General features: G+C 70.1%; 107 protein-coding genes (2 of these 107 running past the window's edge). 27 read left to right on the top strand and 80 right to left on the bottom strand.

The genetic code is table 11. The features are described from left to right. The 16 genes from dapF to AB0310_RS03380 all read right to left on the bottom strand — a co-directional run. Positions 1–375, bottom strand: partial view of a diaminopimelate epimerase gene (dapF, locus tag AB0310_RS03455; RefSeq protein WP_187663897.1) — the 5' portion only. 498 nt of this gene lie to the left of the window's left edge; 375 of the gene's 873 nt are visible here — the first part of the coding sequence; its start codon is at positions 373–375; its stop codon lies off the left edge, out of view. Between the two features lie 9 nt (positions 376–384). Next, the gene (locus AB0310_RS03450) at positions 385–933 is read right to left on the bottom strand and encodes a dihydrofolate reductase family protein (RefSeq protein ID WP_366236586.1); all 549 of its coding nucleotides are present in this window, start codon (positions 931–933) and stop codon (positions 385–387) included. Positions 934–966: 33 nt separating this feature from the next. Beyond that, entirely contained in the window at positions 967–1878 is a 912-nt protein-coding gene (gene miaA / locus AB0310_RS03445; RefSeq protein WP_366236585.1) for a tRNA (adenosine(37)-N6)-dimethylallyltransferase MiaA, read from the bottom strand. Next, positions 1875–3419, bottom strand: a complete 1545-nt coding sequence (gene miaB, locus AB0310_RS03440; protein WP_259953978.1) for a tRNA (N6-isopentenyl adenosine(37)-C2)-methylthiotransferase MiaB — start codon at positions 3417–3419, stop codon at positions 1875–1877. The genes miaA and miaB overlap by 4 nt, the downstream gene beginning before the upstream one ends. Before the next feature lie 48 nt (positions 3420–3467). Then, positions 3468–4034, bottom strand: a complete 567-nt coding sequence (locus AB0310_RS03435; RefSeq protein ID WP_366236584.1) for a regulatory protein RecX — start codon at positions 4032–4034, stop codon at positions 3468–3470. Between the two features lie 281 nt (positions 4035–4315). Then, entirely contained in the window at positions 4316–5362 is a 1047-nt protein-coding gene (recA, locus tag AB0310_RS03430; RefSeq protein ID WP_187663892.1) for a recombinase RecA, read from the bottom strand. A gap of 262 nt (positions 5363–5624) precedes the next feature. Continuing rightward, a complete protein-coding gene (locus tag AB0310_RS03425) occupies positions 5625–5849 on the bottom strand; it encodes a DUF3046 domain-containing protein (RefSeq protein WP_187663891.1) in 225 nt (74 codons plus the stop codon). Positions 5850–5867: 18 nt separating this feature from the next. Then, positions 5868–6176 carry a helix-turn-helix domain-containing protein gene (locus tag AB0310_RS03420; protein ID WP_025103227.1) on the bottom strand — a complete coding sequence of 103 codons (309 nt, stop codon included), beginning with the start codon at positions 6174–6176 and terminating at the stop codon, positions 5868–5870. Between the two features lie 141 nt (positions 6177–6317). Further along, entirely contained in the window at positions 6318–6806 is a 489-nt protein-coding gene (locus AB0310_RS03415) for a CinA family protein (protein ID WP_259953982.1), read from the bottom strand. Then, positions 6803–7378 carry a CDP-diacylglycerol--glycerol-3-phosphate 3-phosphatidyltransferase gene (pgsA, locus tag AB0310_RS03410; RefSeq protein WP_268776433.1) on the bottom strand — a complete coding sequence of 192 codons (576 nt, stop codon included), beginning with the start codon at positions 7376–7378 and terminating at the stop codon, positions 6803–6805. The genes AB0310_RS03415 and pgsA overlap by 4 nt, the downstream gene beginning before the upstream one ends. After that, a complete protein-coding gene (locus AB0310_RS03405) occupies positions 7378–10089 on the bottom strand; it encodes an FtsK/SpoIIIE family DNA translocase (RefSeq protein ID WP_366236583.1) in 2712 nt (903 codons plus the stop codon). Before AB0310_RS03405 ends, pgsA begins: the two co-directional genes overlap by 1 nt. Before the next feature lie 89 nt (positions 10090–10178). Continuing rightward, a complete protein-coding gene (locus AB0310_RS03400) occupies positions 10179–11855 on the bottom strand; it encodes a ribonuclease J (RefSeq protein ID WP_259953985.1) in 1677 nt (558 codons plus the stop codon). A 53-nt stretch (positions 11856–11908) separates the two neighbouring features. Beyond that, positions 11909–12886 carry a 4-hydroxy-tetrahydrodipicolinate synthase gene (dapA, locus tag AB0310_RS03395; RefSeq protein ID WP_187663886.1) on the bottom strand — a complete coding sequence of 326 codons (978 nt, stop codon included), beginning with the start codon at positions 12884–12886 and terminating at the stop codon, positions 11909–11911. A 52-nt stretch (positions 12887–12938) separates the two neighbouring features. Continuing rightward, positions 12939–13700, bottom strand: coding sequence for an SDR family NAD(P)-dependent oxidoreductase (locus tag AB0310_RS03390; RefSeq protein WP_187663885.1), 762 nt, complete (start codon positions 13698–13700; stop codon positions 12939–12941). Then, positions 13700–14176: a dihydrofolate reductase gene (locus tag AB0310_RS03385; protein WP_187663884.1), complete on the bottom strand. Its 477-nt coding sequence runs from the start codon at positions 14174–14176 to the stop codon at positions 13700–13702. The genes AB0310_RS03390 and AB0310_RS03385 overlap by 1 nt, the downstream gene beginning before the upstream one ends. Beyond that, complete coding sequence (locus tag AB0310_RS03380) at positions 14173–14982, bottom strand: thymidylate synthase (protein ID WP_187663883.1); 810 nt, start codon at positions 14980–14982, stop codon at positions 14173–14175. The genes AB0310_RS03385 and AB0310_RS03380 overlap by 4 nt, the downstream gene beginning before the upstream one ends. A gap of 113 nt (positions 14983–15095) precedes the next feature. Here AB0310_RS03380 and AB0310_RS03375 point away from each other — a divergent pair, with 113 nt between their 5' ends. The 3 genes from AB0310_RS03375 to AB0310_RS03365 all read left to right on the top strand — a co-directional run bounded on the left by AB0310_RS03375 (position 15096) and on the right by AB0310_RS03365 (position 16624). Next, a complete protein-coding gene (locus AB0310_RS03375) occupies positions 15096–15512 on the top strand; it encodes a TlpA family protein disulfide reductase (protein WP_187663882.1) in 417 nt (138 codons plus the stop codon). Between the two features lie 20 nt (positions 15513–15532). Continuing rightward, the gene (locus AB0310_RS03370; RefSeq protein WP_187663881.1) at positions 15533–16114 is read left to right on the top strand and encodes a DUF4395 family protein; all 582 of its coding nucleotides are present in this window, start codon (positions 15533–15535) and stop codon (positions 16112–16114) included. A gap of 84 nt (positions 16115–16198) precedes the next feature. After that, positions 16199–16624 (top strand): OsmC family protein, encoded by a 426-nt coding sequence (locus AB0310_RS03365; protein WP_259953991.1) that lies wholly within the window; start codon positions 16199–16201, stop codon positions 16622–16624. Between the two features lie 12 nt (positions 16625–16636). Here AB0310_RS03365 and AB0310_RS03360 read toward each other — a convergent pair whose 3' ends face one another. The 5 genes from AB0310_RS03360 to AB0310_RS03340 form a co-directional block, all read right to left on the bottom strand. Beyond that, on the bottom strand, positions 16637–17071 hold the full coding sequence (locus AB0310_RS03360) for a tetratricopeptide repeat protein (RefSeq protein WP_366236582.1): 435 nt from the start codon (positions 17069–17071) through the stop codon (positions 16637–16639). Further along, positions 17071–17811, bottom strand: coding sequence for a 4-hydroxy-tetrahydrodipicolinate reductase (dapB, locus tag AB0310_RS03355; protein ID WP_187663878.1), 741 nt, complete (start codon positions 17809–17811; stop codon positions 17071–17073). The genes AB0310_RS03360 and dapB overlap by 1 nt, the downstream gene beginning before the upstream one ends. A gap of 56 nt (positions 17812–17867) precedes the next feature. Then, positions 17868–18470 carry a histidine phosphatase family protein gene (locus AB0310_RS03350; protein WP_187663877.1) on the bottom strand — a complete coding sequence of 201 codons (603 nt, stop codon included), beginning with the start codon at positions 18468–18470 and terminating at the stop codon, positions 17868–17870. A 73-nt stretch (positions 18471–18543) separates the two neighbouring features. Further along, positions 18544–19572: an aldo/keto reductase gene (locus AB0310_RS03345; protein ID WP_187664141.1), complete on the bottom strand. Its 1029-nt coding sequence runs from the start codon at positions 19570–19572 to the stop codon at positions 18544–18546. A 213-nt stretch (positions 19573–19785) separates the two neighbouring features. Further along, positions 19786–22062, bottom strand: a complete 2277-nt coding sequence (locus tag AB0310_RS03340) for a polyribonucleotide nucleotidyltransferase (protein WP_259953993.1) — start codon at positions 22060–22062, stop codon at positions 19786–19788. A gap of 359 nt (positions 22063–22421) precedes the next feature. Here AB0310_RS03340 and AB0310_RS03335 point away from each other — a divergent pair, with 359 nt between their 5' ends. Continuing rightward, entirely contained in the window at positions 22422–23732 is a 1311-nt protein-coding gene (locus AB0310_RS03335; RefSeq protein WP_363444345.1) for a UDP-glucose dehydrogenase family protein, read from the top strand. Positions 23733–23745: 13 nt separating this feature from the next. On the opposite strand, the gene AB0310_RS03330 is transcribed toward AB0310_RS03335, so the two are convergent. Beyond that, positions 23746–25686: a GDSL-type esterase/lipase family protein gene (locus tag AB0310_RS03330; RefSeq protein ID WP_366236581.1), complete on the bottom strand. Its 1941-nt coding sequence runs from the start codon at positions 25684–25686 to the stop codon at positions 23746–23748. A 139-nt stretch (positions 25687–25825) separates the two neighbouring features. Here AB0310_RS03330 and AB0310_RS03325 point away from each other — a divergent pair, with 139 nt between their 5' ends. Then, a complete protein-coding gene (locus AB0310_RS03325; protein ID WP_366236580.1) occupies positions 25826–26410 on the top strand; it encodes a DedA family protein in 585 nt (194 codons plus the stop codon). Positions 26411–26449: 39 nt separating this feature from the next. After that, positions 26450–26629: a DUF5302 domain-containing protein gene (locus tag AB0310_RS03320; RefSeq protein ID WP_136052140.1), complete on the top strand. Its 180-nt coding sequence runs from the start codon at positions 26450–26452 to the stop codon at positions 26627–26629. Positions 26630–26736: 107 nt separating this feature from the next. On the opposite strand, the gene AB0310_RS03315 is transcribed toward AB0310_RS03320, so the two are convergent. Together AB0310_RS03315 and AB0310_RS03310 are read right to left on the bottom strand one after the other, a co-directional pair. Beyond that, the gene (locus AB0310_RS03315; RefSeq protein ID WP_268776441.1) at positions 26737–27381 is read right to left on the bottom strand and encodes an FMN reductase; all 645 of its coding nucleotides are present in this window, start codon (positions 27379–27381) and stop codon (positions 26737–26739) included. A gap of 1 nt (position 27382) precedes the next feature. Further along, positions 27383–28609, bottom strand: coding sequence for an LLM class flavin-dependent oxidoreductase (locus tag AB0310_RS03310; RefSeq protein WP_366236579.1), 1227 nt, complete (start codon positions 28607–28609; stop codon positions 27383–27385). A gap of 111 nt (positions 28610–28720) precedes the next feature. Between AB0310_RS03310 and AB0310_RS03305 the strand changes: the two genes are divergently transcribed. After that, entirely contained in the window at positions 28721–29851 is a 1131-nt protein-coding gene (locus tag AB0310_RS03305; protein ID WP_268776443.1) for an acyltransferase family protein, read from the top strand. Beyond that, positions 29848–30732 (top strand): serine hydrolase domain-containing protein, encoded by an 885-nt coding sequence (locus AB0310_RS03300; protein ID WP_366236578.1) that lies wholly within the window; start codon positions 29848–29850, stop codon positions 30730–30732. Before AB0310_RS03305 ends, AB0310_RS03300 begins: the two co-directional genes overlap by 4 nt. Positions 30733–30739: 7 nt before the next feature. On the opposite strand, the gene efeB is transcribed toward AB0310_RS03300, so the two are convergent. The 3 genes from efeB to efeU all read right to left on the bottom strand — a co-directional run bounded on the left by efeB (position 30740) and on the right by efeU (position 34237). Then, the gene (gene efeB / locus AB0310_RS03295) at positions 30740–32002 is read right to left on the bottom strand and encodes an iron uptake transporter deferrochelatase/peroxidase subunit (RefSeq protein ID WP_366236918.1); all 1263 of its coding nucleotides are present in this window, start codon (positions 32000–32002) and stop codon (positions 30740–30742) included. Between the two features lie 67 nt (positions 32003–32069). Continuing rightward, complete coding sequence (efeO, locus tag AB0310_RS03290) at positions 32070–33302, bottom strand: iron uptake system protein EfeO (protein ID WP_366236577.1); 1233 nt, start codon at positions 33300–33302, stop codon at positions 32070–32072. Continuing rightward, positions 33299–34237 (bottom strand): iron uptake transporter permease EfeU, encoded by a 939-nt coding sequence (efeU, locus tag AB0310_RS03285; protein WP_366236576.1) that lies wholly within the window; start codon positions 34235–34237, stop codon positions 33299–33301. The genes efeO and efeU overlap by 4 nt, the downstream gene beginning before the upstream one ends. Before the next feature lie 150 nt (positions 34238–34387). On the opposite strand from efeU, the gene AB0310_RS03280 reads away from it, so the two are divergent. Beyond that, positions 34388–35392 (top strand): isopenicillin N synthase family dioxygenase, encoded by a 1005-nt coding sequence (locus AB0310_RS03280; RefSeq protein ID WP_187663866.1) that lies wholly within the window; start codon positions 34388–34390, stop codon positions 35390–35392. A gap of 7 nt (positions 35393–35399) precedes the next feature. Here AB0310_RS03280 and AB0310_RS03275 read toward each other — a convergent pair whose 3' ends face one another. The 3 genes from AB0310_RS03275 to rpsO all read right to left on the bottom strand — a co-directional run bounded on the left by AB0310_RS03275 (position 35400) and on the right by rpsO (position 37016). Then, complete coding sequence (locus AB0310_RS03275) at positions 35400–35729, bottom strand: transcriptional regulator (RefSeq protein ID WP_366236575.1); 330 nt, start codon at positions 35727–35729, stop codon at positions 35400–35402. Beyond that, complete coding sequence (locus AB0310_RS03270; RefSeq protein ID WP_366236574.1) at positions 35722–36591, bottom strand: hypothetical protein; 870 nt, start codon at positions 36589–36591, stop codon at positions 35722–35724. Before AB0310_RS03270 ends, AB0310_RS03275 begins: the two co-directional genes overlap by 8 nt. Positions 36592–36746: 155 nt before the next feature. Beyond that, on the bottom strand, positions 36747–37016 hold the full coding sequence (gene rpsO / locus AB0310_RS03265; protein ID WP_017203073.1) for a 30S ribosomal protein S15: 270 nt from the start codon (positions 37014–37016) through the stop codon (positions 36747–36749). A 185-nt stretch (positions 37017–37201) separates the two neighbouring features. Here rpsO and AB0310_RS03260 point away from each other — a divergent pair, with 185 nt between their 5' ends. Continuing rightward, positions 37202–38497 carry an MFS transporter gene (locus tag AB0310_RS03260; protein ID WP_366236573.1) on the top strand — a complete coding sequence of 432 codons (1296 nt, stop codon included), beginning with the start codon at positions 37202–37204 and terminating at the stop codon, positions 38495–38497. Between the two features lie 28 nt (positions 38498–38525). On the opposite strand, the gene AB0310_RS03255 is transcribed toward AB0310_RS03260, so the two are convergent. The 3 genes from AB0310_RS03255 to AB0310_RS03245 form a co-directional block, all read right to left on the bottom strand. Next, the gene (locus AB0310_RS03255; RefSeq protein WP_187663862.1) at positions 38526–39080 is read right to left on the bottom strand and encodes a YceI family protein; all 555 of its coding nucleotides are present in this window, start codon (positions 39078–39080) and stop codon (positions 38526–38528) included. A gap of 177 nt (positions 39081–39257) precedes the next feature. Continuing rightward, positions 39258–39626: an FKBP-type peptidyl-prolyl cis-trans isomerase gene (locus AB0310_RS03250; RefSeq protein WP_025103196.1), complete on the bottom strand. Its 369-nt coding sequence runs from the start codon at positions 39624–39626 to the stop codon at positions 39258–39260. A 214-nt stretch (positions 39627–39840) separates the two neighbouring features. Continuing rightward, a complete protein-coding gene (locus AB0310_RS03245; RefSeq protein WP_268776448.1) occupies positions 39841–41142 on the bottom strand; it encodes a PrsW family intramembrane metalloprotease in 1302 nt (433 codons plus the stop codon). 89 nt (positions 41143–41231) lie between these two features. On the opposite strand from AB0310_RS03245, the gene AB0310_RS03240 reads away from it, so the two are divergent. Beyond that, complete coding sequence (locus tag AB0310_RS03240; RefSeq protein WP_315637021.1) at positions 41232–42101, top strand: fumarylacetoacetate hydrolase family protein; 870 nt, start codon at positions 41232–41234, stop codon at positions 42099–42101. 64 nt (positions 42102–42165) lie between these two features. On the opposite strand, the gene AB0310_RS03235 is transcribed toward AB0310_RS03240, so the two are convergent. From AB0310_RS03235 to AB0310_RS03220, 4 genes are read right to left on the bottom strand one after another with little or no spacing between them, the layout of a single operon-like run. Further along, entirely contained in the window at positions 42166–43626 is a 1461-nt protein-coding gene (locus AB0310_RS03235; RefSeq protein ID WP_187663860.1) for an aspartate ammonia-lyase, read from the bottom strand. 52 nt (positions 43627–43678) lie between these two features. Then, the gene (locus tag AB0310_RS03230) at positions 43679–44608 is read right to left on the bottom strand and encodes a phosphodiesterase (RefSeq protein WP_187663859.1); all 930 of its coding nucleotides are present in this window, start codon (positions 44606–44608) and stop codon (positions 43679–43681) included. 47 nt (positions 44609–44655) lie between these two features. Continuing rightward, positions 44656–44991 (bottom strand): peptidase, encoded by a 336-nt coding sequence (locus AB0310_RS03225; protein WP_187663858.1) that lies wholly within the window; start codon positions 44989–44991, stop codon positions 44656–44658. Beyond that, the gene (locus AB0310_RS03220; protein ID WP_187663857.1) at positions 44988–46352 is read right to left on the bottom strand and encodes an inorganic phosphate transporter; all 1365 of its coding nucleotides are present in this window, start codon (positions 46350–46352) and stop codon (positions 44988–44990) included. Before AB0310_RS03220 ends, AB0310_RS03225 begins: the two co-directional genes overlap by 4 nt. Positions 46353–46506: 154 nt before the next feature. Between AB0310_RS03220 and AB0310_RS03215 the strand changes: the two genes are divergently transcribed. Both AB0310_RS03215 and AB0310_RS03210 read left to right on the top strand, forming a co-directional pair. Next, the gene (locus AB0310_RS03215; protein WP_292797231.1) at positions 46507–48600 is read left to right on the top strand and encodes a S9 family peptidase; all 2094 of its coding nucleotides are present in this window, start codon (positions 46507–46509) and stop codon (positions 48598–48600) included. A 285-nt stretch (positions 48601–48885) separates the two neighbouring features. Further along, complete coding sequence (locus AB0310_RS03210; RefSeq protein WP_366236572.1) at positions 48886–49749, top strand: DUF559 domain-containing protein; 864 nt, start codon at positions 48886–48888, stop codon at positions 49747–49749. A 197-nt stretch (positions 49750–49946) separates the two neighbouring features. Here AB0310_RS03210 and AB0310_RS03205 read toward each other — a convergent pair whose 3' ends face one another. From AB0310_RS03205 to truB, 6 genes are all read right to left on the bottom strand, one after another. Then, complete coding sequence (locus tag AB0310_RS03205) at positions 49947–50975, bottom strand: 6-phosphofructokinase (protein ID WP_187663854.1); 1029 nt, start codon at positions 50973–50975, stop codon at positions 49947–49949. A gap of 204 nt (positions 50976–51179) precedes the next feature. Next, the gene (locus tag AB0310_RS03200; RefSeq protein WP_187663853.1) at positions 51180–53324 is read right to left on the bottom strand and encodes a DEAD/DEAH box helicase; all 2145 of its coding nucleotides are present in this window, start codon (positions 53322–53324) and stop codon (positions 51180–51182) included. 201 nt (positions 53325–53525) lie between these two features. Then, positions 53526–54476 (bottom strand): bifunctional riboflavin kinase/FAD synthetase, encoded by a 951-nt coding sequence (locus AB0310_RS03195; RefSeq protein WP_268776453.1) that lies wholly within the window; start codon positions 54474–54476, stop codon positions 53526–53528. Continuing rightward, positions 54473–54910: a hypothetical protein gene (locus tag AB0310_RS03190; RefSeq protein WP_366236571.1), complete on the bottom strand. Its 438-nt coding sequence runs from the start codon at positions 54908–54910 to the stop codon at positions 54473–54475. The genes AB0310_RS03195 and AB0310_RS03190 overlap by 4 nt, the downstream gene beginning before the upstream one ends. A gap of 56 nt (positions 54911–54966) precedes the next feature. Beyond that, complete coding sequence (locus AB0310_RS03185; RefSeq protein ID WP_268776455.1) at positions 54967–55335, bottom strand: hypothetical protein; 369 nt, start codon at positions 55333–55335, stop codon at positions 54967–54969. After that, positions 55332–56225 (bottom strand): tRNA pseudouridine(55) synthase TruB, encoded by an 894-nt coding sequence (gene truB, locus AB0310_RS03180; RefSeq protein ID WP_268776456.1) that lies wholly within the window; start codon positions 56223–56225, stop codon positions 55332–55334. The genes AB0310_RS03185 and truB overlap by 4 nt, the downstream gene beginning before the upstream one ends. Before the next feature lie 52 nt (positions 56226–56277). Between truB and AB0310_RS03175 the strand changes: the two genes are divergently transcribed. Further along, positions 56278–57174 (top strand): iron-sulfur binding domain-containing protein, encoded by an 897-nt coding sequence (locus AB0310_RS03175; RefSeq protein ID WP_268776457.1) that lies wholly within the window; start codon positions 56278–56280, stop codon positions 57172–57174. A 7-nt stretch (positions 57175–57181) separates the two neighbouring features. On the opposite strand, the gene AB0310_RS03170 is transcribed toward AB0310_RS03175, so the two are convergent. The 6 genes from AB0310_RS03170 to AB0310_RS03145 all read right to left on the bottom strand — a co-directional run bounded on the left by AB0310_RS03170 (position 57182) and on the right by AB0310_RS03145 (position 65279). Then, positions 57182–59182 carry a LuxR C-terminal-related transcriptional regulator gene (locus AB0310_RS03170; protein WP_366236570.1) on the bottom strand — a complete coding sequence of 667 codons (2001 nt, stop codon included), beginning with the start codon at positions 59180–59182 and terminating at the stop codon, positions 57182–57184. Positions 59183–59396: 214 nt separating this feature from the next. Next, positions 59397–59822 (bottom strand): 30S ribosome-binding factor RbfA, encoded by a 426-nt coding sequence (gene rbfA / locus AB0310_RS03165; RefSeq protein WP_187663847.1) that lies wholly within the window; start codon positions 59820–59822, stop codon positions 59397–59399. A gap of 105 nt (positions 59823–59927) precedes the next feature. Then, positions 59928–62657: a translation initiation factor IF-2 gene (gene infB, locus AB0310_RS03160; protein ID WP_366236569.1), complete on the bottom strand. Its 2730-nt coding sequence runs from the start codon at positions 62655–62657 to the stop codon at positions 59928–59930. Positions 62658–62751: 94 nt separating this feature from the next. After that, the gene (locus AB0310_RS03155; RefSeq protein ID WP_083391685.1) at positions 62752–63006 is read right to left on the bottom strand and encodes a YlxR family protein; all 255 of its coding nucleotides are present in this window, start codon (positions 63004–63006) and stop codon (positions 62752–62754) included. Positions 63007–63068: 62 nt separating this feature from the next. Further along, positions 63069–64052 (bottom strand): transcription termination factor NusA, encoded by a 984-nt coding sequence (gene nusA, locus AB0310_RS03150; RefSeq protein ID WP_187663844.1) that lies wholly within the window; start codon positions 64050–64052, stop codon positions 63069–63071. A gap of 186 nt (positions 64053–64238) precedes the next feature. Continuing rightward, on the bottom strand, positions 64239–65279 hold the full coding sequence (locus tag AB0310_RS03145; RefSeq protein ID WP_187663843.1) for an LOG family protein: 1041 nt from the start codon (positions 65277–65279) through the stop codon (positions 64239–64241). Positions 65280–65413: 134 nt separating this feature from the next. Between AB0310_RS03145 and AB0310_RS03140 the strand changes: the two genes are divergently transcribed. Beyond that, positions 65414–65917 carry a pyridoxamine 5'-phosphate oxidase family protein gene (locus AB0310_RS03140; RefSeq protein WP_187663842.1) on the top strand — a complete coding sequence of 168 codons (504 nt, stop codon included), beginning with the start codon at positions 65414–65416 and terminating at the stop codon, positions 65915–65917. 22 nt (positions 65918–65939) lie between these two features. Here the strand turns inward: AB0310_RS03140 and AB0310_RS03135 are convergent, their stop codons facing one another. Together AB0310_RS03135 and AB0310_RS03130 are read right to left on the bottom strand one after the other, a co-directional pair. Next, positions 65940–67700: a proline--tRNA ligase gene (locus AB0310_RS03135; RefSeq protein ID WP_366236568.1), complete on the bottom strand. Its 1761-nt coding sequence runs from the start codon at positions 67698–67700 to the stop codon at positions 65940–65942. Positions 67701–67739: 39 nt separating this feature from the next. Then, positions 67740–68510, bottom strand: coding sequence for an isocitrate lyase/PEP mutase family protein (locus AB0310_RS03130; RefSeq protein ID WP_187663840.1), 771 nt, complete (start codon positions 68508–68510; stop codon positions 67740–67742). Between the two features lie 78 nt (positions 68511–68588). Between AB0310_RS03130 and AB0310_RS03125 the strand changes: the two genes are divergently transcribed. Together AB0310_RS03125 and AB0310_RS03120 are read left to right on the top strand one after the other, a co-directional pair. Then, the gene (locus AB0310_RS03125; RefSeq protein ID WP_187663839.1) at positions 68589–70004 is read left to right on the top strand and encodes an RNB domain-containing ribonuclease; all 1416 of its coding nucleotides are present in this window, start codon (positions 68589–68591) and stop codon (positions 70002–70004) included. Between the two features lie 103 nt (positions 70005–70107). Next, positions 70108–70800: a nucleotidyltransferase domain-containing protein gene (locus AB0310_RS03120; RefSeq protein ID WP_187663838.1), complete on the top strand. Its 693-nt coding sequence runs from the start codon at positions 70108–70110 to the stop codon at positions 70798–70800. 89 nt (positions 70801–70889) lie between these two features. Here the strand turns inward: AB0310_RS03120 and AB0310_RS03115 are convergent, their stop codons facing one another. From AB0310_RS03115 to ispG, 3 genes are read right to left on the bottom strand one after another with little or no spacing between them, the layout of a single operon-like run. Next, positions 70890–71756 carry an alanyl-tRNA editing protein gene (locus AB0310_RS03115; protein WP_366236567.1) on the bottom strand — a complete coding sequence of 289 codons (867 nt, stop codon included), beginning with the start codon at positions 71754–71756 and terminating at the stop codon, positions 70890–70892. Between the two features lie 51 nt (positions 71757–71807). Further along, on the bottom strand, positions 71808–72140 hold the full coding sequence (locus AB0310_RS03110) for a nuclear transport factor 2 family protein (RefSeq protein ID WP_268776464.1): 333 nt from the start codon (positions 72138–72140) through the stop codon (positions 71808–71810). Positions 72141–72154: 14 nt separating this feature from the next. Then, positions 72155–73285 (bottom strand): flavodoxin-dependent (E)-4-hydroxy-3-methylbut-2-enyl-diphosphate synthase, encoded by a 1131-nt coding sequence (gene ispG, locus AB0310_RS03105; protein ID WP_025103167.1) that lies wholly within the window; start codon positions 73283–73285, stop codon positions 72155–72157. 210 nt (positions 73286–73495) lie between these two features. Between ispG and AB0310_RS03100 the strand changes: the two genes are divergently transcribed. Further along, entirely contained in the window at positions 73496–75379 is a 1884-nt protein-coding gene (locus tag AB0310_RS03100) for a chorismate-binding protein (protein ID WP_366236566.1), read from the top strand. Between the two features lie 15 nt (positions 75380–75394). Here AB0310_RS03100 and AB0310_RS03095 read toward each other — a convergent pair whose 3' ends face one another. Then, positions 75395–76708 (bottom strand): M50 family metallopeptidase, encoded by a 1314-nt coding sequence (locus AB0310_RS03095; protein ID WP_259953691.1) that lies wholly within the window; start codon positions 76706–76708, stop codon positions 75395–75397. A 66-nt stretch (positions 76709–76774) separates the two neighbouring features. On the opposite strand from AB0310_RS03095, the gene AB0310_RS03090 reads away from it, so the two are divergent. From AB0310_RS03090 to AB0310_RS03080, 3 genes are all read left to right on the top strand, one after another. Next, the gene (locus AB0310_RS03090) at positions 76775–77359 is read left to right on the top strand and encodes a hypothetical protein (RefSeq protein WP_366236565.1); all 585 of its coding nucleotides are present in this window, start codon (positions 76775–76777) and stop codon (positions 77357–77359) included. Positions 77360–77448: 89 nt separating this feature from the next. Further along, positions 77449–78123, top strand: a complete 675-nt coding sequence (locus tag AB0310_RS03085; protein WP_366236564.1) for a YcnI family copper-binding membrane protein — start codon at positions 77449–77451, stop codon at positions 78121–78123. 94 nt (positions 78124–78217) lie between these two features. Continuing rightward, positions 78218–79834 (top strand): Mur ligase family protein, encoded by a 1617-nt coding sequence (locus tag AB0310_RS03080; protein WP_292795772.1) that lies wholly within the window; start codon positions 78218–78220, stop codon positions 79832–79834. Positions 79835–79846: 12 nt separating this feature from the next. Here the strand turns inward: AB0310_RS03080 and dxr are convergent, their stop codons facing one another. Together dxr and AB0310_RS03070 are read right to left on the bottom strand one after the other, a co-directional pair. Next, a complete protein-coding gene (gene dxr / locus AB0310_RS03075; protein WP_187663831.1) occupies positions 79847–80929 on the bottom strand; it encodes a 1-deoxy-D-xylulose-5-phosphate reductoisomerase in 1083 nt (360 codons plus the stop codon). A gap of 42 nt (positions 80930–80971) precedes the next feature. Next, positions 80972–81934 carry an FKBP-type peptidyl-prolyl cis-trans isomerase gene (locus AB0310_RS03070; protein ID WP_187663830.1) on the bottom strand — a complete coding sequence of 321 codons (963 nt, stop codon included), beginning with the start codon at positions 81932–81934 and terminating at the stop codon, positions 80972–80974. 124 nt (positions 81935–82058) lie between these two features. On the opposite strand from AB0310_RS03070, the gene AB0310_RS03065 reads away from it, so the two are divergent. Beyond that, positions 82059–82838, top strand: a complete 780-nt coding sequence (locus tag AB0310_RS03065) for a lysophospholipid acyltransferase family protein (RefSeq protein ID WP_366236563.1) — start codon at positions 82059–82061, stop codon at positions 82836–82838. 9 nt (positions 82839–82847) lie between these two features. On the opposite strand, the gene AB0310_RS03060 is transcribed toward AB0310_RS03065, so the two are convergent. Beyond that, positions 82848–83345: an OsmC family protein gene (locus AB0310_RS03060; RefSeq protein WP_259953684.1), complete on the bottom strand. Its 498-nt coding sequence runs from the start codon at positions 83343–83345 to the stop codon at positions 82848–82850. Positions 83346–83429: 84 nt separating this feature from the next. Between AB0310_RS03060 and AB0310_RS03055 the strand changes: the two genes are divergently transcribed. After that, the gene (locus tag AB0310_RS03055) at positions 83430–84425 is read left to right on the top strand and encodes an asparaginase (RefSeq protein WP_259953683.1); all 996 of its coding nucleotides are present in this window, start codon (positions 83430–83432) and stop codon (positions 84423–84425) included. 31 nt (positions 84426–84456) lie between these two features. Here AB0310_RS03055 and AB0310_RS03050 read toward each other — a convergent pair whose 3' ends face one another. The 16 genes from AB0310_RS03050 to prmC all read right to left on the bottom strand — a co-directional run bounded on the left by AB0310_RS03050 (position 84457) and on the right by prmC (position 100339). Then, on the bottom strand, positions 84457–87222 hold the full coding sequence (locus AB0310_RS03050; RefSeq protein ID WP_366236562.1) for an FtsK/SpoIIIE domain-containing protein: 2766 nt from the start codon (positions 87220–87222) through the stop codon (positions 84457–84459). 57 nt (positions 87223–87279) lie between these two features. Beyond that, positions 87280–88077 carry a PP2C family protein-serine/threonine phosphatase gene (locus AB0310_RS03045; protein WP_366236561.1) on the bottom strand — a complete coding sequence of 266 codons (798 nt, stop codon included), beginning with the start codon at positions 88075–88077 and terminating at the stop codon, positions 87280–87282. 243 nt (positions 88078–88320) lie between these two features. After that, complete coding sequence (locus tag AB0310_RS03040) at positions 88321–89130, bottom strand: large exoprotein (RefSeq protein ID WP_268776469.1); 810 nt, start codon at positions 89128–89130, stop codon at positions 88321–88323. A 136-nt stretch (positions 89131–89266) separates the two neighbouring features. After that, positions 89267–90013, bottom strand: coding sequence for a YaaA family protein (locus AB0310_RS03035; RefSeq protein ID WP_268776470.1), 747 nt, complete (start codon positions 90011–90013; stop codon positions 89267–89269). Between the two features lie 75 nt (positions 90014–90088). Further along, entirely contained in the window at positions 90089–90349 is a 261-nt protein-coding gene (locus AB0310_RS03030) for a F0F1 ATP synthase subunit epsilon (protein ID WP_025103153.1), read from the bottom strand. A 2-nt stretch (positions 90350–90351) separates the two neighbouring features. Further along, a complete protein-coding gene (atpD, locus tag AB0310_RS03025; protein ID WP_187663822.1) occupies positions 90352–91806 on the bottom strand; it encodes a F0F1 ATP synthase subunit beta in 1455 nt (484 codons plus the stop codon). A gap of 26 nt (positions 91807–91832) precedes the next feature. After that, a complete protein-coding gene (locus tag AB0310_RS03020) occupies positions 91833–92729 on the bottom strand; it encodes a F0F1 ATP synthase subunit gamma (protein ID WP_187663821.1) in 897 nt (298 codons plus the stop codon). A gap of 19 nt (positions 92730–92748) precedes the next feature. Continuing rightward, a complete protein-coding gene (gene atpA, locus AB0310_RS03015; protein ID WP_062634989.1) occupies positions 92749–94389 on the bottom strand; it encodes a F0F1 ATP synthase subunit alpha in 1641 nt (546 codons plus the stop codon). A gap of 47 nt (positions 94390–94436) precedes the next feature. Beyond that, a complete protein-coding gene (locus AB0310_RS03010) occupies positions 94437–95228 on the bottom strand; it encodes a F0F1 ATP synthase subunit delta (protein ID WP_292797898.1) in 792 nt (263 codons plus the stop codon). Continuing rightward, positions 95228–95806 carry a F0F1 ATP synthase subunit B gene (locus AB0310_RS03005; protein ID WP_060922506.1) on the bottom strand — a complete coding sequence of 193 codons (579 nt, stop codon included), beginning with the start codon at positions 95804–95806 and terminating at the stop codon, positions 95228–95230. The genes AB0310_RS03010 and AB0310_RS03005 overlap by 1 nt, the downstream gene beginning before the upstream one ends. 27 nt (positions 95807–95833) lie before the next feature. Beyond that, positions 95834–96070: an ATP synthase F0 subunit C gene (gene atpE / locus AB0310_RS03000; RefSeq protein ID WP_025103147.1), complete on the bottom strand. Its 237-nt coding sequence runs from the start codon at positions 96068–96070 to the stop codon at positions 95834–95836. Positions 96071–96113: 43 nt separating this feature from the next. After that, on the bottom strand, positions 96114–96935 hold the full coding sequence (atpB, locus tag AB0310_RS02995; RefSeq protein ID WP_136035259.1) for a F0F1 ATP synthase subunit A: 822 nt from the start codon (positions 96933–96935) through the stop codon (positions 96114–96116). Between the two features lie 111 nt (positions 96936–97046). Then, positions 97047–97565 carry a Cg1360 family ATP-synthase-associated protein gene (locus AB0310_RS02990; protein ID WP_187663819.1) on the bottom strand — a complete coding sequence of 173 codons (519 nt, stop codon included), beginning with the start codon at positions 97563–97565 and terminating at the stop codon, positions 97047–97049. Beyond that, on the bottom strand, positions 97562–98734 hold the full coding sequence (locus AB0310_RS02985) for an MraY family glycosyltransferase (protein WP_187663818.1): 1173 nt from the start codon (positions 98732–98734) through the stop codon (positions 97562–97564). Before AB0310_RS02985 ends, AB0310_RS02990 begins: the two co-directional genes overlap by 4 nt. Further along, positions 98731–99426 carry an L-threonylcarbamoyladenylate synthase gene (locus tag AB0310_RS02980; protein ID WP_187663817.1) on the bottom strand — a complete coding sequence of 232 codons (696 nt, stop codon included), beginning with the start codon at positions 99424–99426 and terminating at the stop codon, positions 98731–98733. The genes AB0310_RS02985 and AB0310_RS02980 overlap by 4 nt, the downstream gene beginning before the upstream one ends. Before the next feature lie 52 nt (positions 99427–99478). Continuing rightward, the gene (gene prmC / locus AB0310_RS02975; protein ID WP_366236560.1) at positions 99479–100339 is read right to left on the bottom strand and encodes a peptide chain release factor N(5)-glutamine methyltransferase; all 861 of its coding nucleotides are present in this window, start codon (positions 100337–100339) and stop codon (positions 99479–99481) included. 98 nt (positions 100340–100437) lie between these two features. On the opposite strand from prmC, the gene cysK reads away from it, so the two are divergent. Together cysK and epsC are read left to right on the top strand one after the other, a co-directional pair. Then, a complete protein-coding gene (cysK, locus tag AB0310_RS02970) occupies positions 100438–101376 on the top strand; it encodes a cysteine synthase A (protein ID WP_366236559.1) in 939 nt (312 codons plus the stop codon). Positions 101377–101384: 8 nt separating this feature from the next. Continuing rightward, a complete protein-coding gene (gene epsC, locus AB0310_RS02965; RefSeq protein ID WP_315637047.1) occupies positions 101385–101954 on the top strand; it encodes a serine O-acetyltransferase EpsC in 570 nt (189 codons plus the stop codon). Positions 101955–101981: 27 nt separating this feature from the next. Here epsC and AB0310_RS02960 read toward each other — a convergent pair whose 3' ends face one another. Then, entirely contained in the window at positions 101982–103526 is a 1545-nt protein-coding gene (locus tag AB0310_RS02960; protein ID WP_366236558.1) for a CitMHS family transporter, read from the bottom strand. A gap of 150 nt (positions 103527–103676) precedes the next feature. Between AB0310_RS02960 and AB0310_RS02955 the strand changes: the two genes are divergently transcribed. Together AB0310_RS02955 and AB0310_RS02950 are read left to right on the top strand one after the other, a co-directional pair. Next, positions 103677–105323: a sensor histidine kinase gene (locus AB0310_RS02955; RefSeq protein WP_366236557.1), complete on the top strand. Its 1647-nt coding sequence runs from the start codon at positions 103677–103679 to the stop codon at positions 105321–105323. Then, positions 105320–105973: a response regulator gene (locus AB0310_RS02950; protein WP_187663811.1), complete on the top strand. Its 654-nt coding sequence runs from the start codon at positions 105320–105322 to the stop codon at positions 105971–105973. Before AB0310_RS02955 ends, AB0310_RS02950 begins: the two co-directional genes overlap by 4 nt. A gap of 16 nt (positions 105974–105989) precedes the next feature. Here AB0310_RS02950 and prfA read toward each other — a convergent pair whose 3' ends face one another. The 5 genes from prfA to lysA form a co-directional block, all read right to left on the bottom strand. Continuing rightward, positions 105990–107069, bottom strand: a complete 1080-nt coding sequence (gene prfA / locus AB0310_RS02945; protein ID WP_268776475.1) for a peptide chain release factor 1 — start codon at positions 107067–107069, stop codon at positions 105990–105992. Between the two features lie 8 nt (positions 107070–107077). Then, positions 107078–109027 carry a transcription termination factor Rho gene (gene rho, locus AB0310_RS02940; protein ID WP_522727333.1) on the bottom strand — a complete coding sequence of 650 codons (1950 nt, stop codon included), beginning with the start codon at positions 109025–109027 and terminating at the stop codon, positions 107078–107080. Between the two features lie 164 nt (positions 109028–109191). Next, positions 109192–110157, bottom strand: coding sequence for a homoserine kinase (gene thrB / locus AB0310_RS02935; RefSeq protein WP_292796784.1), 966 nt, complete (start codon positions 110155–110157; stop codon positions 109192–109194). Positions 110158–110162: 5 nt separating this feature from the next. Then, positions 110163–111467 carry a homoserine dehydrogenase gene (locus AB0310_RS02930; protein ID WP_187663808.1) on the bottom strand — a complete coding sequence of 435 codons (1305 nt, stop codon included), beginning with the start codon at positions 111465–111467 and terminating at the stop codon, positions 110163–110165. A gap of 21 nt (positions 111468–111488) precedes the next feature. Further along, positions 111489–112627 carry the 3' portion of a diaminopimelate decarboxylase gene (gene lysA / locus AB0310_RS02925; RefSeq protein ID WP_366236555.1) on the bottom strand. The gene runs 280 nt beyond the window's last position, so the window shows 1139 of its 1419 coding nt (coding positions 281–1419); its start codon lies beyond the right edge, outside the window; its stop codon occupies positions 111489–111491.

The raw sequence follows: 112627 nt of genomic DNA, 5'->3' as shown, positions 1-112627 counted from the left end.
CACGCCGCGCGTGACGTCACGGACGCCAGCCCTGGTGCCGATGGGGAGAGTACTGCCGGCCTCGATGTCGGCGAGACCGGAGCGCACGAGGTAGTGCGCGAAGACCCGGATCCCGTTGCCGCACATCTCGGCGACCGAGCCGTCCGCGTTGCGGTAGTCCATGAACCACTCGGCATCCGGCTCCTCCGCCAGGGCCGCTGCCCCCTCCGCGATCGCGGACGAACGCACGACTCGGAGAACGCCGTCGGCCCCGATGCCGAAATGGCGATCGCAGAGCACCGCGACCTGCTCCGCGGTCAGCTCCAGCTGGCCGTCGGGATCGGCGATGATGATGAAGTCGTTGCCGGTACCGTGCCCCTTGGTGAATGCGACCATGGGACCAGTCTAGGGAGCCGTCGAGCCGGCGCTCCGCCCCGCGACGCGGTAACGCCCGCAGAGGAAGCTGCGGTTGCGGGCCACCTCGATCAGATCCAGGTCGAGACGCCGGGGCAACAGTGGGGCACCGCCCCCGAGGGTCACCGGGGCGTATTGGACCCAGACCTCGTCCAGGAGGCCCGCGTCTGCGAACTGTCCTGCCACGTCTCCCCCGCCGACGACCCAGAGGTCCTTTCCTTCCGCCGCCTCGTGCATCGCGGCATGGACGTCGGGGATCGCCGCGCTCGTCACACGGACGTCCGCCTCGGTCGGCACGGCGAGCTCACGATGCGAGAGCACCCACGTGGGCTGCTCATACGCCCACCGGCCCTCCTCGCGGCGCATGACCCATTCGTACGTCGATGACCCCATCACGAGCGCCCCGATACTCTTCTCGAACGCCGGATAGGCCATGGGACCTTCCATGTCGATGTCCTGCGTCAGAAGCCAATCCAACGAATGCTCCGTCGTGGCGATGTACCCGTCAAGGCTGGACGCGGTGAAGTAATGAGTGGCCATGCGCGCATCGTCGCACGGGCCACCGACATCAGGTCAGGGCGCCAGCAGGTCGGCGACGGCCACCGGCGGCGCCATCCCTTCGAGCTCCGGATAGCGCTTGAACCACGACACCTGACGACGCGCGTAGCGCCGGGTGAGTGCCTGCGTCTCAGCGATCGCCTCCTCGGCGGTGGAGCGTCCCTCCAGCTGTGCGAGCGCCTGCGCGTACCCGATGGCCCGGGGAGCCGTCGTCCCGCGCTCCAGACCCTCGTCGCGCAGCCGCGCGACCTCGGCCACGAGGCCGTGCTCCCACATCCGCCGGACACGAGCATCCAGCCGGGCGACGAGATCGGAGCGATCCACGTGCAGACCGATCAGCCGGGTGCGCGGATGCCAGAGCGTCGGCTTCACGGGCAGTGTCGCGCCGTGCGTCGCGCTCCCCTGTTCGACGACTTCGAGAGCACGGATCACTCGTCTGCCGTTGCGCGGGTCCACCCTGGCTGCGGCTTCCGGATCGCGCACACGCAGCCGCTGCAGGAGAGACTCGACGCCGTCCCGATCCAGCTCCTGCTCGAGACGTTCGCGGATCACGGGGTCTCGAGGCGGGAAGTGGAACTCGTAGACGACACCGGACACGTAGAGTCCGGATCCGCCGACGAGGATGGCGTCGCCGCCCCCCGCGTGAATCCTCTGCACGGCCTCGCGTGCGAGCGGCTGATACCAGGCCACAGCGGCATCCTGCGTCACCTCTCGCACGTCGAAGAGATGGTGCGGAATGCCGCGTCGTTCGGAGACGGGCAGCTTGGCCGTTCCGATGTCCATGCCGCGGTAGAGCTGCATCGCATCCGCGTTGACGATCTCCGCCGGGTTGCCGCGACGCCGGAGCTCCTCCGCGAGATCGAGCGCCAGATCGCTCTTCCCGGTACCTGTCGCGCCGACGACGGCCCAGAGCCGAGGTGTGGTCACACTCCGACGCGGAGGGTCGGCAGGCCGAGGGAGACGGCGCGCGATGCCCCGTCGCTCGGAGCCGGCACGGCGCACGACTCCGCCTGTCCCCGATCCCAGGCATCTCCACCGCGCGTACGGCGGATGCGCAGCGGCGCGCCGGTCGGATCGTCGGCGAGGAGGTGGAACGGTGCGGCATGGGTCACCCTCACGGTGACGACGTCACCCGGACGCGGCAGCTCCGAACCCGGGGTCACCTCGAAGTGCACGAGCCGGTTGTCCTGAGCTCGTCCGGTCAGTCGACGGGTCTCCGTGTCCTTCTTGCCTTCACCCGTGGAGACGAGCACCTCGACCTCCCGGCCGACCTGCTTCTGGTTCTCCTCCAACGAGATGCGCTCCTGGAGCGCGATCAGCCGGTCGTAGCGGGCCTGCACGACCTCCTTGGGCACCTGATCCGGCATGGTGGCCGCGGGGGTCCCTTCGCGGATCGAGTACTGGAAGGTGAAGGCTCCGGAGAATCGGGACTGCTCGACGACGCGCATCGTGTCCTCGAAGTCCTCCTCGGTCTCGCCGGGGAAGCCCACGATGATGTCGGTCGTGATGGCCGCGTGCGGGATGCGTTCCCGAACGCGGTCCAGGATGCCGAGGAAGCGCTCGCTGCGGTACGAGCGCCGCATCGCCTTGAGGATCCGATCGCTTCCGGACTGCAGCGGCATGTGGAGCTGCGGCATGACCGCGGGGGTCTCCGCCATCGCGTCGATCACGTCGTCGGTGAAGGCAGCGGGGTGCGGGCTCGTGAAGCGGATGCGCTCGAGGCCCTCGATCTCACCGGCGGCACGGAGAAGCTTGCCGAACGCCTGACGATCCCCGAACTCCACCCCGTAGGAGTTGACGTTCTGCCCGAGGAGGGTGACCTCGATGGCTCCGTCCTCGACGAGAAGACGGATCTCGTTGAGGATGTCGCCCGGTCGACGGTCCTTCTCCTTGCCGCGGAGACTGGGGACGATGCAGAACGTGCAGGTGTTGTTGCAGCCGACGGAGATCGACACCCAGCCGCTGTGCGCGGAGTCGCGCTTGGTGGGAAGCGTCGAGGGGAACACCTCGAGTGATTCGAGGATCTCGAGCTCCGCGTCGCCGTTGTGACGGGCGCGCTCGAGCAGACCGGGCAAGGAGCCCATGTTGTGGGTACCGAAGACCACGTCGACCCAGGGCGCCTTGTCGAGCACGGCCTGCTTGTCCATCTGCGCGAGGCAGCCGCCGACCGCGATCTGCATACCGGCCTTGCGCCGCTTCACGGCGGCCAGATGGCCGAGCGTTCCGTAGAGTTTGCCGGCAGCGTTGTCCCGCACGGCGCAGGTGTTGATGATCACCACGTCGGCCTCGGTCCCGGCGTCGGCACGGATGTAGCCGGCACTCTCCAGAGACCCTGACAGGCGCTCGGAGTCGTGCACGTTCATCTGACAACCGAACGTGCGCACTTCGTACGATCGCTGGCGCCCGTCATCGTCGACGGCCGCTGACGACGCGCTGATGATCGTCGGTTCGCTGCGGGGGATAGTCATGATGTTCCCATTGTACGAGCGTCACCGAGAGGCGACCGCGTGCGGCTGTCAGTCGGAATCCACGAACCGGACGCCGGAGACGCCGCTACCGAAAGACGCCTCCCGCAGCGCCGTCTTCGCGGCGTTCATGGCGACGGAACCGGCGTATCCGCGGCGCGACAGCTGCCCGACCAATCGCCGTAGTGCCGCGTCGGGATCGAGGCGGCTCATCGAGCGCGCTTTGGTCCGTGCGAACTCCAGCGCCCGCTCCGCGTCATCGTCCGGGAGCTCGTCGAGAGCGGCATCGATGACCTCGCGAGGGATGCCCCGCTGTGCCAGCGCCCGGGACAGCGCGATCCGGCCCTGGCCCTTGCGCTCGACCCCGGCCGTGACGAGGAGCTCGGCGAGTACCGCATCGTCGAGATAGCCTCGCCGCATGAAGTCGTCGATGACGTCTTCGATCGCGTCTGCGGCGAGCCCATGGCCCTTCAGCACCAGCCGCGCTTCGGAGACGGACAGCGATCGCGTACGGAGCTTCCGCACCAACGACTCCTCCGCCGTGGTGCGGACCTCCTCCGCGGAGGGCGGGCTCTCGCCGGCCTCTCCCCCACCGTCCGACCGGGACGTGTCACCCACTGCACGCAGCCTGGTCTTCTTCGCACCCGCGGTCCCGCGTGCGGGATGACGTGCGCTGGGAGAACCGTCGTCGTCAGCAGTCCGCTTCCCGGCTGTCGCGGGATCGTCCCAGGTCGACCGCCAGAGTCCCGCAGCGTCCGTAGACGGCGCCGACCGGCCGTGCCGACCGGGCGACGCGCCGCTCGCACCGTCATCCGCCGGGCGCTCGGCACGCGCGGGGCCGCCGAAGAGAGGGATGATGGGGGCGATCCGCTCGGAATCGCCCCCACGCTGATCACTCATCAGGCCGGGCGACGCTCGGCCAGCTCATCAGCACCCGGAGCCGCGGCCGGGCCGCCGATACCGAGCTTCTGCTTGATCTGGCTCTCGATCGCCAACGCGATGTCCGCGTTGTTGAGCAGGAACGTCCGCGCGTTCTCCTTGCCCTGGCCCAGCTGATCGCCGTCGTAGGTGTACCACGACCCGGACTTCTTGACGATGCCGTGCTCGACGCCGAAGTCGATCAGACTGCCCTCGCGGGAGATGCCGACGCCGTAGAGGATGTCGAACTCCGCCTGCTTGAAGGGCGGGGCCATCTTGTTCTTCACGACCTTGACCCTGGTGCGGTTTCCGACGGCGTCGGTTCCGTCCTTCAGCGTCTCGATACGACGGATGTCCATGCGGACCGACGCGTAGAACTTCAGCGCCTTACCACCGGCGGTGGTCTCGGGAGAACCGAAGAAGACGCCGATCTTCTCGCGCAGCTGGTTGATGAAGATCATGGTGGTGTTGGTCTGGTTCAGCCCACCGGTGAGCTTACGAAGGGCCTGCGACATGAGTCGCGCCTGCAGACCCACGTGCGAGTCACCCATCTCGCCCTCGATCTCGGCACGGGGCACGAGCGCTGCCACTGAGTCGATGACGATGAGGTCGATGGCTCCGGAGCGCACCAGCATGTCGGCGATCTCCAGCGCCTGCTCACCCGTGTCGGGCTGCGAGACGAGAAGGGCGTCGATGTCGACGCCGAGCTTCGCGGCGTAGTCGGGGTCGAGGGCGTGCTCGGCGTCGATGAACGCCGCGATGCCGCCGGCCCGCTGGGCGTTCGCGATGGCGTGCAGCGTCAGCGTCGTCTTACCCGAGGACTCCGGGCCGTAGATCTCGACGATGCGTCCACGCGGCAGACCTCCCACGCCGAGAGCGACGTCAAGGGCGATGGAGCCGGTGGGGATGACGGCCACAGGGGCGCGCTCATCGCTGCCCAGCCGCATGACCGAGCCCTTTCCGAACTGGCGGTCGATCTGAGCGAGGGCTGTCTCGAGGGACTTCTCGCGGTCGGCGGGTGATGGCATGGTGTGCTCCTTCTGCGCGTGTGCTGCCGCCTGTAGGCTGTCGCGGCTCTTCCGGCTGGAAGGAACTCTCCGACAAGGCGTATGGCTTTTCAGCCTGGCCCTCACGGTACGGCGGGCCTCCGACATTCGGTCGCAGGAGCCGGGGATCGTGGGGATCAGATCCGTCTGACCACTTGTGCAGAAGACTACGCCCGCTTCGAACAGATTTTCGACACCACGCCGGGATCGGCGTGTCGGACATCCGCACACCGGGACGTGACCGTCATCGCCCTCGCGGCTCCAGGCGTCCGACGCCATGACGGCGGGACTCCGGGACGTCCATGTCCGCGCAGAGCGCCAACCAGATGTCCCGCGGCGGCACCCCGGCGTCCAGCGCTTCGAGCGCGGTGCGCCCGTCCATCCCGGACAGCACGAGGTCGTTCACCAGAGATGATGCTCGGGCGTGGAACTCGGCATCGACGGCGCGCAGGAACTCACTGCGTCGCATAGAAGGGATCTCCGGGACTCAGCGGAGCGAGAGCTCGGGTTCCACGGACGCGACCAGGTCGTCCGGAACGACGTCCGGGAAGACCTGGATACCCTCGAGGACCGAAATGCGGTCCCCGACCTCGCGCATGATCGTGGAGATGGGGACGTCGAGCGCCTCCGCCACCGAGGCGAGGATCTCGCTCGAGGCCTCCTTCTGACCGCGCTCGACCTCACTGAGGTAACCGAGGGCGACCGAAGCCTTGCTCGCGACCTGGCGGAGCGTCCGCCCCTTCTGCAGACGGAAGTCCCTCAGCACGTCGCCGATCTCCTGTCGTACAAGAATCATCGGAACCTCCTCCGCAGTTCATGGATCGGGGTCTCCCCCGAAGAGACGGCCAGTCTAGTCCTCCTGGCTTGCACAGAATCTACCCTTGCACTCTGTGGTTTGAATGTGAGCACATCCGTATCAACATGACGCTGCACGTCCCTATTCCCGCAGTGCGGCGGCCATCACGTCGAGGGTGGCCGCGACCGTCTGCGCCCGCACCGCGTCGCGGTCGCCTTCGAAGCGGAACTGCTCGGTGCGACTCAGGGTCGGCGTCACCACTCCGATGTGGACGGTACCCACAGGCTGGCCGTCCGGGGACTCCGGTCCCGCGATCCCGGTGGTGGACATTCCGACGTCGGCCGGGCGCCCGTCGACCGCGACAGCCTCTCGCACACCGGCGGCCATCTGCCGCGCGACCTCCGCGTGCACCGGCCCGTATCGTTCCAGAAGCTCGGCATCGACCGCGAGCAGGGTGTGCTTGACCGGGGTCGCGTAGGCGACGACGCCGCCGAGAAGCACCGCCGAGGCGCCGGGGACCGCGACGAGCGCCGCAGACACCGCCCCGCCGGTGAGGGACTCCGCGACGCCGAGCGTCCAGCCCCGCCCCCGCAGAGCGGTCAGCGCCTCGGTCGGCGTCGTACCGCTCATCGGCTCTGACGGGCGCCGCGGACCTGCGCGACGATGTAGTCGATGCCGCTGACCACGGTGAGCACCAGAACGATGACCATCAGGACGGTGGTCACGACGGTCCAGGGCCCGAGACCGATGAACACATGCAACGGCAGGAGGGCCCACCCGAGAGCGACGCCCTGGAACGCTGTCTTGATCTTGCCCATCCAGGCGGCCGCCACCACGTGCTCGCTCGCGACGACCAGGCGATGGATGGTGATCCCCCACTCGCGGACGAGGATGACCGCGACGATCCACCAGGAGACCTCGCCGAGGATCGCCAGCCCTACGAATCCCGCGCCGGTGAGGAGCTTGTCCGCGATCGGATCCCACAGCTTCCCGAAGTCGCTGACGATGTCGTACCGGCGGGCGAGATAGCCGTCGACCCAGTCGGTGGAGATGGCCACGATGAAGAGGACGGCGGCGATCCAGCGCACGGTGAGGTCGGTGAGACCGTATGTCCCGCCGACGAGCAGGAGGACGAAGAACACCACGGCGAGCGGGATGCGCGCCACGGTGATCGCGTTGGGGAGCTGTCGGGGAATCGCCATCAGTCGCGTCCCGTCAGGCCCCAGGCGTCTTCGTCGCCCTCTACTTCGACGACCGGCAGGCCGTCGTACTGCGCCTCAAGCGGATCGCGTTCGGCCGGTGGCGCCGCGGCGGCGGGCGCAGCCGGTGCCGCGGGAGCCGACGGCACGTCCTCGCCACGGAGCTTCGCCATGACCTGCGGCAGCTGCTCGGGGGTCGCGAGCACATCCCGGGCCTTCGATCCCTCCGAGGGGCCGACGACCTCTCGCGACTCGAGGAGATCCATCAGGCGTCCGGCCTTGGCGAACCCGACCCGCAGTTTGCGCTGGAGCATGGACGTCGATCCGAACTGCGAGGAGACGATGAGCTCGGCCGCCGCGAGCAGGAGCTCGAGGTCGTCGCCGATGTCCTCGTCGACCTCCTTCTTCTTCGCCGGCTCCATCGCCTCCTGGACGTCCGCGCGGTACTCGGGACGCGCCTGACGCGTGACGTGCTTGACGACCGCGTCGATCTCCTTCTCGTCGACCCACGCGCCCTGCAGGCGGAACGGCTTCGACGATCCCATAGGCGAGAACAGGGCATCACCCTGGCCGATGAGCTTGTCGGCGCCGGGGCTGTCGAGGATCACGCGGCTGTCCGTGACGCTCGTCACCGCGAACGCGAGGCGGGACGGCACGTTCGCCTTGATGAGGCCGGTGACCACGTCGACGCTCGGGCGCTGCGTGGCGAGCACCAGGTGGATGCCGGAGGCACGGGCGAGCTGCGTGATGCGGACGATCGAGTCCTCGACGTCCCGCGGCGCGACCATCATGAGGTCCGCGAGCTCGTCGACCACGACGAGGAGGTACGGGTACGGCTTGAGCACGCGCTCGCTGCCCGGGGGCACCTCCACCTCCCCCGCTCGCACGGCGCGGTTGAAGTCGTCGATGTGGCGGAAGCCGAACGACGCGAGGTCGTCGTACCGCATGTCCATCTCCTTCACGACCCACTGCAGCGCCTCTGCGGCCTTCTTCGGGTTCGTGATGATGGGGGTGATCAGGTGCGGGACACCCGCGTAGCTGGTGAGCTCCACGCGCTTCGGGTCGATGAGGACCATGCGCACGTCGGAGGGGCGGGCCCGCATGAGGAGGCTCGTGATCATCGAGTTCACGAAGCTCGACTTACCGGACCCCGTCGAGCCCGCCACCAGGAGGTGCGGCATCTTCGCGAGGTTGGCGACGACGAAGTTGCCGCCCACGTCCTTGCCGACGCCGATCGTGAGCGGGTGCGTGCTCTTCTGCGCTGCACCTGAGCGCAGCACGTCGCCGAGGGCGACCGTCTCGCGGTCGGTGTTCGGGATCTCGATGCCGATCGCACTCTTGCCGGGGATCGGCGAGAGGATGCGCACGTCGTTGGAAGCGACGGCATAGGCGAAGTTGTTGCTCAGCTGCAGGATCTTCTCGACCTTGACGCCGTGGCCGACCTCCACCTCGTACTGCGTGACCGTCGGGCCGCGGGAGAAACCGGTGACCTTGGCATCGACCTTGAACTGGTCCAGGACGCTGGTGATCTGCTCGACGATGCGGTCGTTCGCCTCGGACCGCGCGACCGAGGGCGGACCCTCGGACAGCACTCCCGGCGACGGGAGGATGTACGGGGCCACCGGCGCCTGCGGACCGCGGTCGCCGGGTCCCTCGGTGCCGAACCCGTCGAGCCCGGGGAGCTCCGGCATCTCGCCGGTGTCGGACTCATCGTCCAGCAGCGCGGTCGTCTGCTGCTCCGCGAGCGTGTCGGTGACGGAGCGGACGTCGCTCAGCACCTCGGTCGCGGCATCGTACGGGTTCGCCACCGTCACCGCCTGGTCGTACGCCGGGGTGGCCTCCGTGGTGGACAGGAGCGCCGTGATGTCGTCGGACGCGAGCGTGCCCTCGTCAGGATCTTCCTCGCGGCCGGTCTTGTTGCGCCGCCACCAGGGCAGCACGTCGGGGTCGTCGACCTTGTCGGCCTCGTTGACCGTGGCCGAGGCGTCCTTCGCCGGCTTCTCCGGGTGCTCGGCGTCGAACATCCAGGCGTAGAGGTCTCCGAGCCGCGCACCGATGCGGTTCGGCGGTGTCTTCGTGAGGATCAGGATGCTGAGGGCGGCGAGGAGCCCGAGGACGATGTAGGCGGGGATGTCGGTGAGGTACGTGAGCGGCTGCCCCACAAGCCAGCCGAGCAGACCGCCGGACTCGCTCAGCGCGGGCATGCCCTGGTTGGGGTGGGGACGGGGACCGGCGACGTGGAAGATCCCCGCGAGGGCGAGGACGAACATGCCGAAGCCGATCCCGATGCGGCCGTTGTCGTGCACCGACGACGGGTGCCGGAACAGCCAGCCCGCCAAGAGCAGCAGAAGCACCGGCATGATGAACGCCACGCGGCCCACGAACAGCCCCACGGAGTAGGCACTGATGTTCGCCGCGACCTCGTTGCCGATGAAGAACCACTCGTTGACGGCGCCGAGGGCCGCCAGGATCACCAGGAGGAACGGGAATCCGTCCCTCCGGTCGTCCTTCTGCAGCGTCTCCGGTCCGAATGCGCGGAAGAGTCCGCCGACGCCGTGCGCGAGCCCGGTCCAGGCGCGCGCGGCGACAGACGGCTTGTCCGCCTCATCGATGTGCTTCTTGGGGGCGGGCTGCGCCTTGGGAGCCGCCTGCCGCTTGGGGCGCGACGGCGCGCTCGTCGAGGCGCGCTCGGTCTTGGTGCTGCTCCTGGCCATGCCTCCACGGTACGACCCGCGACCGACATCTCCGCGTCACCACGCGGAATTCGCCGATACGGCGCGCGACAGCACGCCGTATCGGAGGGTCAGGCCTCGATGACGAGAGGCACGATCATCGGACGGCGGCGCAGCTTCTGGTTCACCCAACGACCGATCGTCCGGCGGACGACCTGGGACAGCGCATGCGTGTCACGCACCCCGTTGCCCGACGCCTCCTTGAGCGCGGCGACGATCTTCGGCGCGACGTCGTCGAAGACCGCGTCGTCCTCCGCCACACCTCGGGCGTGGATCTCGGGACCCGAGATGATGCGTCCGGTCGTGGCGTCCACGACGACGATGACCGAGATGAAGCCCTCTTCTCCGAGGATGCGGCGGTCCTTGAGGTCGGCATCGGTGATCTCGCCGACGGTCGAGCCGTCGACGTAGACGAAGCCGAGGTCGAGCTGGCCCGCGACCTTCGCGATGCCGCCTTTGAGGTCGATCACGGTGCCGTTCGAGGCGATGATCGTGTTGTCCTCCGGCACCCCGGTGTCCTGTGCAAGCTTGGCATTGGCGATGAGGTGCCGGTACTCGCCGTGGACCGGCAGGACGTTCTTCGGCTTGAGGATGTTGTAGCAGTAGATGAGCTCACCCGCGGCGGCGTGTCCGGAGACATGCACCTTCGCGTTCGCCTTGTGCACGACGTTGGCGCCGAGCTTGGTCAAGCCGTCGATGACGCGGTAGACCGCGTTCTCGTTGCCCGGGATGAGGCTGGAGGCGAGGATGACGGTGTCGCCCTCGCTGATCTCGATCGCGTGGTCCATGTTCGCCATCCGGCTCAGCACGGCCATCGGCTCGCCCTGCGACCCTGTCGACATGTAGACGATCTGCTCGTCCGGGAGGTCGCGTGCCTTCTTGAAGTCGATCAGCACGCCCGACGGCACCTTCAGATAGCCGAGCTGCTCGGCGATCGTCATGTTCCGCACCATGCTGCGTCCGAGGAACGCGACGCGGCGCCCGTTGGCGTGTGCGGCATCGATCACCTGCTGCACGCGATGGACGTGGCTGGAGAAGCTCGCGACGATGACGCGACGCGGCGCCTTCGCGATGACCTGGTCGAGCACGGGGCCGATGGAGCGTTCCGTCGGGGTGAAACCGGGAACGTCGGCGTTGGTCGAGTCGACGAGGAACAGGTCGACGCCCTCTTCCCCGAGGCGGGCGAACGCGCGCAGGTCGGTGATCCGACCGTCCAGCGGCAGCTGGTCCATCTTGAAGTCGCCGGTGGCGAGGACCATGCCGGCAGGGGTGCGGATGGCCACCGCCAAGGCGTCCGGGATGGAGTGGTTGACCGCGACGAACTCCAGGTCGAACGGACCGACCCGCTCCTCCTGACCCTCCTTCACGGTGAGGGTGAAGGCCTTGATGCGGTGCTCCTTGAGCTTCGCCTCGACCAGCGCGAGCGTGAGCCCGGAGCCGATCAGGGGGATGTCGCTCTTCAGACGCAGGAGGTAGGGCACGGCACCGATGTGGTCCTCGTGACCGTGTGTGAGCACCACGCCGACGATGTCATCGAGGCGATCACGGATCGGCTCGAAGTCCGGGAGGATCAGGTCGACCCCCGGCTGGTGCTCCTCCGGGAAGAGCACGCCGCAGTCGACGATCAGGATCTTCCCGTCGTACTCGAACATGGTCATGTTGCGACCGATCTCCCCCAGGCCGCCGATCGGGATGACCCGGAGCGTCCCTTCGTCGAGAGCGGACGGTTCGGCCAGGGGAATGGACATGCTGTCTCCTCAGTCGGACACTCCACGCGTCCGTTCGTTCATGGTGACGCGGCTCAGCGCGTCGTGCCGTGCACCTTCGGCAGGGCGCCGCCCGCGGCCGCGTTGCGGTCGGGCCGGAAGTTCGAGAAGTCCGCCCCCGGCACGCCGCTGACGAGGTCGAGCTCGTCCTCGATGAGGGCGGCCTCCCACTCTTCCGGGCCGACGAGGGGAAGGCGGACGCGCGGGCTGGAGATGCGACCCAGCCCGTGCAGGATGTACTTCGCGGCGACGGTGCCGGGGACGTGCGTCATGACAGCGCGGACCAGCGGCTCCAGGCGCTTGTGCTCCGCAGTCGCCGTGGCGAGGTCGCCGCGGTTCACGGCGTCGATGATCGTGCGGTAGGGCGCGGACGCCACGTTCGCGGTCACGCCGATGAGGCCGGTCGCACCGATCGACAGGTGCGGAAGCACATTCGCGTCATCACCGGAGAAGTACATGAGGTCGGTCTGATTGAGCACGCGGCTCACCTCGGAGAAGTCGCCCTTGGCGTCCTTCACCGCGAGGATGTTCGGGTGCTTGGCGAGCCGGAGGATCGTCTCGTACTTGATCGGCACACCGGTGCGCCCGGGGATGTCGTACAGGATGACCGGCAGATCGGTCGCGTCGGCGACGAGCCGGAAGTGGGTGAGGATGCCGGCCTGCGTCGGCTTGTTGTAGTACGGCGTGACGATCATGATGCCGTCGGCGCCGGCCTTCTCGCTGGCCTTGTACAGCTCGATGGCGTGCGCGGTCTCGTTCGATCCGCCGCCCGTGATGATCTTCGCCCGGCCGGCGGAGACGGACTTCCCGACCTCGACGAGCTTGAGCTTCTCGGGGTCCGTCAGGGTCGAGGTCTCGCCGGTCGTTCCCGTCACGACGATGCCGTCCGCGCCTGCGGTGATCACGTCATCGATGTGCTTCTCGACGGCGGGCCAGTCGACTTCGCCGTCGGCCGTCATCGGAGTGACGAGCGCGACGAGAACCTGTCCGAAAGGGTTGCCCGAGTGCGTCATGCGTCCAGCGTATCGGGTCGGATGCCGCTGCCGCGGACGGTGACGGGAACCGTCAGACCCGACCCCGACGCGCGACCGCCGCGGTGAGGGATCGGGGCAGCACCTTCGTCACGGCGACGACGGCCTTGTAACGCAGCGAGGGGATGGACACGGACTTCCCGCGCGCGGCGTCCCGGAGGCCTTCGCGCACGACGTCTCGGGCATCGAGCCACAGGAACGACGGCACGCCCTCCTCGCCGACCGCGAGACCCATCCGCTCGTGGAACGACGTGTGCGTGAAGCCGGGGCAGAGCGCGGTGACGCTCACGCCGTCCGGACCGTAGGCCGTGTTCGCCCAGCGGCTGAAGTCGATGAGCCAGGCCTTGCACGCGGAGTACGTCGATCGAGAGATGAAACCTGCGACCGAGGCGACGTTGATGATCCGGCCGCCCCGCCCCCGCATGGTCTGCAGGGCCGCGTGCATGAGGCGCATGGAGGCCTCGACGTGCAGGCGCAGATGCCGCACCTCGTCCTCGATGTCATTGTCGGCGAACTGCAGCGGCAGCCCGAAGCCGGCGTTGTTCACGAGCAGGTCGATCGGGTCGTCCCGGTCGCGGAGCCGTGCCGCGACGCGTTCGACGCCGTCCTCCTCGGACAGGTCGGCCGGAAGCACCTCGACGGCCACTCCCCACTCGCCGCGCAGCTCCGTCGCAAGAGCCGACAGCGACTCCTCCGAGCGGGCCACGAGCACGAGATCGGCGCGCCGACGAGCCAGCTGACGGGCGAACTCGGCTCCCAGCCCGGCGCTGGCTCCGGTGATCAGTGCGGTGGGCATCAGCGCTCGTACCTCACGAAGCGATACCGGACGCCGGTACGGGACGTCAGCCAGTCCCCCTCGTCGACCACGCGCCACCCGGTCTTGGGCGGAGCGAACGTGTCGCCGGCGACCTCGAGGTCGAGCTCGGTGACCTCGAGCCGGTCAGCGTCGGCGATCACCTGACGGAAGATCTCCGCCCCGCCGATGATCCACACCTTCTCCTGGCCGCGGACGGCCTCGGACACCGTGGCCGCACGGCGGGCGCCGTCGGCCGCCCAGTCCTGCTGGCGGGTCACGACGATGTTGTCGCGCCCGGGGAGCGGCCGGAACCGTTCCGGCAGCGAATCCCAGGTCTTCCGTCCCATGACGACAGGTGCGCCCTGCGTGGTCTCCTTGAAGTGCGCCAGGTCCTCCGGCACATACCAGGGCATACCGCCCTCAGCACCGATGACGCCTCCGGCGGCCTCGGCCCAGATGAGTCCCACCCAGGTCATACCGCCACCGCCGCCCGGATCGGTGCATGGTGCTGGTAGTCCTCGACGACGAAGTCCTCGAACCGGTAGTCGAAGATCGAGTCCGGCTTCCGCGCGAACCGCAGCGTCGGGTACGGGTAGGCCTCTCGCGTGAGCTGCTCACGCACCTGCTCGACGTGGTTGTCGTAGACGTGGCAGTCCCCGCCGGTCCAGACGAAGTCGCCCGGCTCCAGCCCCACCTGCTGCGCGATCATCATCGTCAGCAACGCGTAGGAGGCGATGTTGAAGGGCACGCCGAGGAACATGTCCGCGCTGCGCTGGTAGAGCTGACAGGAGAGCTTGCCGTCGGCGACGTAGAACTGGAACAGCGCGTGGCACGGTGCGAGGGCCATGTCCGGGATGTCCGCGGGGTTCCAGGCAGACACGAGAAGGCGCCGCGAGTCCGGCGACGTCCGGATCTGCTCGATGACCTCGGCCAGCTGATCGATGCTGCCGCCGTCGGGAGTCGGCCAGGATCGCCACTGGACGCCGTACACGGGGCCGAGGTCGCCGTCCTCGTCCGCCCACTCGTCCCAGATCGAGACGCCGTTCTCCTGCAGCCAGCGGACATTGGAATCGCCGCGCAGGAACCAGAGCAGCTCATACGCGATGGACTTGAAGTGGACGCGCTTCGTGGTGATGAGCGGGAAGCCCTCCGCGAGATCGAAGCGGATCTGCCGCCCGAACACGCTCGTGGTCCCGGTCCCTGTGCGATCGCTCTTGTGCGTGCCCGTCTCGAGCACGTCGCGGAGCAGGTCTTCGTACGGAGTCGGGACAGCGGCGCTCATGGTTGTCAGGATACCCGCCTCGGTCGCCCCGAAGGCGGTGTCATCGGCGCGATGTTCTCGTCACGGATGGACACATCGCGGCACCCCTGGTCCTCCGGCCGTACGCTCGACGTGTGTCCCCCGCACTCGCCCTCGCCGCCGTGGCCGCGCTTCTCGCACTCGCCACCCTCGTCGGTCTCGCGCTTCGTCGGCGTGAGGGTCGTCGACGCAACGGCGGCGACCTGAGGTTCGAGCCGGCGGATGCGGCGGGCGCAGCCTTCGGCGCGAGCGCGACCCTCGTGCAGTTCAGCACCGAGATGTGCACCCGGTGTCCGCAGGTGCGCCGGCTGCTCGGCGCGTACGCTGCCGAGACGACAGGGCTCGCACACATCGAGGTCGACCTCACGCACCGACCCGACCTCTCCGCCCGGTACCGGGTGTTGCAGACCCCCACCACGTTCCTCGTCGACGCCTCGGGTGTCGTCCGAGCCCGATTCGGGGGCGTGCCCGCCCGGGATGCCCTGGCCACAGCCGTCGCCACCCTCGTCTGAAGCGCAGTCTGGAGAACCCGATGACGACATCCGCTGGGATCGACCCGCGAGGCCCCCGTTTCGCCGCCGCGATCACCGCATTCCTCCTCGCCGTTGCGACGTTCCTCGCACTCATCGGCATCTCCACGACTCCCGCCGGCGCAGAGCGCGCCGGCTGGTTCGCCGTCCAGCCGCAGAGCGGCTCCGTCTTCGTACCGGGGGGCGCGTGGGCACTGCCGTCAGTAGAGCCCGTCGCGCGCGTGCTCGACCCGGGCTTCCTCCTTGCGACGCTGATCGCGCTGCTGTTCCTCTGGGGAGTGGTCTCGCCGGCCACCGCACCGTGGGGCGTGCTCTACCGCCGCCTCGTCCGTCCGCGCCTGGCGCCGCCCGTCGAACTGGAGGATCCCCGCCCCCCGCGGTTCGCCCAAGGCGTGGGCCTCGTCGTGGTGGGGCTCGGCCTCCTGCTCCACCTCGCCGGCGTGCCGTGGGCCCTTCCGATCGCCACCGCCGCAGCGTTCCTCGCCGCTTTCCTCAACGCCGTGTTCGCATTCTGTCTCGGCTGCCAGCTCTACCTCCTGCTGCAGCGCGTCGGGCTGACCGGGAGAACGCGCCGCACCGCGTGATCCCGGTTTCCGACGGCCGGGTCGCTCGGTAGGCTGGCGACCAAGCGACGCCGCTCCCCCGGTGGCGTCAGAACCGGAGGAATCATGCCCGTCACCAGTGAAGCCGCCGCCACCTGGACCGGATCGCTCATGGAGGGTTCCGGCACGGTCGCCTTCTCCTCCTCGCATCTGGGGACGTTCCCGATCGACTGGAAGTCCCGCAGCGAGGGCAGCGACACCACCACGACGCCGGAAGAGCTCATCGCCGCGGCCCACGCCTCCTGCTTCAGCATGGCGCTCTCGCACGCCCTCGCCGAGAACGGCACCCCGCCGGAGCGCGTCGACACCAGCGCCTCGGTCACTTTCAAGCCAGGCGTCGGCATCACCGGCAGCCACCTCAACGTCAACGCCACGGTTCCGGGTCTGACTCCGGAGAAGTTCCAGGAGATCGCCGAGGGCGCCAAGACCGGGTGCCCGGTGTCCCAGGCTCTCGCAGGCATCGAGATCACCCTCGAGGCGACGCTCGCCTGAGCTCCGTGGACGTCAGGCGCGGGACAGGCTGATCGCCTGCCGGATGCTCGCCCTGGCGTCCTTCCTGCGCCCCGCGGCATCCTGCACGACGCCGAGCCGGTAGCGCGCACGCCAGTCCGTGGGTGCCGCCTCCGCTTCCGCCGTGTAGCGCGCGACGAGCGCGTCCGCGTCCTTCCTGGCGATGCGGCCACTGGGCGTGAGCTCGGTCTCGACCGGCGGCATTCCGCCTTCGGCGTCGAGCAGACGCCCCAGACGATCCGCTCCGAAACCGAAGAGCATCTCGCGAGCCAGGGCCCATCCGCCGACGGGGGCGAGCACGAGGAGGGTGACGCCCATCCCGATGGAGACCGGCGTCCCGACGGCCAGGAACATGACCGCGAGCCAGCCCGCGACCGCGAGGTACAGCAGGAGGGCCGCCGCCATCAGTGCGACCCCGATCCGCGACATCACGAGCGGATGCCGATGTCGAGCATGTTCTCCAGACCGACCACGACTCCGGACGCGGTGGCCGCATACGGCACAGCCAGCCGGATCCCCGGCGCGTAGGCCAGCGCCGGGTCGGTGGTGTCATGCGTGAACGTGAGCGACTCCCCCGGTCCGGACAGGATCACCTCCTGTTTCGCGATCACCCCGGGCCGCCGGAGGGAGTGGATGGGCACGCTGCCGACCTGCTGACCCCGCGCGCGCTGATCCGCATGCGGGGCGCTGACGGGGCCTTGGGACGCCCTCGCGGCGGCGATCAACTCCGCCGTGCGGACGGCGGTACCGCTCGGGGAGTCGACCTTGGTCTCCCGATGCGCCTCGACGATCTCCGCGGAGCCGAAGTAGGGCGCGGCGGCCGCGGCGAGGGCCGAACCGAGCACGGAGCCGAGGGAGAAGTTGGGGATGAAGACCGCTCCGGTGTCAGCGGCCTCGACCAGCGGCCGCACGAGCGCGATCCGCTCGGCCGACCAGCCGGAGGTGGCGACGAGGATGTTGAGGCCGTGCTCGACGGCGGTGCGGACCACATCGATGCTGATCTGCGGAGTGGACGCGTCGATCACGAGGTCCGCTCCCGCGAGCTCCGAGAGGTCACTCGCCGAGGTCAGCACCCGGCTCACCTCGAAGCCTTCCAGCTCGCCGATCACCGCGCCGATGATCGTTCCGAGCTTTCCGGTCCCGCCGACGAGGGCTACCTTCGTGGTCATGCGTCCAGTCTATTTTCCGGGCGTCGAGCGGAGGCCGCGGCGCGCGGATACGGTGATCACACCAACAGCGCGTCGGGAATCCCCGTCCGCAACTCCATCGGGAGGTGGCCGGTGTCGTTGTGCGTGAGCAGGGTCCACGGCCGACCCTGCTTCTGGGCGATCACGGTCAGTCCGCAGTGCGACTGGTTCAGCGTCATCCACCGCCAGTCGGGTGCGGCGAGCACCTCGCGCACGAACCACGAGATCACGAAGTTGTGTGTGATGAGCACCTCGTGCACGTCTCCGGTCTTCCGCACGAGGAACTCGTTGACGGCGTCGGACATCTGGGCGCGACCGGCCTCGATCTCGGCTTCGGTCACCGAGCCGAAGAAGGGTTCGAACACCGCCGGGGTCTCCTCTGTCATCCCCGTGGGGACGCAGTCGAACAGCAGAGCGGACGGCGCGGGGTCCACGGACGGGAGGCGACCGGCGATCGATCGCGCCGTCTCGGCCGCGCGGAGCAGCGGCGAATGCCACACGGCGTCGAGCGGGAGCCCGGACAGCCGATCCGCGATCAGCTCCGCCTGCCGCTGGCCGCGCGGCGAAAGGGGTCCGTCGGCGAGACCGTGCTCGGCATCCTGATGTTCACCGTGTCTGACCAGATATATGTAGTGCGTCACAACTCGCTCGCTCGCCTCATCGCCAGCATCCGCCGGTCTTCCTCTTCCACCCTATGTCACGGGCAGCGGAAGCTCAGGCGCCCGCGCGGGTGAGGTCGGCCACCTGCGCCCGGGACAGCGTCACACCGGCGCCCTGCATGAGCTCGTCGACATGGTCGGTCGCGAATGTGTTCACGATCGGCGCGGCGACCGTGCGCTGCGCGAGCAGCCAGGCGATGGACACAGCGGCCACCGGCACTGCCAGTTCGGCGGCCACCTGATCCAGCGCGCGCAGCACCTTCGTACCGCGGCGGTTGAGATTCCCTCGCAACTGCTCTCCGCGGACGCCTCGTGACGCGAGCGCCTTGGTGCGGTGGCGCCCGGACAGGAACCCGTGCTCCAGCGCATGGGAGGGCGTGACCGCGAGGTTCTGCGCGCCGGCCACGAGCCGCAGATCGCCTTCGAACGGCTGCCGCCGCACGAGGTTGTAGGGCGTGTCGATCACAGTGATCCGCGGGTACCCTGCGGACGCGAGGATGCGGGCCTCCACCAGCCGCTCCGGGGTGAAGCCGTACGCGCCGAGCGCGCCGATCTTTCCGGCCTCGACGAGCCACTCGACCGTGGCCAGCGTGTCTTCGAGGTTGGTGGTCGCATCCAGCGTGGCGTCCAGGTACAGCACGTCGATGCGCTCGACGCCGAGCCGGGTGAGCGACCCCTCGACGGCGCGGACGAGGTTGACCGACCCCAGACCGGGGTTGTCGGCATGCGCTCCGATGCGGACGCTGAGGACGACGCGCTCCCGTTGGTCGCGCGACCGCAGCCACTGCCCGAGGATGTGCTCGCTCCGACCGCCGGAGAATCCGTCCGCCGTATGGATGGCGTTGCCGCCGAACTCCACGTAGCGATCGAGGATGCCGTGGCTCGTCTCGAGATCGACGTTCCACCCGAACTCCGCGGCGCCGAGCATCAACGGGAACGTCTCGTATCCGGTCTCGCCGATGGCGGTGCGGATGGACTCCCCCACACCGGGGCCGACGATGGGGATCGGGGCGGAGGGATGATCCTCGTGCTCGAGCGCGACGCGTTCCGCGTCGGGACCTGCGCCTACGCCGAACAACCGCATACTCTCACCCCCGCTGCGATCGGCTGGACCGATCGACATCACTGCTTCTCCGGCACCCCCCGGTGCGTACTTCGAGGGTATGCGACGCGCGCGAGCGTCCCGGCCAATCCGGGGAACGGCGCGCAAACTTCCCATAACGTTTCGATCACGGATCAGACGACGGAACCCGGGCCCCTCCCGACGGAGGGACCCGGGTTCCGTGCCGACCGTGTCCTACTCGGCGGCGGCGTCCTCGGCCGGAGCCTCGTCCGCGGCGGGTGCGTCGTCGAGCACGGGCTCGAGCGACAGCTTGCCGCGGTCGTCGATCTTCGTGATCTTGACGAGGATCTTCTGGCCGACGGAGAGCACGTCCTCGACGTTCTCCACACGCTTGCCACCGGCGAGCTTGCGCACCTCGGTGACGTGCAGCAGGCCGTCCTTGCCCGGCAGCAGCGAGATGAAGGCGCCGAAGGTGGCGATCTTCACGACGGTGCCGAGGAACTGCTCGCCGACCTCCGGGTTGGTCGGGTTGGCGATCGCGTTGACCTGGGCGCGGGCGGCCTCGGCCGAGGGGCCGTCGGTCGCGCCGATGTAGACGGTGCCGTCCTCCTCGATGGAGATCTGCGCACCGGTCTCGTCCTGGATCGCGTTGATCGTCTTGCCCTTCGGGCCGATCAGCTCACCGATCTTGTCGACCGGGATCTGGACGCTGATGACGCGCGGCGCGGTGGGCGCCATCTCGTCAGGCGCGTCGATCGCGGCGTTGAGGACGTTGAGGATGGTCAGACGAGCATCCTTGGCCTGGGTCAGCGCGCCCGCGAGCACCGACGACGGGATGCCGTCGAGCTTCGTGTCGAGCTGGATGGCGGTGACGAACTCGCTGGTACCGGCGACCTTGAAGTCCATGTCACCCAGCGCGTCCTCGGCACCCAGGATGTCGGTCAGCGCCGCGTAACGGGTCTCGCCGTTCACCTCGTCGGAGACCAGACCCATCGCGATGCCGGCGACGGGAGCGCGCAGCGGCACACCCGCGTTCAGCAGCGACAGGGTCGAGGCGCACACCGAACCCATCGACGTGGAGCCGTTGGAGCTGAGCGCCTCGGACACCTGACGGATCGCGTACGGGAACTCCTCGCGGCTCGGCAGCACCGGCACGAGCGCGCGCTCGGCGAGGAAGCCGTGCCCGATCTCGCGACGCTTCGGCGAACCCACGCGGCCGGTCTCACCGGTCGAGTAGGGCGGGAAGTTGTAGTGGTGCATGTAGCGCTTGCTCGTCGTGGGCGACAGCGAGTCGATCTGCTGCTCCATCTTGAGCATGTTCAGCGTGGTGACGCCCAGGATCTGGGTCTCGCCGCGCTGGAAGATCGCGGAGCCGTGCACGCGCGGGATGACCTGCACCTCGGCGTCGAGCGGACGGATGTCCGCCAGGCCGCGGCCGTCGATGCGGGTGCCCTCGGTGAGGATGCGACCGCGGACGATCTTCTTCGTGACGGACTTGTACGCCGCGGAGAACTCCAGCGGTGCCGCAGCCGGGAGCGAGCCCGCCTCGGTGGCCTCGATGAGCTCGGCCTTGACGCGATCCTTGATCGCGTCGTCGGCGTTCTGACGCTCGCTCTTGTCGGCGATCTGGTACACGTCGCTCAGCTCGGCGAAGGCACGCTCGGACACGAAGTCATAGACCTCGTCGCTGTACGCGGGGAAGACCGGGTAGACGCCCGGCTCCTTCGACGCGGTGGCGGCGAGCTCGGCCTGCGCCTTGACGAGCTGGGCGATGAAGGGCTTCGAGGCCTCGAGGCCCTGGGCCACGATGGTCTCGTCGGGCTTGGTGGCGCCGGCCTTGATCAGGTTCCAGCTGCCCTCGGTCGCCTCGGCCTCGACCATCATGATCGCGACGTCTTCGGAGCCGTCGGCCTTGGTGACCACGCGACCGGCGACGATCAGGTCGAACACGGCCTCGGAGACCTGCTCGGCGGTCGGGAACGCGACCCACTGGTCCTCGTGCTGGCCGTGACCGGGGATGAACGCGAGGCGCACACCGGCGACGGGGCCCGAGAACGGCAGACCCGAGATCTGCGTCGACGCGGAGGCGGCGTTGATTGCGAGGGCGTCGTAGAACTCGCCCGGGGCGATCGAGAGGACCGTGATGACGATCTGGACCTCGTTGCGCAGACCGTCGACGAACGACGGACGCAGCGGACGGTCGATCAGACGGCAGACCAGGATCGCCTCGGTCGAGGGGCGACCCTCACGACGGAAGAACGAGCCGGGGATCTTGCCGGCGGCGTAGGAGCGCTCCTCGACGTCGACCGTCAGCGGGAAGAAGTCGAAGCCCTCACGCGGGTGCTTGCCCGCGCTCGTGGCCGAGAGCAGCATGGTCTCGCCGTCCAGGTAGGCGGCGACGGCGCCCTGAGCCTGCTGCGCGAGGCGGCCGGTCTCGAAGCGGATGGTGCGGGTGCCGAAGCGGCCGTTGTCGAGAACGGCCTCGGTGGCGGTGATTTCAGGACCTTCCAAGAGGTCTCTCCTTCTTTGTTTAGACTCGCGAATCCGTGTGACGCGCGAGCATGTTCAAAGGAGCGGAACGGAAGGGTTCGGGCGCGCGGGCACTCCCGCGAATCTCGCCTGCGCTGGCCACCAGTAGAAAGCCACCCGACGTGTGCCGAGGAACCCACCACAGGGGACCAGCTTCTCCGCCGATCGCTCCATGAGTCGATGTGAAATTGTCGGATGACCGGGGTCACCCTCGACCACACTACCAGCGTGCGCCCTCAGTCCCGAGGGTTCCCCACGCGGTTCGGTCACGACACCGCACGGTCACCCGACGTTCACCGCCCGTCCGCCGGGGCGAGGGACGGGTCGGCTGTGCTGGGCGCATGCGGATGTCGGTGATCGGTTGCGGGTATCTGGGAGCGGTGCACGCTGCGGCGATGGCCTCGCTCGGTCACGACGTCGTGGGCATCGACGTGGACGAGCGCAAGGTGGCCGACCTCGCCGCAGGCGCCGCGCCCTTCTTCGAGCCGGGCCTCGACGAGCTCCTCGACGCGGGGCTGCGATCCGGGCGGTTGCGCTTCGCCTCGGATGCGGCGGCCGCTTCCGGGGCGGATGTGCACTTCCTCGCCGTCGGCACCCCGCAGTCCGCCTCCGGTCCCGCGGCCGACCTCCGCTACATCGACGCGGCGATCGACGGGCTGCTCCCCCACCTGCGGCCGGGCGCGGTGGTGGCCGGGAAGTCGACGGTCCCCGTGGGCACGGCCGCGCGCCTCGCCCGTCGGATCGAGCAGACCGGGGCGACGCTCGCCTGGAACCCCGAGTTCCTCCGGGAAGGCTGGGCCGTCCACGACACGCTCACCCCCGACCGCCTGGTGGTGGGGGCCGATGACACCCCGGAGGGTGCCGCCGCCGTCGACCTGCTCCGCCGCGTATACGCCGCGGCGATCGATGCGGGCTCCCCGTTCCTGGTCACGGACCTCGCCACCGCGGAGCTCGTCAAGGGTGCCGCCAACGCTTTCCTCGCGACGAAGATCTCCTTCATCAACGCCATGGCCGAGGTCGCCGAAGCGGCCGGTGCCGACGTCACCCTCCTCGCCGAAGCCCTCGGCCACGACTCACGCATCGGCCGCCGCTATCTCGGCTCCGGGATCGGGTTCGGAGGCGGCTGCCTCCCGAAGGACATCCGCGCGTTCGCCGCCCGCGCCGAGGAGCTCGGCCGCGGCGAGGCCGTCGCCTTCCTGCACGAGGTGGACGCCATCAATCTCCGCCGGCGTGATCGCGCCGTGCGTCTGGTCGTCGATGCCCTGGACGGCCTGGTCTTCGGGCGGAGGATCGCCGTGCTCGGCGCGGCCTTCAAACCCTTCAGCGACGACGTCCGCGATTCTCCCGCGCTGGAGGTGGCCGTGCGGCTGCGCGGACTCGGCGCGGATGTCGTGGTGACGGACCCGGCGGCGATCGAGAACGCCCGTGCGCGGCATCCGCAGCTCGGATACACGTCGTCCAGGGATGAGGCCCTGCGGGACGCGGACGCCGTCGTCGTCGTCACGGAGTGGGACGAGTACCGCCGCGAGCTCAGTCCGCAGCACGCCGGCGGGCTCGTGCGGGGCCGGATCGTGATCGACGGACGGAACTGTCTGGACGCCGCCGCCTGGCGAGCCGCCGGCTGGACGTACCGCGGGATGGGGCGACGCTGAGGGCTGCCGTCCCTCAGACCACGCTGGCGTCACGCTCGACGGAGGAGCGCCCCACGTAGACGTAGTCGTCGTGCTTCGCCCGACGGCCGTCTCCCGCGGCACGGCCGTGGAGTCGCCGCCACACCCACGGCAGCGCGTGCCGCCGCCACCAGGCCGCGCGGCCGATCGGCTCGTTCTCGTGCAGGGCCGCATCCAGCAGCCCGAGCGCGTCCGCGTGCGGCACCCCGAGCACCTCGGCGACCCGATAGGCGAGGAAGCGGTGTCCGCGACTGCTGAGGTGCACCAGGTCCTCGCCCCAGTGCTGCCGCTCCGCCAGCACCGGATGCAGATCCGTGTCGATGAGGATCGCACCGGTCCGCGCCGCGATCCCCGCGAGGGCCGTGGCGAAGGCGGAGAAGCGCCGGGTGTACAGCGCCGCCGCGCGTCGGTCCGGGAGGAACGGGGTGACCAGGACCACGTCGGCGCCGGTCGCGCGCACTCGCCGCACGGCGGCCTCCAGACTCGCGGCGAGCGCCGGCACGGCGGCACGGTGCTTCACGAGATCGTTGGCGCCCACCAGCACGGTGACCAGATCGGGTCGGAGCTCCAGTGCGCGCTCCAGTTGCGGGCCGCACACGTCGGCCACGCGCTTCGAGCGGACCGCGAGGTTGGCGTAGTGGAGGCCGCCCCGCGCGGCGAGGAGCAGGGCGAGCCGGTCCGCCCACCCGCGGAGAGCACCGTCCGGCCCGGGGTCGCACAGTCCCTCGGTCAAGGAGTCGCCGAGCGCGACCACCCGCCGCCACCGTCGCGACGGGGCGGGCGCGGCGGGTTCCGGTCGGACGAGGCGGCGAGCGCGCAGACGGCTGTCCACGGCGTGCAGCGCCCGCGCCTCCTCGAAGTGCCCCAGGAGCTGATCCCCGAGGTGCTCCCAGCTTCGTCCCTGCACAGCGCTCCAGCCCGCGTGCCCGAACGCTCGGCGGGTGTGCTCGTCCCCGGCGAGAGCGGTCACGCGTCGGCGGAGGTCGGCGAGGTCCCCGGGGCGGTAGAGCCAGCCGTCCACGCCGGCCCTCACCAGATCGAGCGGCCCTCCGCGACCGGTGGCGACCACGGGCACCCCGCTCGCGTGGGCCTCCTGCAGCGTCTGGCCGAACGTCTCGCTCTCTCCCGGATGCACGAACACGTCGAAGGAGGCCAGCGCGGTGGCGAGCGCATCCCCGTCGAGCCTCCCGAGGAACAGAGCGTCGGGAAGCTGTTCCTGCAGCCGGTCCCGCCGTGGCCCGTCGCCGACGATGACCAGACGGGCGCCGGGGATGCCGTGCAGCGCGGCGAGATCCTCCACCTGCTTCTCGGCGGCGAGGCGTCCGACGTAGCCGATGACGATCTCCGCTCCCCATTCCGCTCGGAGCGCGTCGCTGCGCCGGGAGGGGTGGAAGCGCTCCGCGTCCACCCCTCTCCCCCAGGATCGGAGTCGGTCGACGCCGAGGTGACCCAGCTGCTGCGCGGATTCGGTGGACGGCGCGAGCGTGAGGGTCGCTCGCCGGTGGAGCCGTGCGATGTGGGCGTGAGCCATACCGGTCGTCGCGGCGACGCGATACCTCTCCGTGTATGCGGCCACATCGGTCTGGTAGGCCGCGACCGTCCCGATGCCGCCGCGTTCTGCGGCGAGCAGCCCGCGCCACCCGAGGGCGAACGGCGACGCGAGGTGGACGACATCGGGGCGGAAGCGGCCGAGCTCCGTTCCGATCCGACGGGTCGTCGCCGCGCCGACGCGGACATCCCGGTATCCGGGGAGCGGCACGCTGCGGATCGCCGTGACGGGGGCACCGTGCAACCGCTCCGGGATGCCCGTGGCGGCGGGAGCGAGCACACAGGCCTCGTGCCCTCGGCGCTTCAGATGGCGGAGGATCTGCATCACGGATCCGGTCACGCCGTTCATGTGCGGAAGGAAGGACTCGGTGACGATCGCGACTCTCACCCCCTCAGGATGACGGTGCACCTCGCCCCCGCTGCGAGAAACCGGCGTCGAGCACCGGATGTTCACCGGATGCTGGATCACGGGTCACCGGCTATCCGCGCGTTGGTTCCCGTTCACCGTCTCAGGGCAGGGTGGCGGGGTGTCGACAGACCTGCTCGCTGACGTCCTCGCCGGTCCCTGGAGCCTGGCCGCGATGAGCCTGCTCGTGCTCGGGGACGCGTTCTTCGTCGTCGTCCCCGGGGAGATCGCCGTGACAGCCCTCGGCGCGGTCGCGATGACGACCGGAACGCCCGCGCTCTGGGCGGTGGTGCTCTGCGCGGCGGGGGCGGCAGCGCTCGGTGACACCTGCTGCTATCTGATCGGGTGCGTCGTCGGCACCGAGCGCTGGGGCTGGATGAGAGGCCGCCGCATGCGGCAGGCCCTCGGCTGGGCACGCGACCGGCTGGACCGCGGCACGGCCACGGTGCTGTTCACCGCTCGTTTCGTCCCGTTCGCCCGGCTCGCCGTGAACCTCGTGGCGGGCGCCTCCCGGATCCAACCGCCCCGCTATCTGGCTCTCGTGACGCTCGCCGCGACCGGATGGGCGGCATACCAGGCCGCGATCGGCGCGCTCGTCGCCGCGGTGCTGCCCGGCGGCCCCCTCGTCGCGGTCCCGGTGTCGGTCGCCCTGGCCGTCGGTATCGGGCTCGGGGTCGACCGGCTCACGCGAGGGCGGGAGCGGTGACACTCGCCGCTGCTCCTGCCGTGCCCTAGGCTCGGGAGCATGAGCACCGAAGAAGGCGCCGGCTCCTCCTCGGAGGACATGAAGCGCAAGTTCAAGGAAGCGCTCGAGAAGAAGAACGCGCACCACCGGCAGGGCGAGGCCCACCTCGACGGCGATTCCGCCGTGCACGCCGCCAACGCCCCGCAGACGCGGCGCGAGTTCCGACGCAAGAGCGGTTGACCGTGCGGATGCGGGAGCCGGTCCACGGCTCCCGCATCCCTCTCCGCAGACACGGACATGCCCCGCGCCGAAAGGCACGGGGCATGTCGCTCTCGAGAGGCTCCCTGTCATTCTCCGGCGAGACCGCCGAGCATGTGGCCGAACGAGCGCCCCTCACCCAGGTAGGTCGCGGGATCGAAAGGGTCGACGACGGTGGCAGCCTCCCGGCGCGCGACCGCCTCGGCGAGTTCCCTCGCCCCCTTCTCGACGCGCTTCGCCAACGGTGCGACATCGTCTCCGGCGCCGCCCCAGTCGCTCGACGCCGCGAAGACCCCTGTGGAGACGGCCTCGGCGTGCAGGTAGGCGAACAGCGGACGGATCGCGTAGTCGATCGCGAGCGAGTGCCGCGGTGTCCCCGCGTTCGCCCCGATCAGCACGGGCTTCCCCGTGAGCGCGTCCGGGTCGAGCACATCGATGAACGACTTGAACAACCCGGAGTAGCTCGTGGAGAAGATCGGCGTCACCGCGATCAGCGCGTCGGCCGAGACGACGGTGTTGATCGCCGTCTCGAGTGCAGGCGGCGCGAAGCCCGTCAGCATGTTGTTCGTGATGTCGTGCGCGTGGTCGCGCAGCTCGATCACGTCGACCGTGGCCTCGATGTCGCGCTCCGCGAGCGCCTTCACGGTCTCCGCCGCCAGTCGGTCGGCGAGCATCCGGGTGGACGACGGGTTGGAGAGACCCGCCGAGACGACGGCGATGCGACGCGTGGTCATGTCAGGCCTCCTTCCGGCCGAGTCCGAACGCGGCTCCCGCGGGAGCCGGCGTGTCCTGGTAGGGCGAGTCCCCGGTGAGGTTGTCGCCGCGGTTCGCGCCGGGACGCGCCTGCCGGGTGGGTCCGTCTCCGTAGGTCGCCTGCACGCGCGCGGCGTGGGTCGGCGCGTCGGGCACCGTGGACGGGCGGTCCTTCGCCAGCTCCTTGCGGAGCACCGGCACGACCTCGGAACCGAGGATGTCCAGCTGCTCGAGCACCGTCTTCAGAGGCAGGCCGGCGTGGTCGATGAGGAACAGCTGACGCTGGTAGTCGCCGTAGTGCTCGCGCATCGCCGCGTACCGGTCGATCACCTGCTGCGGCGATCCCACCGTCAGCGGGGTCATCTCGGTGAAGTCCTCCATGCTGGGACCGTGACCGTAGACCGGGGCGTTGTCGAAGTACGGGCGGAACTGGTTCACCGCGTCCTGCGACTTCGCCGCCATGAACACCTGGCCGCCGGGACCGACGATCGCCTGCTCCCGCGTGCCGTGACCGTAGTGCTCGAAGCGCTGACGGTACAGCTCGATGAGGCGCTGGTAGTGCTCCTTCGGCCAGAAGATGTTGTTCGCGAAGAACCCGTCACCGTAGTAGGCGGCCTGCTCGGCGATCTCCGGTGTGCGGATGGAGCCGTGCCACACGAACGGCGCGATGCCGTCGAGGGGACGCGGGGTCGAGGTGAAGCCCTGCAGCGGGGTGCGGAACTTGCCCTCCCAGTCCACGACGTCCTCGCGCCACAGCTTGTGCAGGAGCGCGTAGTTCTCGATCGCCAGCGGAAGCCCCTGGCGGATGTCCTGGCCGAACCAGGGGTACACCGGACCGGTGTTGCCACGACCGAGCATGAGGTCCATGCGGCCGTCCGAGACGTGCTGCAGCATCGCGTACTCCTCCGCGATGCGCACCGGGTCGTTCGTCGTGATCAGCGTCGTCGAGGTCGAGACAATGAGCCGCTCGGTCTGTGCGGCGAGCGCGGCGAGGAACGTGGTGGGACTGGACGACCAGAACGGCGGGTTGTGGTGCTCGCCGATCGCGAAGACGTCGAGTCCGACCTCCTCGGCATGCGTCGCGATGGCCAGCGTCGCCTTGATCCGCTCCTGCTCGCTGGGGGTGACTCCCGTGGTGGGGTCGCGGGTGATGTCGCTGACCGACATGATGCCGAACTGCATCGCCTGCGCGCCTGACTGCTCGCTCATGATTGCTCCGTGTTCTCCGAATCGGATGCTCGACATCCGGTTCTATTCATTTGAATGTAATTGGGTCAACGCGTGCAGGGCAACTTTATTCCCGGCCGGTAGCCTCGGAGAATGAGCACCACCGGAGTCGGGACGACGGGGTCCAGCACAGGGCCGGTCGACCGCAAACGCCGACGCGTGCCCTTCTGGGACAACGCGCGGTACGCCTGCATCGTCCTCGTGGTCCTGGGGCACGCGATCCAGCGCCTCATCTACGACTCGGACATCGCCTTCGCCCTCTACCTGGCGCTGTACGCCTTCCACATGCCGGCGTTCGCGATCATCTCGGGCTACTTCTCCAAATCGGGCTCCCCCACCCGGACGCAGATGGCCCGCGTCATCACCGACATCATCCTCCCCTACGTCATCTTCGAGGCCCTCTGGACGCTCACCAAGTGGCTCGTGGAGGGAGAGACCACCCCGAACCCCACTCAGCCCAGCTGGACGCTCTGGTTCCTGCTCGCGCTCGGGATCTTCCGCCTCGTCCTCCCCTACCTCGCCCTGCTGCGCTGGCCGTTGCTGTGGACGGTGGTCATCTCCGTCGGCGCGGGCTATCTCCCGAACGTCGACAGCACCTTCTCGCTCTCGCGCACCCTGGGCCTGCTGCCTTTCTTCGCCCTCGGCTGGTGGCTCAGGGAGCGGAACATCGTCGACCGCCTGCGCCTCCTCGACTTCCGACCGTGGTGGGTCCGGATCACCGCCGTCGCCGTCCTCGGCACCGCCGGGTGGGCTGCGTGGAACTGGCTCCCCGTCTGGCAGGCCACCGATCTGCGGCATTGGCTGTTCTACGAGGCCTCCTACTCCGACCTCGTCGGGGACCAGTGGTGGGCCGGCGGCATCCGTTTCGCGCTCCTGCTCCTCGCCGTCGTCCTCTGCGCCGCGTTCTTCGTCCTCATCCCCCGCGGGTCCTACTGGTGGACCACCTTCGGCCAGTACACGATGTACGTCTATCTCCTGCACTCGTTCGTGCTCTACCCGTTCCGCGAGAGCGGCGTGCTGCGCGACCTCGAGCCGACCTGGTTCTGGCTCCCTGCGGTCACGGCGCTCTCGGTGGTCCTCGCACTGCTGCTCGCGACCACGCCCGTGCGGCGGGTGTTCCGTCCGCTCGTGGAGCCGCGGCCGCGGTGGCTGTTCGCCGATCCCGAGCTCGCGTCGCGGGAAGGCCGCCGCAACGATCCGACCGGGTCCCGGCGTCCGCGATGACAGCCGCCCACCCCGCGTCCGAGGTCAGGGATCGGCTCGTCGCCATCACCGACTCCCAGGGTTTCGCCGCGCACGGGCTCCACGTGCGCATCGGCGAGGACACCGCAGGTCACCGCTGGGCACCCGACGTCCGGGAGGACGTGCACTCGATCGCGAAGGGCGTCTGCGTGCTGGCCACGGCCCTCGCCGCCGACGACGGACTGATCCGCCTGGACGACACCGTCGCCACCCTCCTCCCGGACCACGAGCTCGGCGACGGTGTCGCTCAGGTCACCCTGCGTCACCTGCTGTCGATGTCGAGCGGCATCGACCTTCCGTGGTCCGAGACACTGATGATGGACTGGCCGGATCTGGCCCGCGAGTTCCTGCGACGGCCCTCGCGCGGGCGTGTGTTCCAGTACTCCAACGCGAGCACCTATACCGCGATGACCGCCCTCGCGACCCGCGTGGGCGACATCGGCGACTACCTCTCGACGCACCTCTTCGCCCCGCTCGGCATCGAGGACGTGGTCTGGTCGCGATGCCCGAACGGACGCATCGAGGCGGGTGGCGGCCTGCCGCTCCGCACCGAGGAGGTCGCGCGCCTGGGGCTGCTCATCCGCGATCGCGGCTCCTGGCAGGGTCGTCGACTGGTCGCCCCGGAGTGGATCGACGCCATGCACGAGGACGGCGTCGTCGCGGGCGTCAACCCGGGCTACGACCGCTATGCGCTCGCGGGCTGGCAGGGTCCGGGGCGGGCGTGGCGGCTGCACGGGGCCCACGGCCAGCTGCTGCTGTTCCTCGGCGACGCGGTGGTGACGGTGACCGCTCACGATCACGCCGGAGCGGATGCGTTCGCCGCGGACGCCGTCGCCGTCCTCGAAGACGTCGCCGCCGGCTGAGTCCTGCTCAGGCGAACAGCTCCGCCCCCACGTACGAACCCGGTCGCGCGCCCGGCGGGATCGCCCAGATGCCTGAGCCCACGTGACGGATGTACTCGTTGAGACGGTCGGTCGACAGTCGGCGCTGCAGGCTGATGAACTGGGCGGGATTACGCTGGTAGGACAGGAAGAACAGCCCGGCGTCGAGTCGCCCGAGGGCGTTGTTGCCGTCGACGTAGTTGTACCCACGGCGCAGGATGCGGATGCCGTCGTTCTGCTCGGGATGCGCGAGCCGGACGTGACTGTTCGCATCGATCTTCGTGCCGCGGAAGTCCGGGGCCGTGAACTCGTCACCGCCGGAGAGCGGCGCCCCCACGCCCTTGTCCCGTCCGATGATCGTGTCCTGCTCGGCCAGCCGCACCCGGTCCCAGGTCTCGATGAGCATGGCGATCTTCCGCGCGACGAGGTACGAACCGCCGGCCATCCAGGACGGCTCGTCGTCGGTCGAGACCCAGACGTGGTCCGCGAGCGCCGTGGCGTCGTCGGCGAGGATGTTGGCCGTGCCGTCCTTGAAGCCGAAGAGGTTGCGCGGCGTCGCCTGGCCGGCCGTGGTACGAGAGGTCTTACCGAATCCGAGCTGCGACCAGCGCAGGCGCGCCCGCCCGAACGCGATGCGGCTGAGGTTGCGGATCGCGTGAACCGCGACCTGGGGGTCGTCGGCACAGGCCTGGATGCACAGGTCGCCGTGCGACGCCGCGGGATCGAGGTCGTCCCCGAGGAAGGCCGGAAGCCGCTCGAGACCGGGTGGCCGCTGGGCGGCGAGACCGTAGCGATCGCCGTCCTCGTTCTCGAACAGTCCAGGACCGAACCCGAACGTGAGGGTCAGGCCCGCGGCGGGGAGCCCCAGCGCCTCCCCCGTGTCATCCGGGGGCGCTTCGGCGGGACCGTTCACCGCGCCGCTCGCACTCACCTCCAGGCCCTGCGTCATCCGTGCCGCGGCGTACGACCAGTCCTGCAACAGGGAGATGAGGTCGTCCCGGTCGGTGCGGGGCATCATGTCGAAGCTCGCGAAGTGCAGGTGGTCCTGCACGGGCGTCGTGATGCCCGCCTGGTGCGCGCCGAAGAACTCGTACCGCGACTCGGCGTCTTCCGCGGCTCGTGCGCGTCCGAGCGCCACGCCGCCGGCCGTCCCGGCCCCGAGGCCGACGGCCAGGCCCGCGACCCCGCCGCCGACGGCCAGCCCGAGCAGCCCGCGGCGGCTGAGACCGCCGCCGGAGGGCGCAGTAGGCACCCCCGCTGATGCCTCGTGGGCCTCCGGTTCCGACTCGTTCACGTCCACGCCTACCCGTGCACCGTCGTCAGTCGAGCACCGTGCCGGTGAGCTGCGAGAGCGGCTCCGCCAGGGCGTTGATGAGATCGGTGAACTCCCGCTTGTCCGCTTCGGTCAGCTCGCCGTACCCCACGAAGCCCTCTGCGAGCGAGCCGTGCGCGGCGAGGGACTCCTCGAGGGCGGTGTATCCGGTCTCGATCTCGGAGACGAGGGCCTCGCCGTCGTCTCCCTGCGCCGCGGCGAAGTCCTGCACCAGCGAGAAGGCCATCTTGGAGCCCTCGACGTTCGCGGCGAAGTCGAAGAGATCCGTGCCGGACCACCAGTCCTCCTCGCCGGAGATCTTGCCGGTGGCCACCTCGTCGAGCAGTGCGATCGCGCCGTTGGAGATGCCGCCGATCCCCTGGTCGTCCAGTGCGGTGGTGAAGTCGTCCGAGTGCACGTAGTCGTACAGCTCCTGCACGTCGGCCAGGAGCAGGTCGCCGTAATCGGCGCGCTCCGCGGGCGTGGACGGCGCCCAGTCCTGCCATGCCGGGGTCTCTCCGTCGGCGTTCAGCGCGTCCTCCGCCGGCACCCAGAGGTCCTTCTCGATGCGGTGGAAGCCGGTCCAGTCCAGGCCCTCGGCCACCGCATCGACCTCTCGATAGTCGATCCGCGGGTCGAGGTCCCCGAGCGCCTCGGCGACGGGCTCGATGCGCTCGTAGAACGCCCTCGTCTGTGGGAAGAGCGTGCGGGCGGTCTCATCGTCGCCGGACTCGTAGGCGGCCACGAGGTCTTCCACGGCCGGCACGAGCTGCCCGACCTGATCCTTCACGAACGCCCCGTAGAGATCGACGGCCTTCTGCTTCTGCTCGGCGTCGGGGCCGTCCACCGCCACGCGGTCTCCGGTCACCGTGAACGAGGCCCGGCCGACACCGTCGCCGACCATGCCCGGCTTGCAGAGCGTGAAGTACTCGCCCGGCTGGGCGACCACCGTGAGGGTGCGGGACGCAGCCGGGGCGATGTTCTCGACCTCGCCGACGATCCGCAGACCGTCCTCGGCCAGCAGGTAGAACTCGGAGATCTGGTCGGTGTCGTTCTTCACATCGAACGTCAGCGTCCCGCTCTTCGCGGTGGACGCGGAGACGGCGCAGTCCGTGGCGGTGGATGAGACGTCGAACGCCGCCGTCGCCTGGGCATCGCTCTTCGCGACGCAGCCGCTGAGGAGGAGGACGGCGGTGCCCGCGGCGGCTGCCGCGGCGAGGACCCGGTGCGAGGTGATCATGCTGCTCCTTGCTGTGTGAGGGAGGACGTCGGGGTGGCGGCGGAGGCGCCGCGCGTCGAAGGGCGTGCCGAGCGGGGGCCGCGGAGGTAGAGCCCGCCCACGACGAGGATGTAGAGACCCCAGGCGAGCACCTGCAGCCAGGTCATGGCGGGCATGAAGCCGACCGTGGCCTGCAGGACGGAGGCCAGCGCGCCGCCGGGAGTGATCGCCGCCGACACGTCGAACGCCCAGCCGAACGGGAAGCCGGCCGCGCCCACGGCGACGGCGCCGGTGGCCGGGTCGAGCGGAGCGGCGGCGGTGAAGGGACCGGGAAGTGCTCCCGCCTCCTGCAGATCCATCAGAGCGTAGGCGAGGACACCGGCCGCGACGATCACGAGGAAGCCACCCGTACAGGCGAAGAACCGCCGCAGGTCCAGGCGCAGCGCCCCGCGGGAGATGAGCCAGCCGAGCAGGACGGCCACGGAGAGTCCCAGGAGCGCGCCGAGGAGGGCCGAGGGGGCATCGCCGAAGGACTGCACCATCGACCACAGCAGCAGCGTGGTCTCGATCCCCTCCCGGGCGACGGAGACGAAGCCGATCGCGATGAGCGCCCAGAGACCGCCCACCGTCAGCGCGCGGTCGATGCCGCCCTCGAGGGTCGCCTTCATGGTGCGGCCGGCACGCTGCATCCAGAAGATCATCCACGTCACCATCGCCACCGCGACGAGGGACAGCCCGCCGCCGATCAGCTCCTGCGCCTGGAACGTGAGTTCGTAGGCCCCGAAGGTGAGGATCGCGCCGATGCCCAGAGCGAGGGCGACCGCAAGGCCGACCCCGGCCCACATCTTCGGCAGCGCGTCACGGCGACCGAGACGGCGGAGGTAAGCGACGAGGATGCCGACGACGAGCGCGGCTTCGAGACCCTCGCGGAGTCCGATGAGGAAGGTGGCGAGCACGGGAGACACTCTCTGGCAGGCGACTGAGGTAAGGCATCCCTTACCGACGAGACTCTAGCACCGTGCTCGGCGCCCGCCCGACACCGGCCACCGAAGTAATGGAGTGCAACAGAGCATCCTCGGGCCTCATCCGCGACATAGCCTCGGTCCATGGCTGAACTCTCGCTCCCCATCCTCGACCTGTCCCAGCTCGACGACGGCCCCGAGGCCGCGGCGCGTTTCCGCGACGACCTCCGCGCGGCCACGCACGATGTCGGCTTCTTCTACCTGACCGGCACCGGCATCTCTCCCGAACTGGAAGCGCGGCTGCATCAGGCCGCCCTCGACTTCTTCGCTCTGCCGGAGGAGGACAAGCTCGCGATCGAGAACGTCAACAGCCCGCACTTCCGCGGCTACACCCGGGTCGGCGGGGAGCGGACGCAGGGCAAGGTCGACTGGCGCGAGCAGATCGACATCGGCCCCGAACGCGAGCCGGTCGAAGGGGGCCCCGCCTTCAACCGCCTCACCGGACCGAACCTCTGGCCCGCCGCGCAGCCGGAGCTCAAGGAGGTCGTCACGGAGTGGCACGACACCCTCACGGAGATCGCCCGCAAGCTCCTGCGCGCCTGGGCCCTCACCCTCGGTGCGGAGGAGAACTACTTCGACGAGCCGTTCCGCGATCCGTCCACCCTGATCAAGATCGTGCGATACCCGGGAACGAACGAGCCGGAACCGCAGCAGGGTGTCGGTGCGCACAAGGATTCCGGCGTGCTGACGTTGCTCTGGGTGGAGCCGGGCAAGGGCGGACTCCAGGTCGAGCGTGACGGCGAGTGGGTGTCGGCTCCCCCGGTGCCGGGCGCCTTCGTCGTCAACATCGGCGAGCTGCTCGAGTACGCCACCGGCGGCTACCTCAAGGCGACGAACCACCGGGTGATCTCGCCACGGGCGCCGGAGGAGCGCATCTCGATTCCGTTCTTCTTCAACCCGGCGCTCGATCAGCAGCTCCCGTTGCTCGAGCTCCCTGCCGACCTCGCCGCCGAGGCGACCGGAGTCACCGAGGACCCGAGCAATCCGATCCACGCGACCTACGGCGAGAACGCCATGAAGTCTCGACTGCGCGCACACCCCGACGTGGCGGCCATCCACCACCCTGATCTCGTGGGTGCCACCGCCTGACGGGGTCTCAGAACGACGTCTTGCCGCCCAGGGCGACGATCTCCCGCAGCGCCTGGAGGTGCGCTGCGAAGGCGTCTCGGCCCGTGCTCGTCAACCGCACCCACGTGCGCGAGCGCCCGCCGACGGTCCCCTTGCGCGCGGTCACGTATCCCGCCGCCTGCAGATGGGTGATCGCCTTGCTCAGGGGCGAGTCGCCACACTGCAGCATCTCGCGCAGCGCCGCGAAGTCGAGTTCCATCCCGTCTCCCAAGCCCGCCATGAGCGAGAAGCGGATCGGGGACGCGAAGTTGTCATCCAACCGCGTTCGCGGGTGCGGGACGGCATGGGAGTCAGTCACGTTCCGCACGTCCCGGGATGCAGGTGACCACCGCGAAGCACACGATCACGGCAACCCCACCCCAGACTCCGGCCCACCCCGCATCGCCGAGCACTCCCGCACCCAAGACGAGGGTCACCGGAACGCACGCGGCGAGCAAGAAGACGAGCACATGCGGCCACCGCCACGACGCGCCGATCGCCGGCAGCCCGACCTCCGAGGTCGAGACCGCTATCCACGCCACCAGGCAGAGCATCACGAGCAGCGAGATCGCGCTTCGCAGCACATCGTCCGGCGATCCCGCCAGCATGGTCAGCACTCCGATCGCGATGCCGACCAGGGCGGTGCCCCAACGACGTGGGCCCTTAAGAGCGACGGGACCCGGGCGGGAACGGTGCGAGTCGTTCGACGCTCGGAGGAGCTGCACGACTCCGTGCCCCCCGATGCCGACGAGCACCACGGCGGCGGGAAGGAGTACCACGGCTTCGGGGAGCCGCGTGTCCAGGGCGGCGAAGCCGAACACCACGAGTGCGCCGATGAGAACCGCTCCCCCTCCGAGCAGGAACGGCAATCGTGAACGCGTCATCCGCCACTGCAGCCCGGTGCGCTGCGCCATCCCGCTGGACAACTGCCCCCACACGAGGAAGGTGAACAGGACGATCTGCGACGCCAGCACATCGCCGCGCCGGAGAACGAGTGCGAAGGCGACGAGGTAGGCGGCCGTCACCACCGCGTTGCCGATCTCCAGCCGCGCGAGGGCAGGCCGGTCGACCGCGCGATCGCGGCGCTCGACCACCGCCTGGGCCGCTGCCAGGTACTGACTGGCGGTCTCGGAGTCCGGCGGGGCCAGAGGGTCCTGACCAGCGATCGGTTTCTGCTCCATCGTGGCCTCCCCGACTTTCCTGGTGGAAAGCTCTAGAACTTTCCTACCGGAAAGTGATGGCCAGGACAAGTCCGGACATGACGAAGGCCGCCCCACACCGTGGGGCGGCCTTCTCAAGAATGTTCTGCGCGATTGAACGCTGGGTCCGTGGTGCCTTATCGGCGAAGACCAAGGCGTGCGATCAGCGAGCGGTAGCGCTCGATGTCGACGCTCTGGAGGTAGCCGAGCAGACGACGGCGCTGACCCACGAGCAGGAACAGACCACGACGCGAGTGGTGGTCGTGCTTGTGCTCCTTCAGGTGCTCGGTGAGGTCCTTGATGCGCTGCGTCAGCATCGCGGCCTGCACCTCGGGGGATCCGGTGTCACCGGGGTGCGTCGCGTACTCTTCGATGATCGCCTTCTTGACGTCTGCTTCCAGTGCCATAGATTCGATCCCCTCTCTGCTTGTTGCGCGGCGCCCGACGCCTGATGCGTGAGCTCTCTTTATCCGCGGCCGATCGAACGGCAACCTGACGAGTCTACCAGCCCGGACGACGAGCGCGGGACACCGCCTCCCGATCGGTCGGCCGCGGTCGACTAGGCTCGAGAGGTGCAGAAGAAGATCGCCCCGTGAGCTCCCGACGCGGCCATCTGATCGACCTCACCCCGCTGAAGGCGAGCCCGGCCTTCGCCCGGATGTGGATCGGCTCGACGCTCGCCGGGATCGGCGGTCAGCTCACCATCGTGACCGTGATGCTGCACGTGTTCGAACTGACCGCGAGCACGTTCGCCGTCTCGATGATCGCCGTCGCCGGCCTTCTCCCGATGGTTCTCGCAGGCCTCTACGGCGGCATGCTCGCCGACGCGTTCGACCGCCGGCGGGTCGCGCTGATCGCGGCCACCGTGACCTTCGCCTCCACCGCGCTCCTCGCCGCGCTCACGTGGACCGGGACGGAGACGATCTGGTGGCTGTACGCGCTGAGCATCGTGAACTCGGCGGCGAACTCCGTCGGGATGGCCACGCGGACGGCGATCGTCCCCCGACTCATCCCCCGCCGCATGCTCGCCGCCGCGTCCGCGCTCAACGGCGTCGCCTTCGGACTCACGGTCATGGCCGGCCCCGCCCTGGCCGGACTCCTCGTGGCCCTCACCGGATACGGCTGGACGTACACGATCGACGTCGTGCTCATGCTGTCGATGTTCCTCGGACTGTGGACCCTTCCCGCATTGCGCCCCGAAGGCGACATCGTGCGCCCCGGCCTCGCCTCGCTCGTCGACGGCTGGCGCTTCCTCCGCCGGGCGGGCAACATCCGCATGCAGTACGTGATGGACATCATCGCGATGACGTTCGGACAGCCGCTCGTGCTCTTCCCGGCACTCGGCACGGTCATCCTCGGCGGCGGGGCCTTCACCACCGGCATCCTCACGGCGGCGGTCGCCGTCGGCACCTTCTCCTCGAGCCTGTTCTCCGGGCGCGTGGTGCAGTACCGGTGGCACGGCCGCGGCATCGCCCGCGCGGTGGAGGCCTACGGCGCCGCCATCGCGCTGTTCGGCCTCGTCCTCCTGATCGGCGCGTTCTCCGCGACGCCTGCCGGAGAGGACCGACCGCACGTCGCACTGATCGTCGCCGCCTGCGTGGCGCTGGCCCTCTCCGGCGCGTCGGACAACGTCAGCTCGATCTACCGCAACACCATGATGCAGGCGGCGGTGCCGGACGCCATGCGCGGACGCCTGCAGGGCCTGTTCGTCGTGGTGGTGACCGGCGGTCCCCGTGTCGGTGCCCTCTACGCCGGGACGCTCGCGACGCTGACGTCACTGTGGTTCCCGCCGCTGCTCGGAGGGATCATCGTGATCGCCCTCGTCGCGGTCCTCGCCCGGCGGCATCCTCGTTTCCGCGGCTACGACGCAGAGAACCCCGAGCCCTGACGGGCCCGGGGTTCACAGAGTCTGCGCGTCAGTCCTGCTGCAGCGCACCCTGGAGGTCGAGCGTGATCGTGACGTCCTTGCCGACGAGCACGCCGCCGGTCTCCAGCGCGGCGTTCCAGGTGAGGCCGAAGTCCTCGCGGTTGATGACGGTCTTGGCGGAGGCGCCGGCCTTGTAGTTGCCCCACGGGTCGCTGCCGAAGCCGCCGAAGTCGAGCTCGAAGGTGACCGGCTTCGTGATGCCGCGGATGGTGAGGTCGCCGTCGACGAGGAAGTCGCCGCCCTCGACGCGGGCGCCGGTCGAGACGAACTCCATGGTCGGGAAGTTCTCGGTGTCGAAGAAGTCGGCGGAGCGGAGGTGCTGGTCGCGACCCTCGTCCTTGGTGTCGACGGAGGTCACGTCGACGGAGGCCTCGACCTTGGCTTCGAGGGGGTTCTCCGGAGCCACGAGCGTCGCGCTCTTCACACCGAAGGTGCCGCGCACCTTCGAGATCATCATGTGGCGGACGCTGAACGTCACCTCGCTGTGGGACGGGTCGAGGACCCAGGTGCCGGGGCGGTAACCGGGGATGTCGATGCTGCTCATGATTGCTCCTCAGGAGACGTCGGCCGCGGCGGCGGCGAAGGGATGGCACCGCGATCGTCCGCGGCACCCTTCCGACAACATACATTCACTCGCATGTATTCCCGTGACGAACAGAAATGTCTCGACATGCAGAAGCGCCCCGCACCACGGGGTGCAGGGCGCTTCGGAGCGACGAAGTCAGCCGACGGCGACGAGATCGATGATGAAGATCAGCGTCTTGCCGGAGAGGAAGTGTCCTCCCCCGGCCGGGCCGTACGCGAGGTGCGGCGGGATGATCAGCTCGCGGCGGCCACCGACCTTCATTCCGGGGATGCCGTCCTGCCAGCCCTGGATCAGGCCGCGGAGCGGGAACTGGATGGTCTCCCCGCGACCCCACGACGAGTCGAACTCCTCGCCGGACTCGAACTCCACACCGGCGTAGTGGACGGTCACGGTGTCGCCGGGCTTGGCCTCGGCGCCGTCACCCTCGATGATGTCGCGGATGACCAGTTCTGCGGGGGCAGGGCCGGTCGGGGCGTCGAACTCGGGCTTTGTGCGATCAGTCATGGCTCCATCCAACCCGACCGTCGCGCGGCCGGTCAACGCGACGGCACCTGCTCACAGCGAACACCTCGCCGAGGGACTCCGCTCCGAAGTCCCCCGGGGCTCTTGACAGTTCGCGGGACGCGGGTGCACCCTGGTGGCAGATCAACTCAGCGCCCGGGAGACATGCAGGCATCGCCGCAGCACCGGGCGCTGAGTCTGTCTGCGGGGGCGCCGCTCAGTAGGCCAGCAGCGCGGCGCGTGCCGCCCTGGTCCGGATCAACAGGGCACGCTCGTCCTCGACGGCGAGCGGGTCTCGTCCGGTGATCGCCCGCTGGCGGACCGCGGCCAGAGCCGTCGCATCCTTGATGAATTCGCGCATCAGCGGCCGGCGGTCGCCGCGCAGCTGCGCGGCCCAGGCGAGCCCCACCTTGCGCCCGGCCGGCGTGGCCAGCATCGTGACCTCCTCCGGCGTGAACCAGCCGGCGGCCGCATACTCGGCCAGGCGGGCCCGGGTGAGCCGCGCCTCCTCCCTGCGCAAGGCGATGATCCCGAGGATGAAGCCGATGAACAGCGGCACCTGCAGGGTGAAGTAGAGGCCGAAGAAGTCCGCGAATGTGGCCGATCCGTTCCACAGCGCGTGCAGGAGGATCGCCCCGACCATGCCGAGCAGGCCGGCCCCGGCGGCCGCTCCGGCGGAGGCGTGCCGGCGGGCCACGAGGCCGATCGCGAATCCGGTCAGCGAGGTGAACATCGCGTGCGCGAACGGCGACAGCACCGCCCGCACGATGAACGTGACGCCGAGCTGCTCTCCGCCGCCCTCGATGAGGCTGATGGCGAAGTACTGGATGTTCTCGGTGAACGCGAAGCCTGCGCCGACGAGCGCCCCGTAGACGACGCCGTCGACCGGCCCGTCGAAGGACCGCCGCGCGAGCAGGAAGATGAGGAAGACCCCGAGGCCCTTCCAGAACTCCTCGACGATGGGGGCCTGGACCACCGCCGAGAACTCCTCGGACCGGATGCCCAGCAGCATCGTGAGCCCGATGTCGACGAGGAGCGTGAGGCCGACGGCGGCGACCGCACCCCAGGCGATGGCGAACGCGACGAGGCGCTTGGGCTCGGGCTCCCAACGGTCGATCATGCGCACGCCGAGGAAGACGATCGTGAGCGGGATCACAGCCAGGACGAGCCCGATCACCGAGGCGGTCGGGCCGAGGGCCCAGCCGAAGTAGCCGATGAGTGCGAGCAGGAGGAAGCCGAGGAAGCCGAAGAGCCACAGCGAGATCGTGCGGCCCTTCTTGTTCGGCACCGGGAGAGCCGGCAGCGACTCCGCGGGCGACGGCGCCACCGGCGCCGGCGGTGTGTAGGGCGTGGGTTGCGCGAGAGCCGACGCATAGCCCGGCTGCTGTCCGTAGGACGGCGGCAGGTAGGGCGATTGCGCGTACTGCGCGGCGGAGTACGCCGAGGGCTGTGGCGGTGTCCCCGCCGGGGGCGTGTATCGCGCGGGCTGCTGGGGGTCGGACGGTCCTCCGAAGGTCATGGTCAAAGCTTATGGGGCACAAGCATCCGCGCCGGGCTCTGGGGGCTTCCTCCACCCGACCGGCCGCAGGCACCCGGTAGCGTAGAACCATGCGGTTCGCTCACCTGCGCCGTCCAGACTCCTCCCGTGCGGTTCTCGCCGTGGTGGAGGGCTCGGACGCCATCCTCGTCTCCGATCTCCTGTCCGACGCGCCTGCCACCCTGCAGCAGCTGATCGAGCGAGGGGACGCCGGACTCGACGAGCTCCGCGCCGCCCTCCGCGACGGCACGGCCCCGCGCCACCCGCTGACCGACTGGGGTTTCGCCTCCGCGGTCATCGCGCCGCCGGCGGTGCTCGCCGTCGGGCTCAACTATGCCGCCCACTCCAGCGAGCTCGGCCTCAAGACCGACGCCGCGCCGACCGTGTTCACCCTGTGGCCCAACTCGCTCACCGGTCACGATCAGACCACCTCCTGGCCGCGGAGCCTCAGCGAGGCCGTCGACTACGAGGCCGAGCTGGGCGTGCTCATCGGCACCCCCGCGAAGGACGTCCCGGAGGCGGACGCCCTCGCGCACGTCTGGGGTTATACCGTGGTCAACGACATCACCGCCCGGAACATCCAGTTCTCCGAGGCGCAGTGGTCCCGTTGCAAGTCGTTCGACGGCTTCACCCCCACCGGCCCGTTCGCGGTGACCGCCGACGAGATCGCCGACCCGCAGGACCTCCACATCTGGACCGTCGTCGACGGGCACACCGTGCAGGACGCCAGCACCGACCAGATGGTGCGTTCGGTGGCGAAGCTCATCGCGCACCTCTCCCAGTCGCTCACGCTGCTGCCCGGCACCCTGATCTCGACGGGCAGCCCGGGTGGCGCCGGCTACTCCCGCGACCCGCAGATCTTCCTCCGCGACCGCTCGACCGTCACGGTCGGCATCGACGGGATCGGCGAGCTCACGACGCACTGCCGCATCCTCGACTGACTCGGACGCGACGAAGGGGACGGGAGCTGCGAGCTCCCGTCCCCTTCCCGTATCCGGTCGACGCTCAGATCTGGATGAGGTCGTCCGGGGTGACGATCGGGATGGCCGCGGTGACCGCCTCCAGGCCCGACAGGCGGGCAGGAGAGAGCTGCTTGGTCACCTCGTCGCGGGACATGAGCCCGGCCTCGACCACCAGGTCGGCGACGTTGCGGTTGGTCAGCAGAGCCGTCTTGGCCAGAGCCGCGGCCGCCGCGTAGCCGATGAAGGGCGTGAGCGCCGTGATGACGCCGACCGACGCGCCGACCATCGCGCCCAGCCGGTCGCGGTTGGCGGTGATGCCCTCGACGCAGTTCACGCGCAGCGTCCACATGGCCTGACGCATCCAGGTGATCGACTGGAAGATCGAGTGCGCGATGACGGGCTCGAAGGCGTTGAGCTGGAGCTGACCGCCCTCGACGGCCATGGTCACCGTCATGTCGGCGCCGACGACCGCGAAGGCCACCTGGTTCACGACCTCCGGGATCACCGGGTTGACCTTGCCGGGCATGATGCTGGAACCGGCCTGCCGTGCGGGCAGGTTGATCTCGCCGAGGCCCGCCTGCGGACCGGACGACAGCAGCCGCAGGTCGTTGCAGATCTTCGAGAGCTTGATGGCGTTGCGCTTGAGCGACGACGAGAACGACATGAAGGCGCCCGTGTCGCTCGTGGACTCGACGAGGTCGGTGGCCGTCTCGAGGTCGAGCCCCGTGATCTCGCGCAGGTGCTTCAGCACGGCCGGCGCGTAGTCGGGGTGGGTGGTGATGCCGGTGCCGATGGCGGTCGCGCCCATGTTGATCTCGAACATGAGCGAGGCGTTCTCGGTGAGGCGGCTGTGATCCTCGCCCAGGGTCGTGGCGAAGCCATGGAACTCCTGGCCGAGAGTCATGGGCACCGCGTCCTGGAGCTGGGTCCGGCCGACCTTGAGGATGTCGTGGAACTCCCCCGCCTTGCCGAGGAACGCCACGCGCAGGGCGTCCAGTTCGTCGAGCAGCGAGCGCAGCGTCAGCGAGAGGCCGATCTTGACCGCGGTCGGGTAGACGTCGTTGGTCGACTGGCTGCGGTTCGTGTGGTCGATCGGAGAGAGGAAGGCGTAGTCGCCCTTCTCGCGTCCGGCCATCTCGAGCGCGATGTTGGTGATGACCTCGTTCGCGTTCATGTTCGTCGAGGTGCCGGCACCACCCTGGATGACGCCGACCGTGAACTGATCGTGGAACTCGCCGTCGATGACGCGCTGCGCCGCGCGGTCGATGAGGTCGGCGCGCTCGGCGTCGAGGACCCCGATCTCCTTGTTGGCCCTCGCGCTGGCCTGCTTCACCATCGCGAGCGCGATCACCAGTTCGGGGTACACCGAGATGGGGCGCTTCGTGATCGGGAAGTTCGCGTCGGCGCGGGCGGTGTGGATCCCCCAGTACGCCTCGGCGGGAATCTCCATGCTCCCCAGCGAATCGGTCTCGGTACGGGTATTGGCGGGCGCGGCAGAAGCCATGTCACATCCTCGTGGGTCGTGGCGAACGGAAAGGTCGGGGGATGCGTCCAGTCTACGCCGGTCCCTGCGGGGGTTTTCTGGAGAACGCCTCCAGGCGCCCTTCCGGCGTCAGCGCCGCCATGCGGGCGACCCACTCCTCGGAGAAGTAGTCGCCGGTCGGCGCATCGACCACCGGGACGACGGTGTGCGTGATGGTCTCCGGCCGCACGTGCACGAGCTGGAACGCCTGGGCGGCGTCCATGCCGTTCACCTCAGACGCGGGGCGCGCGACGTTCATCGTGTAGCAGGTGGCGGACGCCACGCTCACCGGGACGCCGGCGAACAGCCCGTGCGAGGAGTAGTGCAGGTGACCGGCGAGGATGCCGCGGACGTCGGTGCCCCGGATGACGGCGGCTAGCTCGTCCTGATGCCGCAGCTCGAGGATGTCGAACAGCGGCAGATGGCTGGGCAGCGGCGGGTGGTGCATCGCCAGGAGCGTGCCGTGCGGCGCCGGCTCGGCGAGGACCTCGGCGAGCCACGCGAGCTGCGCCGGGTCGAGGTCGCCGTGATGCCACCCGGGAACGCTCGTGTCGAGGGCCACCAGACGCAGCCCGTCGAGATCCCACACCCCGGTGACCGGCTCTTCCGTGGGCTCGGCATCGAGGAGGACCTCGCGCAGCACCGGGCGCTCGTCATGGTTGCCCGCGACCCAGACCACGGGAGCGCCGAGTTCGGCGGCGACCGGCTCGATCGCCGCACGCAGCCGGCGGTACGCATCCGGCTCGCCGAGGTCTGCGAGGTCCCCGGTGATCACGATGGCGGCGGGAGCGGGATGCACGGCGCGGATCGCCTCGAGCGTCCGCGCGAACGTGCGCTCGACGTCGTACCGTCCCCCCAGCGCCGCACCTCCGGCGAGGAAGTGCGGATCGCTCACATGGATCAGGACGTGGGAGGCGGGGGCGTACCGACCGAAGACCGGTGGTGTTCCCTTCGCTGCGGACATGTCCTCAGCCTACGGCCGGTCACCGACGCACCCGGCGCACCGCGGACTCAGTGGCCGATGACGATCAGGAGGATGCCGGCGATGACTGCGGCGGCGCAGAGCACGAAGCAGCCGTAGGCGCCCACGAGCGCGAGGGTCTTCTGTCCTTCGGTGAGCGGACTCTTCTTCGCTGCCTTCGCCGCCTGCTTGGCGGCCCGCTTGAGCTCCTTCTCCGAGATCACCGTGATGGCGTCGGTGAACTCCGCGGGGCTCACGACGGGCGCCCGCCCGCTGCGCACGAGCAGACGCAGGCCCAGGGCGTAGAAGGTGACGATGGCGGCGGCGCCGATGAGCGCGGCGGCGAACACCTGCAGGAAGGCGATCCAGTCGATCGTGACGTTCATGCCGAGTCCCCGTTCTGCGACGCGTCGGACGACGAGGCGCTGCCGGTCTTCGCGGCCTTCGCGTCCGCCTTGGCCTTGGCCTTCTTCTTCGCCTTGTCCTTCGCCTCGGCCTTCGCCTTCTCCTTGGCCTCGGCACGGGCCTTCGCCTCCGCCTTCGCCTGGGCGATGCGCTGCTGGCGACGCGTGGGCGGCGGGGTGTCGGGAACCTCGACGGCGAGGTGGGATTCGGCGACGTCGCTCATGGCGTTGGCCGGCGTGACGGCGTTGCGCCGAGAGCGCATGTACAGCCCGAGGATGATCGCCACCGCGAGGACGGCGTCGATGGCGACGCCCCACGGGCCGAGCCACACGACGAGCAGTGCCGCCAGGGCGCCGACGCCTCCGGCCGCGGGCAGGGTCAGCAGCCAGCCGACGCCGATGCGACCTGCCGTCCGCCAGCGGACCGTGGACCCGCGGCGACCGAGGCCCGATCCGATGACCGATCCCGAGGCCACCTGGGTGGTGGAGAGCGCGAATCCGAGGGCGCTGGAGGCGAGGATCGTCGCGGCCGTCGAGCTCTCCGCCGCGAAGCCCTGAGCCGGCTTGACGTCGGTCAGGCCCTTGCCCAGCGTGCGGATGATGCGCCAGCCGCCGAGGTACGTGCCGAGGGCGATCGTGAGCGCACAGGCGATGATGACCCAGAGCTCGGGCTCGTGGTGCGCACCGGACTGCCAGCCGACGGTGATCATGGCGAGCGTGATGACGCCCATCGTCTTCTGCGCGTCATTCGTGCCGTGTGCGAGGGCGACGAGGGAGGACGTGAAGATCTGACCCCAGCGGAATCCGTCCCGTCCGTCCGGCTTGCCGTCGTAGCGACGAGTGACCGAGTAGGCGATCTTCGTCGCGACGTACGCGATGATGCCGGCCGTGATGGGGGCGATGAGGGCGGGGAGGACGATCTTCGACAGCACGGCGCCGAAGTCGATGCCGCCGAGACCGGCGCCGACGAGCGTCGCGCCGATCAGTCCGCCGAAGAGCGCGTGGGACGAGCTCGACGGCAGGCCGAGCAGCCACGTCAGCATGTTCCAGGTGATGGCGCCGATGAGCCCGGCGAAGATCAACGAGAGGAACAGCTCCGCTCCCGCGGCGATGATTGCATCCTCCTGGATGATGCCGCCGGAGATGGTCTTGGACACCTCGGTCGACAGGAAGGCGCCGACGAGGTTGAGGAGAGCGGCCAGGAGGACCGCTGTCTTGGGCTTGAGCGCTCCGGTCGCGATGGGCGTGGCCATCGCGTTCGCGGTGTCGTGAAACCCGTTCGTGAAATCGAAGAAGAGTGCCAGCGCGATGACGAGCACGACGATGAGGGCTGCGGTTTCCACCGTTCGCTTTCGGTCTTGAGGAAGAGGGAGATGTCGACGGGATCGACGTGACGAACGAAGAGTTCACCGTGGGTTTGACTTCCGTTTACCGGCCCCGGTAAATCCTGCCACCGTCCCCCGTGCCGGTCAACTCGACCTGGGATAGCGTGGGACGGTGACTGACGCCCCGATCGCCGCCCGCCGTTCCACCCTCCGCACGCATCACGGCGACACGGTCGACGACCCGTACGAGTGGCTGCGCGCCAAGGACTCCCCCGAGGTCATCGCACACCTGGAGGCGGAGAACGCGCACACCGAGGCCGAGACCGCGCACCTCGCCGCGCTCCGCGAGACGCTGTTCCAGGAGATCAAGGGACGGGTTCAGGAGACCGACCTCTCGGTGCCGACACGGCGTGGAGACTGGTGGTACTACAGCCGCACCGAGGAAGGCGCGCAGTACGGCATCCACTGTCGCGCCGCCGCCGCCGAGGGCGATTGGACGCCGCCGCGTCTCGAGCCGGGGGTGCCCGTCCCCGGTGAGGTGGTGCTGCTGGACGGCAACGTCGAGGCGGAGGGGCACGAGTTCTTCTCCCTCGGCGCGTTCGACACCTCCGACGACGCGACGAAGCTGCTGTGGTCGATGGACTTCGAGGGCGACGAGCTCTATACGGTCCGCGTCCGCGATCTGGAGACGGGCCTCACCCTGGACGATGAGATCCCGAACACCGGAGGCGCGTTCTTCACCCCGGACGGCACCGGGGTCCTCTACACGACCCGCGACGATGCGTGGCGCCCCGACACCCTGTGGCTGCACCGGCTCGGGACCCCGGTGTCGGACGACATCACGCTCTTCCACGAGCCCGACGAGAAGTTCTGGCTCGGCGCCGGGATCACGCGGAGCCGGCGCTACCTCGTGATCGGTGTGGGCTCCAGCATCACGAGCGAGGAGTACCTCGTCGACCTCGCCGGCGACATCACCGCGGAGCCGCGCACGGTGTGGCCGCGGCGCGAAGGCGTGGAGTACTCGCTCGAGCACGCGGTGGTGGACGGTGAGGACCGGCTCCTCATCCTGCACAACGACGACGCCCTGGACTTCGAACTCGTCTCCGTAGCGGCGGACGACCCGCAGGGCGAGCGCCGCGTCGTCGTCGCCCATCAGCCAGGACGGCGACTGCTCGGAGTGGACGCCTTCCGCGACTTCGCCACGGTGGAGTATCGCAGCGAGGGCCTCGAGCGCGTGGGCCTCCTGGACTACGCGACCGACACGGTGGAGGAGCTGCGGTTCGACGAGCCCCTCTACTCCGCGGGGGTCAGCGGCAACCCGGAGTGGCACTCCCCCTTCCTGCGACTCGGGTACACGTCGTTCGTCACGCCGGGCACGGTGTACGAGCTCGACCTCGCGACGCGGGAACTCGTGTTGCGCAAGCAGGTGACGGTGCTCGGCGGCTACGACCCCGCCGACTACGGACAGCGTCGGGAGTGGGCCACCGCGGAGGACGGCACCCGCGTGCCGATCTCCCTCGTGTGGAAGCGCTCCTTCGGCGAGCCCGGTGCGACCACGCGTCCCGTCCACCTCTACGGCTACGGCTCGTACGAGCACTCCATCGACCCGGGCTTCTCGGTCGCACGGCTCTCGGAGCTGGACCGCGGAGTCGTGTTCGCCGTGGCGCATGTGCGCGGAGGCGGCGAGATGGGTCGGCAGTGGTACGAAGAGGGCAAGCTCCTGCACAAGCGGAACACCTTCACGGACTTCGTCGCCTGCGCCCGGCACCTCGTCGACGAGGGGACGACCACCCCGGCCCAGCTCGTCGCCGAGGGCGGCAGTGCCGGGGGCCTGCTGATGGGCGCGGTCGCCAACCTCGCCCCGGAGCTCTTCGCCGGCATCCTCGCGGGTGTGCCGTTCGTCGACGCGCTGACGACGATCCTCGACCCGTCGCTCCCCCTCACCGTGATCGAGTGGGACGAATGGGGCGACCCGCTGCACGACCCCGAGGTCTACGCGTACATGAAGTCGTACACGCCGTACGAGAACGTGCGCGACGGCGTGGAGTATCCGCGGATCCTCGCGGTGACCTCGCTGAACGACACCCGGGTGCTCTACGTCGAGCCGGCGAAGTGGGTCGCCCGGCTGCGGGAGGCCGGCGCGAAGGACGTGCTGCTGAAGTGCGAGATGGTCGCGGGGCACGGGGGCGTGAGCGGACGGTACAACTCCTGGCGCGAGCGGGCGTTCGAGATCGCCTGGCTTCTGGACACCCTCCACCTCGCCTGACCCGCGACATCAGGCGCTCGCGCGACATCAGGCGCCTGCGCGCTGACCTGGCCTGAACTCGCGCGCGCGCCTGTGCTCACGGGGCGCGACGCCGGCACAGGCATCGGCGCGGAGTCAGGCACGCGCGGGGCGTCAGGCGCCCATGCCTGTCCTGGCCTGAACTCGCGTGATGGCCTGTGCTCACGACCGAGCACTGCTCCTGCACAGGCAGAGAGTTCCGGGAAGCGCCTCCCCATCCGCGGTGGCGTGGTGAAGCGCGGCAGCGGGAGCCCGCAGGGTGGAGGGGTGACACGCACACGGGTGGAGAGCTGGGTCCGGGAGCAGGGAGGATCCGCGCATTCGTCGCGCGTGCGCGAGGCGGACTTCACCGAGTACCAGATGCGTCGGGCGGTGCGGGAAGGGACGCTCGAGCGCGTGCGCCGGTCGTGGCTGCTCGTCCCTGAGGTCGATCCACGGCGCAGGGCCGCAGCATCCGTGGGCGGAAGGGTCACCTGCGTGAGCGCGGCGGCCCTCGCCGGATGGTGGGATGTCGGGGCCGCGGAGGTGCACGTCGCCCTCCCCCGCACCGCCTCTCGATTCGATCGCGTCGGCGTCCAGGTGCACTGCGCACAGGGGCCCGTTCCGGTGCATCCGCGGGCGGCGGTCGATCCTGTCCTAGGCGTCCTGTTCCAGGTCGCGCGATGCCGGCCGTTGATCGAGGCCCGCGCGATCTGGGAATCCGCGCTCCGCCACGGGGCCGTGGAACTGGACACGCTCGTGCGAGTGCGGTGGCGGTGCGACGCCGCGAACCGCCTCGCTCGAGCCGTCCGCGGCCGGTCGGACTCCGGTCCCGAGACGGTCTTCGTCGAGCGGATGCGGGCGATCGGCATCGATGTGCGGCAGCAGGTGTGGGTGGACGGCCATCCGCTCGACGGCGTAATCGGCGAGCGTCTTGCCATCCAGATCGACGGCTTCCGCCACCATAGCGCCGCGGGCGACCGGCGGCGCGACCTCGCTGCTGACGCAAGGCTCGCACTCCGCGGCTACACGGTCCTCCGCTTCGACTATCACCAGGTCATGGTCGACGACCGTCATGTCGAGGACACCGTCCTGGCCGCGCTCGCGCAGGGGCTCCATCGCGCAGACCATCGAGCGACGGGTCGCGGGTAGCAGGCCGAACACAAGCACAGGCCCTCACGCGAGTTCAGGCGAGAAAGACAGCACGATGCCTGAAGCGGCGCGAGAGCCTGACACGGCGTGAGGCCGTGAGAACAGGCGGCCACGCGGACACAGGCTCTCACGCAAGTTCAGGCAAGAAAGACAGCAAGACGCCTGAAGCCGCGCGAGGGGCTGAAGCCGGGCGGAGGTCAGCCGAAGAGGGCGGCGGCCTCGTCGTAGCGGTAGCGCGGCACCGTGTTCAGCTCGCCGAGAGCATCGGCGAACGGGACGCGGACGATGTCGGTGCCCTGCATCGCGACCATCTGCCCCCAGGCGCCGTCAACGATGGCGTCTGCGGCGTGCAGGCCGAGGCGGGTCGCGAGGACGCGGTCGAAGGCCGACGGCGAGCCGCCGCGCTGGATGTGGCCGAGGATCGTGGCGCGGGTCTCGATGCCCGTGATCCGCTCGATCTCGGGGGCGAGCAGGTCGCCGATGCCGCCGAGCCGCGGTCGGTTGAACGCATCCAGGCCCTTGTCGCTGTAGGCCTCGTCCATGCCGGCGAGCTTGAAGCCCTCGGAGACGACGACGAGCGGTGCGCGACCGCGATCGTGGGCGCTCGTGACGAGAGCGGTGATCTCGTCCAGCGACATCGGCACCTCGGGGATGCAGATGACGTGGGCCCCGGCGGCCATCCCGGCATGCAGCGCGATCCAGCCGACGTGACGACCCATGACCTCGGCGACCATGCAGCGCTGGTGGGAGTCACCCGTGGTGCGGAGCCGGTCCATGGCGTCCGTGGCGATGTTCACGGCGGTGTCGAAGCCGAAGGAGTAATCCGTGGCCCGGAGGTCGTTGTCGATCGTCTTCGGAACGCCGAGCACCTTGATGCCGTCCTTGGCGAGGCGGTCCGCCGCCGCGAGGGTGCCTTCGCCGCCGATCGCGACGATGCCGTCGATCTTGTGGCCGTAGAGCGTCTTCGCGATGTTCTCCGCACCGCCGCGCTCCCCCTCGTACGGGTTGGTGCGGCTGGTGCCGAGGATCGTGCCACCCACCTTGGACAGGCCCTTCACCTCGTGCCGGGTCAGGGGCATGAAGTCACCCTCGACGACGCCGCGCCATCCGTCGCGGATGCCGACGAACTCGAGGTCGTAGGTCGTGGTGCCCTTGAGCACGATGCCGCGGATGACCGCGTTGAGTCCGGGGCAGTCGCCGCCGCTCGTCAGGATGCCGATTTTCATGCTGCTGCCTTCGGAGGTCGAGGGATGGGGGTGAGGCGACAGTGCCTGCGATCGACACTAGCGCGCCGCCCCCTCGCGTGGCCATTCGAGCGCGTCGAAAACCCGCGATCTTGACGGCCGCAGCGACCGATGCCGACGAAGTTCGCGCCGCGACAGGAACTTCCGCCTGCAGCAGCGTTAAGAACTCTTGTTCTTGACGCTCGCTCAGCGGCCGCCGAGAGCCTCGCGCAGAAGATGCATCAGCGCGGCCAGCTGCACCGACTCGCTGGCGGTCTCCTCCGTCGCCTCGCCGTCCAGCGCGCGGGCCGCGAGCCCCTGCTTCTGGTCGATGAGCTCCGCGATCTTCGTGTCGATCGTGTGGGCGGCGATGATCCGCCACGCCGTGACGGGCTCGTCCTGTCCGATGCGGTGCACGCGGTCGATGGCCTGCGTCTGCTCGGCCGCGGTCCACGACAGCTCCGCGAGCACGACGTTCGACGCCGCCTGCAGGTTGAGGCCGACGCCGGCCGCCGTGAGCGAGCACACCGCGATGCCGACCTCGGGGTCGCCGTTGAAGTCGTCGATGGCCTGCTGCCGTGCTGTGTTCGTCTGGTCACCGCGGATGGACACCGCGCGGATGCCGGCAGAAGCGAAGTGCGCCTCCGCCTGGTCCATGACGTCGATGTGCTTCGCGAAGAACACGACCTTGCCGACCGAACGCTGCAGCTGCGCGGCGTAGTCCGCCGCGAGGAGAGCCTTCGCCTGACCGATGCGGCGCACCATCGTGAAGACGTTGTCTCCCCCGGTGCCGGCCGCCTTCGACTCCTCGAGCTCGTTCTGCGCGACGAGACGGACGATGTCGTCGTCGATCTCGCCCGGCGCGAGGCCGCGGTCGCCGCGTGCCTCGATGATGCGACGGTAACGGGCGGCCAGCCGCTCCCCCAGCTCGCGCTCGGCCTGGCGGATGCTGCGGCCGAACTCGTCGTCGAGCTGCACGGGCAGATCGGCGATCAGCTTGTCGGGCAGATCGGCGGCGACGTCCTTCTTCTTCCGTCGCACGATGCCCATCGAGATCACCGCGTCGCGGGCCTCCGGGTAGAAGGCCTTGTCGGCAGGCGTCAGTCCCGTCGCGTCGAGCTTCTCCATGAGCTCCGGTCCGGGCTTCTCGCCGTTCGTCCAGCCGAGGAAACGCCAGATGGCGTCGAAGTCCTCGACGTCGTTGATGAGCGGGGTACCGGTGAGCGCGAGCATGAGCGGATCGTGCCCCGGCGTGCGCTCGCGCACTTGCGCGGCGAGCGAGAGCACGTTCTGCGAGCGCTGCGACGAGAGGTTCTTGATGAAGTGCGCCTCATCGACGACCATGCCGCGCAGGCCAATCGACGCCAGCCACGACATGTGACGGTCGAGGATCTCGTAGTTCACGATGAACACGTCGGCGAAGGCGTCGATGTCATCGCCGTCGCCCTGGATGACCGTGGCACGACGCTGCGGCGTCCACCGCTCGACCTCGCGCGCCCAGTTCATCTTCACGACGTTGGGCACGACGACCAGCAGCGGATAGGCGCCGGCGACGGAGGCCGCGAGCACCGACTGCGCCGTCTTGCCGAGGCCCGGCTCGTCGGCGAGCAGGAAGCTGCGGTGCCCGGCGCGGACGGCCTCGAGGAAGCGCGACTGGTGCACCATGATCTCGCGGCCCTTGGGCGAGAGGTGATCGAACTCGGGGGCCGGGGGAAGCTCCATCGACGCCGCGGCACCGCCCGCACCCGTCTCGAATGCCTTGTACAGCGGCCCCATGAGCTCCCAGCCGTCGAGACGGCGGCGCGGCGTGCTGGCCGGACGCGGCGTCAGGTCGGGCGCCAGGAAAGGGTTGGCGAGCTGGCGGGCCTCGACCGACGGCGGGGTGACCTGACGCTCCGCGATGGCCGCCGGCACCACCGACACCTGTACGGGCGCGGGGTCGGCGATGATGAGCTCCTCGGGGGGAAGCTCGGCACCGGACTCGAGCAGCCAGTCGCGACGCATCCGCTTGGCGACCGGCGAGGTGGCCTGGTCGGCCTCGAGCAGCTGGATGAGCGAGGTGTCCCGAGCGGCCGTCTTCGCGAGGATCGTCGCGACGCCGTCGAGCCGCTTGAGCAGCTCGGCGCGGGCCGCATCGGTGATCTCGGTGTCGGCCTTGACCCTGGCGCGCTCCTCGCGCACCAGGAACGCGATCACCTGGAACTTCGTGCGGTTCGTGGGGCCCAGCTTGCCGCGCTGGGACTTCGCCTCGATCTCGCGCACCTTGCGCGCGAGGATCGGGATGAGGGGTGCCTCGTCATCGCGACGGGACGTCTTCTTGCGCCGCGGGGCGGCGGTTGCCGTGGTCGGCATGCTCCTCCTGAGCCTGAAGGGCTCCGGCTCCCTCAGGGAGCAGTGAGCCGTTCTCGTCGTCCGCGTGTGGCGTGAGCCAGGACCGTGCGGACTGTGGATCGGTGTTCCCGCCGGAGCACGCGATACGTGCGGGACCGGTGGGAGCCTGATGCCATTCTATGCCATCCCGGCCCCCGGCCGCGGAAGCAGGGTGCCGCCGTGTTACACGGGTTCGTCGAGGATGGCCGCGGCCTGCGCGACGTCGGCGGCCATCTGCGTCATCAGCTTCTCGATGCCCTCGAACGCGACCATGCCGCGCAGCCGCTCGACGAACTCGACCGTCACGTCATGACCGTAGAGGTCGAGACCGGTCTCCCCCAGCACATGGGCCTCGACCTGACGCACGAGCACGTCGTCGAAGGTGGGGTTCGTTCCCACCGAGATCGCCGACGGATGCCGGATCCCCGTGTCGTGGTCGACGAGCCATCCGGCGTAGACGCCGTCGGCGGGCACGAACGCGTCGACGATCGTGGAGAGGTTCGCGGTCGGGAAGCCGAGCTCGCGTCCGCGCTTCAGACCGTGGACCACGACGCCGCGCACGTCGGGATACCGTCCGAGCGCGCGAGTGGCCTCGGCGACATCCCCCGCCATCAACAGCTCGCGGATCCAGCTCGACGAGACCCGTCGGCTGGAACCCGGAAGGTAGACGTCGTCCACGACCTCGACCGTGAAGCCGTAGCGGGGGCCGAGTGCGCGCAGCAGCTCGGGCGTTCCTGCACCCCGGTGCCCGAAACGGAAGTCGGCACCGACGAGCACGGTGGACACGTGCAGCGCGCCGACGAGGATGTCGACGACGAAGTCCTCGGCGCTGCGGGCGGCGAGCGTCTCGTCGAACGTGAGCACGAGCGTCGCGTCGAGTCCGAGCTCGCTGAGGAGTTCCAGCTTGCGGTCGACGGTCACGACGTTCTCGGGGCACCGGTCCGGACGGATCACGGCGAGCGGGTTGCGGTCGAACGTCACCGCGACGGCGCGGCTCCCCGAGGCCGCGGCGGCCTCCTCCAGACGGCGGATGACCGCCCGGTGCCCCTCGTGCACCCCGTCGAACTTCCCGATGGCGACGGCGCTGGGGCCGTAGCCGTCCGGCACCTCGTCCGGATTCCGGAACACGATCACGCGGCGACCTCGACCGGACGCGTGGCCTCGATGGGCCGGTGCGTGCGGAGCCACCAGATCCCGAAGATCGGGAGGACGAGAGGGATGAAGAGGTAGCCGCGCCCGAACACCGACCACACGGTCTCGTGCTGGAAGAGCTCGGGGAGGACGAGGCTGAGGACGCCGACGACCAGGACACCGGTGAGCTCGAAAACGATCGCGACCCAGGCGACGGTGTACCAGCCCCGACGCCGCGCGAAGACGAGCGCCAGCGTCGCCAGGACGTACACGACCGCGGCCAGGGCAGACAGCGTGTAGGCCAGCGGGGCCTCGTCGAATCGACGGACGATCTGCACGAAGCTGCGCCCGGTGGCCGCCAGCGCCATCACGGCGTAGACGATCACGAGGACACGACCGATGCCGGTCATCCGGGTGGAGGGGGCGGTGGAGCTCATAGCGCATTCCATCCTAGAGCCGGGTGAGCCGCCCGGCGTCCGCTCCCGGTCCGCGCTCAGGCGACCTGGATCGTCCAGATGACCTGCATGCGCCACAGCATGATCGCGATCGCGAGGGCGGCCACGCCGAGAACGACAGTGCTCCACCGGCTGCGCTCCATGAGGGCCCAGAGCACCGCACCGATCGGGAGCAGAGCCGCCGAAACGAGATACACCCAGAACTCCAGCAGGTCCCCGGTCGGCGGATTCCCCGCGAGGGGCGCGACGATGGCGACGACGACCTGCGCGAGCAGCAGCACCTCGACGAGCGCGAGTGCGCCCACCGAGAAGTCGCTGGGGCGCCGACCGGCGAACCCGGCCCCGAGGCAGAAGAGCCCGGCGGCGACGGCGACGACGATCTGCACGATCGTGAACCACAGGATCATCGGGAGACCTCCGGCATGTTCATGGCGCTCTTCACATCGGCGCCGCGCTTCTCGACGATCCCCACCAGCACGCCGTCGTCCTCGATGGCCGCGGCGAGCGGACCGTCCAGGCGCATCGCCTGCCCCGCCAGACGCTTGCCGTGGCGCAGATCGCGGGCCTCGTCCGCCGTGACGGGGAGGACGGGGAGGACGCGAGCGGCGGCCTCGCCGGGGGTGAGCACGGGAGCGGTGTCGAGCGCGTCGATCGACACCGCGTCGCGCACGTCGAACGGGCCGACGCGGGTGCGGCGGAGCGCCGTCAGGTGACCGCCGATGCCGAGGGCAGCGCCCAGGTCGCGGGCGAGCGAGCGGATGTAGGTGCCGGACGAGCAGTCCACGACGACATCGAGGTCGAGGGCGTGGTCGTCGCGGCGACGGGCGAGGACATCGAACCGGGAGACGACGACCTCCCGCGGCTCGAGGACGACCTCCTCCCCCGCACGGACCCGGTCGTACGCGCGACGACCGTCGACCTTGATCGCCGACACCGCGCTCGGGACCTGGGAGATCGCGCCCGTCAGCGCGGCCACCCCGGCATCGATCGCCGGGTCCTCGACCGCGACGAGGGCGGCGGGGTCCGCAGTGTGGAGGATCTCGCCCTCCGCGTCGTCCGTGGAGGTGACGGCACCGAGCCGGATGGTCGCCTCGTAGGTCTTGTCGGCGCCCACGATGTACGTGAGGAGGCGGGTCGCGCCCTCGATGCCAATGACGAGCAGCCCCGTGGCCATCGGGTCGAGAGTCCCGGCGTGGCCGACCTTGCGGGTCCCGAAGGCCCGGCGGGTGCGGGCGACCACGTCGTGACTGGTCAGCCCGCCGGGCTTGTCGACGAGGAGGATACCGGGGGTCGCCATCCCTCCAGCCTACCGAGGCCGAGAGCGGCGACCGCTCGCCTAGGCTGGAGGGATGGCCGCGCCCGCACCGTCCCCTGCGACGTTGACGCCCCTGCTCGGCTGGTACGCCGAGGCGGCGCGCGACCTCCCGTGGCGCCGGCCGGACTTCCATGCGACGTTCGGCGCCTGGGGCGTCCTGGTGAGTGAGTTCATGCTGCAGCAGACGCCCGTGACCCGGGTGATCCCGCATCTCGACGCGTGGCTGACACGGTGGCCCACGCCCCGCGCGATGGCGACAGCGTCCACGGCGGACGTCGTGCACCAGTGGGCGAACCTCGGCTATCCGCGGCGGGCCCTGTGGCTGCACCGGGCCGCCATCGAGGTGGTCGAACGGCACGGAGGCGTCGTGCCGCGCGACGTCGACGCCCTCCTCGCCCTCTCCGGCATCGGCGACTACACCGCCCGTGCCGTGGCCGTCTTCGCGTACGGCGACCGACATCCCGTCGTCGACACCAATACACGGCGCGTCCTGGCACGAGCCGTCGATGGACGGGCACAACCGGGGCCACCATCCCGCCGCGACCTCGCTCTCATGTCCTCCCTGCTTCCCGAGGGGGTGACTGAGGCGAGCGTCCTCAACGCCGCGGCGATGGAACTCGGCGCGACGATCTGCACGTCGCGCGCGCCCCGGTGCGAGCGCTGCCCGCTGGCTGACACCTGCGCGTGGCTCGCAGCCGGCCGACCCGATACCGGAGACGAGCGACGGCGACAGGCCACGTTCGAGGGGTCGGACCGGCAGGCCCGCGGCGCCGTGCTCCGGCTCCTGCGCGACGCGGCCCCCGAGCCGGTTCCCCTCGCGGCGGTCCTCCCGGCATGGCCCGACCTGCGTCAGCGGGATCGGGCGATCGATTCCCTGATCGCAGACGGACTCGCGGAAGCGGACGGGGAGGGCCTCTCGCTGCCGCGGTGAGCGCTGCTCAGAGGTACTGCTCGGTCCGGTGCGCCAACACGGTCAGCTCGACACGATTGCGCACGTGCAGCTTCGCGAACACGCGTCCGAGATGCACCTCGACCGTCCGGATCGACACCGACAGGCGCTCCGCGATCGCGCGGTTCCCCGTGCCTTCGACGGCGAGCATCGCGACCTCCAGCTCCCGCGACGTCAGCCGCTGCGCCCAGGCGCTCCGGCACACGGGGAGATGCGCGCCGCCCGTGACGTGCGGGTCGCTCTCCAGCCGCTGCAGACGCCGGCGGACGGCACGCCCCCACGCGCTCGCCCCGGCGGCCTCGAACAGTCTCTCGGCCTGCGCAAGGTGACTGCGGGCCGCGATCGGATCCCCGTGCAGCCCGGACCTGACCCCGAGCAGCGTCTCGACGCGGCCGCGGGCGAAGGGCGACCGAAGCCGTCGTGCCGCCTCTCGCAGGGTCTCCTGCTCCGTGCGCCAGGCACCGTCGCCGGACGGCGCGACGGCGTGACGCAGGGCGTCGGCGAACTCCGTCTCCGGTGGGCGCACCGCCGGTGACGCCCGTCCGGCCTCGGGGACGAGCACGACCTCCTCCACCCCCGGCACCGCGAAGCGCGCCTGCGGCTCCCCGCGATCCCGCCACAGCCCGATCGCACCGGCGGCCGCCTCGAAGGAGCCGTTCAGGAACGCCTCGACAGCGCGGTCCACCAGTACGTCCATGTCTGCGGCCGGAGGGAGCACGGCGGTGAGAGCCCTGGCGATCGGGCTGAAAGCGCCGAGGACCGCGAGATCGAGCCGCCGAGCCAGCACCACGCCGAGTCCCGCGAACGGGATCGCGACGGGGAGCTCGACCGCTGCCTGCCGCAGCAGCAGCCTGGCGCGACCGATGTCTCCCCGCCAGACCAGAAGCAGCACCTCGGTGACGGCCCGGTAGGCCCGGCCCAGTGGGCTGTGCTCGAAACCGGGGATCATCGGATCGCGCTCCCCCACCCCGGGGAGATCCGCGGTCTGCAGCAGCCGCAGGCCCTCGTCGATGTCGCCGCCGCACGCGGCATGCAGCGCCCCCGACACGGCGCCCAGCAGCCCGCCGGTTCCTGGCACGTCACCCGTGACGACCTCCCCGGCGAGAAGGCCGCACAGCGACTCGACCGCGTCCCGCAGGACGCCGTCTCCGCCGACGCGCGAGGCCCCGTCACGGACATCGGCGAGCCAGCGGCGCCCCGCCCTGCGGTCGCCGCGCTCCGCGCACAGGATCGCCAGGAGCGCCGCGGACCGCGCCCAGGAGTCGCCGTCCGCCGTACGCAGCGGAGCGAGCCGCTGCGGATCGACGGCCGGCACCGCTCCGTACCGGAACGTGCGGGCGACGAGGAACGGTCCGAGCGCTCGCCCCCGACGGTGCTCGGCGGCACCGCAGACGAGGCTTCCCAACCATTCCTCGGCATCCGCCGCATGGCCGCATGCGAGCGCCGCGCACCCGGCGAGCATTCGCGCTTCCTCGCCGATGTCGCCGGCCGCGTGCTTCGCGGCCTCGGCGGCGAGCAGCAGCACGCGTTCCGTGCGTCCCTCTGCGGCCGCGGCGCGGGCACCCGCCGTCAACGCCGCCGCGGACAGACGATCGCGGGCGGCGCCTCCACGGGCGCGATGCCAGGCCGCAGCCACCCGATCTCGCCGCCGGACGGCGACCGCGGCGAGGCGCGCGTGCGTATGCGCGACCTCAGCCGCCGACGCGGTCGCGTGCACTCGCGTCTCCATCCGGGGATCGGCGAACCGGACGCGTCCCGCGTGGATCACCAGGTAAGGCGAGGCGCCGCTCGCCCGCACCTCCTCCACGCCGCGCCCGTCCACCGCGAGAACCGGATCGAGGTCATCCTCGAACGTCAACGCCACGGTGAGCAGCAGCAGCCGGTCCGGGGTCGACAGCATGCCGGGAGGGACGGCATCGGCGGCGGACGGCAGCGGCCACGGCAGCCGGCCGAGACCTCGCCGCTGCTCCGGTGTGAGGCGGGCCGCCACCGCCATGACGGTAGCCGGGTCCTCCGGAAGCGCGGCGACGAGCCGCGCGGCCACGTGCGGGGCGCACGCGAGCTCCCGAGCCCGAAGCTCGTCCAGCAGCGCCTCGACGTCGCCGGGCGCGACGGACGACCCCGCAGGCGCGTTCCGAGACTCGATGTCGATCCCCCCAGATCCACCGGTTGTCCCGCCGCGGACCTGAGGGTATCAGACGGGATCAGTCCTCGTCGTCGTCCGCACGGTAGGGGTCGGCCTCACCGGCGTGGGTCGCGGAAGAGGCCAGCTTGGCGACCTCCGCGTCCCGCTCCTGCGCCTCACGGAGCAGGGCGGTGATGTGATCCGCGTTCTCCGGGAGGGCGTCCGGGATGAACTCGAGCGTGGGGACGAGTCGCGTGCTGAGCTGTCGACCGACCTCGCTGCGCAGCATTCCGGTCGCGGACGTGAGCGCGGCGCCGCTGGCGAGGCGCTCCTCTTCCGTACCGAGCACCGTGTAGAACACGGAAGCGTGCTGCAGGTCGCCGCTCACGCGGACGTCGGTGATGGTCACGAAGCCGAGACGCGGGTCGCGCAGCCCCTTCTCCAAGCGCTCGGCGAGGATCACGCGGATGCGATCCGCGAGTCGGGCCTGTCGTTCACCAGCCATTGTTCCTTCTCCCACCTCTGTGCATCGCGGTTCCCAGCGAACCGCGGAGGCGGCTGCCCCCTCCCCCGTCATGGGAGGAGGAGGCAGCCGCCGGAGCCGTGCGGGTCAGCCGCGCGGCTTCTCCACCATCTCGGTCGTCTCGATCTCGTCGCCGATCTGGATGTCGTTGTACTTGCCGAGGCCGATACCGGCCTCGTAGTCCGTCCGCACCTCGGTGACGTCGTCCTTGAACCGGCGCAGCGACTCGATGGCGAGGCCATCGGCGATGACGACGCCGTCTCGGATGACACGGGCCTTCGCGTTGCGCGTGATCGTCCCGGACCGCACGATGACACCGGCGATGTTGCCGAACTTCGAGGAGCGGAACACCTCGCGGATCTCGGCGACACCCGACTGGACCTCTTCGTACTCCGGCTTGAGCATGCCCTTGAGCGAGCTCTCGATCTCGTCGATCGCGTTGTAGATGACGGAGTAGAAGCGGATGTCCACGCCCTCACGCTGAGCACGCTCGCGCGCCTTCGTGTCGGGGCGGACGTTGAAGCCCACGATGATCGCGTTGTCGATCGTCGCCAGGTTCACGTCGGACTCAGTGATCGCACCGACACCGCGGTGGATGATGCGCAGCTGCACCGAATCGTCGACCTCGATCTTGAGGAGGGACTCCTCCAGCGCCTCGACGGCACCGGAGACGTCACCCTTGATGATGAGGTTGAGCGACTCGACCTTGCCCTCTTCGAGAGCACGGGTGAAGTCCTCGAGCGAGATGCGCTTGCGGGCCTTGGCCAGCTGGGCGTTGCGCTCGACGGCTTCGCGCTTCTCCGCGATCTGACGCGCCATGCGGTCTTCCTCGGTGACGATGAAGACGTCGCCGGCGCGCGGCACGGAGTTCAGACCCTGCACCTGGACCGGTCGGGACGGCGCAGCCGCCTCGACGACCTCGCCGTTCTCGTCGATCATCGCGCGGACACGGCCGTAGGCGGTGCCCGCCACGATCGCATCGCCGACCCGGAGGGTTCCGGACTGGATCAGCACCGTCGCGACCGAACCGCGGCCCTTGTCGAGCTTCGCCTCGATGGCGACACCGCGAGCGGCCTTGTTCGGGTTGGCAGTGAGGTCGAGTCCCGCGTCGGCGGTGAGCAGCACCGCGTCCAGGAGCTCCTGGATGCCGGTGTTGGCACGGGCCGACACGTCGACGAACATGACGTCGCCGCCGTACTCCTCGGCCACCAGACCGTATTCGGTGAGCTGCTGACGCACCTTGGCCGGGTTGGCCTCCGGCTTGTCGACCTTGTTCACCGCGACCACGATCGGCACGTTCGCCGCCTGGGCGTGGTTCAGCGCCTCGACCGTCTGCGGCATGATGCCGTCGTCGGCCGCGACCACGAGGATCGCGAGGTCGGTGACCTGCGCACCACGGGCACGCATGGCGGTGAACGCCTCGTGACCCGGGGTGTCGATGAACGTGATCGCCCGCTCGATGCCGTCGTGCTCGGTCCAGACCTGGTAGGCACCGATGTGCTGGGTGATGCCGCCGGCCTCACCCTCGATGACGTTGGTCTGACGGATCGCGTCGAGGAGGCGCGTCTTACCGTGGTCGACGTGACCCATGACGGTGACGACCGGGGGACGGATCTCGAGGTCGTCCTCGCTCTCCTCCTCGAGCTCCTTCTCGAGGTCGAGACCGAAGCCTTCGAGGAGCTCCTTGTCCTCGTCCTCGGGCGAGACCATCTGGACCTTGTAGCCCAGCTCCTCACCGAGGACCTCGAACGTGGCCTCATCCAGCGACTCGGTGGCCGTGGCCATCTCGCCGAGGTTGAAGAGGATCGTGACGAGGGTGCCCGGCTGCACCGTGTAGCCGGTCAGGGCCTCGATCTTGTCGGCGAAGTCCGCGATGGACGCACCGCGACGCATGCGGATGATCTCCCCGTTGCCGCGGGTGACGTTGACGCCACCGACGACCGGGGCGCTCCGCATCTCGAACTCTTGCCGCTTCGCCCGCCGCGACTTGCGCTGCTTGCTCTTGCCGCCGCCCTTACCGAAGGCACCGGCGGTACCACCACCGGGACCACGGCCACGGCCACCGCCGCCACCCGGACGACCGGCGAAACCGCCACCGGGACGGGGACCCGCACCGGGACCGCCACCGCCGCCGGGGCGACCTGGACCGCCCGTACGCTGCTGGAACGGAGCACCGGGACGACCACCCTGGCCGCCGCGCGGAGCACCGGGACGCGGCGAGCCGGGACGCGGGGCACCCGGGCGCGGAGCACCGGGGCGCGGCGCCTGCGGACGCGGGATGTTGCCGGGGGTCGGCCGCTGACCCATCCCCTGCGCCGAGGCGAAGGGGTTGTTGCCGGGACGAGGGCCGGCGGGACGCTGGCCCATGCCCTGAGCGGACGAGAACGGGTTGTTGCCGGGACGGGGCGCGCCGGGCTTCGGCGCGTTGCCGTCACCGGAGGACGGCGCGGCCGGGGCCGGAGCCGCGGGCTTCGCGGGCGCCGACGGTGCCGGAGCCTTCTCCGCCTCGGGGGCGGGCGCCGGTGCCGGGGCGGCCGGAGCCGCAGGACCCGGCTTGGGTCCGGGCTTCGGGCCAGGGGTGGGCGCCGAGGACTTCGGTACCGGCTTCGCGGCGGGCTTCGCCGCAGCGGGCTCGGACCCGGCCTTGAGGGACGGGTCGGCCTCGATCGCGGCGCGCAGCTTGCGCGCCACCGGGGGCTCGACCGTCGAAGACGGGCTCTTCACGAACTCGCCGAGTTCCTTGAGCTTCGCAAGTGCGACCTTGCTGTCGACGCCGAGTTCGGCGGCGATCTCATGTACGCGTGGTTTACCAGCCACAATTCTCCTGTCTGGGTCGGTCTGCCCAGACAGGGCAGACCACTAGTCGCGGACGGGTCTCATTTCGAGCCGTTCACTTTGTTTCCATAGCTGTTCAGCCTTTGTTTCTTGGTGGGTGCTGTTCGAAGGTCCGTGTGTCCAGCTGAGTGGTCACACGCAGTGCTCTTCCGAAAGCTCGACGCCGCAGAGCGGCTTCCATGCACTCGGGTGTCGGATGCACCCACGCGCCGCGCCCCGGCAGGACAGCACGCTCATCGGGGATGAGGGTGTCGTTCTGGGCAACCACCCTGAGCAGAGTGGAGCGGGGAGCACGCGTGCGGCAACCGACGCACGTTCGTACGGGTTCCATCTTACACCTGCGTTCCGTCCGTCCTCGCCGCCACCGGGCGTGGCGTCGAGGACGGACCGGGATCAGTCGAGGACGCTGTCCGGCTGGATGTCGATCTTCGCACCCGTGAGCTTGGCGGCCAGACGCGCGTTCTGACCCTCCTTGCCGATCGCGAGCGACAGCTGGTAGTCGGGCACGAGGGCGCGGACGGCCTTGGTGCTCGCGTCGAGGACGAACGAGCTCGTGACCTTGGCGGGCGACAGCGCGTGCGCCACGAACGTCGGCAGGTCGGCGTCGTAGTCGACGATGTCGATCTTCTCCCCCGCCAGCTCCTCCGTGACGGCTCGCACACGGCGCCCCATCTCACCGATGCACGCCCCCTTGGCGTTGATCGCCGGGTCGTTGGCCTTCACCGCGATCTTGGTGCGGTGGCCCGCCTCACGCGCGAGCGCGACGATCTCGACGAGTCCGGCGGCGATCTCCGGCACCTCGAGGGCGAAGAGCTTGCGGACGAGGCCGGGGTGCGTGCGCGACACGGTGATCTGCGGACCCTTGAGCCCCTTGGCGACGCTGGTGACGTAGACGCGCAGACGGGACCCGTGCGTGTACTCCTCGCCGGGCACCTGCTCCTCGGGCGGGAGGATCGCCTCGACGGAGCCGAGGTCGACGTGGATCATGCGCGGGTTGGGCCCCTGCTGGATCACGCCGGCGACGATGTCGCCCTCCTTGCCCTTGAACTCGCCGAGGACGGCGTCGTCGGCGATGTCCCGGAGGCGCTGGCTGATGACCTGCTTGGCGGCGAACGCGGCGATGCGCCCGAAGTCGTCGGGCGTCGCCTCCTCTTCGCCGATGATCGCACCCTCGTCGTCGCGGACGACCTGGAGGACGGCGACGTGGCCGGTCTTGCGGTCGAGGTGCACGCGGACGCCCTCCGGCGCGGCGCCCTCGGGCGAGACGTGCTTGGAGTACGCGGTCAGGATCGCCTGCTCGATGATCGCGACGAGCTCGTCGAACGGGATCGCCTTCTCCTTCTCGATCCCTCGCAGCAGACTCAGTTCGATGTCCATGACGGCCTCCCTATTCAGCTCTCGTCGCGCCCGAATGCACGCGCGACATCCGTACCACGATACCGTGTGCCGCGCCCCCGGGCCATCCGCGCCCGGGCACAGGCATTCGCGCGGCAGCAGGCGCCCACCGCGGGAACAGCCTGACTCCGCGTGGGAGCCTGTTGCGTCGTGGGATGCGTCGCGGGGTCAGACCTTCGGCGCGGACGGGAGCGCGTTGAGGGCCCCGATCAGGCGGAAGAGATTGCCCACCTGACGCTGATTCAGGTGCAGGGCGAGGCGCGGGAGGTCGAGCCGGTCGTCGTCGGCGACCTCCGGGGACCGCGGAGCCGTGCGCTCGATGCGCCCGGTGGACAGCAGCCCTGCGAAGCCGGCGTTGAGCTCCTCGATCTCGGCGTCCGTCGGCTCGGCCTTGAGGCGCAGCACCAGGGTGTCGCCGACCCACCGCAGCGAATCGTAGTTGCGCCAGAACCCCGTGATCTCGGCGCGAGCCTCCTCCACGGAATCGGTGACGACGACCCGATCGAAGTCACCGGGGGAGATCACCCCCATCGGCGCGAGGTGCTCGTCGACGAAGCGCCGCATGCCCTGCCAGAACGATCCGCCCTTCTCGTCGAGCAGCACGATCGGCGTGGGCTCGGCCTTGCCCGTCTGCTGGAGGGTGAGCAGCTCGAACATCTCATCCAGCGTGCCGAATCCGCCGGGGAGGCAGATGAAGCCGCTCGACTCCTTGATGAGCATGAGCTTGCGGGTGAAGAAGTACTTCATCGCGACGACCTGATCGCTTCCCGCGACCAGGCTGTTCGCCTTCTCCTCGAAGGGGAGACGGATGGAGACACCGAGCGACAGCGCGGGCCCGGCTCCTTCGGCCGCGGCCTGCATGATCCCCGGCCCGGCGCCCGTGACCACCATCCAGCCGTCGCTCGCGAGGGCCGCGGCGACATCACGCGCCTGCAGGTACAGCGGGTCGTCGTGGAGGGTGCGGGCGGACCCGAACACCGTCACCTTCGGCACCCCGCGGAAGGGCGCGAACAGGCGGAACGCGTCCCGCATCTCGGCCAGGGCGGCGGAAGCGATCTTGAGGTCGAGGCGGTCGGTGCCGTCCTCCCCCAGCAGCAGCGCGGTGCGGAGCATCCGCATCACGAGGCGACGGTCCGTGGCCACACCCGCCTCGTCCAGCACACGGTTGATCTCGTCGCTCAGGGCTGCCGGCAGCGGTTCCTCGGTCATGCCCCCAGCGTCCCACGCGGCATCCGGTCGGCGGGACGCAACGCCGAGGGACCGTACCCCGGGGCTCCGGAGCACGGAGAAGGAGCGGTGTCAACACCCGTGCCCGCCGCCGGGGAAGGCGTCACCATGGCGACATGACAGAGATCACCGGTCCCGAAGCCCTCGCCCGCGTCGCCGAACTCGTGGAGGACATCGACTTCACCATGCTCACGACCACCGACCCGGACGGGAACCTCGTCAGCCGCCCCATGTCGACCAGGCAGATGGACGATGCCGGCGCCATCTGGTTCTTCACCGCGGAGGACACCGAGAAGGTCGAGGAGGCCCGTCGTCATCACGACGTGGGGCTGGCCTACTGCGACGCCAAGGGGATGCGCTACGTGTCGGTCGCCGGCACCGCGGAGATCGTCCACGACCGCGCGAAGATGGAGGAACTCTACTCCCCCTCCCTCGACATCTGGTTCGAGGACGGCCTGGGGACCCCGGGCATCGCGCTGCTCAAAGTCACTCCGGTCGTCGCCGAGTTCTGGGAGCCCGCGAAGGGCAAGGTCGCGATGGCCGCCGGGGCGCTCAAGGCGCTCGTGACCCGAGACACCCCGGACGACGACATCATGAACCACGGCCGCATCACCTGCTGAGCGGCCCGCTCCGAGCGCCGGCTCAGCGCGCGGCGGAGAGCCGCTCCACCGCTTCGGCGACCGAGACGGCCTCACGCTCGCCCGTCCGACGGTCCCAGAACTCCACCTGCCCGTCGGCGGCTCCCCGGCCGACGATGACGATCTTCGGGACGCCGACGAGCTCGGCATCGCCGAACTTGACCCCGGGCGACACCTTCGGGCGGTCGTCGTAGAGCACGTCGAGGCCGGCCGCCTCCAGCTGCGCGGACAGGCCCTCCGCGACATCGAAGGCGACCTGGTCACGGCCGGCGGCGACGACCTGCACGTCGAACGGCGCGACCGAGGCCGGCCAGATGAGGCCCTTGTCGTCGTTGTTGAGCTCGGCGATGATCGCCAGGATCCGCGTCACGCCGATGCCGTACGACCCCATGGTGACCGTGACGAGCTTGCCGTTCTCGTTGAGGACCTTGAGGCCGAGCGCCTCCGCGTACTTCCGCCCGAGCTGGAAGACGTGACCGATCTCCATGCCGCGGGCGAGCTCGACCGGACCGGAGCCGTCGGGCGCCGGGTCGCCGGCGCGCACGTTCGCGATCTCCACGATGCCGTCCGCCTCGAAGTCGCGCCCGGCGACGACCGAGTGCGCGTGCTTCTGGTCGATGTTCGCGCCGGTGACCCAGCTCGTCCCCTCGCTCACGCGGGGGTCGACGAGGTAGCGGATGCCCGTGGCGGACTCCTCGCCGAGCACCGCACCCGTAGGCGACCAGGGACCGATGTACCCCTTCACCAGGAGCGGGTTGTTCTCGAAGTCGTCCGCGGTCGCGGTCTCCACATCGGCAGGGGCGAAGGCCACCTCGGCACGCTTCTCGTCCACCTCGCGGTCGCCGGGGATGCCGACGATCACGAGCTCACGGGTGCCGTCGAGGTGCTTCAGGGCGAGCACGACGTTCTTGAGCGTGTCGGCGGCGGTGTACTCGCCGTCGAGCTCTCGGTTGCAGTGCGCGACAAGGGTCTCGATGGTGGGCGTGTCGGGCGAATCGAAGATCACCGGAGCGCCATCGGCGTCGAACGGGACCGGAGCGGGCACGGGCGTGCTGAAGGCCTCGACGTTGGCCGCGTACCCCCCGGCGCTGCGGACGAAGGTGTCCTCCCCGACGGGCGTCGGGTGCAGGAACTCCTCGCTCCGCGAACCGCCCATCGCGCCGGCGTCGGCCTGCACGATCGCGTACTCGAGGCCCAGCCGCTGGAAGATGCGCTCGTAGGCGTCCCGCTGCGCCTGGTAGCTCACGTCCAGCCCCTCGTCCGAGGCGTCGAAGGAGTAGGCGTCCTTCATCGTGAACTCGCGCCCGCGGAGGAGACCGGCGCGCGGCCGGGCCTCGTCGCGGTACTTGTCCTGGATCTGGAAGATCGTCAGCGGCAGATCCTTGTACGACGAGTACAGGTCCTTAACCAGCAGCGTGAAGGCCTCCTCGTGCGTCGGCGCCAGGAGGTAATCGCCGCCCTTGCGGTCCTGGAGCCGGAACAGCAGATCGCCGTACTCGTCCCAGCGCCCGGTCGCCTCGTACGCCTCGCGCGGCATCAGTGCGGGGAAGTGCACCTCCTGGGCACCGGCGGCGGCCATCTCCTCGCGGATGACGGTCTCGATCTTCGCCTTGACGCGCAGCCCGAGCGGCAGCCACGCGAAGATGCCTGCTGCCTGCGGTCGGATGTACCCGGCGCGGATCAGCAGCTTGTGACTGGCGACCTCGGCACCGGCAGGATCTTCGCGGAGCGTACGGAGGAAGAAGTTCGAAAGACGAGTGACCACGGCTCAAGTGTAGTGAGCCGCGGTCACCCGCCTCGTCGCTCAGTTGAGGGCCGGCAGCCCCTGTGGCACGACGCCGCCGCGGTAGAGGCTCTCGGCGAGCTCCTGCAGCGCGGTCAGCGCGACCCGCTGCGGCAGCGGACCGTAGGAGATGCGGGCCACGCCGAGCTTCTCGTACTCGGATGCGGCGAGCGCCCCGGGGATCCCGATCACGCTGACCTTGCGCTCCCCGATGCCCTCGACCAGCTGTCGCGTGACGTTCGCATCGAGGATGCCGGGGACGAACACCGCGGTGGCACCGGCGTCGAGGAAGGCGCGGCCGCGCTGGATGGCATCCGCGATGCTCTGCTCCACGGGCCGCGACCCGGCACGCACGAACGCATCGGTGCGGGCGTTCAGGGCGAAGGGCACGCCCTCGGCCTCCGCAGCCTTCACGATGGACTCGACGACGGCGACCGATTCGTCGAGCGGCTTGAGGCGGTCCTCGACGTTCGCGCCGACGACGCCGGCCGCGATCGCGAGGCGGGTGGTCTCCCCGGCGTCCCCGTATCCGTCGTCCAGGTCGGCGGTGACGGGAACGGACACGGCCGCGGCGATCCGTCCGACCATGTCGATCATGACGTCGCGCGGGGTGCCCCCGTCGTCGTAGCCGAACGACGCCGCGATGCCGTGACCGGCGGTCGCGATCGCCGTGGTCTCCGGCAGTGCGGCGACGGCACGCGCGGAGACGACGTCCCACACGTTCACCACGCGGAGGATCTCCGGGGCGTCATAGAGTCCGACGAGGGTCTGGGCCTTGGCAGCAGTGGTCATGTCCCCACGCTAGCGGCCGGTGCGGGCACGCGGGCCGGATGCCCGGGTTCCCTGCGGCGGTCGACCTAGGCTGGCAGCATGCCCCAGCGCCGCTCGCATGTCGCCCCCTCCGCCGCCCAGACCGAGCTCGCCGCGGCGCTCTCGGCCCTTCGGGAGGATCTGGACGCGTCGACGGAGTTCCCCGCCGACGTACTCGCGGAGGCGGAAGCCGCCACGGCGACTCTCCCCGACCTCGACCTCACGGATGTGCCGTTCGCGACCCTCGATCCGGCCGGTGCCCGCGACCTCGACCAGGCGTTCCACCTGGAACGGGACGGCGACGGCTATCGGGTGCGTTACGCGATCGCGGACGTGCCGGGTTTCGTCACCCCCGGTGGTGCCGTGGACGCGGAGGCCCGCCGGCGCGGACAGACCCTGTACGCCGCGGACGGCTCGATCCCGCTGCACCCACCCGTGCTGAGCGAGGACCGTGCCTCCCTGCTCCCCGACGTCGACCGCTCCGCCCTGGTGTGGACGTTCCACCTGGATGCGGCCGGATCCGTGATCGACTTCCGGTTGGAGCGCGCCCTCATCCGTTCCCGGGCCCAGCTCGACTACGCCTCCACCCAGGAGGCGCTCGACCGGGGCGACGGCGGTCACGCGGCCCTGCTGCCGGAGATCGGCTCCCTCCGTCTGGAGCAGGAGCGCCGCCGCGGTGGCGCCAGCCTGAACATGCCGGACGAGGAGGTCGTGCGCACCGACGACGGCTCCTATGCGATCGAGCGCCGCAGCCCGCTGCCCGTCGAGGAGTGGAACGCGCAGCTGTCGCTCATGACGGGGATGGCGGCCGCCGCGCTCATGATCGACGCGGGCGTCGGCATCCTCCGCACGATGCCGGAACCCGACGAGGCGGCCTTCACTGCCTTCCGGCACCAGACGGAGGCACTCGGGCGCCCGTGGACCGACGGCACCTACGGCGAGTACCTCCGGGGCCTCGACCGCTCCGACCCGATGACGCTCCCGGTGCTGGAGGCCGCCGCCTCGCTGTTCCGCGGCGCGGGGTACCTGGTGTTCGACGGCGAACCACCCGCCGACGCCGTGCAGGCCGCGATCGGAGCACCGTACGCGCACGCGACCGCACCCCTGCGCCGACTGGTCGACCGCTGGGTGCTCGCCATCTGCCTCGCCGTGTCGACCGGGCAGCCGGTGCCGGGATGGGTCCGCTCCTCCCTCGGAGAGCTCCCCGCGCTCATGCAGGAATCGGGTCGGCGGGCGTCGCAGTTGGACGCGGACACCGTGAACCGCGTCGAGGCCGCGCTGCTCACTCCGCTTGTCGGACAGACCATCGAGGCCACGGTGATCGAGCTCCGGGGCGAGCGGGCCGCCGTCCAGATCGCGGACCCTGCAGTGACCACGACCGCGCCGGTGGCCCCCGACACCAAGCCCGGCGATGTGGTGCAGGTGCGCGTCGTGCGCGTGGACATCGGGACGGGTGAGATCGAGCTCGCCCTCTGAGCCCGCCGCCGGGGATCAGGCGAAGACGTCGAATCAGGCGCTCCCGGGCAGGACTGCCTGTACCGCAGCGGCCGCCTGCGTCCGCGCCGGATACCCTGTCGAGATGGATCAGGCAGAGCGCATCGAGCGCTTCCTCGTGGCGCGGTATCCGCGTGCAGGGATCGCGATCGTCGCCGGGAGCACGGCCCGTGGGGAGCGCACGCCCACCAGTGACATCGACCTCCTCCTCATCGACGACGACCTCTTCGCCGACGTGTCACAGGTGAGCGAGGCCGCCACCCACGCGTTCGAGGACGAGATCTTCGAGGTGTTCGCGTACACGGTGGAAGGGTTCCGGGAGTGGGCGGACCGCGGCGTGGCCCAGCACCGCCCCGTCATCGCGCACATGCTCGTGGAAGGAGCCGCGATCCGGTCGACGCCCGCGCTCGCGGAACTGCGGACGCGGTGGTCCGCTGTGCTCGCTCTCGGCTCTGTGCTGAGTGAGACGGAGTCGCGGATCCGGCGGTACGTGATCACCGATCTCCTCGACGACCTCCAGGACGCGACGGACCCTCTCGAGCAGCGCGTCGTCGCCGGCCTGCTGTTCGAGCGCATGGCCGAGCTGATGCTGCTGGCCAGCGGGCAGTGGATCGGATCCGGGAAGTGGCTCCCCCGACGTCTGCGCGCGTGGAGCCCCGAGCGCGCGGACCAGCTCAGCACTCCGCTGCTCGCTGGAGACTTCCCCGGCTTCGCGGCGCGGGTCGATGAGGAACTGACGATGGCGGGTGGTCGAGTGCAGGCGGGGTTCGTGCGCTGACCTCACTCGTTCACAGGCAATCGCGCGACAGCAGGCGACACCGGCGGCTGGCGCCTGTCCTCGCGCGAAGGCCTGAGGCGGGCGAGGGCTCAGGAGGCGGGGGTCGCAGTCGTCGTCATCACGAGCAGCTGAGGGTCGGACAGGTCCAGGGCCACCGTGATGGCGGCGAATTCCGCGAGGGAACGGACGTGGGTGCCGCCACAGAGGATGACGGCCTCGCCCTCCGGGAGCTCGCAGTGCCAGCGCCGCCGGTCCACGATCGTCGGTCCGTCCACCTCGATGCGGCTCGCGGCAGCCGAGGCGACCCACGCGGTGAGCTGCGTATTGATGCGGTGCTCGCGGTCAGACAACGTCGCCGCGAACGTCTCGGTGTCGAATCCCGCGCGGCGCAGGCTCTTGCCCAGGCGGTACTCGTCGACGGCGCCGTCCTCGTGGATGCGGCTGGACTGGTTCGCCCGTCCCTCGAAGTCCGGGTTTCCCAGCGCATCCTCCCCCGGGTCCTTGCGCCAAAGGTCCGAGACGGCGATATCGAGAGCGAGGGAGGCGAGATGGCACGCGGTGTGACCGCGGCTGAGGCCGGCACGGTGCGCCTCGTCGACCGAGAGGGCCACGCGCGTCCCCTCCGCGAGCCAGGCGGGCGCGGCACCATCGAGCCGCTGGCCCACCAGCCAGGTCCACCCCTCGGTCCCACGCTTGACGGGGATCGCACTCCCCACCGCGAACGCGCCGTCATCCGAGACCGCCGCCATGAGCGCCTCGGTCACGTGGACGGCTCCGTCCTCGCCGGAGATCTCGCCGGTATCGCCGGGCTGATCGGGCCAGGTGTGATCGACGGGGTGGAACGGCGTGGCGTCGACGACGACCACGGCTCCGTCGGCATCGTCCGCCACGCGGGTCACGACGGCGTCTCCGCGGAGGCTGCCGTCCGGGAAGGTGACGATCGTGGGCGTGGTCATGGGGCTCCTCGGAGAGACGACGGAACGATGGTGCCGATCAGGCACGGGGTGTCAGTGGGACGGTGGGATCGTGAAGCTGGCGAGCCGGTCGCCGTCGACGACGAAGATCCCATCGGACTCGCCGTTGAAGACGCGACTGCTCCACCCGAAGCGGATGCGCGTCATGTCGCCGTCCGTGGTGGCGGAGAGCACGGTCATCCGTGCCCCGGCGCCGATCGCGTCGCTGTCCGCCCAGCCGCGCACGCCGTCGGCACCGGCTTTCACGGTGCCCCAGTCGCTCACGAAGCCGTCCGCGGTGAACGCGGCGACGAAGGCCTCGGTGTCTCCGGCATTGATCGCGTCGATCATCGTCTGGACCGGCGCGGGCAACAGGAAGTCGGACACAGGCGCTCCTCGAGTCAGGCCGTGACGACCTGGGCGGTGCCGAGCGGAGCGTCCGGGCCCATCTCGGCGGCGATGCGGTTCGCCTCCTCGATGAGGGTGGCGACGATGTCAGCCTCCGGGACGGTCTTGATGACCTCGCCCTTGACGAAGATCTGGCCCTTGCCGTTGCCGGACGCGACGCCGAGGTCGGCCTCGCGTGCCTCACCCGGGCCGTTCACGACGCAGCCCATGACGGCGACGCGCAGCGGCACCGTCATCTCCTTGAGCCCCTCGGTGACGTCTTCCGCGAGCGTGTAGACGTCGACCTGAGCCCGACCGCACGAGGGGCACGAGACGATCTCGAGCTTGCGCTCCCGGAGGTTGAGGGACTGGAGGATCTGGTGACCGACCTTGACCTCCTCGGCCGGCGGCGCGGACAGCGAGACGCGGATGGTGTCGCCGATGCCCTCCCCCAGCAGGATGCCGAAGGCGGTCGCGCTCTTGATCGTGCCCTGGAAGGCCGGTCCCGCCTCGGTCACGCCGAGGTGCAGCGGCCAGTCGCCCCGCTCGGCGAGCTGACGGTAGGCCTTGACCATGACGACGGGGTCGTTGTGCTTCACCGAGATCTTGAAGTCGTGGAAGTCGTGCTCCTCGAACAGCGACGCCTCCCAGACAGCGCTCTCGACGAGGGCCTCCGGAGTGGCCTTGCCGTACTTCTCGAGCAGGCGACGGTCGAGGGAGCCCGCGTTGACGCCGATACGGAGCGAGACACCCGCGTCCTTCGCTGCCTTGGCGATCTCGCCGACCTGGTCGTCGAACTTGCGGATGTTGCCCGGGTTGACCCGCACGGCGGCGCAGCCGGCGTCGATCGCCTGGAAGACGTACTTCGGCTGGAAGTGGATGTCCGCGATGACCGGGATCTGGCTCTTCTTCGCGATGATGTGCAGCACGTCGGCGTCGTCCTGCGAGGGCACGGCGACCCGGACGATCTCACAGCCGGAGGCGGTGAGCTCCGCGATCTGCTGCAGAGTCCCGTTGATGTCGGTGGTCTTCGTCGTCGTCATCGACTGCACGCTGACGGGCGCATCGCCGCCGACGAGCACCTTGCCCACCTTGATCTGACGGGACTTGCGACGCGGGGCGAGGACTTCGGGGACCTTCGGCATCCCAAGATTCACTGCTGGCACGATCCCAGCCTACGCCGCCAGGATGCGGAAGGGCTGGATGCGGCGGGTGTGGTAGTTTCGCCCCATGATCGCGCACATCACCTGGTGGCCCGCCTCCTAGGCGGTGTGTTCGCGTTCCCTCGAATCCAGACCGCCTCCGGGGCGGTCTTTTCGTTGCGCCGAGCCGGAGCCCTCGCACAGGAGACATCGATGACCCTCTCTCGCCTCGACGAGCTCAGCGCCGATCCCACCGCGTCCTTCGTGCTGATCGCCCGTGACGGCGCGGACACCGTGGAGCTGCTCACCGGCGCCGTGACCGATGTCGAGCTGCTCTCCGACATCCCTCTGACGTCCGAGGGAGAGCCCCGGGAGGTCTTCGCCCTCGTCCCCTACCGGCAGGTCCGAGAGCGCGGATTCGTCGCGCAGGACGACGGGGCGCCGCTGCGCTGCATCGTCGTGGACGAGCACCTCCATCTGCCGACCGCGGCTGTGCTCGATGCGCTTCCCACCGCGCCGATCCCACTGCGCGACGAGGGCTTCGACATCGCCGACGAGGAGTACGCCGCCATCGTCGAGACCGTGATCGCCGACGAGATCGGCCGCGGCGAGGGGGCGAACTTCGTCATCCGTCGCGACTTCACGGCGACCGTCGAGGCGGACGAACGGCAGGCGGCCCTCACCTGGTTCCGGGCTCTTCTCGCCCATGAGCGCGGGGCCTACTGGACGTTCGCGGTCTTCACCCCCGGCCACATCGCGGTGGGGGCGAGCCCGGAGGCGCACGTCGTGGCCCGCGGTGGCGTCGTCACCATGAACCCCATCTCGGGGACCTTCCGGCATCCGGCGGGCGGCGCGACGAAGGAGACGCTGACCGACTTCCTGGCCTCGACCAAGGAGACCGAGGAGCTGTTCATGGTCGTGGACGAGGAGCTCAAGATGATGAGCGCCGTCTGTGCCGATGGCGGACGCATCACGGGCCCGCATCTGAAGGAGATGTCGCGGCTGACGCACACGGAGTACATGCTGCGCGGTCGAAGCGCTCTGGACCCCCGGGACATCCTCCGCGAGACGATGTTCGCCCCGACCGTCACCGGCTCCCCCATGCAGAACGCCTGCGCCGTGATCCGGCGGCACGAGCGCAAGCCGCGGGGCTACTACTCCGGCGTCGCCGCGCTCTTCACCCCCAACGCCGACGGCGGCCACGACCTCGACGCGCCGATCCTCATCCGCACGGTGTATCTGCAGGACGGCGAGCTGAGCGTTCCCGTCGGCGCCACCCTCGTCCGCCACTCCGACCCGCACGGCGAGGTCTCCGAGACGCACGGCAAGGCAGCGGGTGTGCTCGGCGCCATCGGCGCGATCGACCGGGACCGTGTGGCGGAGGCCCGCAGCGACGCCGACGCCCCCGGTGAGCCCCGGCGTCTCGCCGACGACCCGGACGTCGCCGCGCTCCTCTCCTCGCGCAACGCCCGCCTCGCCGAGTTCTGGCTGAACCCGCAGGGTGAGGACTTCACGGGGCCGTTCTCCGGCCGCTCCGCCCTCGTGGTCGACGCCGAGGACCGCTTCACGACGATGCTCGCGCATCAGCTGCGGCACCTCGGGCTCGACGTGACCATCGCGTCCTGGGACGACGTGGACGACGAGGCGGTCGAGACGGCGGATCTCGTCGTCGCCGGTCCCGGCCCCGGCGACCCCCGAGGCGACGCGAGCCCGCGCATCGCCCGGATGCGCGAGGTCGTGGCGGCCCGCCTGCAGGCGCATGCCCCGCTGCTCGCGGTCTGCCTGAGCCACCAGATCCTGGCGGACCGGATGGGGATCGCGCTGACGCCCCTCGACGCTCCGCACCAGGGGCTGCAGAAGGCCGTGCCGGTGTTCGGCGAGGACGCCTCGATCGGGTTCTACAACACCTTCACGGCACGGGTCGACCCCGGAGTGACGACGGTGGGCGCGGCCGAGGTCTCCGCGGATCCGGCGACCGGAGACGTCTACGCCCTCCGCGGCGATGGGTTCGCATCGGTGCAGGGCCACCTCGAGTCGATCCTGTCCCGCGACGGCATCCGCACGCTGGAGCGTCTGGTCGCGCACGCCCTGCGCTGAGTGCGTCCCGGTCGCTCAGCCCAGCAGCTTGACCGGGTTGAAGAGGTCGGCCACCAGCAGCAGAGCTCCCATCGCGATCAGCAGCGTCGCGACGACGACGGTCAGCGGGACGAGTTTCGTGGCGTCGACCGGAGCCGGCGGCGGCCGCCGGAAGAGCTTCGCCCACGCCCGCTTGATCCCTTCCCAGAGCGCGACGACGATGTGTCCGCCGTCGAGGGGCAGCAGCGGGATGAGGTTGAACACGAAGAGCGCGACGTTGAGCGACCCGAGGAGGCCGAGCAGCACGGCGAAGCGGTTGAGGACCGGCGCGTCCGTCGCGGCCACCTCGCCCGCCAGACGCCCGACACCGACGACGCTCAGCGGCCCGTTCGGATCGCGTTCCCCACCCGTCACCAACGACACGCCCACGTCCCACAGCCGCACGGGCAGCGTGACGATCAGCGAGCCGACCCGTGCGACCGTGTCCGCCGCCATCTGCGGTCCGGCGGTGAGCGGCTGCTGCACGTAGCCCATCTGCGCGATCATGCCCGCGTAGCCGACCTCCTTCACGACGGGTTCGCCGTCGTCGTCGAGCACCGGCTGCCCGCTCGCATCCGTGATGGTGCGCTCCGCGGCGATCGGCGTGAGGGTGAGCGTCTGCTCCGTGCCGTCCCGGCGCACGACGAGATCGAGGGGCTGCCCCGGCGAGGCCTGCACGATCGCAGTCGCCTCGGCGAAGGTCGCCACCGGTGTCCCGTCGATCGACACGAGGACGTCGCCGGGCTGCACGTCGGCCGCCGCCGCCGGAGACTCCGGATCGTCGGCACCGCATTCGGTCGCCGACGATGAGGCAGGGACCACGCATTCGTTCACCGCCGCGACCGTCGTGGTGCCCTGCTGCACGCCGATTCCGCTGACGAGGACGGTGAAGATGACCACGGCCAGCACGAGGTTCATGAGCGGTCCCCCGAGCATGACGATCACGCGCTTCCAGACCGGCAGCTTGTAGAAGACCCGATCCTCGGCGCCCTCGGCGATCGTCTCATCGTTGGCCGAGCGCGCATCCTGGATGAGCGTGCGGAACGCGCCGGACGCGGGTCCGCTGTCCTTCGACGACGGGTACATCCCCGACATCGAGATGAAGCCGCCGAGAGGCAGGAGCTTGAAGCCGTACTCCGTCTCGCCGATCCGCTTCGACCACAGGCGCGGCCCGAAGCCGATCATGTACTGGCCGACACGCACGCCGAAGAGCTTCGCAGGGACGAGGTGACCGACCTCGTGCAGACCGATCGACAACCCGAGGCCGATCAGCATGAACACGATGCCGCCCAGATAGAGCAGGAATTCCACGTGCCCACGCTACTGCCCACCGCCTAGGAATCCGCCCGGCTCGCACAGCATGGCTAGGCTGGCGGGATGACGTCCCGGCAGCTGCGCTTCCTCCGCGCCGCCGCCGTGTCCGCGATCGCCACGCTCCTCGCAGCCGTGTCGCACACGCTCGCCGGCGGCGCCGCTCCGCACCCCCTGCTCATCGCCGCCGTCGCGGTGCTCTTCGTCCCGCTCTCCGCCGCGGTGGCCGGAGGTCGGCCGTCACGCGCACGGGTCGCCGTGGCCGTGCTCCTGGCGCAGGCCGCGTTCCACCTGCTCTTCCAGCTTCTGGGTGCGCCCACAGCGGGGGGCGCGTCCGTCATCGGCACGCACGCGCATCACCTCGACCTGGGCGCGCTCGCACCGCTGTCCTCGGCTCCCGGCCCGGACACGCTGATGCTGTCTGCGCACCTCGCCTGCGCGGTGCTGACCACGCTGCTGCTGTGGCACGGCGAGAGCGTGTTGCGCGCGATCGCCCGCTGGTTCCAGGCCGCGCTCCGGCGCGCGGCGACTCCCGCCTCCGCGCCTCCCGCACCGCCGCGTCCGCTGCGCTCCGCTCGCCGCTCTCCGCTCGATGCCGCGATGACCGTGGTGGTGTCGCGGCGCGGTCCGCCGGTGCCCGTCGGCGGCTGAGCCGCCCCGCCGACCCTGCCGTCCTCGAGAGACGGCCCCTTCGGGCCGCGCTGTTCCCGCGCGCCCCCACACGAGCATCTGGAGACCCCATGTCGAACCCCACCATCCGCCCCCGCCGTCCGCGCCGCGCCCTCCTCGGAGCCACCGGCATCATCGGCGGACTCGCCCTCGCCCTCGCCGTCCCGGCGATGGCCGGCGCCCACGTCACCGTCAGCCCTGACGAGCTCGCCGCCGGCGACCACGGCGTGCTGACCTTCTCCTTCTCGCACGGGTGCGGCACCTCGCCCACCACAGCCCTGCGCGTCACCATGCCGGAGGGCCTCGCCTCCGTCGCCCCGACGCTCGACGGCGACTGGAGCATCCAGGTGGAACGCGGCGACGACGGTCTCGTGAGCGCGGTCACCTACACCGCCCTCACGCCCGTGCCGACCGACCTCCGCGGCGCCGTCAGCATGTCGGTGGGACTGGACGAGGACACGCCAGGGACGCTCGCCTTCCCGGTGGTCCAGCAGTGCGTCGACGGGGCGACGGAGTGGACGCAGCTCGCCGAGAAGGGTGAGGATCCGCACGACCTCGACTCCCCCGCTCCCGTCGTGACGGTGACGGACAACGTCGAGGGCGGTCACGGCACGAGCACCGCACCGCAGCCCGCGACGGCCGACACCGGCGACGACGCCCTGGTCATCGCGCTGGGCGCCGGTGGCCTCCTCGCCGGGGTCGCGGCGCTCGTGGTCGCCGTGCTCGCGTTCCGCCGCCGCGCCTGAGCGTCCCGGGTCCGCCGCGCCCTGCTCCGGCGCGCGGCGGACCGACCCGCCCGGGGCGACACCGCCGTCATGAGAACATGGAGACGACATGTCGATGGAACAACAGCCGACCCTGCCCCCCGTGCTCCGCCCCGCGAACCCGCCCCGGCGCGAGCTGTCCGAACTCGCCTCCCGATTCGCCCGCTCCGTGCGCGGCGACGTGGAGGGCGTCGCTCTCAGTGGCATCACCCTCGCCACGGCGGACCTGCGTCCCGGCGAGGCGTTCGTCGCGATCCGCGGCGTGAACCGCCACGGCGCGGACTTCGCCAAGACCGCTGCCGAGAAGGGGGCGGTCGCCGTGATCACGGACCAGGCGGGCGCCGACATCGCCGCGGACGCCGGCCTCCCGATCCTCATCGTCGACGACCCCCGCGGCGTGCTCGGCGCGCTGAGCGCCTGGGTGTACGGCACGGGAGCGGAGGACCCGCTTCCCCTCCTCTTCGCGACCACCGGGACGAACGGCAAGACGAGCGTCTCGCACCTCCTCGAGGGCATCCTCGAACAGATGGGCGTCGTCACCGGGCTCTCCTCCACGGCCGAACGACACATCGCGGGCGAGGTCATCGTCTCGCGGCTCACCACCCCTGAGGCGTCGGAGATGCACGCCCTGCTCGCGCTGATGCGGGAGCGCGAGGTCGAGGCCGTCGCGGTCGAGGTCAGCGCCCAGGCCCTCTCCCGGCACCGTGTCGACGGCATCCGGTTCGACGTCGCGGGATTCACGAACCTCAGCCACGACCACCTCGACGACTACGCCGACATGGAGGAGTACTTCGAGGCGAAGCTGCCGCTCTTCCGGCCCGATCGCGCCGTCCGCGGCGTCGTGTGCCTCGACTCCGCCTCCGGGGCCCTGGTCGTGGAGCGCTCCGAGATCCCCGTCATCACCGTCGGGACGCCCTCCATCGCCGCCGACGCCGATCAGGCATCGCGAGCGGACTGGGTGGTCGTCATCGACGACGAGCGGACGACCGGAACGACGTTCACGATGACGGGACCGGCTGGCACGCTCACCACGACCGTCCCGGTGATCGGCCCCCACATGGCCGCGAACGCGGCGCTCGCGATCGTCATGTTGCTCGAGGGCGGCTATGCCTGGGAGCGGATCGTCGAGGCCCTGCAGCGCGACGGCGGCATCCACGCCTACCTGCCAGGGCGCACGCAGCTCGTCTCAGGCGCGCGGGGGCCGGCCGTCTTCGTCGACTTCGGCCACTCGCCCGACGCCTTCGAGAAGACCCTGGCCGCCGTGCGGCGGGTCACTCCCGGCAAGGTGCTCATGCTCTTCGGCGCCGACGGCGACCGGGACGCCAGCAAGCGCTTCGACATGGCCCGCACCGCGGTGGAGGGCAGCGACATCCTCGTCGTGACGGATCACCACCCGCGATTCGAAGACCCGGCGTCGATCCGCGCGACGCTCGTCGAGGGCGCGCGTCGCGCCCGTCCCGACGCCGAGATCCACGAGTACTCCCCGCCGGAGGCCGCGATCGTGGCCGCCGTCGGACTCGTCGGCGACGGCGACGCGATCCTCTGGGCCGGCCCCGGGCACCAGGACTACCGCGACATCCGAGGGGTGCGGACGCCGTACTCGGCCCGCGAGCTCTCCCGGCGTGCGTTGAAGGCCGCCGGCTGGCCGGTGCCGGAGCCGCGCTGGCCCGTGCCGTACCCGGACGAGGACTGAGCCCGCGCCGCGTCAGACGGCGGCGATGAGCTGGTCGGCCTTCCGCCGCGCCCAGTCCTCGGCCGCCGCGAGCGATTCCACGGTCAACGCGTCCGGAGCGTCGTGCGCGTCGACGACCCGCTGCACGGTGTCGACGATGCCGAGGAACGGCAGGCGCCCTTCGTGGAACGCGTCCACGGCCTGCTCGTTGGCGGCGTTGTAGACGGCGGGGAAAGTGCCTCCGGCGCGCCCGACGGCCTTTGCGAGCGCCACCGCGGGGAAGGCGTCGTCGTCGAGCGGCTCGAAGGTCCAGGACGTCGCCGTGGTCCAGTCCAGCGGACGGCCCACACCGCCCACGCGGTGCGGCCAGTCCAGGCCCAGCGAGATCGGCAGACGCATGTCCGGCGGCGAGGCCTGCGCGATGGTCGAGCCGTCGACGAACTCCACCATGGAGTGGACGATCGACTGCGGGTGCACGACGACGTCGATGTCGTCGTAGGGCACATCGAACAGCAGGTGCGCCTCGATGACCTCAAGCCCCTTGTTGACCAGGGTCGCCGAATTCGTGGTGACCGTGCGACCCATGTTCCACGTCGGATGCGCCAGCGCCTGTTCCGGGGTCACTCCGGTGAGCTCGTCGCGCGACCTGCCGCGGAACGGGCCACCCGAGGCCGTGACCACCAGACGGCGGATCTCATCGTGTGTGCCGGAGCGCAGGGCCTGGGCGAGCGCGGAGTGCTCGGAGTCCACGGGGACGATCTGCCCGGGTGCCGCGGCGGCGAGCACGAGATCACCGCCGACGATCAGCGACTCCTTGTTCGCCAGCGCGAGGGTCCGCCCCTCCTCCAGCGCAGCGAGCGTCGAGCCGAGACCGATCGAGCCGGTGATGGCGTTCAGCACCACATCGGCTTCGACGTCGCGGACCAGCTGCTCAGCCTCGACCGCGCCGAGAGCCGTGTGCTCCACCTGGAACTGCGCCGCCTGCTCGGCCACCATCGTGGCGTTCGACCCCGCGGCGAGACCGACGAGCTCGAAGCGTCGCGGATTGGCGCGGATCACATCCAGCGCCTGCGTGCCGATGGAACCGGTGGAGCCGAGGATGATGACGCGACGCATGACGCCAGCCTAGGACACGCCGCCGGCTCTCCCGGGCCGCGGCTACTGCTGCGGCTGGACCGGAGTCGTGGCGAGGATGTCGACGACGAACACGAGGCTCTCGTCCTGCAGCTCGTGCCCCTCGCTCGCGCCGTAGCCATCGGACGGCGGCATGACGACGAGAACCTGCGAACCGACCTTCTGACCCTCGAGCGCCTTCTGGAACCCGGCGACGACTCCCGTCGTCTGGAACTGGGCGGGGGCCGCATCGCGGCTCCAGCTGGAGTCGAACTCTTCGCCGTCGGACCACTTCACCCCGAGGTACTGGACCACGACGAGGTCGCCGGACGCCACCGTTGCGCCGTCGCCCTGCTTGAGGACGGAGACCTTCGTCTCGGTCGGCGCATCGCCGTCCGGGATCGTGACGGACGGCTTGCCATCGTCGTCGAGCTCGACCTCGGGCATGCCGGCGGTCGGCTCGACCTCCTTGCCGGAGGCGACCTCGGGGAGCCGGTCGACGGCCTCCGCGTAGACGACGATGTTGCTCTGCCCCTCACCGAGCGCGCTGCCGGGGATGGCGAGGACGACGCGGGATCCGACCGGCTCGCACTCGAGCGCGGCGACGAACAGCGACGACTGGTTCGGGTCGAGGAGCACGGGGAGCGTGCCGTCCTCGCCGCGCGCCGACGAGTCGACCACGTCGCCGCTGGCGGCATCGACGATCTGATACTGGACGGAGACGAGGTCGTTCGCCGCGAGGTCGTCTCCCTCGCCCTCGGACACGACGGTCCGCTCGACGTTCGCGAACTCCGCATCGGCGGGAACCGTGATCTTGGCGTCGAGACCTTCGCCGTCCACCTCGATGGCGTCCGAGGTGTCGCCGGCCTTCGCGTTCACGAGGCACTGGCTCGACCCGGAGGCGTCCGGAGAGGAGGTGCTCTGCGGATCGCCGTTCCCGGAGCATCCCGCCAGCAGCAGGGTCGCCGCAGCGACGGTGGACAGGACGAGCAGCGGACGGGTGCGCACAGGAAGACCTCACGATCGCGGGCGGGAGCTTCCATCCTGCCTCATCGCCCTTTGCTCGCGCTGGGAAGCGGCGGCGCGAGTCTTCATTCCCACGTCGGCATGGATCCGGGAGTAGCCTGCTCTGATGAGCTCTGAGCAGTCCGTGGACCCCGAAACCCCCTCAGAGGACTCCCCGAAGCCCCGGCACGCCGGCTTCACCTACACGCTGGGCCGCAGCCTCATCGCCCCGCTCGCCCGGCTCGTCTACCGGCCGCGCATCGAAGGACGTGAGCACGTCCCCACCGCAGGCCCGGTGATCTTCGCCAGCAACCACCTGTCGTTCATCGACTCCATCGCCATCCCGGTGGCGGCTCCGCGTCCCGTGCACTTCCTCGCCAAGTCGAGCTACTTCGAGGGCACCGGCATGAAGGGCTGGGCGTCCAAGACGTTCTTCGAGGCGATCGGTGCGATCCCGGTCCGCCGCGGCGCCGGCCAGGCGGCGCTGGACGCCCTAGACCTGCAGCGTCAGCTCCTCGACGAGGGCCTCGCCGTCGCGCTCTACCCTGAGGGCACCCGCTCCACCGACGGCCGGTTGTACAAGGGCCGCACGGGCGTGGCCTTCCTCGCTCTGCAGACGGGAGCACCCGTCGTCCCCGTGGGACTTATCGGTACCGACAAGGTGATGCCGGTCGGCGCCAAGATGCCCACGCTGTCCGAGCGGATCACCGTGCGCTTCGGCGAGCCCCTGGATCTGTCGCCGCACGGACCGGCCACGAGCGGCCGCGCGCGCCGGCTCGCGACCGACGAGATCATGGCCGCGATCCACGCGCTCTCCGGACAGGAGCTCGCGGGCACCTACAACGAGGCGCCGGCTCAGAAGACGATCGAGAAGATCAAGCAGGCGCTCCCGCACGAACGCCGCTGAGGAGTCCGTTCAGCCGGCGGCCGTCACCGTCGCTTCGTGCCGGACGGGGAAGTTGACCGAGTTGGCGATGAAGCACCACTCGTTCGCCTGAGCGTGCGCGCGCTCGGCCGCCTCGATCATCGAGGCCTCGGCGACGACGACCTCCGGGCGCAGCAGCACCTCGACGAAGGAACCGCCGCCGGCGCCGTTCTCGCGCATCAGGCCGCTCGCGGTGTCCCGGTAGGACACGACCACCACTCCGGCCGTCACGCAGGCGTGCAGGTACGACAGGAGATGGCACTCGGAGAGCGAGGCCAGCAGCAGATCCTCCGGATTCCACCGCGCCGGATCGCCGCGGAACGGCTTGTCGGAGGAGGCGAGCAGCTCGGGCTTGCCCGCGACTTCGATCGTGACATCGCGGCGGTAGTCCCGGTAGCCGCTCGTGCCGGATCCGGTGTTGCCGGTCCAGGTGGAGGTGAGGGCGTAGCGGTGCTCGCCGAGGGACCGCGGAGTCGTCTGCTCTGGCATGCGCTCAGTCTGCCAGGTGCGGCCGACACGGCGCCGACTCGGCACCCGACCAGGCTGGGCCGGACCCGCCGGTAGAGTTGTCGGGTGCTGGAGACTCTCACCGTTCAGGATTCCGTCGAGCTCGCCGTCGTGGAGCGGAGCGGCTTCATCGAGTCGCGTCACGCCGGGGCGGCCGTGGTGCTCTCGCCCGAGGGTGAGGTGGTCGCGCGGCACGGGAATGCGGATGCGCTGATCCTCCCCCGTTCCAGCCTGAAGCCCCTGCAGGCGGTCGCCTGCCTCACCGCCGGTGCGGTACTCGAGGGCGAGCAGCTGGCGCTGTCGACGGCGAGCCATTCCGGCACCGATCGGCACGCCGAGGTCGTGCGCGAGATGCTCACCGCGGGCGGCCTCAACGAGGACGACCTCGCGTGTCCTCCCGCCTGGCCGAGCGACTCCGCGACCCGCGATGAGATGGTGCGCGAGCACGGCCAGGAGGCGCGCATCCGCATGAACTGCTCGGGCAAGCACGCCGCGATGCTCCGCGCCTGCGTCGCGACGGGCTGGCCGACCGACGGCTACCTCGACCCCTCGCATCCGCTCCAGGCGCACATCCGCGATGTGATCGCCCGGCTGACCGGCGAGAAGATGGCCCACACCGCGATCGACGGCTGCGGTGCCCCCGTGTACGCGCTCAGCCTCACCGGACTGGCCCGCGCGATCCACCGCATCGGAACCGCCTCCGAGCGCTCCCCCTTCGCGCTGCACCGCGTGGCGGGCTCGTTGGTGAAGGCGGTGCGCGAGAACCCCTGGACCATCGACGGCCCCGGGCGCCCTGACACGATCGCGATCGAACGGCTCGGGGTCTTCGCCAAGGGCGGCGCGGAGGGTGTCATGGTGATGGTCGCCCCGAACGGGACCACGGTGGCGCTGAAGATGCTCGACGGCGGCGCACGCGCGTCCACGATCGTGGCCGCCACGCTGCTGGCACGCGCGGGCGGGCTCAGCGACGCCGACGTGACCGGACTGGCCGACTCCCTGCCGCTCACGGTGCTCGGAGGCGGCGCGAACGTCGGCGCGATCCGTCCGGGTGCGGGCATCTGACCCGACCTCGTCGTCCCCGTGCCGCTGACCGTCATCGCCGGTCCAGCGCCGGGAGGACCACCCGCCGGGGAGGGCGGTCTCCGATCACGGACCAGGCCCGCCCGGCGTCCGGTCGCGCGTACGGCGGCTGAGCGCGGATGCCGACGAGCTGGCGGAGCTCGCCGGGCCGCTCCGCCCGGATGAGCACCTCCCCCTGCGATCGCACCCGCTGCCACAGTGCCCACTGACGCTGCCAGTTCTCGGCATCGCCCACCAGCACGAGCGGTCGCCCCGTTCCGCTCACCTCCGGACCCACCGCCTGTACGTCGCAGTCGGGATGCGCGGCCGCCAACGCCGCGACGACGCCGACGACGCCCGGGGTGACCAACGCCGTGATCTCCGCCTGCGGCACCCACACCGGCGTGCTCCCCCGCAGCTCTCCGGAGCGCGACTCCACCCCGGGACCCTCCACCCAGGCGAACTGCATCTCCCGCTCTCCGCACACGGCCCTCCCCGGCGGACGATCGCGTCGGAAGTGAGCGACCTCGCCGCCCGCGGCGATGTGCTCGACGCGGGTTGGCATCCGCAGCAGGGCCCGACGCGGGAGTGCCTCCAGCACGCGGGCCAGCGGACCCGTCGCCCGACCGGCCGCGAGCACCCAGGTGACGGTGGCCGATGATCGCACCAGCTGCTCCCACCGCTGGACGAACTCGTGGCCGACGTCGAGAGGCAGGCGCGCGTGGAGCAGATCGAGATCATCCGCGAGCACGACGTCGGGTGGCGCCGTGCCGCCCTCGACCCACGCGGCAAGCAGGTCGACGGCCGCTTCGGGATCATCCGGGAACCACGCGCTGTGGCGATGCTGCGCTGCGATCACACGCAAGGCTGTCGTCCGCCCCGTTCCCGGGGCGCCGAGGACCACGAGCCCGCGGTCGCGGCCAGGATGCAGAATCTCCAGCGGCTGCGCCTGATTCTCGGGCTCGTCAGCGCGTCCGAGCACCAGGGAGGGCCCGGCTTCCGAAGGCGCGGACCCTGCCCGAGCGGTCAGCAGCGCGTCGAGCGGCAGGCGCGTCGGGAGAGCGGGTCGCCACGGAGGTGGAGACGTCGGCGCTCCCGCCCATCGCTGCGCGATCCGTCGGATGACGTCGTCATCGGTGAGGGCGATGCGCACCGGCAGCGGCTCGTCGTCCTGCGGGCGACGGAGGAGCGCACGGCCTCGGCCCTCCGCTCCGCCGGGAAGCTCGGCGGCGCCGGAGGTGCCGAGCATCGCCCTGCTGTCAGAAGTCTCGGCGACGCGCAGGCTCAGCCGCAGCGGGCAGTTCGTCGCGAGCGCATCGCGAATGACCCCGGCGGCGCGCTGCGTGCCGAGGACCAGGTGCATGCCCAGGGCGCGCCCCCGCGCCGCGACGTCGGTGAACACCGCCGCCAGCTCTGTGTGCTCCTGCAGCAGGGCGGCGAACTCGTCGACGACGATCAGGAGTCTGGGAAGGTCGGTCTCACGCACGTCGCGCGCCTGCGCCGCCGCGAGGGCACCCTCACGGCGGCGCATCTCTGCAGCCAGGCTGGCGACGCCGCGCCGCGCCTCCGTCTCGTCGAGGTCCGTGAGGACGCCGACGACCTGCGGCAGCTCACGCAGGCGATCGAAGGCCGTCCCTCCTTTGAAGTCCGCGAGGAGGACACTCACCCGCTCCGGCCCGTACCCCGCGCAGACGGCGGCGACCCATGTGATGAGGAGTTCGCTCTTGCCTGTCCCCGTCATCCCCGTCACGATCGCGTGCGGGCCGTCCTCGACGATGTCGGCCATCACCGGGGCATCGTGTGCTCCGCGACCGAGCGCCACGAGGAGGCCTGGGCCCACCGGTGGCTGCGGAAGGTCCCGGAGCGCCACCGCCGCCCCGGTCGCCTCCGTCGCGGACCCTTTCCCGCCGCACAGCTCGGCGGCCGCCGTCGCCTGCGCCGACGACAGGTACTCGACGTCCACCCCGTCCTCGCCGTCCGGGGTGCGCAGAGTCGCCGCACCGGGTTCCACGATGTCGACCACCGTCGTGATGCCGTCCGGAACGTCCGCACCGGTCGGCAGGGTCCAGATCACCGCATCGGCGCTCGGGGCCGATGCGGCCTCCTCTGCGAGGGCGAGCCGGAAACCACCGCGTCGCGCCTGCTGCATGTGCGGGAAGCCCGCCAGCGCCCCGTCCCGCGCCGGGTCGCCGACGAGGGAGAGCACACTCGGGGAGAAGCGGAGACAGAGCTGGACGACGAGCGCACGTGCGGCGGCCCTGGCGAGCGGCTGCGGGCCCCGCAGGCATACTCCTCGACCGAGGAGGACGACCCGCGGCGCGTCTTCCAGGACACCGCACCGGCGGCGGAACGCAGCGGCGCGCTCGTCGTCACCGCCCTCGCAGCGCACGGTGCTGACCCGGGATCCGCGTCCCACGACGAGCGGAGTGTCGTGGTCGGGCGGCCGGGCATCCTGCAACGGGCGGCTGCGCAGACACGAGGCGGCATCCGGGTGACGACGTTCCTCGTCTGCGCGCTCCTCCGCGTGGCGGCGGTGCAGCTGGGCTTCGACCTCTGCCCATGCGGCGTCCATCCGGAGCACCTCGGCTCGCCGTTCGCGACGACGTCCGCGGGCTGCGTCGAGGAGCGACGCGCCCAGCATCAGCGGCCCGAGAGCCGCGAACCAGAGCGCATGCAGCGCACCGGTCGTGAACCAGAGAGCCAGACCGACTCCCACGGGGACGACGGCGGCGATGAGGGGAAGCGGGCGCCGCCGGGCCGGCGCCATGGCGGACGGGAGGACCAGGGGCGAGGAGTGCATGCCTCCAGTGGAGCTCACCGCCGGGGCGGATAGGGCCCCTCCACAGGGTCCGGAGCGCTACTCCCCCGAGTCCGCGGGTGGGGAGGAAGGATCCTCGGGATCGTCGACCTGCAGCACGATCACGGTGACGTTGTCGCGCCCTCCGTTGTCGAGGGCCGCCGCGAGCATCGCGTCGACGCTCTCCGCGGGGTCGGCATGAGCGCGGAGGAAGTGCTGGATGCCGTAGTCCGTGAGCTCCTTCGTGAGACCGTCGGAGCAGATGACGAAACGGTCGCCCGGCCGCACGTCGATGGTGACGTAGTCCGGCGCCGTGAGCTCGCTCGCACCGACCGCGCGGGTGATCACGTTGCTGTACGGGTGGCCCTCCGCCTCTTCGGGACTGAGCTTGCCGGCGGTGATGAGCTCCTGCACGACGGAGTGATCGGTCGTGACCTGCAGCAGCCGGTCGTCGCGCAGCAGGTACACGCGCGAGTCACCGATGTTCAGCGCCACCCAGTGCGGCCCGTCTCCCTGTTCGTCCAGGTAGACGCCGGTGAGCGTGGTGCCGGTCCCCTCGTCGGTGGTGTCCGGGTGCTCGGCGATGTCGTCCACCGCGAGCGCGAGAGCCTTCTCGATCGCGGAGGGGGTGACGTCGTCGGCATCGACCATCGCCCGCAGGCGCGCGACCGTGCTCTGGCTGGCGATCTCGCCGCCGGCATGACCTCCCATGCCGTCCGCGACGATGAAGAGCGGGTACTCGGCGAGGAGGGCGTCCTGATTCGTCTCCCGGCGGCGCCCCTGGTCGGTGACGCCGGCCCAGGACAGCCGCAACGGACGATGCGCAACCGTGAGGGTGTGCGTCTTGGTCTCAGCCACGAACTGCCTCCGATGGACCTGCGGCGGATGGGGCGGGCGCAGGATACTCACACATCGTAGTGGAACTCGCTCCTCGGGACCGCACCGGGATGGCGGTGGACGGGGCGCGGGGCGACGGGAGGAGGGACGACTTCCCTCCGCTGCGACGAGTCCATGTCTCCACGTTAGCGGCATGTGGGGACACGGAGGAGCCACGGACGCGAAGAACCCCCGATCCGAAGACCGGGGGTTCTCCTCACGTCGTCACGCAGGCGGCTGCGTGGGATCGTTCGGTGTGGTCGGCGGCGCCGGAGGAGCGGCGGGAGGAGCCGCGGGCGGGGCCGGAGGCGTCGTGGGCGGAGCCGCGGGAGGCGCCGGAGGCGTGGTGGGCGGCACCGGAGGGATCGGCGCACCCGTCGCCGGGGCGGCGGGGCCGGCGGGCGGCGCGTAGCCGGGTGCCGAAGGCGGCGTGTACGCCTGCGTCGGCGGCGCGTAGCCCTGCGGCGGGGTGCCGTAGCCCTGCGGTGCCCCATATCCCTGCGGCGCACCGTAGCCCTGCTGCGGGGCGGCCGCTGCCGGCTGGACGGGAATGCCGTCCCACACCGTGCGGTCGCCGAGGAAGCCGTTACCAGCCCAGGAGGCCGGCTGGATGTTCGGGTTCCAGCGCGACTTGTCGAACGCGTTGATACCGAGCCAGACGACGGAGAGGAAGACGTAGAGGACGACCCAGACGGCGTCCTTCTGGAGCTTGAGGCCCACGCGCCACGCGGCGATGACCGAGAGCACCGAGAGCGCGAGCGAGAACAGGAAGCCGATGCCGATCCAGCTCAGCAGGGCCGTGCCGGCGATGCCGTACAGGACGAGCCACGGGCTCAGGTCACCGAGCTTGAAGAAGATCATCATGTTGTAGACGGGCACCCAGGCACGCCAGTTGCCCTGCACGCCGGCCTTCTGGAAGATCTTCATGTAGAAGAGCGACACCAGGACGTACCCGGCGACCGCGATCAGCAGAATGACGAAGAAGTAGGCGAAGAGCAGGCCGAGATAGCCCGCTCCGTAGTCGTCGTAACCCATGAGGCTCACATTCTCTGGTCAGGGGAGACGACTCTCGTCCCCCGCCACGAGACTCCCCGCCTCGCATTGGACATGGTAGCGGTGCGCCCAGGGGGCGGCAACGACCGCCGGGGGCGATTCGCCGGCCTCGGGACCGTCAGTCGGCGACGACCAGCTCGATCTCCCCCGGTGCGGCGCCGTCCCGCAGAACGACGTCGTGCGCCTGTGCCCACCGGTGCAGCCCACGGAGCGAGCCGAGACGCGGCCGGTCCTCGGCAAGTGCCCGGACGAGCAGCCCCTTGGACTTCTTGTTGAAGTGGTTCAGCGCCCTCCCCTGCGCCGTGACGACCCGCACGTACACGGACGGCACCCCGGCCGGCACGGGTCCGAGTGCCGCGTACGCCTCGCTGCGCAGATCGAGCACGAAAGCCGGGGCATCGGCCGCGATCGCCGCCGCCGTCGGATCGGCCCAGTGGCGACGCAGCGGCGGCATCCCCGGAAGCGTGGTGCCGGCTGCCAGGCGATAGGTCGGGATCGCGTCCAGGGCCGCGACGGGGCCGAACGGAGCGCTGTGAATCCACACGTGGGCGTCCAGCCAGCGACGGGAGGCGGTCGAGAGCGACGCCGCGTCGAGGGCGTCGAACAGTACACCGGTGTAGCGGTCCACCGCGGGCATCGTGGGCGCGCTCCTCATGACACGGTTGTGCGCGATGTCCCCCCGCTGCCGATCGCTCAGCTTCAGCACGCGCCGGCTCGCGTCCTCATCGGCGGCGAGAGCGACGAGAGCGTCGATCACGGCGGTCCGCTGCGGTGTGAGGTCCGGGAGTGCCAGCGCGGGCACATCCAGCGGACCGCCGTCACCGCCCTCGCGCTTGGTCTCGGACGGCGGAAGCAGGATCTTCATGGGACCTCAGGGGAAAGAGACGCGTCCGCCTCGACACCCGGGCGGGTGTCGAGGCGGACGCGATGTACAGGACTGTCAGGAGATGAGTGCCGCGTTGCCGGCCACGATCGTCAGGACGTCGCCCTCCATGGAGAGGAAGCCGTCCTGCGCGTTCGCCAGCACCTTGGCGCCATCCGTCTGGGTGATCCGGACCTGACCCTCGGCGAGGATGGCCAGCACCGGCTCGTGACCGGACATGAAGCCGATCTCGCCCTCGACGGTCTTGGCGACGACGAGGCTCGCCTCTCCCGTCCAGACCTCCGCGTCGGCGGAGACGAGGCTGACATGCAGCGCCATGGTCAGGCGTTCTCCTTCTGGATCTGCGCCCAGCGCTCCTCCACGTCGGAGATGCCACCGACGTTGAAGAAGGCCTGCTCGGCGACGTGGTCGAAGTCACCCCGGGTGATCGCATCGAACGACTCGATGGTCTCCTTCAGCGGCACGGTCGAGCCCTCGACGCCCGTGAACTTCTTCGCCATGTAGGTGTTCTGCGAGAGGAACTGCTGGATGCGACGTGCACGAGACACGACGATCTTGTCTTCCTCGGAGAGCTCGTCGACACCGAGGATGGCGATGATCTCCTGCAGCTCCTTGTTCTTCTGGAGGATCTGCTTCACCGTCGTGGCCACGCGGTAGTGGTCCTCGCCCAAGTAGCGGGGGTCCATGATGCGCGACGTCGAGGTCAGCGGGTCGATGGCCGGGTACAGACCCTTCGACGCGATCTCACGGGAGAGCTCGGTCGTCGCGTCGAGGTGCGCGAAGGTCGTGGCCGGGGCCGGGTCGGTGTAGTCGTCGGCCGGCACGTAGATCGCCTGCAGCGAGGTGATCGAGTGACCGCGCGTCGAGGTGATGCGCTCCTGCAGGAGGCCCATCTCGTCGGCGAGGTTCGGCTGGTAACCCACGGCGGAGGGCATGCGGCCCAGCAGCGTGGAGACCTCGGAACCGGCCTGCGTGAAGCGGAAGATGTTGTCGATGAAGAGCAGCACATCCTGCTTCTGCACGTCACGGAAGTACTCCGCCATCGTCAGAGCCGACAGGGCGACGCGCAGACGCGTCCCCGGCGGCTCGTCCATCTGGCCGAAGACGAGGGCGGTCTTGTCGAAGACGCCCGCCTCCTCCATCTCGTGGATGAGGTCGTTGCCCTCACGGGTGCGCTCACCGACACCGGCGAACACCGACACACCACCGTGGTCCTGCGCGACGCGCTGGATCATCTCCTGGATGAGGACGGTCTTGCCGACACCGGCACCACCGAAGAGACCGATCTTGCCACCCAGCACGTACGGGGTGAGGAGGTCGATCGACTTGATGCCCGTCTCGAACATCTGCGTCTTCGACTCGAGCTGGTCGAAGTTCGGGGCCTTGCGGTGGATCGGCCAGCGCTCGGTGACCTCGATGGTCTCGCCGGGCTCGAGGTTCAGCACCTCGCCGATCACGTTGAAGACCTTGCCCTTGGTCACGTCGCCGACGGGGACCGAGATGGCCTCACCGGTGTCGCGCACCTCCTGACCGCGGACGATGCCGTCGGTCGGCTTCAGGGCGATGGCGCGGACCAGGTCGTCGCCGAGGTGCTGCGCGACCTCGAGCGTGATCTCGGTGGACTCCTCGCCCATCACGATGGTGGTCTTCAGGGCGTTGTAGATGTCGGGGATCGAGTCGTGCGGGAACTCGATGTCGACAACCGGACCGTTGACGCGGGCGACGCGCCCGACGACCGCGGTCGCCGGCTGCTCAGCCGTGGCGGTGGTGGTCATTTCTTCGTCTCTTTCCTGAGGGTCTGTCAGCTCGATGCGAGAGCGTCGGCGCCACCGACGATCTCGGCGATCTGCTGGGTGATCTCGGCCTGACGCGCGTTGTTGCGCAGGCGGGTGTAGTCGGTGATGAGCTTGTCGGCGTTGTCGCTGGCCGACTTCATCGCCTTCTGCGTCGCGGCCTGCTTGGCGGCGGACGACTGCAGGAGGGCGTTGAAGACGCGGCTCTGGATGTACACCGGCAGGATCGCGTCGAGCACCGTCTCGGCGTCGGGCTCGAACTCGTACAGCGGGTAGACGGTGCTGCCCGCCTCCGAGTCGTCGGCCTCCGCGATCTCCAGCGGCAGCAGGCGCACGGACTCCGGCGACTGCGTCATCATGCTGACGAAGCGGTTGTACACGAGGTGGATCTCGTCGACGCCGCCGTCCTCGCCGCCACGGTTGAAGGCCTCGAGAAGCGTCTGCGAGATCTCCTCCGCCGTGTGGAACGAGGGGGTGTCGGTGTCGCCGGTCCACTCTGCAGCGGCCGCGATGCGACGGAACTGGAAGTACCCGACGGCCTTGCGGCCCACGAGGTAGAACACCGGCTCCTTGCCCTGCTCGCGCAGGAGCTCCGCCACCTCGAGACCCTCACGGAGGATCTGCGAGTTGAAGGCTCCGGCGAGACCGCGGTCCGACGAGAAGATCACGACCGCGGAGCGGCGGATCGTCTCGGGCTCGCGGGTGAGCGGGTGGTCGACGTTCGAGTGCGTCGCGACGGCGGACACGGCCCTCGTCACGGCCCGCGCGAAGGGGGTGGACGCCTTGACGCGTGCCATCGCCTTCTGGATGCGCGAAGCCGCGATGAGTTCCATCGCCTTCGTGATCTTCTTGGTCGTCTGAGCAGAAGAGATCTTCTGCTTGTAGACCCTGAGTTGAGCGCCCATGAATCAGTACCTCACGCGGTTACGCGCGACGACCCTTGACGATCTTCTCCTGGTTGACGTCCTCGGCCTCGGCCGCAGCGTGCTCCTCGTGGCCAGGGGCGCCGATGGCGTGGCCCTTGCCGCCCTGGAACTCCAGGAGGAAGTTGTCGGTCTGCTTGTCGAGCTCGGCGACGGTGGCGTCGTCCAGCACGTTGGTCTCCCGCAGCGTGTCGAGCACCTTCGTGTTGCGACGCAGGTAGTCGAGCAGCTCGCGCTCGAACCGCAGCACGTCCTCGACCTCGATCGAGTCGAGCTTGCCATTGGTGCCGGCCCAGATCGAGACGACCTGCTCCTCCACCGGGTACGGCGAGTACTGCGGCTGCTTGAGCAGCTCGGTCAGACGGGCACCGCGCGAGAGCTGACGACGCGAAGCGGCGTCGAGGTCCGATGCGAACATCGCGAACGCCTCGAGCGAGCGGTACTGCGCCAGCTCCAGCTTCAACGTTCCGGAGACCTTCTTGATCGACTTCACCTGAGCGTCACCACCGACACGCGACACCGAGATACCCACGTCGACCGCAGGACGCTGGTTGGCGTTGAAGAGGTCGGACTGCAGGAAGATCTGGCCGTCGGTGATCGAGATCACGTTGGTCGGGATGTACGCCGAGACGTCGTTCGCCTTGGTCTCGATGATCGGAAGACCGGTCATCGAACCCGCACCGAGCTCGTCGGACAGCTTCGCGCACCGCTCGAGCAGACGGGAGTGCAGGTAGAAGACGTCGCCAGGGTAGGCCTCGCGGCCCGGCGGGCGGCGCAGCAGCAGGGAGACGGCACGGTAGGCCTCGGCCTGCTTCGACAGGTCGTCGAAGATGATGAGGACGTGCTTGCCGCCGTACATCCAGTGCTGGCCGATGGCCGAACCGGTGTACGGAGCGAGGTACTTGAAGCCGGCGGGGTCGGACGCCGGAGCCGCCACGATGGTGGTGTACTCCAGAGCGCCGGCCTCCTCGAGCGCGCCCTTCACCGAAGCGATGGTCGAGCCCTTCTGACCGATGGCGACGTAGATGCAGCGGACCTGCTTGTTGACGTCGCCCGACTCCCAGTTGGCCTTCTGGTTGATGATCGTGTCGATCGCGATGGCCGTCTTGCCGGTCTGGCGGTCGCCGATGATGAGCTGGCGCTGGCCGCGGCCGACCGGGATCATCGCGTCGATCGCCTTGATGCCGGTCTGCATGGGCTCGTGCACCGACTTGCGCTGCATGACGCCGGGGGCCTGGAGCTCGAGCTCGCGGACACCCTCGGTCGCGATCGCGCCGAGGCCGTCGATCGGGTTGCCGAGCGGGTCGACGACACGGCCGAGGTAGCCGTCGCCGACCGGGACGGAGAGGACCTCACCCGTGCGGGTGACTTCCTGACCGGCCTCGATGCCGGTGAAGTCGCCGAGGACGACGACACCGATCTCGTGCTCGTCGAGGTTCAGCGCGAGACCCTTGGTGCCGTCGGCGAAGGTCACGAGCTCGTTCGCCATCACGCCGGGAAGTCCCTCGACGTGAGCGATGCCGTCGGCGGCGTCGATGACGGTGCCGACCTCGGTCGCCGCGGCCCCGGTGGGCTCGTACGCGGCGGCGAAATCCTTCAGCGCGTCACGGATGACGTCGGGGCTGATCGATAGTTCTGCCATTGTCTTCCCTTTGTATCTGGGTGCGCGGTTCCCCGCGCGAAGTCGTGTTAGCCCGCGAGCTTCTGGCGAAGGTCGGCGAGTCGTGCGGAGATGCTGCCGTCGATGACGTCATCGGCGATCTGCACGCGCAGGCCTCCGACGACGCTGGGGTCGATGACGACGTTGAGGGACACCTGGCCGCCGTATCGCTGCGAGAGCGTCTGGCCGAGTCGCGTGCGCTGCGCGTCGCTGAGCTCGGTCGCCGTGTGCACCGTGGCCACGAGGCGACCGCGCTGGTTCGAGACGATACGCATCGCCCGGCTCAGCAGCTGCCGCACCCGGCGCTCGCGCGGCTGACGCACGAGGGACGTGACGATGAAGGCCGTCGGAGCGCTGGCGGAGGCATCGACGAGGAGACGCTCGACCAGGGCGGCCTTGGCGTCCTCTCCCCCGAGCCGGCTGCCGAGCGCGAGCTCGAGCTCCGGGTTCGCCGCGATCACCCGCGAGAAGCCGAAGAGCTCGCCCTCGATGTCCGCGCCGGGCTCGGCGATGGTCGCCGCCCGGATCGCGAGCTCCTCGAGACCGTCGATCAGCTCGGAGGCGTTCGACCAGCGTTCGGCGACAGCGGTGCGCAGGACATCCTGCGCCGCGGAGCCGTACTGCCCGAACACCGCGGACACGACGTTCTGCCGCGCCGAGGTCGGAGCCGAGGGGTCAGCCAGCGCGCCGCTCAGCTGAGACGATTCGCCCACGGCCCGCGCGGCCGCGAACAGCTCGCGCGCGGTCTCGAGGGTGACGTCCTTCGCTGCGGCAAGCGTCTGAGTGGATGCCGCGAGTGCCTGAGCGGTCGCGCTGCCCATTACGACTGCCCGCCCGGGACCTGAGCCTGTCGAAGGTCGGATGCTTCGAGATCGGCGAGGAAGCGGTCGACCACGGCGGCCGCGCGGGCGTCGTCGGAGAGCGTCTCGCCGACCACGCCGCCGGCGAGGTCCAGAGCGAGCGAGCCGACCTCGCTGCGCAGGGAGACGAGAGCCGTCTGGCGCTCTGCCTCGATCTGCGTGTGCGCGGTGGCGGTCAGACGCGCGGCCTCGCTGGCTGCGGTCTCCTTCGCCTCGGCGATGATCTTCTTGCCGTCCTCACGGGCGGCCTCACGGATCTCACCGGCCTCGGTGCGTGCCTCGGCCAGCTGTCGGGTGTACTCCTCGAGAGCCGCTTCCGCCTGCTTCTGCGCCTCATCGGCCTTGGCGATGTTGCCCTCGATGGCGGCGGACCGCTCGTCGAGCATCTTCGTCAGACGAGGAAGGGCGACCTTCCACACGACGGCGAGGATGATGAGGAACCAGAAGCCCGACCAGATGATGTCGTACCACGCGGGGATCAGCGGGTTGTTCGCCGCTTCACCCTCAGCCGCGAGGTTCGTGACAAGAGCGTTCAGCATCCTGTCTCCTTCAGAAGTCGGTGGGGATTACGGGAAGGGGATGAATCCGACGGCGATGCCGACGAACGCAAGCGCCTCGGTGAAGGCGATACCGATCCACATGAGGACCTGCAGGCGACCGGCCAGCTCGGGCTGACGGGCGACGCCCTCGATGGTCTTGCCGACCACGATGCCCACACCGATGGCCGGGCCGATGGCCGCGAGGCCGTAGCCGACCGCCGCGAGGTGGCCGTTGATTTCAGCGAGAACCGTAGTTGCGTCCACGGGTTTTTCCTTTCGTTGGGTGGGAGGGCTGTTGCCCGCCCGCTCAGTGCTCTTCTGCGACCGCGAGCTGGATGTAGACCGCGGTGAGGACGGTGAAGACGTAGGCCTGCAGGACGGCGACCAGGATCTCGAAGAGAGTGAAGGCACCGCCGAAGGCGAGGGTTCCGATACCGAGGGCAGCCCAGCCGCCGCCCGCGGTGAAGAAGAAGAACTGGGTCGCCGCGAAGCAGAGGACCAGGATCATGTGGCCGACGACGAGGTTCATCAGCAGTCGCAGGGTGAGGGTCACCGGGCGGATGATGAACGTCGAGATGAGCTCGATCGGCGTGACGATGAAGTAGACCGGCCACGGCACGCCGGACGGGAAGAGCGCGTTCTTGAAGAAGTTCTTCGGGCTCTTCTTGATGCCGGCGTAGATGAACGTGACGTAGCTGACCACGGCGAGCGTGAGCGGCACCGCGATGATCGCCGTTCCCGGCATGTTCAGGAACGGGATGATGCCCGTCACGTTCATGAACAGCACCATGAAGAAGATCGTGGTGAGGATCGGCAGGAAGCGGTCGCCGTCCTTGCGGCCGAGCAGGTCGTGCGCGATGCCGCCGCGGACGAAGCCGAGGCCCATCTCGACGAGGCTCTGGAACCGGCCGGGCACGACCTTCATGCGGCGGGTGCCGAGCCAGAGGATCAGGACGACGGCGATCACCGAGAGCAACTGGATCAGGTGGATCCGGTTGACCGGGATGGGTCCGACGTGGAAGAGGATCTCCGGGAAGAACTCATCGATCGAAGGGCCGTGGAACTCGCCATCAGAGGACGCGAGTCGGGGGGTCAGGGTCGCAGCAAGATTAAACAGCGCGGGCTCCAGCTTCGGGGCACCGGTCAGAACCGGGGCGACGATGGTCGGTGTGCTACACAGCGCAAGCGCTCGCGGGCGAGCGGCGGGCACTCCTCAACACTATCAGAATCCAAGGGTGCCCTAAGACCGCGGGGCCGCGTCCGCAGGGCCGTCGGAGGCATCGTTCACCGCTCCGGGGGCGCGGTCCTCCGGCACCTCGGTGGGGAGCGTGGTGTCGCTGACGTTCGGCAGCCGCATCTGGGTGAGAACGACGACGTCGATGATGAGGGACATGAGCACCCCCGCGACGATCGACAGGAAGAACACCATCGGCTCGATCCACGGCTGTCCGGCGAGCAGGATCATCACGACGACGAAGACCCCGAGCTTCAGCAGCCACCCGCCCAGCACGATCGCGAAGAAGAGCTGCACGTACAGCGGATCGCCGTACCACCGGTTGGCGATGAGGATGCTCAGCCCGGTGATCCCGAGGAACAGCGCGGCGAGGAGGACACCGAGGAGACCGCTGACCAGCCCCTCCCCCTGCGCGACGGCGAAGCCGATCCCGCCGGCGACGAGCGCCAGCACGACGGTGGCCACCGCCGACCAGACGAGGGTGCGACGCAGGATCGGGGTGCTGGAAACGGGGCTCGGACTCATCGGGGCTCCAGGGGGATCGGGTCGGGCGCGACGCCCGCGGCGGTCTTGCGTCGGCGGGTGGGACTCAGGGTGATGACGAGGCATGCGGCGATGCCGACGACCCCGAACGCGACACCCGGAAGGTACTGGCCGGGCCAGTCCTCTCGGGCGCCGACGTACATCAGGAGGACGGCGAGGGAGATGACGGCCGTCCAGGCGTAGAAGATCAGGACCGCGTCGCGGTCGCGGTGGCCGAGGTCGAGCATCCGGTGATGCAGGTGCTTGCGGTCCGGCGAGAACGGCGATCGCCCCGCGCTCATCCGACGCAGCACGGCGAGGCCGAAGTCCAGCAGCGGGAGGAGCACGACCAGCAACGGGAGCAGGATGGGCAGGAAGGCGCCGACCAGCTGCGAACGCCCCAGGCGCTCCGGGTCCAGGGCGGACGGATCCATCTGCCCGGTGATCGCGATGGCCGAGGTCGCCATGAGCAGACCGATCACGAGAGCACCGGAGTCGCCCATGAACAGCTTCGCCGGGCTCCAGTTCAGCGGAAGGAAACCGAGGCAGGCGCCGATGAGGACCGCGGCGAGGAACGTGGAGAGGTTGAAGTAGCTCGACGCCCCCGAGTCCCGCGTGAAGATGTACGAGTACGCGAAGAAGACGCCGTTCGAGATCAGGCAGACGCCGGCGACGAGACCGTCGAGACCGTCGATGAAGTTCACGGCGTTCATGACGATCACGATCGCGAACATGGTGATCGTGATGCTCAGCCAGCTCGACACGACGATCAGGTCGCCGAACGGCAGGGAGAGGATCTGCAGGCCGCCGCCCACCGTGATGATGCCGGCGGCGAGGAACTGCGCTCCCAGCTTGATCATCCAGTCGATGTCCCAGAGGTCGTCCATGACCCCGATCACGGCGATGAGCAGGGCTGCCGCGAGGATCGACCACATGGTCTGCGGCGGCGTCCAGATGCTCTGGAAGAACGGGTTGGCGGCTGAGACCGCGAAGGCGGCGACGATGCCGAGGAAGATCGCGACGCCGCCGAGTCGGGGCGTGGGGGTGGTGTGCACGTCGCGTTCGCGGATGCCGGGATACAGCTTGAAGCGGAGGCTCAGCCGCCACACCGCCCAGGTCAGCACGAAGGTGATCGCGGCGGTGACGATGATCGTGAAGAGGTACTGCTTCACGAATCCTCGTCCTGCGGGTCCGGCTCGAGCAGGTCGCCCAGGACCTCGCGCAGCTGCTCCCTGGTCACGACGCCGTCCCGCAGGATCCGGACGACGCCCTGCTCGGCGTCACCCGCACGGCGGACGAGCGAGGTCGCATCGATGATCGTGGACGCGACGCCGTCCTTGCTCATGCCGTCGTCCAGATACACCGCGACGCTGTCGCCCAGCATCTTCTCCGCGTCGAGCGCGGAGATCGCTGCCGCCTTGCCGGTGAGATTGGCACTGGACACCGCGAGCGGTCCGGTCTCGGCCAGCAGCTCGAGCACCACCCGCCCCTCGGGCATGCGGACGGCGACCGTGCCCTTGGTCTCCCCCAGATCCCACACCAGCGAGGGCTGCGCCGGCAGCACGATCGTGAGCCCCCCGGGCCAGAACGCGTCGACGAGACGCTGGACGGGCTCCGGAACAGCCTCCGCGAGGGCCGTCAGCGTCTCCTTCGTGCCGACGAGCACGGGCGGCGGCTGATTGCGGCCGCGACCCTTGGCGTCCAGGAGGCGCTGCACCGCGGGCGGCGAGAAGGCGTCGGCGGCGACGCCGTAGACGGTGTCGGTGGGGATGACGATGAGGTCGCCGCGGCCGATCGCCTGGCGCGCATTGCGCATCCCGGCGAGCAGCTGCGCCTCGTCGCTGCAGTCGAAGATGGGGGACATGACGGTTCGATTCTACGCGGGGCGGGTTCGGGACGAGCTCGACGTCTGCTGATCAGGGGCGGACGGCGGTGGTGGCGCGGTCGCGCAGCGTCAGATCGCGATGGGTGGCTGCGGCCCGCCATCCGTCAGCTGCGAGCAGCTCGCGGATCGGGGAGCCCTGCAGTTCTCCGTGCTCGATCACCAGCGTGCCCCCCGGCCGCAGCAGACGCAGAGCCCTGGTGCTGAGCACACGGACGACGTCCAGCCCGTCCTCTCCGCCGTAGAGCGCGAGGGCGGGGTCGAACAGCCGGACCTCGGGGTCGCGCGGGATCGCCTGAGCGGGGACGTACGGAGGGTTCGAGATGACGACCGCGGCTGTGCCGTCCAGTTCGGGGAAGGCATCGGCGAGATCGGACAGCACGAGCGTGAGGTTCTCGACACCCTCGACGTTGCGACGGGCCCAGACATGGGCCTCCGGGGAGATCTCCGCGGCGTACACCCGGGCGTGCGGCACCTCGGTCGCCATCGCGAGCGCGATCGCCCCGCTGCCCGTGCCGAGATCGACGCCGATGGGGGACGGATCGCCCGATCCCAGAAGGGCGTCGATCGCATACTGCGCCACGGTCTCCGTCTCGGGCCGGGGGACGAAGACACCAGGGCCCACGGCGAGCTCCAGATGCCGGAACGGTGCGGTGCCGGTGAGATGCTGCAGGGGCTCACGGCCTGCGCGTCGGGCGACGAGCGCGTCCAAGGCGGTCGCGTCGTCGTCGTCGAGCCTGTCGCCCCGGACGATGGCCGCCTGCACCTCCCCGCGGCGCTGTCCTCGGACGTGTCCGGCGAGCAGCTCGGCGTCGACGAGGGGGTCGGGCACGCCGGCGTCGGCGAGACGCTGCTCCGCGGCGCGCACGGCCGCAGCGAGGGAGAGGTCGGGCATGGCTCCAGCGTAGAGTGCGCGCACGTCACAATGCCCCGTCCCCCCTCGGGCTCGCCTAGGCTGGATCGGCAGCGCACCCGCACAGGAAGGGCTCCCCCATGTCCGGCATCCACCCCGACATCACCACCGCTTTCGGCAACACGCCGCTCGTCCGCCTCAACCGCGTGACCGAGGGCCTCGGCGCCACCGTGCTCGCCAAGCTCGAGTACTACAACCCTGCGTCCAGCGTGAAGGACCGCATCGGCATCGCCATGATCAATGCGGCGGAGGCCGCGGGTGAGCTCTCCCCCGGCGGCACCATCGTGGAGTCCACGAGCGGCAACACCGGCATCGCCCTCGCCATGGTCGGCGCCGCCCGCGGCTACCGTGTCATCCTCACGATGCCCGCCTCGATGTCGAAGGAGCGCCGTGTGCTGCTCAAGGCGTTCGGCGCGGAGATCGTCCTCACCGACCCCACCAAGGGCATGAAGGGCGCGATCGAGGAGGTCAAGCGCATCGTCGACGAGACCCCTGGCGCGGTCTGGATCCGCCAGTTCGAGAACGCGGCGAATCCGCAGATCCACCGCGAGACCACGGCGCAGGAGATCCTCCGGGACACCGACGGCGCGGTCGACATCTTCATCGCCGGCGTCGGCACGGGCGGGACGGTCACCGGCACCGGCCAGGCGCTGAAGGCGGCGAAGCCCGAGGTCCAGGTCATCGCCGTCGAGCCGAAGGACTCCCCCGTCCTCACCGAGGGGCACCCCGGACCGCACAAGATCCAGGGCATCGGCCCGAACTTCGTACCCGACGTGCTCGACCGCGAGGTGCTCGACGAGATCATCACGGCGGAGTTCGAGGACTCGCTGCGCGTGGCCCGCGAGCTCGCGGCGAAGGAGGGTCTGCTGGTCGGCATGTCGTCCGGTGCCGCCATGTCGGCGGCCCTGACCGTCGCCGCGCGCCCGGAGAACGCCGGCAAGACCATCGTCGTGATCATCCCGGACACCGGCGAGCGGTACCTCTCCACCGCCCTGTTCGAGGACCTGCGCGAGGACTGAGGTCGTCGATGGGCATGATCGGGCGAATGCGCGAGGACATCGCCGCCGCGCGCCTTCGCGATCCGGCCGCGCGCACGGCGATCGAGGTGGCACTGCTCTACCCCGGCCTGCACGCCATCTGGGCGCACCGCGTCTCGCACGCGCTGTGGCGGCGGCGCCTCCGGCTCCTCGCGCGCGCCGGGTCGCAGATCTCCCGGTGGCTGACCGGCGTCGAGATCCACCCCGGAGCCCGGATCGGCCGGCGCTTCTTCATCGACCACGGCATGGGCGTCGTCATCGGCGAGACAGCGGAGATCGGCGATGACGTGCTGATGTACCACGGCGTGACGCTCGGGGGCCGGACACGGGACATCGGCAAGCGGCACCCCACCCTGCAGGACGGCGTCGCCGTGGGCGCAGGGGCGAAGATCCTCGGCGCCGTCACGGTCGGAGCCCGTTCCGTCGTGGGCGCCAACGCCGTGGTCACCAAGGACGCACCCGCCGACAGCGTGCTCGTCGGCGTTCCCGCGAAGCCGCGCCAGCGGACCGCCGGAGAGGACACCAGGGCCCTGCTGACCGCCCCGGACTACTCCATCTGACGCTCGCCCCGCGGCCGGCGACCTTCGTCACTGCGCGACGAAGAACGGGACGGCGCCGACCAGGATGCCGATCCCCAGCATCACGAGCGACACGATGACCGCGCGCCACAGCACCTTCCGGTGGTGGTCTCCGAGGTTCACCCCGGCGAGCGAGACCAGCAGCAGGATCGCGGGGACCAGCGGACTCTGCAGATGCACCGGCTGCCCGGTGATCGAGGCCCTGGCCATCTCGACCGGATCGATGCCGAAGTTCGCGGCGCTCTGTGCGAGCACGGGGAGGATGCCGAAGTAGAAGGCGTCGTTCGACATGAAGAACGTGAACGGGATGGACAGCACACCCGTGATCGGGGCGAGGAACGGTCCGAGCGCGGGTGGCAGCACGGTGGTGATCCAGGTCGCCATCGCGTCGACCATTCCGGTGCCGGAGAGGACTCCCACGAGGACGCCGGCCGCGATGACCATCGATACGACGCCGACGATGCTCGGGGCGTGCGCGACGATCTCCGCCGCCTGATCCTTGATGCCGCGGAAGTTGACGACGAGGGCGACGCCGGCCCCGACCATGAACACGTAGGGCAGCGGAAGGATGTCGACGACAAGGAGCACCATGACGGCGACGGTCAGCAGGAGGTTGAACCAGATCAGCCGCGGGCGCAGGGTGGGGCGGGCCGGATCGAGCATGGTGTCGGCCATCGCCGTGTCCGCGGGGTCGACGCTCCCGGCCGCGACCGGGGCGTGCCCGCCGGCGACGACGATGAGGTTGCCGGTGCGCAGCGAGGCGCGCGCGCCCGGCTTGAGCTCGGCGCCGCGGAAGATGCGGGGCACAGAGGCGAGCACACCGCCGTCGGCTCCGGTGAGCCGCCCGTCCGCATCGATCCGCCCCAGACGACGCCGCTCCCCCAGGCCGAGCAGCCAGGCGAAGCCGAGCGTCACGACGATGCCCGCGCCCAGCGCGGGAAGCATCGGCACGAAGATCTCCGTCGGCTGCACGCCGAGCGCGGTCGCGGCGCGCACGGTCGGTCCGCCCCAGGGGACGATGTTGAGCGTGCCGTTCATGAGGCCGGCGACGCAGGTGAGGACGACGGGGCTCATGCCGAGGCGCAGGTAGATGGGCAGCATCGCGGAGGTCGTGATGATGAAGGTCGTCGAGCCGTCGCCGTCGAGGGACACGGCGCCGGCGAGGATCGCGGTCCCGAGCACCACCTTCGCCGGGTCATCGCCGAGCAACCGCGTGATCAACCGGATGAGCGGGTCGAAGAGGCCGACGTCGATCATGATGCCGAAGAACATGATGGCGAACATCAGCAGCGCCGCCGTGGGCGCCATGGTGCCGATCGAGTCGAGGATCATGTCGCCCAGGCCGAGACCCGCCCCCGCGAACAGCCCGAAGACGGTGGGCACCAGGATCAGCGCCACCATGGGCGTGAGGCGCTTGGTCATGATCAGCGTCATGAACACGAGGACCATCGTGAAGCCGAGGATGACGAGCACCCCCTCCGGCGGCACGAAGGCCACGTCGTAGGTGGGTGCCTCCTCGGCGGCAGCGATCAGCGCGGTCGATGCGTGGAACATGCGTGACTCCTTCGTCGTCGCTCCGTCATCGCTGACGGATCCTGACGAGGCTAGGCAATCCGGAGACGCGGAGCGCGGTATGCCGCATTCCCGGCTGTTGTGCGCGTACCGTGACTTCTGCGCATATTGCGCGTCGGGAGCGAGGTGACGATGTCCACGGAGAAGCGGGTCCGGTTCGCGACCCGCGCCCTGTTGCTGCATCTCGCCGCCGTCGCCCTCGTCGTGACGCTGTGCACGGGCGTGTATCTCGCGCTCGCGGTCCAGCAGCTGCGCGCCGAGGCGGAGTCGACGGCACTCGGCATCGCCAGGACCCTGGCGGAGGACGCGCAGGTGCGGGAGACGGTGACCGCCATCTCCGCGTCGGACGACGAGCCGGATGCGGCCGCGCTGCGCGACGGGGAGCTGCAGCAGATCTCCGCCGCCGTCATGGCGCGCACCGGGGCTCTGTTCGTGGTGATCACGGACGACCACGGCATCCGCCTCGCCCACCCCCTGCCGTCGCGGATCGGCGAAGTGGTGAGCACCCCGTTCGCCGAGGTGCTGGCGGGCCACGAGGTGGTCGACTGGCAGACCGGCACGCTCGGCGAGTCGGCACGCGCGAAGGTGCCGGTGCGGGACGATACCGGCACGCCAGTCGGCGAGATCAGCGTCGGGTTCGAGCGCACCGGGGTCTTCGACGACCTCCCGCCCGTGCTCGCCGCGATCGGGCTGACGGCCGCCGGCGCGCTCGCGCTCGCGCTCGCGACCTTCCTTCTCCTCCGCCGCCGCTGGGAGCGGTTGACCCTCGGCGTGCAGCCCGAGGAGCTGGTCGCCCTCGTGCAGAACCAGACGGCAGTGCTGAACGGTGTCGGCGACGGCGTTCTCGCGGTCGACAAGGACGGCGTCGTGCGGGTGAGCAATGCCGCGTCGGATCGGCTCCTCGGGCTCCACGACCCGGTCGGCCGCCGCGTGGGCGAGCTCCCGCTGCCACCCGTCGTACGGGACACGGCCACGGGAGCCCGCGAGCGTGCGGAGGCGGTCGTCGGCGACCGGATGCTCTATCTCGAGTCGAGCGCGGTGCGGCGCGACGGGCAGGAACTCGGTGACGTGCTGATCGTGCGCGACCGCACCGACCTCATCGCCCTCACCGAGCGGCTGGAGGCCGTGCGCACGATGACCTCAGCACTGCGCGTCCAGCGCCACGAGTTCGCCAACCGCCTGCACGTGGCTGCCGGCCTCATCGACGCCGGCCGTGTCGCCGACGCGCGCGCCTTCCTCGACGAGCTGGTGAGCCGTGGTCCCGTGTCGTTCCCCGTCGCCGGCCTCGACCTCGTGGGCGATCCGTTCCTGCACGCCTTCCTGGGAGCCAAGGGCGTGGAGGCCGCCGAACGGGGCGTCGCCCTGCGGATCGCGGAGGACACGCAGCTGATCGGCACCGTGCGTCGGGCGGAGGACGTGGCGAGCGTGCTCGGCAATCTCGTCGACAACGCGATCGCCGCCGCCGTCACGGGCACGAGGGACCCGCGGTGGGTCGAGGTCTCCGCGCTGAGCGATGGCGGCGCGCTCGTCGTCACCGTCTCCGACTCCGGCGCCGGTATCCGGGAGCCCGACCTCCGAGCGCCCGCCGACGACGCGGGAAGCGAGGATCGCGTGCACGGGCACGGTATCGGCCTGCCCCTGGCCACGGAGATCGCCCGCCGGAGCGGCGGCGACCTCTGGATCATCGACCCCGGCGGCACCGACCACGGCGCGGTGTTCGCCGCCCGCATCGGAGATGCCGTCGACCCCACTCCGCATCTCTCGAAGGAGGACCTGTGACGGAACCGCTGCGTGCGCTCATCCTCGACGACGACTTCCGGGTGGCCGACCTGCATCGGGCGGTCGTGGACGACCATCCCGGATACACCGTGACCGGAACCGCGCGCTCCTGTGGCGAGGCTCGCGACCTCGTGCGCTCGACACGCCCCGACCTGCTGCTCGCCGACGTCTACCTCCCCGACGGCGACGGCATCGGACTCGTCCGCGAGGTCGGGGTGGACGCGATCCTCATCTCCGCCGCGGACGACGCGCCCACCGTGCGACGAGCCCTGCGGGCCGGCGCGATCGGCTATCTCGTGAAACCGTTCGACCGTCGCGGACTGACCGGCCTCCTCGACCGGTACCTGCGCTATCGCAACCTGCTCGCGGGTGAGCGTCCCCTCACGCAGGAGGACGTGGACCGGGCGCTCGCGATCCTGCACGGCGGCGGCGAGCCGGTGTCCCTTTCGCGCTCGGCCACCGAGCAGCGCGTGCTCGCAGCGCTCGGAGACGGCGAGTCCTCGGCCGCGGAGGTCGCCGAGCGGGTCGGCATCTCACGGGCCACCGCGCAACGGCACCTCGCGGCTCTCGCCGCACGGACGATCGTCGAGGTGCGGTTGCGGTACGGATCGACCGGACGGCCCGAGCACCGGTACGCGACGCGCACGTGACGCGGTGGGCGGCCGCTCAGCCCTCGGAGCCGACGGCGGCGAGGCGCGCTTCTTCGTCGGCGGCGATGGCGCTCTCGATGATGGGGTCGAGCGCACCGTCCATGACCTGATCGAGGTTGTACGCCTTGAACCCGGTCCGGTGATCCGCGATCCGGTTCTCCGGGAAGTTGTAGGTACGGATGCGCTCCGAGCGGTCCATGCCGCGGATCTGCGACTTGCGCGCGTCGGAGGCTGCCGCGTCGAGCTCCTCCTGCTGCTTGGCGAGCAGTCGGGCGCGCAGCACGCGCATCGCAGCCTCACGGTTCTGCAACTGCGACTTCTCGTTCTGCATCGACACGACGATGCCGGTGGGCACGTGGGTGATCCGGACCGCGGAGTCGGTGGTGTTCACCGACTGGCCGCCGGGGCCCGATGAACGGAACACGTCGATCTTCAGATCGTTCTGATCGATCTGGATCTCCTCGGGCTCGTCCACCTCGGGGAACACGAGCACGCCGGTCGTGGACGTGTGGATGCGTCCCTGCGACTCCGTGGCCGGCACCCGCTGCACGCGGTGCACGCCGCCCTCGTACTTCAGGTGCGCCCAGACGCCCTGTGCAGGGTCGGACGAGGAGCCTTTGATGGCGACCTGGACGTCCTTGTAGCCGCCGAGGTCGGACTCGTTGCGCTCGAGCAGCTCGGTCTTCCACCCCTTGGACGCGGCGTACTGCACGTACATGCGCAGCAGATCCGCCGCGAACAACGCCGACTCGGCGCCGCCCTCCCCCGCCTTGATCTCCATGATCACGTCGCGGGCGTCGTCGGGGTCGCGCGGGATGAGGAGTCGTCGGAGGCGCTCCTGCGCGGTCTGCACGCCCTCCTCCAGCGCGGGGACCTCGGCGGCGAACGCCTCGTCCTCCCTGGCGAGCTCGCGCGCCGCCTCCAGATCATCGACGGCGCCCGTCCACGCCTCGTGCGCCGCGACGATGCGCGACAGCTCGGCGTACCGACGGTTGACACGCTTGGCGCGGGCCGCGTCGGCGTGCACCGCCGGGTCGGAGAGCTCCTCCTGGACCCGGCGATGCTCGTCGATCAGAGTCTGGACGGACTCGAACACGTCGGGCCTCAGCGGATGTTGTTGTCGTGCCCGTGGGCGCCCGAGGGCAGCGTCGGGATCGACTTCTGCATCTGAACGAGGAACTCCACGTTGGAGTGGGTCTCCTTGAGCTTGCCGAGCACGACCTCCAGCGCCTGCTGCGGGTCGAGGCCGGCGAGAGCGCGGCGCAGCTTCCAGGTGATCTTGACCTCGTCGGCGGAGAGGAGCATCTCCTCGCGGCGGGTGCTGGACGCGTTCACGTCCACCGCCGGGAAGATGCGCTTGTCGGCGAGCTGGCGGGACAGGCGCAGCTCGCTGTTGCCGGTGCCCTTGAACTCCTCGAAGATGACCTCGTCCATCTTGGAGCCGGTCTCGACGAGCGCGGTGGCGAGGATCGTGAGGGATCCGCCGTTCTCGATGTTGCGGGCGGCACCGAAGAAGCGCTTCGGCGGGTAGAGCGCGGATGCGTCGACGCCACCGGTGAGGACGCGGCCGGACGCCGGAGCGGCCAGGTTGTACGCGCGTCCGAGGCGGGTGATCGAGTCGAGCAGCACGACCACGTCGCGGCCCAGCTCGACGAGGCGCTTGGCGCGCTCGATCGCGAGCTCGGCGACCGTCGTGTGGTCTTCGGCTGGCCGGTCGAAGGTGGAGGCGATGACCTCGCCCTTCACCGTGCGCTCCATGTCGGTGACCTCTTCGGGGCGCTCGTCGACGAGCACGACCATGAGGTGCACCTCGGGGTTGTTCTGCGCGATCGCGTTGGCGATCTGCTGCAGGACGATCGTCTTGCCGGCCTTGGGGGGCGCGACGATGAGACCGCGCTGGCCCTTGCCGATCGGCGCGACGAGGTCGATGATGCGCTGCGTCAGCTTCTCCGGAGCCGTCTCCAGGCGCAGACGCTCCTGCGGGTAGAGCGGCGTGAGCTTGCCGAACTCCACGCGGGTGGCCGCGTCGTCGACCGAGAGGCCGTTGATGGAGTCGACCTTGACGAGGGCGTTGTACTTCTGGCGGCCCTGCTGCTCGCCTTCGCGCGGCTGCTTGATGGAGCCGACGACCGCGTCGCCCTTGCGGAGGTTGTACTTCTTGACCTGGCCGAGCGAGACGTAGACGTCGCTGGGCCCGGCGAGGTAGCCGGTGGTGCGCACGAAGGCGTAGTTGTCGAGCACGTCGAGGATGCCGGCGATCGGGATGAGGACGTCGTCCTCGGTGATCTCGGTCTCGAACTCGTCGACAGGGCCGGCACCGCGACGCTTGTTGCGCTGACGGTTGCGCCCGTTGCCGTTGCCGGACTGGTCGTCGTCGGCCGGTGCGTTCTGCGCCTGCTCCTGACCGCCGCCCTGCCCGCGGCCGCGGTTGCGGTTGCGGTTGCGACTGCGGCCTCGACCACCCTGCTCGTCGCCGTTGTCTCCCTCGCCGGACGCGTCCTTCGCGGGGGCGTCCGTCTCGGCCTCGTTCTTCGCGGCAGCGCCGTCGTTCTTCGGCTCGTTCTTCGCCGCGTCGTTCTTGGTGCGGCCGCCCTGGGCGGTGCCCGCGTCGGCCGTCTCGGTCGCGCCGTCGGCCGGTGCCGCCTCGGCCTTCTCGGTCTTCGCCTCGGGGGCCTCGGCGTCCGCCTTCTTCGTGCGACGGCCGCGTCCGGACTTCGGGGCCTCGGCCGGTGCCTCGGCGGCCTCGGCAGCAGGCGCCGGCTCGGCGGCGGCGGTCTCGGCGGGGGCCTCGGCGTCCGCCTTCTTCGCGCGGGTGCGGCGCGGAGCCTTCGCCTTGGGCGCGGCTTCTGCCCCCTCGGCGGAGTCGCCGGCAGCGGCGGGAGCATCGGCGGTGCCGGACTCCTCCGCCTTGGCGGCCTTGGCAGCGGCCGTCGCGGTGCTCGCCCGGCGCGGCGCGCGCTTCTTGGCCGGAGCGGACTCGGTCGCCTGCGCGGCGACGGGGGCGTCGGCGGTCGGAGCCGCCTGATCGTTCTGGGTCTCGGAGAGGTTCTCCACGAGTACTCCCTTATAGGTCATGGGAAATGAGCGTGAACGCGCACAACGGGTGCTGCGCACGATCGCACGGGCTGACGCTCGGCGTCAGCCAGCCTCGGCACTTGGGCCTCAGGGGTTTGCGTGCGGGTCTTGCAAGAGATGCAATGGGGCCAGATTCACGAATGCTACGTGGAGCCCTCCGCTCGATCCCCCACTGTACCACCACGGACGTCGACGGCGAGCAGGAGCGCCTCCCACGGGGTGTCGGTCACCCGATTGGCCACCTCGACGGCGTCCAGGCGACTGCCCGGACCGTCCGCGAGGACGAGCACACTGGGGCCGGCGCCGGAGACGACGGCGGCGAATCCGGCGGCCCGCAGCGCCTGCACGAGGCGCTGCGTCTCGGGCATGGCGCCGGCGCGGTAGTCCTGGTGCAGGCGGTCGGCGGTCGCGTCCAGCAGCAGCTCCGGGCTCTGCATCAGCGCCGCGATGAGCAGAGCCGACCGGGACACGTTGAACACGGCGTCGGCCGTGGAGACGTGCGGCGGCTGCAGCGAGCGGGCCTGCGAAGTCGACATCGTGTAGGCCGGGACGAGGACCAGGGGCGAGACGCCCCGATGCACGAGGAGCTTCTTGTGCTGCGGACCCCGCTCCCCCATCCACGCGATCGTGAGCCCGCCGAACAGCGCGGGCGCCACGTTGTCCGGGTGGCCCTCCAGCTCGGTCGCGAGGCGCAGCAGATCGGTGTCGGAGAGGTCGACGTCGCCGGCCAGCAGACCCTTCGCCGCGAGCACGCCGGCAGCGACGGCCGCACCGGAGGACCCCAGGCCGCGGCCGTGCGGGACCGCGTTCTCGGCCACGATGCGCAGGCCGGGCATCGGCCTGCCGACGTCCGCGAAGACGTAGGCGATCGTCCGGACGATGAGGTTGGACGCATCCCGGGGGATGTCGGCGGCGCCCGAACCGGAGACCTCGATCTCGAGCTCCCCTTCCGGCAGAGCGGTCACCTCGAGACGGTCGTAGATGCTCAGGGCCAGGCCGAGCGTGTCGAAGCCGGGGCCGAGGTTGGCGCTCGTCGCCGGCACCGTCACCTCGACCGTGCGGCCGATGCGGGCGCCGTGCTCCTCGGGAGCGGGAGCCGTAGCCGTCACCGTGGTCACTCGCCTTCCACCCGGAGGACGGAGACCACGCGGGCGACGACATCGCTGTCGGCCAGCACGTCCACCGTGTCGCTGAGGGCCTGCTCGGTCGCACGGTGCGTGCCGATGATGAGGCGAGCGGTCGGCTCGTCCTCGCCCTCGACGGTCTGGACGACGGTCGCGACGGACACTCCGCCGTCGCTGAGGATGCCCGCCACGGTCGCGAGCACGCCGGGGGCGTCGGAGACCTCGAGGGTGATCTGGTACCGCGTGGTGACGTGGCCGATGGGCACGACCGGGAGATTCGCCCGGGTGGACTCGCCCACGCCGACGCCGCCCGCGATATGCCGACGCGCAGCGGAGACGACGTCGCCGAGGACGGCCGAGGCCGTCTGCACGCCGCCGGCGCCCGCCCCGTAGAACATGAGAGAGCCGGCGGCCTCCGCCTCGACGAAGACGGCGTTGTTGGCACCGTGCACGGAGGCGAGCGGGTGGGACACGGGGACGAGGGCCGGGTAGACCCGCACCGAGATGGACTCGGCGCCGTTCGCCTCGATCCGCTCGCAGACGGCGAGCAGCTTGATGACGAAGCCGGCCGCGCGGGCCTCCTCGATCATCGACGCGGTGATCGAGGTGATGCCCTCGCGATGCACCGCCTCCAGCGGCACCGCGGTGTGGAAAGCGAGGCTGGCGAGGATCGCGGCCTTCTGCGCGGCGTCGTAGCCCTCCACGTCGGCGGTGGGGTCGGCCTCCGCATACCCCAGGCGCTGCGCGTCGGCGAGCACGTCGGCGAAGTCGGCGCCCTCGGTGTCCATCCGGTCGAGGATGTAGTTCGTGGTGCCGTTGACGATGCCCATGATGCGCACGACGCGGTCGCCGGCGAGCGAGTCGCGCAGCGGACGGATGATCGGGATGGCGCCGGCGGCCGCCGCCTCGTAGTACACCGATGCGCCGACGCGATCCGCGGCCTCGAACAGCTCCGGCCCGTGGGTCGCCAGCAGCGCCTTGTTGGCGGTGACCACGTCGGCGCCGGAGCCGATGGCCTGGAGGATGTTGGTGCGGGCGGGCTCGATCCCGCCGATCAGCTCGATCACGATGTCGGCGCCGAGGATGAGCGACTCGGCATCGGTCGTGAAGAGCTCCTTCGGCAGCTCGACGTCGCGGGGCGCGTCGAGGTTGCGCACCGCGATGCCCGCCAGCTCCAGCGCGGCACCCGCGCGGTCGGCCAGCTCGTCGCCGTGGCGGAGCAGGAGGGCCGCCACCTGGGAGCCGACGGCTCCGGCGCCCAGCAGCGCCACGCGAAGTCGTCTGTAGTCAGTCATGGGTGCTCCTTCTGGGGTGGGTCATCGTGCTCCCTCGGGGGCGTGCGCCCCGTCGATGCCCGCGTCGCGGGCCAGCAGGTCGTGGACGGTCTCGCCGCGGACGATCACCCGCGAGCGACCCTCGCGCACCGCCACGATCGGCGGCCGCGGGACGTGGTTGTAGTTGCTCGCGAGAGAGGCGCAGTACGCGCCCGTCGCGGGCACCGCGAGCAGGTCCCCCGGGGTGACGTCGCCGGGCAGATATTCGTGATCGACGACGATGTCGCCGGACTCGCAGTGCTTGCCGACCACCCGGCTCAACTGCGGGTCGCCCGTGCCCGCGCGCGAGGCCAGGCGGGCGGAGTAGCTGGCGCCGTAGAGAGCCGTGCGGGCGTTGTCACTCATCCCGCCGTCGACGCTGACGTAACGCCGGGTCGCCCCCGAGGCGACCGTGACGTCCTTCGTCGTGCCGACCTCGTAGAGCGTCACGCCCGCAGTGCCGACGATCGCACGCCCGGGCTCGAACGACAGCGCCGGCACGGGGATGCCGCGCGCCGCGCAGCCCTCGGCCACCGCCGCGACGATGCCGCCGGCGAGCTCGTCGATGGGGGTGGGGTCGTCGATGCGGGTGTAGGCGATGCCGAACCCGCCGCCGAGGTTCAGCTGCGGCACGGGGCCGTCCTCGAGGAGGGCGGCGTGCAGTTCGAGCACGCGGGAGGCGGACTCGCGGAAGCCGGCCACGCCGAAGATCTGGGAGCCGATGTGGCAGTGCAGTCCGGCGAACTCCAGCCCGGGGATCTCGCGGATCCGTGCCACGGCGACCTCCGCCTCGGCGAGCGGGAAGCCGAACTTCTGGTCCTCGTGCGCCGTGGCGAGGAAGTCGTGGGTCTCGGCGTGGACGCCGCTGATGACCCGGACCATGACGCGCTGCACGGCGTCGGTGCGGGCGGTGATGGCGGCCAGGCGCTCGATCTCGATCGCGCTGTCGACGACGATCGTCCCCACGCCGAGGGCGACCGCGCGCTCGAGCTCGGCGACCGACTTGTTGTTGCCGTGGAAGCCGAGCGAGGCCGGAGCGACCCCCGCGGAGAGGGCGACTTCGAGCTCGCCGCCGGTGCACACGTCGATGCGGAGCCCCTCGTCGACGACCCACCGGGCGACCGTCGTGCACAGGAACGCCT

Origin of the sequence: Microbacterium meiriae, assembly GCF_040702565.1 — a bacterium.
GTDB lineage: Bacteria > Actinomycetota > Actinomycetes > Actinomycetales > Microbacteriaceae > Microbacterium > Microbacterium meiriae.
The sequence above is the reverse complement of the archived record's forward strand: the minus strand, read 5'-3'. Positions and strand labels throughout refer to the sequence as shown.

Bases quoted from the DNA above. Each gene is read 5' to 3' on its own strand.
- AB0310_RS03315 (WP_268776441.1), bottom strand. From the start codon at position 27,381: ATGACCACGCGTCGCATCGCCGTCGTCTCGGCGGGTCTCTCCAACCCG.
- AB0310_RS03040 (WP_268776469.1), bottom strand. From the start codon at position 89,130: ATGGGTTACGACGACTACGGAGCGGGCTATCTCGGCCTGCTCTTCGCC.
- AB0310_RS03420 (WP_025103227.1), bottom strand. From the start codon at position 6,176: ATGATTCTTGTACGACAGGAGATCGGCGACGTGCTGAGGGACTTCCGT.
- AB0310_RS03185 (WP_268776455.1), bottom strand. From the start codon at position 55,335: ATGATCCTGTGGTTCACGATCGTGCAGATCGTCGTCGCCGTCGCCGCC.
- AB0310_RS03320 (WP_136052140.1), top strand. From the start codon at position 26,450: ATGAGCACCGAAGAAGGCGCCGGCTCCTCCTCGGAGGACATGAAGCGC.
- AB0310_RS03115 (WP_366236567.1), bottom strand. From the start codon at position 71,756: ATGACCACGCCCACGATCGTCACCTTCCCGGACGGCAGCCTCCGCGGA.
- AB0310_RS03390 (WP_187663885.1), bottom strand. From the start codon at position 13,700: ATGCCCACCGCACTGATCACCGGAGCCAGCGCCGGGCTGGGAGCCGAG.
- AB0310_RS03175 (WP_268776457.1), top strand. From the start codon at position 56,278: ATGGCCGCGCCCGCACCGTCCCCTGCGACGTTGACGCCCCTGCTCGGC.
- AB0310_RS03145 (WP_187663843.1), bottom strand. From the start codon at position 65,279: ATGACCGAGGAACCGCTGCCGGCAGCCCTGAGCGACGAGATCAACCGT.
- AB0310_RS03155 (WP_083391685.1), bottom strand. From the start codon at position 63,006: ATGGAACCCGTACGAACGTGCGTCGGTTGCCGCACGCGTGCTCCCCGC.
- AB0310_RS03100 (WP_366236566.1), top strand. From the start codon at position 73,496: ATGACCCTCTCTCGCCTCGACGAGCTCAGCGCCGATCCCACCGCGTCC.
- AB0310_RS03130 (WP_187663840.1), bottom strand. From the start codon at position 68,510: ATGACCACTGCTGCCAAGGCCCAGACCCTCGTCGGACTCTATGACGCC.
- AB0310_RS03080 (WP_292795772.1), top strand. From the start codon at position 78,218: ATGGAACAACAGCCGACCCTGCCCCCCGTGCTCCGCCCCGCGAACCCG.
- AB0310_RS03010 (WP_292797898.1), bottom strand. From the start codon at position 95,228: ATGGGCAGCGCGACCGCTCAGGCACTCGCGGCATCCACTCAGACGCTT.
- AB0310_RS03250 (WP_025103196.1), bottom strand. From the start codon at position 39,626: ATGACTGATCGCACAAAGCCCGAGTTCGACGCCCCGACCGGCCCTGCC.
- AB0310_RS03065 (WP_366236563.1), top strand. From the start codon at position 82,059: ATGAGCTCTGAGCAGTCCGTGGACCCCGAAACCCCCTCAGAGGACTCC.
- AB0310_RS03370 (WP_187663881.1), top strand. From the start codon at position 15,533: ATGACGACATCCGCTGGGATCGACCCGCGAGGCCCCCGTTTCGCCGCC.
- AB0310_RS03030 (WP_025103153.1), bottom strand. From the start codon at position 90,349: ATGGCGCTGCATGTCAGCCTCGTCTCCGCCGACGCGGAGGTCTGGACG.
- AB0310_RS02990 (WP_187663819.1), bottom strand. From the start codon at position 97,565: ATGAGTCCGAGCCCCGTTTCCAGCACCCCGATCCTGCGTCGCACCCTC.
- AB0310_RS03450 (WP_366236586.1), bottom strand. From the start codon at position 933: ATGGCCACTCATTACTTCACCGCGTCCAGCCTTGACGGGTACATCGCC.
- dapA (WP_187663886.1), bottom strand. From the start codon at position 12,886: ATGACGCACTCGGGCAACCCTTTCGGACAGGTTCTCGTCGCGCTCGTC.
- truB (WP_268776456.1), bottom strand. From the start codon at position 56,225: ATGGCGACCCCCGGTATCCTCCTCGTCGACAAGCCCGGCGGGCTGACC.
- AB0310_RS03345 (WP_187664141.1), bottom strand. From the start codon at position 19,572: ATGCGGTTGTTCGGCGTAGGCGCAGGTCCCGACGCGGAACGCGTCGCG.
- AB0310_RS03400 (WP_259953985.1), bottom strand. From the start codon at position 11,855: ATGTCCATTCCCCTGGCCGAACCGTCCGCTCTCGACGAAGGGACGCTC.
- AB0310_RS03300 (WP_366236578.1), top strand. From the start codon at position 29,848: ATGACAGCCGCCCACCCCGCGTCCGAGGTCAGGGATCGGCTCGTCGCC.
- dxr (WP_187663831.1), bottom strand. From the start codon at position 80,929: ATGCGTCGCGTCATCATCCTCGGCTCCACCGGTTCCATCGGCACGCAG.
- prmC (WP_366236560.1), bottom strand. From the start codon at position 100,339: ATGCCCGACCTCTCCCTCGCTGCGGCCGTGCGCGCCGCGGAGCAGCGT.
- miaB (WP_259953978.1), bottom strand. From the start codon at position 3,419: ATGACTATCCCCCGCAGCGAACCGACGATCATCAGCGCGTCGTCAGCG.
- AB0310_RS02930 (WP_187663808.1), bottom strand. From the start codon at position 111,467: ATGACTGACTACAGACGACTTCGCGTGGCGCTGCTGGGCGCCGGAGCC.
- pgsA (WP_268776433.1), bottom strand. From the start codon at position 7,378: ATGGCGATTCCCCGACAGCTCCCCAACGCGATCACCGTGGCGCGCATC.
- AB0310_RS03305 (WP_268776443.1), top strand. From the start codon at position 28,721: ATGAGCACCACCGGAGTCGGGACGACGGGGTCCAGCACAGGGCCGGTC.
- epsC (WP_315637047.1), top strand. From the start codon at position 101,385: ATGGGCATGATCGGGCGAATGCGCGAGGACATCGCCGCCGCGCGCCTT.
- AB0310_RS03020 (WP_187663821.1), bottom strand. From the start codon at position 92,729: ATGGGCGCTCAACTCAGGGTCTACAAGCAGAAGATCTCTTCTGCTCAG.
- atpA (WP_062634989.1), bottom strand. From the start codon at position 94,389: ATGGCAGAACTATCGATCAGCCCCGACGTCATCCGTGACGCGCTGAAG.
- AB0310_RS03085 (WP_366236564.1), top strand. From the start codon at position 77,449: ATGTCGAACCCCACCATCCGCCCCCGCCGTCCGCGCCGCGCCCTCCTC.
- AB0310_RS02955 (WP_366236557.1), top strand. From the start codon at position 103,677: ATGTCCACGGAGAAGCGGGTCCGGTTCGCGACCCGCGCCCTGTTGCTG.
- AB0310_RS03380 (WP_187663883.1), bottom strand. From the start codon at position 14,982: ATGAGCGCCGCTGTCCCGACTCCGTACGAAGACCTGCTCCGCGACGTG.
- ispG (WP_025103167.1), bottom strand. From the start codon at position 73,285: ATGCCGAAGGTCCCCGAAGTCCTCGCCCCGCGTCGCAAGTCCCGTCAG.
- AB0310_RS03190 (WP_366236571.1), bottom strand. From the start codon at position 54,910: ATGAGCTCCACCGCCCCCTCCACCCGGATGACCGGCATCGGTCGTGTC.
- atpD (WP_187663822.1), bottom strand. From the start codon at position 91,806: ATGACCACCACCGCCACGGCTGAGCAGCCGGCGACCGCGGTCGTCGGG.
- AB0310_RS03035 (WP_268776470.1), bottom strand. From the start codon at position 90,013: ATGAAGATCCTGCTTCCGCCGTCCGAGACCAAGCGCGAGGGCGGTGAC.
- AB0310_RS02980 (WP_187663817.1), bottom strand. From the start codon at position 99,426: ATGTCCCCCATCTTCGACTGCAGCGACGAGGCGCAGCTGCTCGCCGGG.
- AB0310_RS03060 (WP_259953684.1), bottom strand. From the start codon at position 83,345: ATGCCAGAGCAGACGACTCCGCGGTCCCTCGGCGAGCACCGCTACGCC.
- AB0310_RS03005 (WP_060922506.1), bottom strand. From the start codon at position 95,806: ATGCTGAACGCTCTTGTCACGAACCTCGCGGCTGAGGGTGAAGCGGCG.
- AB0310_RS03125 (WP_187663839.1), top strand. From the start codon at position 68,589: ATGCCCCAGCGCCGCTCGCATGTCGCCCCCTCCGCCGCCCAGACCGAG.
- AB0310_RS03120 (WP_187663838.1), top strand. From the start codon at position 70,108: ATGGATCAGGCAGAGCGCATCGAGCGCTTCCTCGTGGCGCGGTATCCG.
- AB0310_RS03050 (WP_366236562.1), bottom strand. From the start codon at position 87,222: ATGCACTCCTCGCCCCTGGTCCTCCCGTCCGCCATGGCGCCGGCCCGG.
- AB0310_RS03360 (WP_366236582.1), bottom strand. From the start codon at position 17,071: ATGTCGCGGATCGGGGTCGCACTGATGGCGGCGGCCCTCCTGCTGTAC.
- AB0310_RS03230 (WP_187663859.1), bottom strand. From the start codon at position 44,608: ATGTCCGCAGCGAAGGGAACACCACCGGTCTTCGGTCGGTACGCCCCC.
- AB0310_RS03240 (WP_315637021.1), top strand. From the start codon at position 41,232: ATGCGGTTCGCTCACCTGCGCCGTCCAGACTCCTCCCGTGCGGTTCTC.
- cysK (WP_366236559.1), top strand. From the start codon at position 100,438: ATGTCCGGCATCCACCCCGACATCACCACCGCTTTCGGCAACACGCCG.
- AB0310_RS03385 (WP_187663884.1), bottom strand. From the start codon at position 14,176: ATGACCTGGGTGGGACTCATCTGGGCCGAGGCCGCCGGAGGCGTCATC.
- AB0310_RS03090 (WP_366236565.1), top strand. From the start codon at position 76,775: ATGACGTCCCGGCAGCTGCGCTTCCTCCGCGCCGCCGCCGTGTCCGCG.
- AB0310_RS03200 (WP_187663853.1), bottom strand. From the start codon at position 53,324: ATGCCGACCACGGCAACCGCCGCCCCGCGGCGCAAGAAGACGTCCCGT.
- AB0310_RS03335 (WP_363444345.1), top strand. From the start codon at position 22,422: ATGCGGATGTCGGTGATCGGTTGCGGGTATCTGGGAGCGGTGCACGCT.
- AB0310_RS03225 (WP_187663858.1), bottom strand. From the start codon at position 44,991: ATGAACGTCACGATCGACTGGATCGCCTTCCTGCAGGTGTTCGCCGCC.
- nusA (WP_187663844.1), bottom strand. From the start codon at position 64,052: ATGGACATCGAACTGAGTCTGCTGCGAGGGATCGAGAAGGAGAAGGCG.
- AB0310_RS03255 (WP_187663862.1), bottom strand. From the start codon at position 39,080: ATGAGCAGCATCGACATCCCCGGTTACCGCCCCGGCACCTGGGTCCTC.
- AB0310_RS03405 (WP_366236583.1), bottom strand. From the start codon at position 10,089: ATGGCCAGGAGCAGCACCAAGACCGAGCGCGCCTCGACGAGCGCGCCG.
- AB0310_RS03205 (WP_187663854.1), bottom strand. From the start codon at position 50,975: ATGAAAATCGGCATCCTGACGAGCGGCGGCGACTGCCCCGGACTCAAC.
- efeO (WP_366236577.1), bottom strand. From the start codon at position 33,302: ATGATCACCTCGCACCGGGTCCTCGCCGCGGCAGCCGCCGCGGGCACC.
- AB0310_RS03270 (WP_366236574.1), bottom strand. From the start codon at position 36,591: ATGGAGCAGAAACCGATCGCTGGTCAGGACCCTCTGGCCCCGCCGGAC.
- AB0310_RS03140 (WP_187663842.1), top strand. From the start codon at position 65,414: ATGACAGAGATCACCGGTCCCGAAGCCCTCGCCCGCGTCGCCGAACTC.
- rpsO (WP_017203073.1), bottom strand. From the start codon at position 37,016: ATGGCACTGGAAGCAGACGTCAAGAAGGCGATCATCGAAGAGTACGCG.
- dapB (WP_187663878.1), bottom strand. From the start codon at position 17,811: ATGACCACGAAGGTAGCCCTCGTCGGCGGGACCGGAAAGCTCGGAACG.
- rbfA (WP_187663847.1), bottom strand. From the start codon at position 59,822: ATGGCTGGTGAACGACAGGCCCGACTCGCGGATCGCATCCGCGTGATC.
- AB0310_RS03310 (WP_366236579.1), bottom strand. From the start codon at position 28,609: ATGAGCGAGCAGTCAGGCGCGCAGGCGATGCAGTTCGGCATCATGTCG.
- AB0310_RS03365 (WP_259953991.1), top strand. From the start codon at position 16,199: ATGCCCGTCACCAGTGAAGCCGCCGCCACCTGGACCGGATCGCTCATG.
- AB0310_RS03415 (WP_259953982.1), bottom strand. From the start codon at position 6,806: ATGAGCGGTACGACGCCGACCGAGGCGCTGACCGCTCTGCGGGGGCGG.
- AB0310_RS03235 (WP_187663860.1), bottom strand. From the start codon at position 43,626: ATGGCTTCTGCCGCGCCCGCCAATACCCGTACCGAGACCGATTCGCTG.
- AB0310_RS03280 (WP_187663866.1), top strand. From the start codon at position 34,388: ATGGCTGAACTCTCGCTCCCCATCCTCGACCTGTCCCAGCTCGACGAC.
- AB0310_RS02960 (WP_366236558.1), bottom strand. From the start codon at position 103,526: ATGTTCCACGCATCGACCGCGCTGATCGCTGCCGCCGAGGAGGCACCC.
- AB0310_RS03245 (WP_268776448.1), bottom strand. From the start codon at position 41,142: ATGACCTTCGGAGGACCGTCCGACCCCCAGCAGCCCGCGCGATACACG.
- recA (WP_187663892.1), bottom strand. From the start codon at position 5,362: ATGCCATCACCCGCCGACCGCGAGAAGTCCCTCGAGACAGCCCTCGCT.
- AB0310_RS03425 (WP_187663891.1), bottom strand. From the start codon at position 5,849: ATGCGACGCAGTGAGTTCCTGCGCGCCGTCGATGCCGAGTTCCACGCC.